Below are 109757 nucleotides of genomic sequence, written 5' to 3' on the forward strand. Positions count from 1 at the left end.
CGACGGCGGCGGCCATCGCGTCGGCGTCGCCGGCGTCGAGCAGGCCCTTCAGCACGCACCAGCGGTTCTCGACGTTGCGGTCGATCGCCAGGTAGATCCACCCGAGGCCGCCGTGCGCGAGGCAGCCCTGCACCTCGTACTGGCCGCCGACGAGCGTGCCCGGCGTGAGCTTCGGCGTGAAGTCGAACGGGGCGCCGTCCTTGGGGCAGAAGCCCTGGGTGCGGCCGGGGCGGTCGCCGCGGCTGCGCCCGACGGGCCCGCCGCACTTGCTGCAGTACCGCTTGTTCTCCGCCACCTGCGGATCGGTGAGCAGCGCGCTTGCCGGGTCGCGCACCGGCACCGGAGGAACGTCGACGAGCCCGGCGCCGAGCCGGCCGCGCAGCGTGACGCTGCCGCGCGCGGTGCGCCCCGACGCCCGCCGCGACGCCCGGTTCGCGCGCGACCCGGTGCCGTAGGAGCCGCTGCGGCCGGACGCGCGGGACCGCCCGCCGGACGTGGGTCCCGAGGTCGGCCCGGAGATCGACCCGGACGGCGCCGAGAGCGGACCGGACACCGGTCCGGAGCCGGGCCCCTGCCAGCGGTCGGTGGGCACCGAGCCGGTGCCGGGCCGCGACGGCTGCGGCGCCGTGGCCGGCCCACTCACTCCGGCTGCGGATGCGGCGGCGTGCCGGCCCGGACGCGGGTTCGCGGCCGGCCGTGGCGGCAGCGGGCGAGCCGCGGGCGCGATGCTGCCGGCAGCCAGCCCGCAGGTGTCGCAGAACCCGTCACGGACGGTGCCGCCGCAGCCCGCGGGGCATGCGGCCGGCGCCGCGGCCGGGGCAGAGGCAGCGGCCAGCCCGCACTCGGTGCAGAAGCCGTCCTGCACCGCACCGCCGCAGTCGGAGCAGCTCACGTGATCTCCTCGGGGGTGGTGGCGGCAGTTCCCGCCTGGTTGAGCGCCCGCTGGTAGGCCGCGAGCGCGCGGGTGGCGGCGGCCAGGTCGCAGGGGCGGGTCCACAGCAGTTCGCGCACCTCGTCGGCGAGACGCAGCACCTCGGGTTCCTCAGCGCGACCCAGCCGCACCGACTTGGCGCGGTAGGCCTCGTAGCGGCCGCGCAGCTCGGCGCGCCGGTCGATGAGGCCGGTGGCGAGCTGGTGCGCGGTGGTGAGCTCGGCGGTCGCCGCGGCGATCGCGGCCTGCAACTCGGCCATGGCGGTGGCGCGCGTGGTCCAGCTGCCGCGGTCGAGCGCGGCGAGCCGGCTGTGCAGCTCGCGGCCGTGGTCCTCGGGCAGCTCGGCGACGGGCCCGACGACGATCTCGACGGCACGTGCCCGAGCTGCGGCGGCGCGCCCCCGCAGCTCGTCGACGGCGGTGACGGCGCGGGTGGCCTCGGCGAGCTCGGCGGCCCAGCCGCCACGCAGGCGCGCGGCGGTGGTGAGCCGGTCGGCGAGCTGCTCGACCTCGGCCGCGATGGCGTCGAGCCGGGCGAGCGCGGCGGCCTCGGTCGTGCCGAGCGGGTCGTGGGCGGCGGCCTCGCCCAGCTCGTGCAGCCGGGTGCTGAGTGCGCGGGCGCGGATCGTCTCCGCCTCGGCGTCGAGGGTGGCGGCGATCCGGCGGGCGCTGCTCAGGCTCTCGGCCAGCGGCGTCGTGCGGGCGACGTGTGCCTGGTGCTGCTCGTGGACGGCGCGCAGCAGGTCGCGCACCTCGCCGAAGGAGCGGTCCATCCGCGCGGTGAGCTCGTCGAGGGTGATGCGCTCGACCTGCTCCTCGCGCCCGGTGATGCGGTCGGCGACGACCGTGCGCCCGACCTCGACGGACGGCCCCGTGAGCAGCCGCTGCCGCTCGGCGGGATCGGCGGTGTCACCGGCGGCCGCGACGACCGTCTGGTAGCGGGCGAAGTCGTCCCACAGGGCGGCGAGCTGCGCCTTTCCGACCGACCACCGCCGCTCTGTGGTGCCGGTGAGGCCCGGCGCGGTGAGCAGGGTGTGCGCCGGGTGGCCCTCGAGGTCGATGAGGGCGGCCGCGATGGCGCTCTGCGCAGCGATGCGCCCGGCCAGATCGGCCGGCGCCGCCTGCCCGTCGTTCATCGCGCCCCCTGTTGCCCTGCGCTGCGAGACTAGTGCCCCGCAGCGCATGGTTGGTACACGATCGTGGAACCCGGACAGGGGCGCCGGGTTGGGGGCCGGGTCAGACGACCAGCCAGAGCAACCCAGCGGCCGCGAACCCGACGACCGACAGGATCGTCTCCAGCGTCGTCCAGGTGACGAGCGTGTCGCGCACCGACATGTTGAAGTAGCGGGCCACGATCCAGAACCCGCCGTCGTTGACGTGGCTCGCGATGATCGAGCCGGCCGAGATCGCGATGACGATCAGCGCGACCTGCGCCTGGCTGTAGCCGGCGGCCTCCACCTGCGGCGCGACGATGCCGGCGGTCAGCGTCAGCGCGACGGTGGCCGAGCCCTGGGCGAGCCGCAGCACGCAGCTGATCACGTACGCCGCGACGATCAGGGGGAGCCCGATCGCGGTCATCGACCCGGCGACGGCCTTGCCGACGCCCGTGGCGGTCAGCACCGCGCCGAAGAACGCGCCGGCCCCGACGACCAGCAGGATCATGCCGATCGGCTTGAGCGACTCGCCGGTGATCCGGCCGAGCTCGGTGGCGCTGATCCCGCGCCGGATGCCGAGCAGGTACAGCGCGAGCAGCACGGCGATCGTGAGCGCGATGGTGGGGGTGCCGAGGAGGGTCAGCACGAGCCGCAGCCCGTTGCCGTCGGGCAGGGCGACGGTGCCGAACGTGGCGCCCAGGATCAGCACCAGCGGGACGGCGACGAGGCTGGAGATCAGCGCGAGCGACGGGGGAGCGGTGCGCACCGCGGTCCTGGTGGCCGTGGTGGTGCCGGCACTCCCGGTGGGCTCGACCTCCTCGTCGACCTCCTCGGGGGTCTCCCGCCCGCCCTCGGTGTCGGAGACGGTCTCGGGCACGTCGACGTGCACGCGGTTGCCGATCCAGCCGCCCCACCACACGCCGGCGACCAGCCACGCCGGGATGCCGCAGGCGAAGCCCATCAGGATGATCCAGCCCAGGTCGACGTGCAGCAGCCCGGCCGCGTTGACGGGTCCGGGGTGCGGCGGCAGGAACGCGTGGGTCATGGAGAGCCCGGCGAGCATCGGCATGGCGTAGCGGACCAGCGAGCCGGTGCCGCGGCGCGCCGCGACGTAGACCAGCGGGGCGAGCACGAAGATGCCGATGTCGAAGAAGACCGGGATGCCGAAGATGAGGCCGGTCAGGCCCATGGCCAGCGGCGCACCCTTCGGCCCGAACAGCGCCAGCAGCCGCGACGCGAGGACGTCGGCGCCGCCGGAGCGTTCCATGATCGCGCCGAGCACGGTGCCCAGGCCGATGATCGGCGCGATGTGGCCGAGGATGCCGGCAAAGCCCTTCTCCAGGATGGAGTCGCTGGCCTTGAGCGGGCTGCCGACGAGGTCGGGCACCGAGACGCCGCCGACCAGCGCGACCGCCAGCCCGACGACGATCAGCGCGATGAACGGCTCCAGCTTGACCTTGATGATCAGGAACAGGAGGACGGCGATCCCCACGACGGCGAGGGTGATCAACCCCGGCGTGGTGTGCTGCAACCAGTCGAGCATCAGCCCGGCCCTTCCATGAGGGTGGTGAACCTTGTGGCACGTGCGGTGATGTCGGCCCAGTCGCCGGCCGCGACGGCCTGCGGCGGGACGACCCCGGTGCCGGCGCAGACCGCGACGGCGCCGGCGGCGAGGAACGCGGCCGCGTTCTGCTCGTTGACCCCGCCCGACGGGAGCAGGGGCACGTCCGGGAACGGTCCGCGCAGGTCGGACAGGTAGCGCGGGCCGTGCAGCCCGGCCGGGAAGATCTTCACGGCGGTGGCGCCGAGGTCCACGGCGGCCGCGACCTCGGTGGGGGTGAACGCACCGAGGTAGACCGGCACGCCGGCCGCCACCCCGACCTCCGCCACCTCCGCCCGGATGCCGGGGGTGACGAGGAACGCCGCACCGGCGTCGACCGCGGCCGTCGCCTGCTCGGCGGTCAGGACGGTGCCCACGCCGACCGGTGTGCCCGCGTCCCGTGCGGCGGTGACGTGGCGCAGCACGTCGGGGGTGGTGAAGGTGAGCTCGACGGTCGGGATGCCGCCGGCCGCGAGGGCGGCGACGAGCCCGTGGACGTCGGGGATGGCGGGGGCGCGCACGACGGCGATGACCCGCCCCTGAAGTGCAGTGGGTGTCACAGCTCGCCCCCGTCCACCCCGCCGCGAGTTGCCCCGTTCAGGACGGCGAGTTGGCCGGATCGGGACACCCGGTGCCGTCCCGATCCGGGCAACTCGCCGTCCAGGGACGGGCAACTCGCGGTCCCGAACGGGGCAACTCGCGGTCCTGAACGGGGCAACTCGCCGTCCGGGGATGGGCAACTCGCGGTCATCTCGTGCTCCCGTCGGGCTGTCGGCGCAGTGCGCGGCCGGACCGGGACGCCGTGCGGCGGCCCTCGTCGATGGCGGGTACCCCGTTCACGAGCACGTACGGGATGCCGGCCGGCTGCTGGCGCGGTTCGGTGAAGGTGGCGGTGTCGGCGACCGCGTCGGGGTCGAAGAGCACCAGGTCGGCGGCGTACCCGGGCCGGACGAGGCCGCGGTCGGCCAGCCGCAGCCGGGCCGCGGCCCGTCCGGTGAGGTGCCCGACGCACTCCTCCAGGGAGAACATCCCCAGGTCACGGCAGTAGTGGCCGAGGTAGCGCGGGAACGTGCCCCACGCCCGCGGGTGTGGCTTCGCGCCCACCAGCAGGCCGTCGCTGCCGCCGGTGTGCCGGCGGTGCACCATGATCGTGCGCACGTTCTCCTCGTGCCCGACGTGCTGCAGGATCCCGGTGCCCAGGTCGTCGCGGACGAGCAGGTCGACGAACACGTCGAACGGTGCGGCGCCGCGCTGCTCGGCCAGCTCGGCCACGGTGTGCCCGACGGCGTCGCCCAGCTCGGGGTGCGCGACCCCGCTGATCTCGATGGTGTGCCACTCCGCGACGACGCCGTGGCAGCCGTCGGAGCCGTGCACCTCGAGGTCGTCGCGGATGCGGTCGAGCGCCGCGGGATCGCGCAGCCGGGCCAGCGTGGCGTCCTGCCCGCCGGCCTGCGACCAGCTCGGTAGCACCGCCGAGAGCGTGGTGGCTCCCGGCAGGTACGGGTAGGTGTCGAGGGTGATGTCGACGCCGCGGTCGAGCGCGGCGTCGACCAGCGCGACCAGCTCGCCACCCCGGCCGGCGTTGGGCCCGAAGTTCATGCACGCGTGCGCGAGGTGCAGCGCGCAGCCGGCGCGCTCGCAGAGATCGATCATCTCCGCGTAGGCCTCCAGCGCGCCCGCCCCGTACGAGCGGTGGTGCGGGGCGAAGAACCCGCCCAGCTCGCCGACGGTCGTGCACAGTGCGAGCAGCTCGGCGTTGTCGGCGTACATGCCCGGCGTGTAGGTGAGGCCGGCGGACAGGCCGACCGCCCCCTCTGCCATCGCCGTGCGCACGATCTCCTGCATGGCCGCGACGTCGGCGGCAGCGGCCGGCGCGTCCTCCCAGCCGACGACGAGCGCCCGCACCACCCCGTGCGGCACCAGGTAGGCGCCGTTGCCGGGGACGCCGGCGTCGAGCCGGTCCAGGTACTGCCCGACGCTGCGCCAGGTGAACGCGTCCGCGCCGGGGTCACCGTTCCAGCCGGCGATCTTGCGGCGCAGCATGGCCAGCGCGGCATCGTCGACGGGCGCGTAGGACAACCCGTCCTGGCCGAGCACCTCGGTGGTGACGCCCTGGCCGAGCTTCGCCAGGTGGTCGCCGTCGGACAGCAGTGCCAGGTCGGAGTGCGCGTGCATGTCGACGAACCCTGGCGCGACGACGAGCCCGCCCGCGTCGATCTCGCGGTCGGCGCCGGCGACCAGGTCGCCGACGGCGGCGATCCGGTCGCCGTCGACGAGCACGTCGGCGCGGAAGCGATCGGTCTCGCTGCCGTCGACGACGGTCGCGCGGCGGATCAGGGTGCGCATCAGAACCACGTCCTGACCAGGTCGGTCACGGCCGGGTCGGCGCCCGTCCCGTCGGTGACGGGGATCCAGCGCCACTTGTCCAGCGCGGTGCAGGGGTGGGAGAGGCCCAGCCGGACGACGTCGCCGACGGCGAGCGGGTCGGCCGCGTCGAGGCGCAGGAACGCGTGCTGGTCGGCCACCGCGCTGATCTCGCCGGTGATCGGGCGTGCCGGCGCGCCGAGCGCCGGCGCGGCCAGCTGCGGCTCGGGCAGGCCCTCGTCGAAGGAGACGTCGCGCTTGCCAGCGTCGAGCAGCGCGAGCCCGGGCTCGGGCCGGGAGATCACGCGGGCCCACACGTGCATGGCCGACTCGAGCGGGTCGCCGGCCCGGGAGAACGGCGAGACCTGCCGGTAGAAGCCGTCGTCGTGGACGATGTAGGCGCCCGAGCGCAGCACGACCTCGACGCCGTCGCCGGCCAGCGGGCCGAGCACGTCGGCGACCTGGTCGAAGAACGTGCTGCCGCCGGCGGACACCACGGACCCGCCGATCGCGCGGTGCAGCTCGGCCAGCTCGTGCAGGTAGGCCGCGATGCGGGCGAGGTCGTCCGGGGCGGTGCCGTGCGCGAGGGAGCCCTCGTACCCGGTGACGCCGGCGAGCTGCAGCACCGGGCTGGCCTCGATCGCGGCGGCCACGGCGAGGGCGGTGGCCTGGTCGCGGGCACCGGTGCGGCCGCCGTCGGCGCCCAGCTCGACCAGCACGTCCAGCGGGCGGCCGGCGCCCAGCCCGGCCGCGGTGGCGGCGACCGTCGCGGGTGAGTCGGCCCAGACCAGGACCTGCAGCTCCGCGTCGGCGTCCAGCGCGCCGCGCAGCCAGGCCAGTCCCACGGGGTCGACGACGGCGTTGGCCACCAGCACCCGACGGACCCCGGCGGTCACCGCGACCCGGGCCTGGGACCAGGTGGCGACCGTGATGCCCCAGGCACCGGCGGCCAGCTGCCGCTGCCACAGTGCGGGGGCCATCGTGGTCTTGCCGTGCGGCGCGAGCGCGAGGCCGCGGTCGCGGCACCAGTCCGCGAGCCGGGCGACGTTCGCGTCGAGGACGGGGCCGGACAGCTCCAGCAGCGGCGTGCCGAACGCGGAGAGCCGCGGCCGCGTGGCCAGGAACTCCGCGACGGTGGCGCCGACGGCTGCACCGGGCAGCGACTTCTCGATGCCCAGTCGCTCGTCCAGCATGCGGCTCCTCCGTTGCACTCTGTGCAATACGCATTGCGTGTTTTGCTCGAAGGGTTGTAACATTCCGCCACCGGCCCGTCAAACGGAGGCCGTACCGGGTCGAGAGGGGCGTACGTGCAGGGAGCCGTGTGCGAGGTGGCGTGCCTCGGCGAGGCGCTGGCGCTCGTCGCAGACGTGGACGAGCCCGTCGATGCCCGGTTGGCGGGCGCGGAGGCCAACGTCGCGGTCGGTCTCGCCGCCGCCGGGGTGCGGGTGAGCTGGCTCGGCCGGCTCGGCACCGACCCGCTGGGTGACATCCTGCTCGCCGCGCTCACGGCCGCCGGCGTGGAGACGGGGGCGGTCGAGCGCGACCCCCACCGGCCGACCGGCCGCTACGCCAAGCGCACCGGGATCGACGAGCACGGCGAGCCCGCCACCACGATGGTCTACCGCCGGGCCGGTTCGGCGGCCTCGGCGATGGACCCGGGGTTCCGGGAGCTCCCCGCCGTCGCGGAGCGCCTCGCGCAGGCGGAGATCGTGCACGTCAGCGGCATCACCGCGGCGCTGTCGCCGGGCTGCTCGGCGTTGATGCACGCGCTCGTCACCGGCCCGCGATCGCACCTGCTCGCCTTCGACGTGAACTGGCGCGAGCAGATGTGGCCCGACGGCGATCCTGCGACCGTGGTGGCGCTGGCCGGGCACGCCGACGTCGTGCTCACCGGCGGCGACGAGGCGGCGCGGGTGTTCGGCACCGCCGATCCCGGGCAGCTGCGGGCGCTGCTGCCCGGCCCGCGGCTGATCGTCGTGAAGGACGGGCCGCGGCGCGCGCTGGCGATCGACCGGGTGGGGGAGGTGGTGGCCCGCCCGGCCCTCGCGGTGGAGGTCGTCGAGCCGGTGGGCGCGGGCGACGCGTTCGCGGCGGGCCTGATCACCGGCCTGCTGCGGGGCGAGGACCTCGGCCGGTGCCTGCGGCGCGGCCACCTCGGCGCGGCCGCCGTGCTCACCGTGCCGGGCGACACCGCGCCCCCGCTCGACCCCGCCCTCCTCGACCTCGACGACGCCGCGTGGGCCGCGGTGCGAGTGCGGGCCGACAGCCAGGTGCTGACATGAGCGCGAGCTTGGGGAAGGCGTTGCAGATCCTGGTCGAGCTGGGTCGCGGGCCCGCCTCGCTCGACGACCTCGCCGGTGTCGTCGGCGTGCACAAGACCACGGTGCTGCGGCTGCTGCGCACCCTCGCCGACGAGCACTTCGTCTACCGCGACCGCGGGCACCGCTACCACCTCGGCTCGCGCGTGCACGAGCTGTCGGCGCGCGGGCTGGAGCAGCGGGCGGTGCGCAGCGTCGCCGCCCCGCACCTGGCGCGGTTCAACCGCGAGCACGGCCGCACCGTCCACCTCTCCGAGCTCGACGGCGGCGAGATCGTCTACATCGACAAGCTCGAGTCGCACGACCATGTCCGGATGGCGTCGCGGATCGGGCTGCGCGGGCCCGTGCACTCGACGGCGGCGGGGAAAGTGCTGGTCGCGGGCCTGTCCGAGGCCGAGCTGGCCCAGCTGCTGCCGCGGCTGACGTACCCGCCCGTCACGCCGCGGACGATCACCGACGAGCCCGCGTACGTCGCGGAGCTCGCCACCGTGCGCGCGCAGGGCTGGGCGAGCGACCGCGAGGAGAACGAGCCGTCGATCAACTGCATCGCCGCCGGGGTCCGCGACGCGGCCGGGAAGGTCGTCGCCGCGGTCTCGGTCTCGGTGCCCGACATCGTGCTGACCTACGACCAGCTGCTCGACCTGCTCCCCGGCCTGCTCGCCGTCACCGGCGAGATCTCGGCCGACTGCGGCTGGCGACCCCCATCGAACGAACGGAGGAGCACATGACCACGTCCGTGGTGCGCACCGACCGGGCGCCGGCCCCGGCGCACGTCTTCAGCCAGGGGATCCGCAAGGGCGGCCTGCTGCAGGTGTCCGGGCAGGGCCCGATGGACCCCGACACCGGCGCCTACGTCGCCCACGGCGACGTGGCCGCGCAGACCCTGCGGACCCTGGAGAACGTCCGCGCGATCCTCGAGGCCGGCGGCTCGTCGGTGGCGGACGTGCTCATGTTCCGCGTCTACCTCACCGACCAGTCCCTCTTCCCGGCCATGAACGAGGCGTACGGCGCGTTCGTCGCCGAGCACGTGCCGAGCGGCGAGCTGCCCTGCCGCACCACGGTGTTCGTCGGCCTGCCGCACCCGGAGATGCTGGTGGAGATCGACGCGCTGGCGGTCAGCGGCTGACCCTGGGCTACCGGTGCTCGTACAGGTCGATCAGGCCGTCGCCGCGGGGGGTGCGGCTGACCAGCGTGCGGCGGCCCTCGCGGCGGCGCACCACGAGCCCGGCCGCGACCAGCGCGTCCACGTGGTAGGTGGCGGCGCTCGCGCCGATGCCGGCGGTGGTGGCGATCTGCGACATGCTCCAGCCGTCGGACAGGGCCCGCAGCACCAGCGCCCGCACCGGGGTGAGCAGGGCGTCGAGCCCGGCCGGGTCGGCGGCCGGGCCGGTGCTGCCGGGCACCGGGTAGGCGAACCAGAGGATGTCCGGCTGCTCCAGGTTGGAGATCGACACGTCGAGCCGTTGCAGCACGGGGGCCAGCACGACGGTTCGGCCGGTCGCGTCGGTGACGGTGGCCTCCGGATCGGGGAAGACGAGCGCGCCGTCGCAGACGCGGCCGCGCGGATGCGCGCCGGCCAGCACGATGTCCAGCGACTGACGGGCCGCAGCCGCGCCCACGCGGTCGGCCTCGCGCCCGCGCAGCGCGGACTCGCGCCGCCACACCGGCTCGACGAGCGTCCACAGCGCGGACAGTGCGTCGGCGACGTCGCTCGCCCACGGCCGCGGGTCGTCGACGACCTGCCGCCAGTGCTGCGGTGCGCGGGCGCCGAAGTTCCGCGCGAAGTCGGCGGTGAGCTCGTCGGCGGTGAGGGCGCGCAGCCGGTCGATCTGGACGGCGACGTCGGTGTCCTCGCCCAGGTTGGCGGGGGTGAGGCAGTCCGGCCCCACCGAACTGCCCGGCGTGACCAGACGTGCCACCGCGCGCAGCCCGCGGTCGGGCATCCGCGTGGCGATGCGGGCCAGCGGGGTGTCGTGGCCGCGGGTCAGGTCCCGGGCGCTCGCGCAGGCGAGCGCGAGGACGCTGGTGTACGGATCGAACGTCACCCGGACGGCCGACCGGGGGTCGACATGGATGCGGCTCTCCGCAGCAGCGCTCGCGGTCATGGGTTCATCCTCCACCCCCTCACCGACACTGTGCGTACACGTGTCAGTGAGGGAATCGTCGAAGGAGTGACGGTAACCCGAGACACCGACATGATCGAACGTTCTACCGCGGAGGGCACCGGGTCAGCTCCCGGGCGAGGCGGGCCGCGGCCAGGGCGCCGTCGCCGGCGCGGCGCACGCAGCCGGGCCAGCGCCGGTCCAGCTCGGTGCGCAGCGCGACTCCGACCGGCCCGTCGCTCCCGGCCACTCCACCTGCGACGACGAGCGGCGTGACGTCGCCGTCGGGGCGCAGGGCGGCGAGCGAGCCGACCAGCCCGGACACCGCGGCGTCGACGATCCGGCCGGCCACGGCGTCACCGTCGGTGGCCGCCGCGGCCACGAGCGGCGCCAACCGGGCGAGCGCGACGGGTGGCCCGGCGTGCACGGCCGCGATGATCGCCCCTCGCAGCTCGGCCGCCGGCGCACCGCGCGGGAGCAGTGCGGCGGTGACCGCGGGCAGCAGGGCCGTGGGCACGCGGCGGTCCTCCAGGGCCGCCAGCGCCGCCTGCACCGCGGCCCGGCCCAGCCAGAACGCGGACCCGGTGTCGCCCAGCAGCCAGCCGTGCCCGTCGACGGAGTCGGCCAGCTGCCACTCCGTGACGCGCCCCGCGGTCGCACCGGTGCCGGCGACGAGCACGCAGCCGTCCGGTTCGTCGCTGCCGGCGGCGTAGGCGACGACCACATCGCTGACCAGCAGAGGTGGGCTGCACAGCCCGGCCCGCGCGGCGACAGCGGCGGCCATGTCGCTCGCGCAGCCGAACCCGGCCAACCCGATCACGCTCGCTGCGACGCGGTCGGCGGGCGTGCTGCCCAGCGCGGCGACGACCGTGCCGGCGAGCGCGTCGACGGCGGCGTCCCAGGGATGGGACACGGGGTTGCCGCCGCCGCCCTCGGCCGCCCCGACCGGATGACCGCTGCTGTCGGTCACGGCGACCCGGGTGCGGGTCCCGCCGGCGTCGACGCCCAGGTAGAGATCCACTTCCGGCCTCCGGTAAACGTTTCGTGACGAGGTCTTGACAGTGAACCCCGTTCGGTGGAAATTTTCACCACCTCGCCGACCCCCGAAAGGTTGTTTTCATGGCAGTGCCGGCCGGACCTGAACCCGCAGAGGCGGGCGCCGGTCAGCTGCTCGTCCAGCTGCGTGGCCGGTTGCCCGGCCTCTCGGGGGCGTTGCGGCAGGTCGCGGACGTGATCCTGGACGACCCGGAGTGGGCCTCCCGCGCCACGATCGTCGAGCTGGGGGAGCGGAGCGGCACCTCGTCGGCCACCGTCACCCGGTTCTGCCGCACGATCGGCGTGGCCGGCTACACGGAGCTGCGCGTCGGCATCGCCACCGAGCTCGGCCGGGCCGCCCAGGCCGGCTGGGAGGTCGGCATCGGCGCCGACGTGCTGCCCGACGACCCGCTCGACCGCGTCATGCGCACCCTCCTCGCCGTCGACCTGCGGGCCATGCAGGAGACGGCGGCCGCGCTGGACATGCGGGCCGTCGCCGCCGTCGTCGAAGGCGTGATCGGGGCCCGCCGGGTCGACTTCTACGCCATCGGCGGCAGCGCGGCGGTGCTGGAGGACATGCAGCTGCGCATGCACCGCATCGGGATCGCGTCCTGGACGTGGTCCGACGTGCACAACGGCCTGACCAGCGCCGCGCTGCTGCGCCCCGGTGACGTCGCGATCGCGCTCTCGCACAGCGGGCGCACCACCGAGACCGTCGAGATGCTCGCGCAGGCCAGGGCGCGTGGCGCGCTCACGGTCGCGCTCACCAACTTCGTGCCGTCGCCGATCGCGGACGCCGCCGACCACGTGCTGTCCACGTCGGTGCGCGAGCCGTCGTTCCGCTCCGGCGCCATGTCGGCGCGGCACTCCCAGATCCTCGTGCTCGACCTGATCTACCTCGCCGTCGCGCAGCGCATCCACGAGCAGGCCACGGAGGCGTTCGCCGTCACCGCGGACGCGGTCGCGGGCCACCGCACGCCGACGACGTCCAGCGGCGTGCGCACCGGCCACGGCGGCGTGCTGCTGTCGCCGATCAGCCAGCCCACGGAGGGAGCCCGATGACCGCGCAGGAGACGCGCCGGGCCCCGATCTCCGCCGCGGCGTTCGCGGCGGCTGCCGGGCAGTCCGTCGTCGAGGTGGCGGCAGCCCAGGCAGAGGCCGTCTCCGCGGCCGCTCGTCTGGTGGTCGAGGGCCTGCGCGCAGGTGGGGTCGTGCAGGCCTTCGGCACCGGGCACTCGCAGGCGCTGGCCATGGAGATCGCCGGACGGGCCGGCGGCCTGGTGCCCACCAACATGATCGCGCTGCGCGACCTGGTGCTGATCGGCGGCGCCGACCCCGACGTGCTCACCGATCCCCTGCTCGAACGGGACCTCTCGGTCGCGCAACGGCTGTACGACCTGCACGCCATCGACCCGCGGGACGTGTTCGTGATCGCCTCCAGCTCGGGCGGCAACGGCGCGGTCGTGGAGTTCGCGCAGGTCGTCAAGGCGCACGGGCACCCGTTGATCGCCATCACCTCGCTGCAGCACAGCAGCCGCATCACGTCGCGGCACCCGTCGGGCAAGCGGCTCTTCGAGCTGGCCGACGTCGTGCTCGACAACCACGCCCCGTACGGCGACGCGCTCCTTCAGAGCGGGGACGTGCGGGTCTGCGCGATCTCGTCCATCACGGCCGCGCTGCTCGCGCAGATGGTGGTGGCCGAGGTGGTCGCCGCCCAGCTCGCCGCGGGCGAGCTGCCGCCCGTCTACCTGTCGTCGAACGTGCCAGAGGGCGACGAGCACAACCGGGCTCTCGAGGCCCGCTACGCCGGTCGCATCCGACGCTCTGCTTGACCTGCCCGCCCAACTGATCCGGAGATCGAAAATGACAGCTGGCCTCGACCGCAGGCAGTTCCTCCAGCGACTGGCCGCTGCCGGCCTGCTCGCCGTGCCCGCCACCGGCGTGCTCGCCGCGTGCGCCACCGGCGGCGGCGGTGGCGCCCCGTCCGGCGGGGCCGCCGGCGCCGTCAGCGCCACCAACCCGCTCGGCGTGGCCGCCGACGCCCCGCTCGACGTCGTCATCTTCAACGGCGGCTACGGCGAGGGCTACGCCAAGGCACACGAGGCCATGTACACCCAGGCCTTCCCGCAGGCCAAGGTCAACCACACCGCCACCACGCAGATCAGCCAGGAGATGCAGCCGCGGTTCGTCGGCGGCAACCCGCCCGACGTGCTGGACGACTCCGGCGCCCAGAAGATCGAGTACGCCAACCTCGTCAACGAGGGCAAGCTCGCCGACCTCAGCAAGCTGCTCGACGCCCCGTCGATCGACGACCCGAACGTCAAGGTCCGCGACACGCTGCTGCCCGGCACCATCGAGCAGGGCACGTTCGGCGGCAAGTTCTACGGCGTCAACTACGTCTACGAGACCTACGCGATCTGGTACTCGAAGCCGCTGTTCGCGAAGAACGGCTGGACACCGCCCACCACGTGGGACGAGATGATGGCGCTCTCGGAGAAGATCAAGGCGGCGGGCATCTCGCCGTTCGCGTACGGCGGCACCAACGCCGCGGACTACGTGATCGACCTCAACCTCGGCGCCGCGATCAAGCAGGGCGGCCTCGACGTCGTCAAGAACATCGACAACCTGAAGCCGAACGCCTGGAAGCAGGCGCCGATCGTGCAGGCCACGCAGGGCATCGAGGAGATGGTGAAGAAGGGCTACTTCCTCCCCGGCTCGGAGGGCCTCAAGCACACCGAGGCGCAGACGGCGTGGGTGCAGGGGAAGGCCGCGTTCTACGTGTCCGGCTCGTGGATCGAGAACGAGATGAAGACGATCTCGCCGCCCGACTTCGAGATGACCGTGCTGCCGGTGCCGGTGCTCGGCCCGGGCTCGGCCATGCCGGCCACCGCGCTGCGCACCCAGCCGGCCGAGTTCTTCGTCGTACCCAAGGACGCCAAGAACGTCAACGGCGGCATGGAGTACCTGCGGATCATGCTGGGCAAGAAGGGCGCGGCGGCGTTCGCGACCGAGACGGCCTCGGTGCCCGTCGTGAAGGGCGGCACCGACGCCGTGACGAAGAAGACGCCGGCGCTGGCGTCGCTGTCCACCGCGCTCGGCGCGGCGGGCACCAACGTCTTCAACTGGCAGTTCCGCACCTGGTACGCGCCCTTCAGCGCGGCGCTCAAGACCGAGACCGGCAACCTGCTGGCCGGGCGCAGCACCGCCGACCAGTACCTGTCGGCCCTGCAGGCGGTGTCCGACAAGGTCGCGGGCGACTCCAGCATCACCAAGTACAACCGCTGAGAGGTACACCGTGCGCCACGGCAAGTACCCGTTCATCGTCTCGTTCCTGGCCATCCCCCTGCTGCTCTACGTCGTCTTCGTGGTGTCGCCGTACGCCCAGGCGTTCTACATCTCGGTGACCGACTGGAAGGGGTTGTCGAACACGCAGAACTTCGTCGGGCTCGCCAACTACGGCGAGCTGCTGTCCGACGGCCTGTTCTGGCGGGCGATGAGCCACAACCTGGCGATCCTGATCGTGGTGCCGGTGTTCGTGCTCGGGCTGGCCCTGCTGTTCGCCTCGGCAACGGCGATCAGCAGGGTCCGCGGGTCGCGGTTCTACCAGGTCGTCTACTTCTTCTCGCACGTCCTGCCCGTGGTGATCGTGGGCATCCTGTTCGCGTTCCTCTACAACCCGCAGGCGGGTCTGCTGAACGCGGTGCTGCGTGCCGTCGGTCTGTCCTGGCTGACCAGGGCGTGGCTGGGTGACACCACGACCGCGCTGCCGGCGGTGATGGCAGTGATGATCTGGAGCGCGGTCGGCTTCTATTACGTGCTGTTCTCGGCGGCGATGAAGTCCGTGCCCCGGGACGTCTACGAGGCGGCCACGCTCGACGGGGCCGGCGCCTTCCGCACGTTGACCTCGATCACGATCCCGATGATCTGGGAGAGCGTGCAGGTCTCGGCCGTGTACCTCGGCATCGCCGCGCTGGACGGCTTCACGCTGCTGCAGACGATGCTGCCCGACGGCGGCCCCGACCGCTCCACCGAGGTGGTGGCGCAGTACCTGTACCGCACCGCGTTCACCGAGGGTCGGTTCGGCTACGCGTCCGCCATCGGGGTGGCGCTGTGCTTGATCACCCTCGTCCTGGCGGTCCTCGTCATGCGCTTCGCGCGCCGGGAGCAGGTGGAGTACGCATGAGTGTCTCGACCGTCAAGGCACAACCGGCACGGCCGGCGCCCGTGCGCATCGCGCCTCCCGCCGACGGTCCGTCGGTGGGGGAGCGCACGACGGGAGCCTTCTCCCGGGCGTTCCTGGTGGTGTGGGCGATCATGGTGGTGGCGCCGCTGCTGTGGGCGCTGCTGACGTCCTTCAAGTCCGACCAGGAGATCTTCACCAACCCGTGGGGCCTGCCGGCGCAGTGGCGGTTCGACAACTTCGTCCGCGCCTGGACCGAGGGCGGCATCGGACCGTACTTCATCAACAGCCTGATCGTCGTCGTCTGCGCGACGCTGCTCGTGATGCTGCTCGGCGCGATGACCGCCTACGTGATCGCCCGGTACACCTTCCCCGGCCGGGACGTCCTGTACTACGCGTTCATCGCCGGGATGGCGTTCCCGATCATCCTCGTGCTGGTGCCGCTGTTCCTGGTGGTGCGCAACCTGGGGCTGATCGCGAGCTACCCCGGGCTGATCCTCGTGTACGTCGCCTATGCGCTGCCGTTCACGGTGTTCTTCCTGGTCGGCTTCTTCCGCACCCTGCCGGGCTCGCTGATCGAGGCCGGGCTGCTGGACGGCTGCTCGCACGCAGGCGTGTTCTTCCGGATCATGCTGCCGCTCGCGCGGCCGGGCATCATCAGCGTCGGGATCTTCAACTTCCTCGGGCTGTGGAACCAGTTCATGCTGCCGCTGGTGCTGATGCCGGCCAAGGACAAGTACGTGCTCTCGCAGGGCCTGGCCATCCTCGCGGCGAACCAGGGCTACCGCAGCGACTGGAGCGCCCTGTTCGCCGGGTTGGTGATCGCGATCCTGCCCGTGCTCGTCGTCTACGCCGTCTTCCAGCGGAAGATCCAGGAGGGTCTGGCGTTCGGCGGATTCAAGTAGGCGATCATGGGTGGCGGCCCGTTACGCCGTTTCCCGTACCCGAGAGGTCGCCATGCGTCGCCTGTTGCCTGCCGCTGCCCTTGCGCTCGCTGCTGTGCTCGCCGCTTGTGGTGGACCGCCGGCACCGCCGGCCGCGGTGTCGGACCAGGCCCAGTACGACCCGCAGCCGTACGAGAACCTGCGCGACGGCGGCACCCTGACCGTCGGGGTGCGGGAGATCCCGGCGCAGCTCAACACGTTCCACGGGGACACGTCGGGCTGGTCGGAGAACCTGTGGCCGTGGAACAACCCGGTGCTCGTCACGTACGCCGTCGACGGCACGCCGCAGTTCAACCCCGACTACCTGACCGACGTGCAGCAGGAGACGGTCGACGGCAACCTGCGCGTCACGTACACGATCAACCCGAAGGCGCACTTCAACGACGGCACGCCGCTGGACTGGACGACGTTCGAGGGCACGTGGAAGGCGGTCCGCGGGGCTGATCCCGCCTACTTCCTGGGGGTGGTGGCCGGCTTCGACCGCATCACCTCGGTCACGCGCGGCGTCGACGACCGCCAGGCCGTCGTGACGTTCAAGGGCGGCTACGCGGGCTGGCAGGGCCAGTTCCGCAAGGTGCTGCACCCGAAGGCGACGGCGAGCGCGGACGCGTTCAACACGTCGTACGTGCAGAACATGCGCCCGGAGTGGGGTGCGGGCCCGTACGTCGCGAAGACGTACGACGAGCAGCACGGCACCGTGACGTTCGTGCGGAACCCGGAGTGGTGGGGGAAGCCGGGCAAGCTCGACACCGTCGTCTACGAGCAGCTGGAGAGCTCCGCCAGCATCAACGCGTTCCGCAACGGGCAGATCAGCTACACCAACGTCGGCACGAAGGACCGGCTCGCGCAGGTGCAGGGCATGGAGGGGATCGACCTGCGCCGCGGCAAGGCCGCGCAGACCGGCGTGATCAGCCTGAACGCGAAGTCGCCGGTGCTGACCGACGTCGCCGTGCGCAAGGCGGTGCTGGAGGGGATCGACCGCAAGCAGCTCGCCGACATCGCCGCCCAGGGCCTCGGCTTCACCGAGCCGCTGTCGGGTTCGCTGGGCCTGATCCCGACCCAGCCCGGCTACCAGGACAACCTCGCCGGCCTGCTCACGTTCGACCCGCAGCAGTCCGCCCGTGACCTCGACGCCGCCGGCTGGACCGCAGGCCCCGACGGCATGCGCGCCAAGAACGGCACGCCGCTCAAGTTCACGCTGGTGGTGGTGGGCGACGACGTGGTGGCCAAGACCCGCTCGCTGGCGCTCGTCGCCATGATGAAGACGATCGGCGTGCAGCTCGACATCCGCACCGTGCCGTCGTCCGACTTCTCCAAGGTGATCAACGGCCGCGAGTACGACATGTTCATCTGGAGCCAGGACCAGCCCGACCCCTTCGGCATGAACTACCTGTGCGACCTCTACTGCACCACGGGATCGAGCAACCTCTCCGGCACCGGCACCCCCGAGCTCGACGCGAAGCTGAAGGCCGTCCAGTCCATCTCCGACCCCGCGAAGCAGATCGAGCAGGGCAACGCCGTCGAGAAGGAGGCCCTCGCCCAGTACGGCCTGCTCACCACCACGACCCTGCCGGTCGTCTACGCCGTGAAGCACGGCCTCGCCAACGTCGGCGCCCTCCCGTTCACCGTCCCCCTGCCGGAGACGATCGGGTACGAGAAGTAGGCGGGACCTCTCGGGACGCTGCCCCGAACCCCGGCCTCGCTCGGGTGGAGCGGGAAACCTGCGGTCGGCTCCACCGCCGATCGCTCGCCCTGATGGGATGCCACAGCCCGATCGACGGTGGAGCCTGTGGCCTGCCTCAGGGCACAGAGGTGCCCTGGTCATGGCGCGGCCCACAGATCTGTCATCCAGGGTGGCGGGATGAACTCCGGTTTCCCGGAGCTCATGTCTATGCGCCACTCGGTGGCGTGGATTTGATCATGGTGTTGGCAACACAGCATGACCAGGTTGTCCAAGTGAACCGCCCTGGGTTCGCGAGAGGCTCGGGTTCAGGCCACCTCGGCTGGGTGGGCTACCCGTTGGGTGATGGTGTCAGCGTACACCATTTCCCGTTCTACGGGTGTCATGTAGTCGATTGATGAGTGGATTCTGTCGTTGTTGTACCAGTGAACCCAGTCGGCGGTCTCGCGTTCGACCTCGAGGCGTCCGGTCCAGTTTCGGCCCCGGTCACGGGTGTTGATCAGTTCGGTCTTGTACAGTCCGATCGTCGATTCCATCAGCGCGTTGTCCAGCGCGTCGCCGACCGTCCCGATCGACCCGGAGATACCGGCCTCGGCCAACGCCTCGGTCATCGCAATGGCGGTGTATTGGGAGCCGGCGTCGGAATGATGGATCAGTCCATTGGTGGTGAAACCGTAGACCGTCCGGCGTCGGGTGCTCAATGCTTGCTCCAGCGCCGAGGTGACCAGATCTGCGGATCTGTCCATCGATGCCCGCCAGCCAAGAATACGACGTGAGTACACATCGGTGATGAACGAGACGTAGCAGAACCCGGCCGCGGTCCACACGTAGGTGAAGTCCGCCACCCAGATCGCGTCCGGCTTCGTCGGCGCCGCCCACCCACGCTTGACCAGGTCGGGATGTCGCGCGGCCCGCTCGTCGCGGGTGGTGGTCCGGGTCCGGTGCGCACCGCGGCGAACACCCTGGACACCGGCGATCCGCATCAGCCGCCCAACCTGGTCCCGGCCCACGCGCAGCCCGGCACGACGGGCGACGCGCCACAGCTTCCGCACCCCGTACACCGACCTGTTCTTTCGATAGAGCGTGACGATGGCGTTCACCACATACGCTTCCTCCAGCTGCGCATCACTCACCGGCCGTGTCAGCCAGCGGTAGAACGTGCCCGGGGCGATCGTGACGCCGTGTTGCGACAGCACGGCGCAGATCGGCTCGACCCCGAAACGGTCACGATGGTCTGCGATGTACTCGCAGATCAGCGAAGTCGACGGTCGAGCTCCGCCTGGGCGAAAAACGCTGACGCCGTCTTCAAGATGTCGTTCGCGCGGAGCAATTCCGCATTCTCCGCGCGCAACCGCCGCAACTCTGCCTGTACATCATCCGCAGCCGCCACAGGTCGGGCCGATGCCGATCCCTCGCCCTCCTCGGCGCGAATCCAGTTCCGGATCGTGGACTGGTTGATATCCAACAGCGCGCCCACATGGCGACGCGCGGCCAGCTTCGAGTCACCGTGCTCACGCAACCGGTCCTGATACAGGCGCACCGCACGGGCACGTGTCTCGTCGTCGAACTTCCGGGGAGCGGACATAGCCCCAGTCTCCTTGGTTAGATCAGGAGCCTCTCCCGCGCCCAGGGCGGTTCAAAGGCCGTTGCGCCGCCGTGTTGCCACTCGATCACGTGGTGGACTTCGCACCAGGATGGTGGTCGGTCGCAGCCGGGGTGGGCGCAACCGTGGTCGCGCAGGGCGACCGCGCGACGCAGCCAGGTGGGGACGAGGCGGTGGGTGCGGCCGACGTCGAGAGGTTGGCTGTCCCCGCCCAGCACGACCGGGACCAGGTGGGCATCGCACAACAGGCGCCGCAGTTGCCCGGGGGTCAGTTGTCCCCCGGTGTCCAGCATCGCCGTACGCGCCCGGTCTTCCAGATCGTCGAGCCGAATCGTGACGGTGACCCTGGGGCGTTCCCCACCCACCTCACCGGACGCGCCGTGGTCGAGGGCGAACCCACAGATCTCCGCCAACGCCGCCGCGTTGCGCTCCGCCGCGGTGGTGCCCCGGTTCTCGGGTGTGGGTCGGGTGCGGGCTTCGATGGCGGTGCAGATCGCCGCGAACGCCAACGGGTCCTCGAACTGGCCGCGCAGCCACCCGCTGCCATCAGCGTTCGCGCCCATCTGCAGTTCGTTACGACCGGGCCGCTCATCCGGCTCCGGCCCATCCAGATCAGCCGCGGCGAGCAGCTCTTGGCCCATGACACGAACGTCGTGCGGGGTGAAGGTGCGGGCGGCCTCGCCCAGGCTGGCCTCGATCGAGATCCGGTCGGCCAGGCTGATCCGGGAGGCGGGGCGGGAGTTCATCAGCGCGGCGATGGTCTCCACGTGCCGCATCGTGGCCGCACCATCGGTGAACGCCGCCGCGGTCGCGGGCAGCACCGGCTCCAACGGAGCGCCGTCCAGGGCGACCCGCGGCCCAACGTGTTCGGCGACCGTGACATGCCGCCGGGCGGTGTCGTGGTCCCAGCCGAGCAGATCCTTCAACCCCGCGACGGTGGTGCGGTAACCCTTCTCCGCCAGGGAGCCGTCGCGTTCGACAGCCGCGATGGCGGCGACCTTCGCCCGGTCGACCTGCCGCGACACCCCCTCCAGAACGAGGAGCGCGGCGAGGGGATCGGGGCTGTCGGAGAGGGCCGTGAACGCCTGCTCGATCAGGCGCGCGGCCTGGGCGAGCGGGTTCTCGGTCATACCCTAATTCTACCCGAACACAGGTTCGAACGGCTGCCGATTATCGCAGGTCAGACACCATTTAGCGCCGGACGCGAAGCACGCCGTCGGCATCGGGGATCCTCGCAGAAGTTGAGGCGTCGTCGCAGAGGTTCGAACTCCTGCGAGGACCACCGAACCTCTGCGAAGTCACCGGATCCCCGCGAAAGAGGCTCCACCGTCGGTCGGGCGTGCACAGCAAGGCCGCGCCGGTGGTCGGGTGTCAAACACGCGGTTCGTTTGACACCCGAGCGCCGGGGTGGCATCCCGGAGGGCGACCGAGCGACGGTGGAGCCGGCCGGTAAACAGCTCCACCGGAGGGAGGGACGGGGCCCGGGGCGGAGCCCCGGAAGCAGGAACCGCAAACCTCACCCCGCAAGCTGCCCAACTGCGATGAACGCCGCGAGGGCGAGGTAGACCGCGTTGAGCCCCACGAGCTTGGGCTGCCCCAGACGGGCGTGCGTGACCATCGCGCCGATCATCAGCAGGACCCAGCAGATGGCGGTGACCGCGCCCATGATCGGCAGGATGCCGAGCGCGGCGGGCAGGATCAGGCCGGCCGCGGCGAGGAGTTCGAGCACGCCGAGGGTCTTGATGAACCCGGCGCTCGCGTCGCGCGTCCACTCGCCTCCGTGCTGCGCGGCCAGCTTCTCCTTGGGGACGAAGGTCTTGGTGATGCCGCCGAGCAGGGCGACGGCCGCCAGCAGGCCGGCCGCGATCCACAGCGCGAGGTTCATGACGATGCTCCTGTCGGTCGTGCGGGCGCGGTGCCCGCGAACGGCGATGCGTCGACGTAGCGGACCTCGTAGACGCGTTGGGCGTATTTCCGGCGGTGGCGGTGGTAGCGGTCGACGCCCGCACGGATCTCGGCCCTGCCGACGGACTCCCTGCCGATGTGCGGCCACCGCATGACACCGTCGATCGTGAACTGGGCCGCGACCCGGTCGACGTCGCGCATCAGCACCGCGTCGGTGATCTCCGCGCGCAGCGCCTCGATCTCGATGCGATCGATGATGTCGTTCATGGACCCAGCATCGGTGCAGGTCGTAGGGCGAACAAGCTAGGCTTCGGGTAGCGATTGATAACCTGGGAGTTATCTGTGGAGTTCCGCGACATCGAGATCTTCCTGACGCTCGCCGAGGAGCTGCACTTCGGTCGCACCGCCGAACGGCTGCACGTGTCCCAGGCCCGGGTCAGCCAGGCCATCCGCCGGCAGGAGCGACGCCTGGGCGTGGCGCTGTTCGAGCGCACGAGCCGGCGGGTGAGCCTGACCGAGGTGGGCAGGCGCCTGCGCGAGGACCTGCAGCAGGCCGTCGACCTCCTCCACGAAGGCCTCGCCCGCGCCGAGGCCGCCGGGCTCCGCACCGGCCAGAGCCTGCGGGTGGGCGTTTTCGGGCACGCGGGGCACGAGCTGCACCCGCTCGTCGACGCGTTCCGCTCCCGCCACCCCGGCATCGACGTCCGGTTCGGCGAGATCAACGGCTACGACGCGTTCACCAGCCTGCGCGCCGGGGATCACGACGTGAACGTCCTGTGGCTGCCCGTCGCCGAACCGGATCTCACCGTCGGGCCGACCGTGCTCACCGGACGACGGGTCCTGGCCGTGTCGGCGGACCACCCGCTGGCCCGCCGCGGCACCGCGACCCTGGAGGACCTCGCCGACGAGCACGTGGTCGACCTCGGCCCGGACGCCCCCGAGTACTGGGTCTCCTCGATGGTCCCCAGTCGCACACCGTCCGGGCGCCGGGTCCCGCGTGGCCCGGTGGCGCGGACCTTCCACGAGATCCTCCTGCTCGTCGCCTCGGGGCAGTGCGTGCACGTGTTCGGCGAGATCGCGGCCCGCTACAACAGCCCGCCCGGCATCGTCTTCGTGCCACTGGTCGATGCGCCGGCGCTCGAGTGGGCCCTGGCCTGGCGGTCGACCCACGACAGCCCGGCGATCCGGGCACTGGCCCGCACCGCTGCGGATCTCGGCCCCATCACGCTGTGAGGACGGCGGTGCTCACGCCGTGCTGCTCCGCCGGGAGCGGTACTCGCTCGGGCTCGCGCCGAAGTGGGCCCGGAAGCGGCGGGCGAAGTAGTTGGGGTCGGCCCAGCCCACGGCGGCCCCGACCACGGACAGCGGTTCGCTGCTCTGCAGCAGCCGGGCGGCGGCCGCCTCGGCCCTCAGCACCGCGAGGTGGGCCATCGGCGGCCGGCCGACGGCCTGGTGGAAGATCCGCGAGAAGTGGGCAGGACTGAGCCCGACCGCTGCGGCCAGCTCCTCGGCCCGCCACGGGCGGGCGAGGTCGTCGGTGAGCAACCGCAGGGCGTCGGTGATCGTGGGAGGCGTCGCCGCGAGGCGCTCGGACTCGGCGACCTGCGTCATGTCCAGCTCGCAGGCGAGGGTCCGCAGCAGGAGCAGCAGATGCGCGATGCGGTACGGCCGAGGCAGGTCGGCGGGCCCGGTGGCGAGTTGGTCGAGCTGCTCGTTCAGGTGCTGGAAGGCGGCCGCCCCGAGCGACACGGGGACGACGCCGTCGTCGGTCCCGCGACCCGGCCACAGCAGCAGGCGCAGCCGCGGCTCCCCGGCCAGCCACTGCAGCTCCCGTTCCAGCAGCCGTGCCTGGAAGCAGCAGTTCACGACCGCGAGCTGCACGCACCGCCGGTAGGCGTGCCAGGCTCCGGGCCGGATCACGAACGCGTCGCCCCGCCCGATCCGCCGCTCGCCGTAGAGGGTCTCGTGCACCGCGCTGCCACCGGCGACGACCGCCACTTCGACGAAGTCGTGGTCGTGCGCGACCAGCGTCTCGTCCAGCACGTGGCGGTTCACGTCGATCTCCGCGTCGAGCGGGGACGGCAACGTGGCCCATTCGAGGTGGTCGACGATCACGGTGAGGACCTCCACAGCAGGATCGTGCTAAGGATGGCACGGATCGGGCTGTCGGCGCGGCACTCCGTCCGGGCACGCTGTGGCCATGTCCACCGCGAGTGCCACGGCCACCTTGCCCGCCGAGTCGATCGCCGCCTACCGCCGGGACGGGTTCGTCCACGTGCCCGATGTCCTCGACGAGGCCGGGGTCGCGAACGCCAGGGCCGCGGCCGTCGAGCTCTCCGCCAGCATGGAGTCACTGCGCTACAAGGGCGAGCCGTTCACGCAGCTCGTCAATGCCTGGCAGCACGATGAGCGGATTCGTGCGGTAACCCTCGACCCGCGGATCGCCGAGCTGGCCGAGGCTCTGGCCGGCATGCCGCTGCGGCTCTGGCACGACCAGATCCTGATCAAGCAGCCGCAGCGGTCCACCGCGACCGAGTTCCACCTCGACGCCCCCTACTGGCCGCACACCGGCGCGCGGCACTGGCTGACCGCGTGGATCGCCCTGGTCGACGTCCCGGTGGAGCGCGGGTGCATGACCTTCCTGCCCGGTTCGCACCTCGGCGACGACTTCGTCAGCGTCGACCTGGAGAACGCGACCGCCCTCTTCGACGCCGTGCCGGAGCTGCGCTGGCGGCCGCGGGTCACGGTGCCGCTCCGCGCCGGCGACCTCACGTTCCACCACGGCCGCACCGCGCACGCCGCCACCCCCAACCTGACCGACCAGCCGCGCGTCGCGCACGCCGTGATCTACATGGACGCGGCAGCGCGCTACAGCGGCGCGCCGCACGTCGTCACCGATCCGCTCGGGCTCGAGACCGGGCAGCCGTTCGACCACGAGCTGTTCCCCCGCGTGCTGGAGCACTGACCACTGCACGTCGCCACCGAAGGACGACGAAGGAGTGCCCGATGACCTCACCGGAGACGGTCGGACTGGCCGCCGACGACGGCTCGACGATCACCCGCCAGCAGTGGCGGTGGTCGGTGCTGGCCGCGATGGCGTCGTACCTCGACGCCGGCTCGATCGTGGCGCTCGGCGCCGGGCTCACCCTGTTCCAGGCGGAGTTCGGGCTGACGAGCACCGGGGTCGGGATCCTCGCCGCGATCGGCCCGAACGCGATCGGGTGTGCCCTCGGCGCGCTGGTCGGCGGGCGGCTGGGGGATCGGCTGGGGCGCAAGCGCATCTACAAGTGGGACCTCCTGATCTACGCGCTCGGCGTGCTGCTCATCGCGCTGTCGGTCGATCCCGCGATGCTGTTCGTCGGGACGTTCGTGGTGGGGCTGGCCGTCGGCGCCGACGTGCCGACGTCGTTGTCGCTGGTCGGAGAGATCGCACCGGCGAGGGGACGCGGCAGGCTGCTCGGGCTCACCCAGGTGGCGTGGAGCATCGGACCCGTCGTCGTGCTCGTGCTGGCGCTGGTCCTCAGCTCGCTCGGCCTGCTCGGGATCCGCATCGTGTTCCTGCACCTGTTCGTCGCTGCGCTCGTGACGTGGGCGCTGCGTCGCGGCATCGCCGAGTCGGCGCGCTGGACCGCGGCGGCGGGCGCGGCCGGCGCGCTCGGCGTCCGGGCCAGGGAACTGCTGCGCGGGCCCCACCTGCGGGCCTTGCTGTGGAGCGGGTCGATCTACACGTTCTGGGGGCTGCCGCCGGCACCGCGGGCATCTTCACCCCGTACGTGGTGCAGACCCTGGGCGCGGGAACCCAGGCGGCGGGCGTGGCGCTCGCGTGCGCCGGGTTCGTCATCAGCATCGTCGTGACCGTCGCGGTGTTCATGCCGCTCAACGACCGCAGCTACCGCACCCGGCGGATCATGTGGGCGATCGGGTCGGTGCTCCAGGTCGCGGCGTTCGGCATCTACCTGGTGCTGCCGTTCACGGTGCCCGTCGTGATCGCGAACATCGTCCTGTTCACCGCCGGGGCGGGCCTCGCCGGTGACTCGACGTACCGGGTGTTCAGCCAGGAGCTGTTCCCGACGATGCTGCGCGGCACGGCCCAAGGCGTGACCTTCGGGGTGGCTCGGATCGTCCTGGGCGTGTGGAGCTTCTTCGTGCCGCTCCTCGCCACGGTCTCGATCGGCCCGGTCGCCGCCCTGCTCGCCGGGTTCCTGGTGGTCAGCGGTGTCATCGGGTACGCGTTCATGCCCGACACCGTCGGCAAGTCGCTGGAGACCATCGAGCAGGAACGCGCTGGTCGGTGATGCCGCGGCGGCGGGCGCGCAGATGATCGCGACCCCCCGGATCGGGCGAACCCGCGACACGCCGTCGACACGGCCGGAGCGCCTCATGGCCTGGCGCGGTCGGCGTGAGTACTCTCCGCCCCGAACCGCCCACGACGGGCCCGGCGCAGCCGCGGATCGTCCGGCTCGGAGCTGCCGAACCGCTCCGTCCGGACGTCCCGTGCGTGCCGCCCGTCGGGAGCGGGTCAACCCCCACCGCTGATGCGTCGGTCGCCGGCGTCGTGGGCCCGGCCGTGTCCGGGTCCCGGCGCCCGTCGGCCGTGCTCGACGGTGCTCGCCAAGGCCACGAAGGGGCAGGTACCGCATGAACATGGCCACGATCCTCGCCGGGATGCCGGAGCTTCGCCGGAGGTTCCTCGACGAGCACGCGCCCGATGCGCGAGGTCGTTGCCGGGAATGTCGGAACGAGGCCGGTCCGGAGCACGAGTGGCCGTGCGTGCCGTACCGGATCGCCTGCGAGGCGCAGCGCATCGCGGAGGGGGGTCTGCCGGGGCCGCGGTTGGTGCCGCAGGTGCCGGCGCAGACGCGCAGCCCGCTCACCTCGGCGGTCCAGGAGCCGCTCGTGACGGACCTGGCGCCGGTGCGCAGGCTGAAGGCGATCCCGGCGGCGTCCTGGCAGCCGCGCTGGTAGCGCCGCTGTGTGACCTCGCGGGCGTCGGCGCGCGGTTAGGGTGGTGATCACCCGCGACGCCAGGAGGTCCCGTGCCCGCTCCCACCGCCGAGCCGCGATCGTTCGGCATGCGCCTGCTCGACCGGGCGGTGGCGGCCGCCACCGGGTTGCCGCGCTCGGCCGGCGACTACGTGGTGACGCGCGGGGTGCGGGTGCCGATGCGCGACGGCGTCGAGCTCGTCGCCGACCACTACGCCCCGTACGGAGCCACCGCGCGCGGCACGGTGCTGATCCGCAGCCCGTACGGGCGCACCGGGATCGGCTCGATCATGATGGGCCGGGTCTTCGCCGACCAGGGCTACCACGTGCTCCTGCAGAGCTGCCGGGGCACGTTCGGCTCCGGCGCGTCGTTCGACCCGATGCAGCACGAGATCGACGACGGCCACGACACCGTCGCGTGGCTGCGCGCCCAGCCGTGGTTCGACGGCCGGCTGGCCACCGTCGGTGGCTCCTACCTGGGGTTCGTGCAGTGGGCGCTGCTCATGGACCCGCCGCCGGAGCTGCGCACGGCGATCGTGGTCGTCGGTCCGCACGACATGCACCGTTCCGCGTGGGGGACCGGCGCGTTCTCGCTCGACGACTTCTTCGGGTGGAGCGAGATGATGGTCCACCAGGAGGACCCGGGACGGCTGCGCGGTGCCTACCGCCAGCTCACGACCGCGCGCCGGCTCGCGCCCGGCATGAACGGCGCGCCGCTGCTGGCCGCGGGGGAGCGGCTGCTGCTCGGCAAGGCGCCGTGGTACCGGGAGTGGCTCCGCCGTCCGCAGGGCGACGACCCGTTCTGGACGCGGCTGAAGGTCGGCGCGGCGCTGGACAACGTGCAGGTTCCGGTGCTGCTGATCGCCGGCTGGATGGACCTGTTCCTCGACCAGACCCTCGAGCAGTACACGCACCTGCGCGGCCGGGACGTCGACGTCGCGCTGACCGTCGGGCCGTGGACGCACACGGAGGTCTTCACCAAGGGCTCCCGCACCGTCCTGCCCGAGCAGGTCGCCTGGCTCGACCGGCACCTGTCCGAGGGGCGGACGGGCGATCGCCCCGCGCGGGTGCGCGCGTTCGTCACCGGCGAGGGCGGTGGCTGGCGCGGCCTCGCGGACTGGCCGCCGCCGCACACCGACGACGTGCTGTACCTGCATCCGCACGGTGGGCTCGCCGCGGAGCCGCCGGGTACGGACGAGCCGGCGTCGGAGTTCACCTACGACCCCGCCGATCCCACCCCCAGCATCGGCGGGCGGCTGCTCGCGCCGGGGGTGAGCGGCGTGCGCGACAACCGGGTGCTCGCCGCCCGTGCCGACGTGCTGGCGTTCACCAGCGCCCCGCTGACCGAGCCGCTGGAGATCGGCGGCACCCCCGTTGTGGAGCTGGCGCACCGCAGCGACAACCCGCACTGCGACGTGTTCGTGCGGATCTGCGACGTCGCGCCGGACGGGCGCGCGATCAACGTGTCCGACGCGTTCCGGCGGCTCGTACCGGGCGAGCACGAGGCGGACCTGGTGCTGCGGCTCGACGCGTGTGCCCACCGGTTCGCGGCGGGCCACCGGATCCAGGTGCTGGTCGCGGGCGGCGCCCACACCCGCTACGCGCGCAACCTCGGCACCGCCGAGCCCGCCGACGCCGCCACGACGCTCGTCCCGTCACACCGGCGGATCGAGCACGGCCGCTCGCGGGTGCTGCTGCCGGTGGTAGGGCGCTGAAAGAGGGTGACGGTGCTCGCAGCGGCACGCAGTGCCAGCCGGTCACCGTGCAGTATCGGCGGCGGACCGGGCGCTGCGGCTCGACGCGCGCCCTCGGCTCGGTACACCAGGGAGTAGCGCATGACTGCATCAGGACGCGTCGCGATCGTGACGGGTGGGGCCCGCGGCATCGGTGCCGCCACGGCGAAGCGGCTGGCCGCCGACGGGTTCGCCGTCGGTGTGCTCGACCTCGACGAGGGCGGCGCCAAGGCGGTCGCCGCCGAGATCGTGGAGGCCGGCGGGACGGCGGTCGGCCTGTCCGCCGACGTCGCCGACGAGGCCGCGGTCACGGCCGCCGTCGACGCCGTCGCGAGCGAGCTCGGCCCGCCGGTCGTGCTCGTCAACAACGCCGGGGTGACCCGCGACAACCTGCTGTTCAAGATGGACGTGCAGGACTGGGACACCGTGATGAACGTGCACCTGCGGGGCGCGTTCCTCATGTCCCGCGCCGCGCAGAAGTACATGATCGAGCAGAAGTTCGGGCGCATCGTGAACCTGTCGTCGACGTCGGCGCTGGGCAACCGCGGCCAGGTCAACTACTCCGCCGCCAAGGCCGGCCTGCAGGGCTTCACCAAGACGCTCGCCATCGAGCTCGGCAAGTTCGGCGTCACCGCCAACGCGATCGCGCCCGGCTTCATCCAGACCGAGATGACCAAGGCGACTGCCGAGCGCGTCGGCGTCCCGTTCGAGGACTTCGTCGCGGGCGCGGCGAAGGCCATCCCGGTCCAGCGCGTGGGGCAGCCGGAGGACATCGCGAACCTCGTCAGCTTCCTCGTGAGCGACGGCGCCGGCTTCGTCTCCGGCCAGGTGATCTACGCCGCGGGCGGCCCGACCAACTGAGCAACGACCCGTTCGGCGCAACAGCTCACCGCGCCGAGCAGGCCGCACGGCGCCCGGCCGCGGATGCCAGCAAGGCCACCTCCACGACGGATTCCGTCCTGGAGGTGGCCTTTCTGGCGTTCGGGCGGGGCTCTGACCTGCTGCGGAGCCGGGGCCGACGCGGGGCTCTCGGCAACGCTCTGCCGGGTGCCGCAAGGCTCGGGGTCCACGACCGGTGAACCGCGGCGCTCCGGTATGCGTGTAGCCACTGTGATCCGCTCCTCGATCCGTCTGCTCCCCGCCGCCGCGGCCGTCGCCGTGCTGGTGGCGCTCGCGCTGCGCCTCGGCGCCGGCGACGTCCTGACCGCGCTCCGCTCGCTCGACGCGCCGGTGCTGGCCGCCGCGCTCGCCATCGGCTTCGTCTCGACGGCGGCGAGCGCCGCCCGCTGGTGGCTGATCGCCCGGTCGGCCGGGCTGCGGCTGTCGCTGCCGCAGGCCGTCGTCGAGTACTACCGGGCGCAGCTCGGCAACGCGGTCCTGCCCGCCGGGATGCTGGGCGACCTGCACCGGGCCGTCTCGCACGGCCGGCGCGCGGGCGACGTCGGCGGCGGGCTGCGGGCGGTGATGCTGGAGCGGATGGCCGGGCAGGTGGTGCTCGTGCTGGCTGCGGTGGGGGTGCTGGTCGCGCAGCCGCGGCTGCTGCCGGTGCTGGCGGACGCGGTGCTGCCGTCCGCCGTGTCGGAGTGGGTCGTTCCCGCTCTCGCGGTCGCGGCCGCGGTGCTCGTCGGCGTCGGGATCGTGTTCCGGCACCGGCTCGCCCCGCTCGTCACGGACCTGCGCCGGATGGCGACGATGCGGGTCTGGCCGGGCGTGGTGGTGCTGTCCGCGGTCGCGCTGGTCGGCTACCTCGCGACGTTCGTGCTGGCCGCGCGGGCGGCCGGGGTCACCGCGCCGGTCGCCGACCTGCTGCCGCCGATGCTGTTGGCGCTGCTGGTCATGGGGCTGCCGGTGAACGTCGGCGGGTTCGGGCCGCGGGAGGCGATCACCGCGGTCGCGTTCGGGGCGCTGGGGCTGGGTGCGGCGGCCGGGTTCGCCACCGCGGTGGGCTACGGGGTGCTGTGTCTGGTGTCGGCCCTGCCGGGGCTCGCCACGTTCGTCCGCCGGACGCCGACGGTGCTGATCCCGGCGCAGCGCACCCCGCGCGCCGCGCTCGTCCCCGCCTCCTGACGTCGCCTCAGGAGCGTGGCGGTGGTGGCGGGAGGCCGTGGTCCTCGGCGATGCGGCGCAGCAGCTCGGCGAGCTCGTGCCGCTCGTCGACGGTGAGGGCCGCGCAGAGCGTCGCCTCGTGCTCGGCGGCCGAGCCGACGAGGCGGAACCAGGTGGCCCGGCCGCGCGGCGTGAGCTGCAGGACGTGCCGGCGGCGGTCGTCGGGGTCCCGGTCGCGCTGGACGAGCCCGGCGTCCTCCAGCTCGTCGACGAGCACGACGAGCCGGCTGGGCCGCACCCCCAGCTCGGCGGCGAGCTCGTTCTGGCTGCGGCCGGGCTCGCCGGCGATGGCGCGCAGCAGCCCGCTCTGCGAGGAGCTGAGGCCGAGCGGCGCGATCCGCTCGGCGAAGAGGCGATCGCCCAGCGCGCCGACCTGGGCCAGCAGGAACGCCGCTCCGGTGGGACGGCCGGGTCTCTCGTTCACCGGAGTGACGCTACACCCCGGCAATCGTTCAGATCATGAACGGTTCTAGGGCTGTCCAGGCCGCAGCTGCACGAACAGGCCGGTGATCTCCGCGCACAGCGTGTCGCCGTCGTGCAGCGAGCCGGCGCAGAAGCGCTTGCGCCCCTCCTCGCGCTCGATCCAGGCGCGTACCTGCAGCTCCTTGCCCACCGGCGCGATCGCGCGGTACTCGGTGTGCAGGTACGCGGTCCGCGCGATGAGCCGGCCTTCGGCGTGCGCGACCACCCCGAGCACGTCGTCGAAGACCAGCGGGATCACGCCACCGTGCACCGCGCCGTTGCCACCGAGCTGGTGCGGGCGGAACGTGACCCGGCCGCGCAGCACCGGCAGCGGCTCCGCCACCAGCTCGTCGATGTGGACGACCGGCACGAGGGTCTGGGCGCGACCCGGCAGCGTGAACACCGAACCGGCGAGCCGGTCCGACTCCGGCACCGCGTGCTCGGCGAGCCGCGCGGACAGCGCCTCCAGCTCGGCGCGGACCTCCCGGATCAGCTCTTCCGGCGGCGCCGCCTCGGCCACCCGGTCCTCGAGCGTCCGCAGGGCCTCGATCATCTCCGGGTACTCGGCCGGACCGCTGCGCCGCCACGTCCGCGGCATCTCGGCGAAGCCCTGCGGGCGCTGCGTGGACGTCATCTACCGACGGTAACCGCGGAACCGTCCGGATCCGATGGCGGACGGGAGTGGCGAAGCGCACTTCCGTTGCCGTGGTCTTGAATGACCGGTGTGACGGTGCGCTGGGGAGTGATCGGGCCAGGACGGATCGCGGGCAAGGTCGTCGGTGACCTCCCGCTCGTACCGGGGGCCGAGCTGGCCGCCGTCGCGTCGCGGACGTCGAAGGAGCGGGCGGAGGCGTTCGCCGCCGAGCACGGCGCCGCCCGCGCGTACGGCTCGTACGAGGAGATCATCGCCGACCCGGACGTGGACGTGCTCTACATCGCCACCCCGCACCCGCAGCACCGGGCGGCGGCGCTGGCCGGGCTGGCCGCCGGCAAGGCGCTGCTGGTCGAGAAGGCGTTCACGGTGAGCACGGAGGCCACCCAGGAGATCGTCGACGCCGCCGGCAAGGCCGGCGTGTTCGTCATGGAGGCGATGTGGACGCGCTTCCAGCCGGCGATCGTGCGCATGCGGGAGCTGATCGCGGACGGTGCGATCGGCGAGGTCACCGCCGTGCAGGCCGACCTCGGCATCTCCGCTCCCACCGACCCGCTCGACCGCTACCACAACCCGGTGCTGGGCGGCGGCGCCCTCTACGACGTCGGCGTCTACCCGATCTCGTTCGCGCAGATGGTGCTCGGCGCCCCGGACACGATCACCGCGACCGGGCTGCTGGCGCCGTCCGGGGTGGATCTGGAGGAGTCGGTCCTCCTCGGCTACGCCGACGGGCGCAGCGCCGTCCTGCACGCCTCGATCCGGGCCGGGCTGCCCGGGCAGGCCCGCGTGTTCGGCACCCGCGGCTGGATCGACGTGCCGCCGCGGTTCCACCACCCGTCCCGCATCGTCCTGAACCGCGCCGACGCCGAACCGGAGACGATCGACGCGCCGGCGACGGGCGGCGGGTACTTCCACGAGCTGATCGAGGTCACCGAGGGCGTGGCGGCCGGGCGCGCCGAGAGCACGGTGATGCCGCTCGCCGACACCGTCGCCGTCCAGCACGTGCTGGACGAGGTGGCCCGCCAGATCGGGCTGGTGCCGCAGGAGGGCCCGGCGACGCTGTAGCAGCTGCGATCGGGGAAGGGTCCCGGCCGGGCGGCGGTAGAACGACCGTCAGCAGCGGCGGAACGGACGGGACGTGCCATGAGCGAGATCAGCAGCCCGGACCCGCCCGTCCAGCTCCTGCCCCTCGGCACCGCCAGCCTGGCCCGTGAGCTGCCGCCGGCGCCGGTGGGCACGCTGTTCGCGCTCGGCCGGTTCGGCGGCATCCGGGTGGCGCCGACCTCGGGGACGACGGTCCTGTTCGGGCGCAACGAGCCCGACGTGCACGTCTGCGTAGGCCCGGACGACCTCGGCGTCAGCCGCCGCCACGGCGCCTTCAGCCACGACGGCGACCGGTGGCTGCTGCACAACCTGGGCAGGCGCCCGTTGCGGCTGCCGGGGTCGCAGCTGGTGCTCACCGGCGAGAGCCGGCCGCTGCCCACCGCGTACACGCCGATCTTCATCCGCACCGCGCCCGGCCGCCAGCACCTGCTGGAGACGCGGGTCGGCGGACAGGACACCGCCCGTCCTGAGCGCTGGCAGCTGAGCCCGCGCGAGCACCTCGTGCTGGTGGTGTTGGGACAGCGCTACCTGCGGCACGAGGCGTTCCCGCAGCCGTTGACCTGGGACACCGTCGCCGCCGAGCTCGACGAGCTGCAGCCCGGCGAGGGCTGGACGGCGGAGGAGGCGGCCCGGGCCGTGGCCGGTGTCCGCGAGCGGAGGCCACGCTCGGGTGCCGGCACCGGGCCCGACCACGACCTGATCGTCGAGCTGCTGCGCTCTGCATCGATCGTGCCGCGCGACCTGGACCTGCTGGCGTAGCGCTACAGGCGTGCCGGGAGCCGCGCGGCGACCAGCTCGACGGTCTGGGTGAGCGTCGAGTGCTCCGGCACGACGACCTCGCCGGGCAGGCCGAGCAGATCCTGGTGGCGGTACCAGCCGCGCATGTCCTCGACGGTGTAGGAGACCCGACGGGTGCTGTGCCGGCGCACCGACTCGGCGAAGGAGACGTCGAGGTAGAAGACGCTGCTACGGCCGCGGTGGTCGGCCACGAGCTCCTCCAGCACCGGCCCGTACCGGCCCGACGCCATGATGCCCTCGCAGATCACGTGGTAGCCGGCGTCGAGGGCGAAGCGGGCGGTCTGCGCGATCAGCGCCGGCGTGACCGCGCCCGGCACGTCGCGCTCGCGCAGCACGACGCGCCGCAGGTAGTCCTGCTCGACGAGCGCGCAGCCGCGCCCGTACGCCTCGCGCACGAACCGGGCCACCGTGGTCTTCCCGGCGCCGGAGTTGCCGCGCAGCACGATGAGGGCGGTGCCGGGGGAGCCGGTGCGGGGCATGCCGGGGATTGTCCCACCCGGTCCGTGGTCGGCCGATCACCGGCTGGAGTCGGCAGCGCCGGGTCGGCGGTCGGGTTCGCGTGTTGATCAAGGGCAAAACGTCGTAGTTCGATCTTGCGGAACAACGTTCTGCCCTTGATCACGATATCCGCCGGCGCCGCGGAACCGGCCGAGTCGATCTGATCGGCGACGTTCGTACTGCGCGTCCCTGAGCCGATCGCCCGCCGATCATCCGCGCAGCGCGCGGTACTCGCGGTAGACGAGCACGATGATCGCCAGGTCGATCGCGGCGAGGATCGGCAGCACGATCGAGCCGGTGTGGAACGCGCGGTACAGCTCGTAGGCCACGAACAGCACGAGCACGCCGATGACCACCGGGTACGCGCGCACCCACTTCCGCAGCAGGGCCGCCACCATCGCGATCTTGAGCACGCCGTGCAGGCCCAGGTAGACGACGGCGAAGGTGCGGTTGCCCGAGGCGAACTCGGCGGTGCCCGCGACGAAGTGGCGGGCGAGCGAGCCGTCCGGCGGGCCGAGGAGGTCGCGCGCCAGCACGCCGTCGACGAGCTCCCGCACGAACGCGGCCGGCACGGCGAGCAGCACGATCGCGGCGACCAGCTCGACGAACCCGTCGATGCCCTTGATCGCGACGGCGAGCCGGAACAGCCGCTCCTGGGCGGGGCGCACAGCCATCCGCTCTGTCTACCGCACGGCGGACGTGGACCCCGCCTGCGCAGCCGCCGGCGGCTCCTGCCACCGTGGACCCATGACGGCCACCACCACCCCGATCGGTTCCGGTGTCGCGGAGGTGCTGTCGGCCCGCCGGTCGGTGCGGACGTTCCTCGACGCGCCGGTCGACCCGGCCGAGCTGACCGCACTGGCGTGGGCCGCGCAGGGCGACACGGGCGACGGGCACCGCACCACCCCGTCGGCGGGCGAGCGGTGGCCGCTCGCCGTCACGAGCGTGGTGCGCAACGTCGGCGGCACCGCGCCCGGTCTGTGGCGCTGGGAGCCCGATGCCGGAAGGTCGACGATGGTCGCCGCAGGCGGGTTCGGTCCGGCGCTGGCCGCCTGCACGGTCGACGCCCGCGACTGGCTCGCCGGCGCGGCCGCGGTGCTCGTACTGAGCGCCGACCTGGAGGCCGCGTGCGCCGCCTTCGCCACCGAGCCGCCGGCGTGGGAACGCGGCGCCCGCTACGTCTGGCTGGAGGCCGGCGCCGCGGCGCAGAACGTGGCGCTGCAGGCTGCGGCCACCGGGCTCGGTGCCGTGCTCGTCGCCGCCTTCGACGACGACCTCGTGCACCGCGTCCACCCCGCGCTGCTGCCGGAGGGCCACGACCCGCTGGTCATGGTCGCGGTCGGGCACCCGGCGATCTAACCCTCGACGACGCCGGGCCGTCCGTCCTCCACCGACCACACCGCACGCGTCGAGACGGGTGCACCGGGTCGCTCCACGTACGGCAGCACCCGGAACGAGCTGGTGAGCCGCTGCGGGGTGACGTCGACGCGCACGTAGCCGCGCTGGTCGTTGACGAACTTGAGGGTCGGGGTGGCGTCGCGCTTGGTGCGGGAGTCGGCGGTGAGGTCGGCGCCGTCGCCCTTGCTCGCGATGGACGTGCCGACGAACTCCGCGCCGACGACGGGCGCCCCGGGCTCCTCCCAGGATCGCAGCAGGTCGCCGGCGTAGTTCTGGTGCCGGTCGCCGGTGATCACCACCAGGTTGCGCACGTGCCGGTCCGCGGCGGCGGCGAGCACGCGGTTGCGGTCGGCGACGTAGCCGTCCCACGGGTCGGTGTCGACCTTCACCGCCGGGCCGGGGTCGTTGTCGGTCTGGCCCATCGGCGCCTGGTTGCCGATGATCTGCCACCGCGCCGTGGACGAGCTGAACCCGGCGAGCAGCCAGTCCCGCTGCGCGGCACCCAAGATCGTGCGCTCGGGGGCGAACCGAACGTCGCAGCCGACGAGGGTGGTGTCGCCGCACGCCTGGTCGTCGCGGAACTGGCGGGTGTCGAGCATCGTGAAGTCGGCCAGCCGCCCGTAGGGCAGCCGCCGGTGCAGCTGCATGGCCGCGCCGACCGGTAGCTGCGCGGCCCGCAGCGGCAGGTGCTCGTAGTACGCCTGGAATGCGGCGGCACGGCGCTGCCGGAACACCGCCGGGTCCTGGTCGGGTTCGTCGTCGACCTGCGAGACGTCGCCGGCCCAGTTGTTCTCCACCTCGTGGTCGTCGAACACGGCGATCCACGGGAAGCGGGCGCGCGCGGTCTGCAGCAGCGCCTCCGACCCGTACAGCGCGTGGCGCAGGCGGTAGCCGGTGAGGTCCATCGGTTCGGGCGCCACCTGCGCGGGTGGGGCCTGGCCGCGCTTCGTGGCGCCGATCCGGCCCTCGTAGATGAAGTCGCCGAGGAAGACGACGAGGTCGAGGTCCTCCTGCGCCATGTGCTCGTAGGCGGTGTAGAAGCCGTCGCCCCAGTTCTGGCACGACGCGAACGCGAACGCGAGCGTCGTCGGATCGTCCTCCGGGCGCGGGGTGGTGCGAGTGCGTCCTACCGGCGAGAGCGCGCCGCCGCGGCCCGGGACGCGGAAGCGGTAGAAGTACTCGCGGTCGGGTTGCAGGCCGCCCACCTCGGGGTGCACCGAGTGCCCGAGGTCCGCGGTGGCCAGCACCTCGCCCCGCGCGACCGTGCGGCTCATGCCCTCGTCCTCGGCCACCTCCCACTCGACGGGGACGGGCTCGGCGGGCATGCCGCCGCGCCCGTCGGCGGCGAACGGGTCGGGGGCGAGCCGCGTCCACAGCACGACGGAGTCGGCGGCCGGGTCGCCGGACGCCACGCCGAGCGTGAACGGCTCGGCGCGGCGCACCGCGCTCGGCACCACCCCGGTGCTGCAACCGGCGGCACCGGTCCCGGCCAGCACAGCCGTCCAGCCCAGGAAGCTGCGCCGCGACATGTCCTGCATGGGTCGACCTTCGTCCGGACGGGTGGCCTGCGCACGGCATCGCGGTGTGGTCCAGGCGAATGCCGCGCCACCTTCCTCCCAACGTCGTAGAACGGGATGTCCCTGAGTGATCTCAGGGTTTCCTGCGAGGTGTCGCCGGGTCGGCCTCCGTAGCGTCGACGGCGTGTTCGACGCGGTGGGGGACTGGGCGGTCGCCGTGATGACGGCGCTGGGCGGGCCGGGCGCCGCGCTCGTCGTGGCGGTGGAGAACCTGGTGCCGCCGATCCCCAGCGAGCTGGTGCTGCTGCTCGCCGGGTTCTCGGCGAGCCGCGGGGTGTTCACGCTCGCCGAGGCGCTGTTCTGGACCACGCTCGGCTCGGTCGTCGGCGCGCTCGCCGTCTACGTCGTCGGCGCGCAGCTGGGCCGCGAGCGCGCCCGTGCGCTGGTGGCCCGGCTGCCGCTGGTCCGGCTCTCGGACATCGACGCGGCCGAGGCGTGGTTCGCCCGGCACGGCGCGGCTGCCGTGTTCTTCGGCCGGATGGTGCCGCTCGTGCGCTGCGCCGTGTCGCTCCCGGCCGGTGTCGAGCGCATGCGGCTCCTGCCGTTCGTGCTGCTCACCACGCTCGGCAGCCTCGTGTGGAACGGCGTGTTCGTCACCGCGGGCTACCTGCTGGGCAGCCAATGGACGCTCGTCGAGCGCTACGCCGCCGTCCTGCAGTACGCCGTCGTCGGCGCGGTGCTGCTCGCGCTCGGCTGGTCCGCAGCCCGCCGGCTACGCGGCCGGACGCTGCGCCACCTGTTCGCGCCGGGCCGCCACGGCCGAACCGGACTCCCGCGCCGCCGTCCGGCGCAGCAGTCCCGGCGCGAGCAGGGCACCGCCGAGCGCCCACAGCCCGAGCACGACGACCGTCTCGACCGGTCGCCACGAGCCGCCGATCTCGACCACGGCCAGCGCATCGGGCAGCACCGCCGACCGCAGTCCCAGGCCGAGCCAGTACAGCGGGAACACCTGCCCGACGAGCTGCAGCCAGCCGGGCAGCGCCGTGATCGGGTAGAACACGCCGGAGACGGCCGAGAGCCCGAGGAACGCGAACATCACCAGGCCCAGTGACCGCGAGTTCGCGACCGTCGCCCCGAGCACCGCACCGATCGGCAGCAGCGCGGCCAGCCCGAGCGCGAGCACCCAGGCCAGCGTGAGCCACGCACCCGGGCGGTCCAGCTCGATCCCGTCGTAGACGAACGCGGCCGGCACCAGCATGAGCAGCAGCGTCGCCACGACCAGCGCCGCCTTCGCCGTCACCGCACCCACGAGGTAGCCGACCATCCCGTTCGGCGTGGCCTTGGCCCGCAGCAGCGTGCCGTCCTCGCGGTCCATGGTGAGTGCGACCGCCAGCCCGACGAGGCCGGAGAACACCGAGTTCATCGCCAGCACGCCGGGCACGGCCTGCGCGCCGAGGGAGAACGTGGTGCCCGGCACCGGGGTGTCGCGCAGGGCGAACATCACCGCCAGCGCCACCAGCGGCAGCCACAGCCAGCCCAGCAGCTCCCCGACGCTGGTCATCGTGTGCCGGAACTCGATCCCGCCGCGCACCAGCCCCGCTCGTACCGCCACCAGCCGCGTCACGCTGCCACCTCCACCCGCTGCTCGGCCCGTTCCACCAGCGCCAGGTACGAGTCCTCCAACGTGGGCACGCGCACGTCGAGGTCGGTGATGCGCACGCCGTCGCGGCGTTCGGCGGCGAACAGCTCGCGCACGAACGCGGTCGGGTCGGCCACCCGTTCCCGGTGCTCGACGCCGCCGCGCCGCCAGCGCACCTCGCCGTCGCCCGCCACGCGGGCGGCCAGCTCGGCTGCCGTGCCCTCGGCGACGACACCGCCACCGGCCAGGATCACGATGCGGTCGGCCAGCTTCTCCGCCTCGGCCAGGTCGTGCGTCGTGAGCAGCACCGACATGTCCTCGCCGGCCGCCGTGGCCCGCACCAGCTCGTGGAACTCGTGACGCGCCTGCGGGTCGAACCCCGTGGTCGGCTCGTCGAGGAACAGCAGGTCGGGCCGGCCCACCAGGCCGACCGCGACGTCGAGCCGGCGCCGCTGCCCGCCCGACAGCGTGCCGATCCTGCGCTCGGCCGCCGCCGTCAGTCCGACGGTGGCGAGCAGGTCGTCCACGTCGTACGGGCGCGGCCGCGCCGGCGTGCCGTAGGGGCCGTAGAAGCGGCCGAGGTAGGCCAGCAGCTCCCGGACCCGCCAGTTGCCGTGGTCGCGCCACGACTGCAGGACGATGCCCAGCCGGGCCCGCCACGCCTCGTCGCCGTGGTCGGGATCGGTGCCAAGCACGGTCACCGTGCCGGCCGAGCGGCGGCGGAAACCCTCCAGGATCTCGATGGTGGTGGTCTTGCCGGCGCCGTTGGGGCCGAGCAGCGCGACGATCTCACCGCGGCCCACGTCCAGATCGAGGCCGTGCAGCACCTCGTTCGTCCCGTACGTCATCCGGAGGTCGCGCGTGGCGACGGCCGGTTCTGCTCCCCTGTTCACAGGGTTCGACCGTATCGTTGAAGTACCGGCGTAAGTTTTCCCGACGAAACGGCCAGTTCGCGCGGCCTGGAACGTCAACGCGGAGGTGAGGGCGGTGCGACCGGTCGACGTCGCGCGTGCGGCCGGGGTGTCGAGCCAGCTGGTGCGCGACCTGCTCGCCGAGGGCGTGCTGCCGCCGGCCGGGCGCACCCCGGGCGGCCACCGCATCCTGGACGAACGCCATCGTGCCGCGCTGCTCGCGCACCGCGCACTCGTCGCCGGGTACGGCCACGCGCTCGCCCGCGACGTCATGCTCGCCGTGCACGCCGGGGAGCAGGCGGCGGCGCTCGCGCTGCTCGACGCCGGGCACGCCGACCTGCATGCGCAGCGGCTGGCGCTGGAGGCGACCGCCGCGGCGCTGGCGGCAGTGGCCACGGCGCCGCCGGTCGTCCCGGAGTCCGTGCCGCGGGAGGGGCTGCTGGTCGGGGAGCTGGCGCACCGGCTGCGCGTCCGGGCGTCGGCGCTGCGGGTGTGGGAGGCGGCGGGTCTCCTGCACCCGGTCCGGGACCGCGACGGCTACCGGCGCTACGACGCCGACGCCGTCCGCGACGCCCGCCTGGTGGTGCTGCTCCGCCAGTCCTACCAGCCGTTCCCGCAGATCCGGGCGGTGCTCGACGGCGTGCGGCGCAGCGGCGACACGACCGCTCTGCACGCGGCGCTGGAGGCGCGGCGGGCCGCGTTCACGGTGCGGGCGAGGGCGATGCTCACGGCGGCGGCCGCGCTGGACGCGTTCCTGCAGCTGCCGGTGTGACAGGCTGGGCCGATGGCGCACGTGCCCGTCGAAGAGCGTCGGACGCAGCTGGTGCAGGCGGCGGTGCGCGTGATCAGCCGCGACGGCGTGGCCGCTGCGTCGACCCGCCGGATCGCCGAGGAGGCGGGCGCGTCGCAGGCGAGCCTGCACTACAGCTTCCGCTCGAAGGAGGAGCTCTTCGCGGCCGTCACCGAGTACGCGGTCGACGCCACGCGGGTGGCGCTGGAGGCACGGCAGGTGGTGCCCGGGTCCGGGTTGCGCCATGCGGTGGCGCAGCTGCTCGCACTGTTCCGTGAGTCGGCGCTGACCGAGCGCGACCTGACGGTGGCGCAGTACGAGCTGCAGATGTGGGCCCTGCACGCGCCGGCGCACCAGGACCTCGCCGCGCACTGCTACGCGCGCTTCACCGAGGTGCTGTCGGCGGTGCTCGACGCCGCGGCGACGCCGGCCGAGCAGGGGATCGACACCGCTCGCCTGGCGCGGCTGCTCATGGTGGTGGCCGACGGCACCGCGCTGCAGCTGCTGGCCTGCGGGCCGGCCGTGGCCCCGGATCCGGATCTGCTGGTCGTGGCGGACGGCCTGCTTTCGGCGGCGGAACAAACGGCGACCCGATCTGGTTCGATCGACTGAGTCAATCGAACCACTTCGGAGGAGTACCGATGACCGTCCAGCTCACCGACGCCGACCGCGCCCTGCTCGCCCGCCCGCTCAACGCGATCCTGACCGTCGCGCCGGCACCCGGCGGCCGCCCCATGCCCCGGCCCGTCTGGTTCGAGCACCTGGCCGACGGCACCGTCGAGATGATCAGTTACACCGGCGCCCTGCGGGTCCAGCGGCTCCGTGAGGATCCGTGGGCCGCCGTGCTCGTCGCCGCACCCGTCGGCGAGACCGAGCACTGGGTGTCGCTCGAAGGGAAGGCCACCGTCCACGCCGACGGCGCCGGGGAGACGATGACCCGTCTCGCCGCGCGCTACTGGGACCTCGACGACCCGAAGCACAAGGCGGAGCTGGACGAGTTCCTGGCCGCCGACACCGTCCGCATCGTCCTCCAGCCGGAGCGGATCGCGCGCTACCGGCTCTGAGCCTCCGGCAACCTGACACCGTGATCGACCTGAAGGCGGACCTGCACGGCTACCTGCGCTCGGCCCGTTCGGCCCTGCTGTGGAAGCTCGACGGCATCTCCGAGTACGACGCCCGCCGCCCGCTCGTCGCGACGGGCACCAACCTCCTCGGGCTGGTCAAGCACTGCGCGACCGTCGAGTGGGGGCACTTCGGCGCGGCGTTCGGTCGGCCGTTGCCGGAGTCGCTGCCCTGGGTGGGGGAGGGCAGCGAGCAGGACGCCGACATGTGGGCCGCGCCCGACGAGACGCGCGCCGGCATCGTCGCGCTGTACGCCGAGATCACGGCCCGCGCCGACGCGGTGATCGAGGAGCTGCCGCTCGACGCCGTCGGGGAGGTGCCGTGGTGGCCGCCGGAGATCCGGCAGGTCACGCTGCAGCACATCCTCGTGCACACGGTCGCCGAGGTGCAGCGGCACGCCGGGCACGCCGACATCGTGCGCGAGCTCGTCGACGGCGCCGCCGGTTACCAGCCCGGCACCGAGCTCCTGCCCGACGGCGACCGCGACTGGTGGCAGCAGCGCCGGGAGCGCCTGGAGAAGATCGCCCGCGACGCGTGACCGTGGCACGCTGACCTCGTGGACGAGCTGGGGACTCCGCTGGGGGAGGCGTTCGCGCGGCTGGCTCGGGCGGATCCCGACCGGCCCGCCGTCACCGACGCCGACGCGACCGTCACCAGGGCCGAGCTGGAGGCCAGCAGCAACCGGCTGGCCAGGGCGTACGCCCAGCTCGGCGTCGGGGTCGGCGACTACGTCACCATCGGCCTGCCGAACGGCATCGGCTTCGTCGAGGCCGCGCTCGCGACGTGGAAGCTCGGTGCGGTGCCGCAGCCGGTGTCGGCGCGGCTCCCCGACCGCGAGCTGTCCGCGATCCTCGATCTCGCTGCACCGGCACTCGTGGTCGGTCTGGACGCGCCCGGCCGCACCACCGTGCCGCTCGGGTTCCGGCCCGACCCGGCGCTGGCGGACGGGCCACTGCCCACGGTCGTCGGGCCGTCGCTGAAGGCGCCCACGTCGGGCGGCAGCACCGGCCGTCCGAAGATCATCGTCTCGACGCAGGCGCCGGTGCTGGAGCAGGCCGTGGCGATCGGGCTGGCGGTGCGCGTCCCCGTCGACGGGGTGGCGCTGATGCCCGGCCCGCTCTACCACAACGGCCCGCTCGTGACGGCGACGGCGGCGCTGTTCCTGGGCTGCCACCTGGTCGTCATGCCGCGGTTCGACGCCGCGCGCACCGTCGAGCTGGTGGCGCGGCACCGCGTCGACTGGCTCTACGCGGTGCCCACGATGCTGCATCGCATGGCGAAGCTGCCCGACCTGGCCGCTGCCGACCTCTCGTCGCTGCAGACCGTGGTGACGATGGCGGCGGCCTGCCCGGAGTGGCTGAAGCGGTTCTGGATCGAGCGGGTGGGTGCGCGCACGGTCGTCGAGCTGTACGGCGCGACGGAGGCGCAGGCCGTCACGGTGATCGACGGGGAGGAGTGGCTCGCGCACCCCGGTTCCGTCGGAAGGCCGGTGGTGGGGGAGCTGTCGGTGCGCGACGGCGAGGGCAGGGAACTGCCGCCGGGCGAGGTCGGGGAGGTGTGGATGCGCCGGTCGGAGACCGAGTCCGGCCCGTACCGCTACCTCGGGGCGCAGCCGCGGGAGGCGGCGGGCGGGTGGCAGTCGGTCGGCGACATGGGCCACGTCGACGTCGAGGGCTACCTCTACCTGGCCGACCGGGTCGCCGACCTGATCCTGGTGGGTGGGTCGAACGTGTACCCGGCGGAGGTGGAGGCAGCCCTCGACGAGCACCCCGCGGTGGGGTCGTCGTGCGTGATCGGGTTGCCCGATCCCGAGTACGGGGAGGTGGTCCACGCGATCGTGCAGACCACGCTCCCCGTCACGGATGACGAACTACTGGCGCACCTGGCCGCACGGCTGGTGCGCTACAAGCTGCCGCGGTCGATCGAACGGGTCGACCGGCCGCTGCGCGACGACACCGGAAAGGTGCGACGGGCCGCGCTGCGGGCCGAACGGATCCAGCGCTAGAACCAGACTTTTCGGCCACCGACGGGGCGACCGACGGAGCCCAGCACCAGGAGAACGAGGCCGACCACGAGCAGGATCCCGCCGATGTAGTACAGCAGGCTCAGTCCGGTCAGCCAGCCGATCAGCAGCAGGATCAGGCCGAGGATGATCATGGACATGTCCTTTCGATGCCCCTGTCCGCACGAACTCGTCGTGCGGACGTCCGTGGACGTGGCCGGTGGGTCACGCCCTGACACGGAGGAAGTCCCCCGGCCGGGCCATGGTCAAACGCGACCGGCCACATCGGACACGAACGGCCCTCGGGCACCTCGTTCGGCTGCACCTGGTGGAGTAGCCGGCCCGCCCGAACGACGTCGCGGTGCTACGCCACGAACGGGTCGAGAACCGCCAGATCGTCCGCCGCGGCCGGGTCCTCGCGCTCGCAGGCGCGCAGGCCCGCGACGAGCGCGGGCTCGTCCAGGTCGCGGCCGATCACCTCGAGGGTGGTGCGTCGCGCCGCGCCGCGCGGCCACGGCGTCCGCTCGAGCCGCAGCTGGCGACCGACCGCGTGCACCACGTGCCGCGGGCGGCCGTCACCGAGGTCGGCGAACCCCTTCACCCGGTACGCGTCGGGCGCACGGTCGCGCAGGAACGCCACCAGCGCGGCCGGGTCGAGCGGGCGGTCGGCCGAGAGCGCGACAGCGCGGTAGCCGTCGTGCAGGTGGTCGTGGTCGTGGTCGTCGAGCTGGGCCAGCATGAGCTGCCGGCCCGGTGTCTCGGTCACCTCGTAGAGCAGGCGCGGGTCGACCGCGCCCTCGTTCGTCACGACGATCGGGGCGCGCTGGTTGGCGGCCCGTGCCAGCTGCCGCACCCGCTCGGTGCGTTCCGGGCCGGCGAGGTCGGACTTGTTGAGCACCACGAGGTCGGCCAGCCCGACGTGCCGGTCCAGCTCGGTGTGCAGCCGCCGCACGTCCTCGAACTCGGCCGTGTCCACCACCTCGACGAGCCCGCCGAACAGGGCGTGGTGGCCGGTCGCGGCCTGCACGAGGGCGACGAGCCGGTCCGGTTCGGCGATCCCGCTGGCCTCCACGACGACCACGTCGATGCCGGAGCGGGGGCCGGTCAGCCGCGCGAGCAGCGGCGCGAAACCGGCCTCGTCGGTGGCGCAGCACAGGCAGCCGTTGCCGATCGGGACCACCCCGCCCACCGCGCGCCCGACCAGCATGGCGTCGACGCCGACGCTGCCGAAGTCGTTCACCACGACGCCGATGCGGGTGTCGCGGCTGTGCGTGAGCAGGTGGTTGAGCAGCGTCGTCTTGCCGGCGCCGAGGAACCCGGCGAGCACGAGAACAGGGACGCGGCGGCGCACGGGTCCTTGCTACCACTGTCCGCCCGGACGTCGCTCAGGGGCGCACCCTGGCCAGCACGTCGTCGATGCCGGTCGCAGCAGGCAGGGGCTCGCCGGCCGCGATCCGCCGCCGCCAGGTCGCCTCCCGTTCGGCCACGGCCGACGCCGCGTCGACGACCTGCGCGACGTGCTCGTGCGACACGACCACGACCCCGCTGGAGTCGGCCCGCACCACGTCGCCCGGCCGCACGGCGACACCGCCGACCTGCACCGCCACGTTGATCGCACCAGGGCCGGTGTTCGACCCGGTGGCCGGGTGGGCGCCGCGGGCGAAGGTGGCGAGGCCGGTCTCGTCGATCCCGTCGACGTCGCGCACCGCGCCGTCGACGACCAGCCCCGCGCACCCGAGCCCGGCCAGCGCGCCGGCCACGATGTCGCCGACGACGGCCGCGTCGAGCCGGCCGCCGCCGTCGACGACGAGCACGTCGCCGGCCGTGACCAGGTCGACGGCCTTGAGGACGTGCAGGATGTCGCCCGGCTTCGTCCACACGGTGACGGCCGGCCCGCAGATCTCCCGCCCGCCCGCGACGCGCGCGATGCCGGGGCCGACGACCGCGACCGGTGCCTCGGCGTCCGCGAGCTGGGTGGTGGCGAGCTCGCGCAGCGCGGCGAGGGCGGCCGGGTCGGGCCGGGGCCCGGCCGCACCGATCGTCCACTGGTCGGGATGGGACTTGCTCACGATCCCGACCCTAGGGGCTCAGACCTTGGCGACGAGCGTGACCTCGATGTTGCCCCGGGTGGCCTTCGAGTACGGGCACACCTGGTGGGCGGCCTCGACCAGCTGGTCGGCGGTGGCCTGGTCGAGCCCGGGCAGGGTCGCGGTGATCGACGCGTCGACGGCGAAGCTGGTGTCGTCCGGGCCGATGCCGACGGCGACCTCGACGGTGGCGTCGGCCGGCACGGCCACCTTCTGCTTGCCGGCCACGAGCCGCAGTGCGCCGTGGAAGCAAGTGGCGTAGGCCGCTGCGAACAGCTCTTCCGGGTTGGTGGCGCCGCCGGGACCGCCGAGCGCGGGCGGCATCTTCACGTCGTTGTCGATGAAGCCGTCGCTGGAGCGGACGTGCCCGTCGCGGCCGCCGCCGGTCGAGGTCGCCGACGCCGTGTAGATCGTTGCCATCTCAGTCCTCCGGTTCGTTGTTCTGTTGGGCACGACTGTATTGCACGCAACCTAATTGCGCACCCCTGGTATCGTGTGGCGATGACCACCGAGCCCGCAGCTGCCCCGCTGCTCGACGCGCAGCTGTGCTTCGCCCTGCACGACGCGGCGCGGGCGATCGTCGGCTGCTACCGCCCGATGCTCGACGCCGCCGGCCTCACCTACACCCAGTACCTCGTGATGCTCGTGCTCTGGGAGCGGGCCGAGCCCGTGCCGGTCGGGGTGCTCTGCGAGCGCCTGCACATGGACAGCGGCACGCTGTCGCCACTGCTCAAGCGCCTGGAGGCGCGCGGCTTCGTCGCGCGCCGGCGCTCTGCCCGTGACGAGCGCAGCGTCGAGATCTCCGCCACCGAGGCCGGGCTGGCGCTGCGCGGGCAGGCGCTCGCCGCGCAGTCGGAGTTCGCCGCCGCCACCGGTCTCACGCTCGAGTCGGCCACCGCGCTGCGCGCCGACATCGTGGCGTTGACCGAGCGGTTGCGTGCGCACAACCGCGCGCAGGCGGGCTGACCACCGGCGTTCCTACGATGGGCGCCATGACCACCGACGGCCCACCGAACTCGGTGATCGGCCGCGCGCTCACCCTGCTCACGGCGTTCCGCGCCGGGGACGAGGAGCTCTCGCTCGCCGAGCTGGCTCGGCGCACCGGCGTCCCCAAGCCGACCGCGCACCGGCTGCTCGGCGAGCTGGCGGGATGGGGGGTCGTCGAGCGCGTCGACGGGGGCTGGCGGCTCGGCATGGCGCTGTTCGAGCTGGGGCAGCGCGCGCCGGGCCAGCGCAGCCTGCGGGAGGCCGCGGCGCCGTACCTGTCCGACCTGTTCGAGGCCACGCACGAGACCGTCCACCTCGCCGTGCCGGACGGCGTCGAGGTCGTCTACGTGGAGAAGCTGACCACCCGCCGCGGGCCGGCCGTCGGCTCCCGGGTCGGCGGCCGGATGCCGGCCTACTGCACGGGGGTGGGGAAGGTGCTGCTCGCGTTCGGCCCGCCGGAGCGGCTCGCGGCCGTCGTCGCGGCCGGGCTGCGCAGGCGCACACCGCGCACCGTCGTCGCGCCCGGACTGCTGGCCGACGAGCTCGCCCGCATCCGTGAGCAGGGCCTCGCCGTGGAGCACGAGGAGTCCACGGTCGGCATCGCGTGCGTCGCCGCACCCGTCCTCGCCGGTGGCCCGCACGCCGTCGCCGCCATCTCGATCACGGGGTGGGCGAACCGGCTCGACACCGGCCGGCTGGGGCCGGCGGTGCGGACGGCGGCACTGGGGTTGTCGCGCGTGCTCCGCTCCACAATGGCGGAGTGACGCAGGTCACATCGGAAGGATGTCGAAGCGACGGAACCGGCTCCGTTCCCGCTGCGTCCGAACCCCGAACGAAGGAGCCCTCCGATGGACGCGCAGACCGTCACCGCCACCCTCGCCAAGCCGATCGCCCGGGAACTGCTCGACTCCGCCATGGGGCGGTTCTCCTACCTCGGCGCCGACGGCGAGCCCCGCGTGATCCCGATCGGCTTCTGGACCAAGGGCGAGCAGATCGCGTTCGCCACGGTCGTCGGCTCGGCGAAGGTGGCCGCGATCAGCGAGAACCCGCGCGTCGCCCTCGTCGTCGACCGGTTCGGGATGCCGCCGCGCTCGCTGCTCGTGCGCGGCTCGGCCACCGTCGAGATCGTCGACGGGGTGCCCGCGGAGTACCTCGCCGGCGCGCCCAAGCTCATGCCGGCCGAAGCCGTCGAGGGCTGGAGGGCCGGCGTGCAGGCCCTCTACTCGCAGATGGCCGTCATCACGATCACCCCCGACCACGTGGTGCTGCACGACTTCGAGACCACCCTCCCGAAGGCCGTCGCCGACCTCGTCGCGCAGCACGGCGACCCCCGTTGAGGCAAGGAGATGCTGATGCCGCGGTACATGATCCTGACCAAGCACGACCGGACGCTCGACGTGCCGCCGATGAGCGAGTGGGACCCGGCGGACATGGAGCGGCACCTCGAATGCCTGCGCGCCCTCAACGCCGAGCTGGTGGCCAACGGTGAGCTCGTCGACATGAGCGCGCTGACCGAGCCGGAGCTCGCGAAGGTCGTCACCGCCGACGGGGCCGGCGCCCCCGTCGTCACCGACGGGCCGTTCCCGGAGGCGAAGGAGCTGCTGGCGGGCTACCAGCTCGTCGACGTCGAGTCGGAGGAGCGCGCACTGGAGATCGCCGCCGCCGTCTCCGCGGCGCCGGGGCCCGGTGGGAAGCCGCTCGGCCAGCACATCGAGGTCCGCCAGGTGATGTTCACCTTCCCGGTGGGCGAGTGAGCGGTCCGGAGCCGGTCGAGGACCTGCTGCGTCGCACGGCGCCGCAGGTCCTCGGCGTGCTCGTGCGCCGCTACGGCGACTTCGCCGCCGCCGAGGACGCCGTGCAGGAAGCGCTCATCGCCGCCGCCGACCACTGGCCGAGGGACGGCGTGCCCGAGCACCCGCACGCCTGGCTGATCCGCACCGCCACCCGCAAGCTCGTCGACGAGCACCGCGCGGCCGCCGCCCGGCGCCGGCGCGAGGAGGCGACGGCGCTGGAGCCGCCCGCCGCGCCCGTCCCGGACACCGACGACACGCTGCGGCTGCTCGTGCTGTGCTGCCATCCCGTCCTCACCCCGGCGTCCGCGATCGCGCTCACCCTGCGCGCGGTGGGCGGACTCACCACCGCCGAGATCGCCGCCGCGTTCCTCGTGCCGGAGCCGACGATGGGCACCCGCATCAGCCGGGCGAAGGCGAAGGTGGCCGAGGCCGGCGCCCGGTTCGCGTTGCCCGAGCCGGCGGAGCGCGGCCGGCGCGTGCAGTCGGTGTTGCGGGTGCTCTACGTGATGTCCACCGAGGCCCACACCAGCAGCGGCGGCGCCGGGCTGCACCGCGTCGACCTGGCCGCCGAGGCGATCCGGCTCACCCGGCTCCTGCGCGTCTCCCTCCCCGACGACCCCGAGGTGACGGGGCTGCTCGCGCTCATGCTGCTCACCGACGCCCGCCGGCCCGCGCGCACCGGCAAGGACGGCGAGCTGATCCCGCTCGCCGAGCAGGACCGCGCCCGCTGGGACGCCACGGCCATCGCCGAGGGCATGCGGCTCGTGATCGAGGCGCGGCAGGCAGGCGTCGTGGGGGAGTACCAGCTGCTGGCCTCGATCGCGGCCGTCCACGACGCCGCCCCGACCGCGGAGGCCACCGACTGGGCCCAGATCCGCTCCCTCTACGAGCTGCTCGAACGCCTCACCGACAACCCCGTCGTCACGCTCAACCGGGCGGTCGCCGTCGCCATGACCGACGGGCCGCGGGCCGGGCTCGCCCTGCTCGACGAGGTCGCGCCGAAGCTGACCGGGCACCACCGCCTCGACGCCGTCCGCGCGCACCTGCTGGAGGAGGCCGGCGAGCCGGCGGCCGCCGCCCGGCACTACGCGGCCGCGGCCGCCCGCGCGGTCAACCTCCCCGAGCAGCAGTACCTGACGAAGCGCGCGGCCCGGCTGCGGGCGGTCTGACGTTGCGTGATCGTCGATCGCTCATGATCGGGCAGTGGCCGCCGCCGGGGGCGGGGCAGCCCGGCCCTGTTGCGGTGGTGATCAAGGGCAGAAGGTCGTGGTTGAAGATCCACTAGCGGCAGTTTGCCCTTGATCGACGAAACGGGGTGGCCGGGGCATGGCCTGGCGCGCCGGCCGATCCCGGGTTGCGGTGATCATGGGCAAAACGTGGCTGGGGTAGATCGATTGACCACGGTTTGCCCATGATCGACGCGGTGCACCGCGGCCCGGCCTCGCACGCCCAGCACGGGAGCCCGGCCCGCCCGCCGGCCGAACGCACCGGGTCAGGCCACCGCGCGTCCCGCCCCGCCGCCGACCCGCCGCGCCACCACGAAGCCCTGCTCCGACGCCTCGTACTCCTCCTGCGGCGGCCGCCAGCCGCGGAAGACGACCTCGAACTCGGCGTCGGTGAGGCGTTGCTGCACCTCTTCCGGGGAGTGCCACCACACGTCGAAGACGACGCCGAGGCCGGCGCTGCGGCCGCCGCGGCGGCGCTGGTCGTCGCCGGCCTTGAACCCGGCGGTGAGGTAGCCGCCGGGCCGGACCACCCTGGCCAGCTCCGCGAAGGCGAGCGGCCGCTGCGCCGGCGGCAGGTACATGAGGGAGTACCAGCACACCACCCCGGCCAGTGACGCGTCGGGGAACGGGAGGGCGCGCACGTCCGCCACCTCGAACGGGACGCCCGGGTGCTCGCGGCGGGCCACGTCGATCATGCCGGGGGAGAGGTCGACGCCCCGCGGCGCCAGCCCGTGCGCCGCCAGGAACGGGGTCAGCCGCCCGGTGCCGCAGCCGATGTCGCCGACCTCGTCGCCGACCCCGGCCGAGCGGGTGAGCTCGCAGAACAGGCCGAGCACGGCCCGGTCGACGGGCATGCGGTCGAGCGCGTCGGCGAGCCGTTCGGCGTACAGCTCGGCGAGCACGTCGTGCGCGGCGCGGACCTCGGCGGTGCTGGCGGCGACGGCGTCGGGCGATTCGGGCAGGGCTTCGTAGGCGGTCGTGTCCTCCACGGCCGGCACCGTAGGCACTGCCACCGACAATGCCGCCGACAAGGATCGTCAGGGGAACGCGGTCCAGCGCGCCGCCGCCCACACGGCACCGACCAGCGCCAGCACCGCGATCCCGACGAGCCCCGCGCTGATCTCGATGTCCTCGCGCTGGGTCGCGACGGTCTGCGGCAGGTCGTCGAGGACGGACTGCAGCTCGCCGGCGTCGGCGGCCGCGAAGTACTCGCCGCCGGTGGTCTCGGCGACCTGTCGCAGCGTGGACTCGTCCGCGACGAGGTAGCTGCCCGCGCCGCCGCTGAACCCGCCGAACCAGCCCTCGTTGCCCTTGGCCCCGAGCTGGGTCGGCGTGCACACCATGGACGTCGGGTTGCGGGTGCCGAACCCGATCGGGTAGACACGCACGCCGCGATCGGCGGCGGTGTGGGCGGCTTCCTGCGGAGAGATGCCGCGGGTGTTGGCGCCGTCGGTGAGCAGCACGACGATCTCCGGCGCGTACGTCCCGGGTTCGCGGGGCCGCAGCGGCGTCGAACCGGGATCGGATCGGGCGACGTCGGGGTCGATCTCCGCGATCGCGTCCACGGACTTGAGGATCGCGGCGCCGATCGTCGTGCCACGCCCGGTGGTCAGCCCGTCGACGGCGCGCAGCAGCGCTTCCCGGTCCTGCGTCGGGGCGACGGCGACCTGCGCGAACCCGGAGAAGACGACGAGCCCGATCGTGGTGGAGGCGTCCTGCTTGCCGATGAAGTCGCGCACCGCGTTCTGCGCGGCCGCGAGCCGGTTGGGCTCGACGTCGGTGGCGCACATCGAGCCGGACACGTCCAGCGCCATGATCACGGCGGACCGGGAGACCGGCACGTTCGCGGTGACCTGGGGGCGCGCCGCGGCCAGTGCGAGCAACCCGATCGCGGCCACGAGCAGCCCGAACGGGACGTGCCGGCGCCACGGTGGGCGGCGCGGCGCCGCGGCGCGCACCAGCGCGACGTCGGAGACGCGCACGGTCTGGCGGCGCCGCCGCCGCTGCAGCCACACGTAGTAGGCGATCGCCGCCGGGACGACGAGCAGCGCCGGCAGCACGAACGGCCACTGGACGGTCATCAGGCCACCGCCCGTCCGGTGCGGTGCAGCGACAGCAGCAGCGCTCCGAGCAGGGCCAGCCCGCCGAGCGCGGCGGCGACGGCGGTCAGCTCGACGCGCCGCGGCTGCACCGTCCACGCGAGGTCGACGCTCTTCGCGAGCGCGGCGAGCGCCTGCGGGTCCGAGCCTGCGACGTAGCTGCCGTCGGTGCGGTCGGCGATGTCGCGCAGCCGCCGTTCCTGCAGCGCGGTGGCGATCTGGAACCCGTCGATGTCGACGACGGTGCCGTCGGCGGTGCCCAGACCGACGGGGTAGACCTTCACGCCGGTGCTGGAGAGGAGGTCGGCGAGCTCGAGCGGGTCGAGCTCGCCGGTGTCCTCGCCGTCGGTGAGCAGCACGATGGACGACGAGCCGTGGAAGCCGAGGTCGGGTCCCTGCTGCTCGATGCCGCCCGTGGCCGTGCTGCCGATCGACACCGGGTTGCCGACGATCGTGCTGAGCGCCGCCTGCAGACCGCCCGCCATGCCGGTGCCGCCGGTGGCCGTGAGCCGGTCGATCGCGGCCAGCACGAGGGCCCGGTCGGCCGTCGCCTCCTGCGTGACGAGCCCGGTGCTGCTGAACGCCACCACCCCGACCAGCACCGTCGGCGGCTGCTGCTCGACGAACTGCCTCGCCAGCGCCTGTGCGGCGGCGAGCCGGGTGGGTGCCTGGTCGGGCGCGGTCATGCTGGCCGAGGTGTCGAACGCGAGGATCACGGTGCCCTCCCGACGCGGCTCCGGCACCCGGGCCTGCGGCCGCGCGAGTCCTGCGACCAGCAGCACCAGCCCGACGGCGAGCAGCACGGCCGGCAGCTGCCGCCACCGCCCGCCGGCCGTGGGTGCTGCGACGAGGCCCAGCTCGGCCAGCTCGGCACGCCGGCGTTCCCGGGCCCGCAGCTGCTGCCGGTACCACCACACCGCCGCCGGCACCGCCAGCAGCAGGAGCAGCGCCCACGGCCACAGGAGCGTCATCGGCGTGGCCCCCGTCCCGCCTGCCGGCTGCGGAGCCGGGCGATCCGGAACAGGGCCCGCACCAGGTCGTCGTCGGTGGCGACGGGGTGCAGGTCGAGCCCGGCGGCGAGCAGGTCGGCGACGAGCGCGTCCTGCCGCTCGTCGGCCCCGGCCCGCAGCCGCCGCTGGAACCCGGGGTCGCCGGTGTCGACGAAGATCACCTCGCCGGTCTCGGCGTCCTCCACGTAGATCATGCCGACGGCGGGGAGGTCGAACTCGTGCCGGTCGTGCACCTGCACCGCGACGATGTCGTGCCGGCGGGCCAGCTGCCCGAGCGGGGCCTGCCAGCCGGACGGGCCGATGAAGTCGCTGACCAGCACGATCAGCGACCGCCGCCGGGCGATGCCCTGCAGTGCCCGCAACGCTCCGGCCAGGTCCGTGGTGCCGGGCTGCTCGGCCCGCTCGTCGCCGGGCGTGGCGCGCAGCACCCGGTCGACGATCCGCAGCACCTGGTTGCGGCCCTGCCCGGGCGGGATCACCTCGCGCACCGCCCCGTCGAACAGCACCGCCCCGACCCGGCTGCCGCCGCGCGAGAGCAGCTGCGCGATCGTGGCCGCCACCTCGGTGAGCACCCGGTGCTTGCGCCGCTGCGCCGGCCCGAACGCCATCGACCGCGACACGTCGAGCACCAGCCACCCGGTGATCTCGCGATCCTCCAGGTACTCGCGCACGTGCGGGACGTCGGTGCGCGCGGTGACGTTCCAGTCGATGTGGCGCAGGTCGTCGCCCCACACGTACTCGCGCAGGTCGGCGACGTCCACGCCGGAGCCGCGGAACGCGGTGCGGAACTCGCCCTGCCGGCGCCCGTCGAGGCGCCGCAGCACCCGCCATTCGAGCCGCCGCAGCAGCCGGTCCGGTGTGAGGGTGCCCGCGATCTGGTTCATGGCGTGCGCACGTGCCGTTCGGGGTGCTCGATCTCCGGCAGCGGTACGGCCTTCAGCACCGGCTCCAGCACGTCGTCGGGGGAGACGTCGTCGGCGAGCGCCTCGTAGGAGAGCACGATCCGGTGCCGCAGCACGTCGCGGGCCAGCTCGCGCACGTCGCCGGCCAGCGCGTAGTCGCGTCCGCGCAGGAACGCCAGCGCCTTCGCCCCGAGCACCATGTTGATCGACGCGCGGGGGCTCGCCCCGAACGTCACGTAGCGGGCCATGTCGGGCACGCCCGCCGCGGACAGGTCCCGGGTCGCGGCGGCCAGCTTCACCGCGAACTCGATGATCTGCGGATCGACGTAGACGGCGTCGCTGGCGCGCTGGAAGGCGAGCAGCTGCTCCGGGTCGAGCACCGCGCCGGCCTGCTCGGGGGTGCCGATCATCCGTTCCACGACGACGAACTCCTCCGTCGCGGACGGGTAGCCGACGAGCACCTTGAACATGAACCGGTCGAGCTGTGCCTCGGGCAGCGGGTAGGTGCCCTCGGACTCGATGGGGTTCTGCGTCGCCATGACGAGGAACGGGTCCGGCGCGGGGAACGTCTCGCGGCCGATCGTGACCTGCCGTTCCTGCATCACCTCCAGGAGCGCGCTCTGCACCTTCGCCGGTGCCCGGTTGATCTCGTCGGCGAGCAGCAGGTTGGTGAAGACGGGTCCGCGGGAGACCTGGAACTCGCCCTCCCGCTGGTTGTAGATGCGCGTGCCGACGACGTCGGCGGGCACCAGGTCGGAGGTGAACTGGATGCGCTGGAACTCCCCGCCGATCGCCTGCGCCAGCGCCTTGACCGCCATCGTCTTCGCCAGCCCCGGCACGCCCTCCACCAGCAGGTGCCCGCGGGCGAGCAGCGCGACGAGCATCCGCTCCAGGAGCGCGTCCTGGCCGACGATCGTCTTCTTGACCTGGTAGAGGGTCTCCTCGAGCGGGCCCGACGACATGTGCGCTCCGTTCGCTGATGGGGTCACTGCTGGGGCCCGCCGGCCGCGCCGCCGGCGGTGGCGATCGGCACCGCGAACCCGATGCCGGTGAAGAACTGCTGTCCGGCGGGGTTGGCCAGCCCCGTGACGATGCCGACGACCTGGCCGGCGCGGTTGAGCAGCGGGCCGCCGCTGTTGCCGGGGTTGACGGCGGCGTCGAACTGGATGAGCCCGTTGAGCCGACCGCCGGCCGCGGTGGCGATGCTGCGGTCGATGCCGGACACCACGCCGGCGGAGATGCTGCTGCGCAGCCCGAGCGGGTTGCCGACGGCGAACACGTCGGCGCCGACCGCGGGCGGTCCGGCCAGCACGGCGGGCACCAGCACGCCGGGGGTGCGGTCGGCGAGCAGCACGGCGATGTCCTGGTCGGGGCGGCGGTTGACGATCTGGGCGCCGGCCGTGGACCCGTCGGCGAACGTGAGGCGGATCGTGCTGGCGTGCTCGACGACGTGCAGGGCGGTGAGGATGGCGCCGGCGGCGTTGACGACCACCCCGGTGCCGAGCGTCTCCTGCGCGTTCGGCTGGTCGGTGGTGACCGTGACCAGCGACGGAGTGATGGTCCGGTACGCGCGGGCGGCGGCGGGCGGGGTGGCGGCCTCCTCCTGCCGGGCCCGCTCCAGCTGGGCGGCGACGGCCCGGTCGACGTCGGCGGCCGTCGGTGGGTCCGGGATGGTCGACACCCGCCAGACGAGCGCGCCGAGCAGCACGACGAGCAGCGCACCCGCAGCACCGATGACCTGGGCGCGGCGCCAGGGCGAGCGGGCCCGCTGAGGGGTTTCCGGCTGCGGATCGGTCGCCGGCTCGACCTCGGCCGGTCGCATGCTCCGACTGTACGTCGTGACCTCGCCGTGACCTAGACCTTGCGAGATCCTGTGCCCGGATGCCGCATCGGCTGGGCCCGCCCGGACGAGTCAGGTCGAAGGCCCGACACCGGTCAGCGGCCGGCTTCCACCAGCCGCTCCACCACGTCCGCCAGCCGGCTCGGGTCGAGGTTGCCGATGCTCACCCGCAGGGCGCAGCGGTCGTCCGGGGTGAACGCGGTGCCGGGGATGACGAGCAGGTCCTGCTCGACGACGAGGTCGCGCACCACGCGCTCCGTCGGGCGGTCGGCGAACGGGTGGCGCACCCACGCGAAGAACCCGCCGGTCGCGGCCAGCTCGAAGCCGCCGGGCCGCTCCGCCATGGCGTCGGCGAACGCGGCCCGCCGCGCGGCGATCTCGGCGGCCCGGTCGGCCCGCCACTGCTGCGCGGTCGTCAGTCCCGCCCAGGCCGCCTCCTGGCCGACCCGCGGAGCCCCGATCGCCACGCAGTCGAGCAGCTTCAGCACCTCGCGGTTCAGCGCCGGCGCGGCCACCACGGCGCCGACCCGGTAGCCGGGGATGGCGAGGTCCTTGGAGAAGCTGTGCAGGCTGACCAGCGTGTCCCGCCAGGCGGGCTCGGCGAACAGGCCGTGCGCCGGCGCGTCGGTGCCCCGGAACGAGCGGTAGGTCTCGTCGAGCACCAGCGCGATGCCGTGCCGGGCGGCGAGCGCCGCGAACTCCGCGATGCCCGCCGGCGGGATCGTCACGCCCGTCGGGTTGCCGGGGCTGACCAGCACGATCGCCCGCGTGCGCGGCGTGATCAGCGGCTCGGCCGCCGCGGCCGTCGGCACCAGGTCGGGCCCGGGATCCAGGTAGACGGGGGTGATGCCGGTCATCCGCAGCCACATGTCGTGGTTGAAGTACACCGGCAGCGCCGTGACGATCTCGTCGCCCGGCTCGGCGAGCGCGCCCATGACCAGGCAGAACGCCTGGTTGCAGCCCGCGGTGACCACGACGTCGGCGACGTCGACGGGCCCGCCGTACGCCGCGGTCAGGTCCGCGGCGAACGCGACCCGCAACGACTCCAGCCCCGCCTGCCCGACGTACTGGGCGCCCGTCGGGTCGTGCGCGACCGCCGCCACGTGCTCGACGACCGACGCGGCCGGCGGGTACGGCGGCGCCGCCTGACCGAGGTCGAGCAGCGGCCGCCGCCCGCCCCGGTGCCCGACCAGGGCGTAGGACGCGCCGATCGGCGAGTCGATCTCCGCACGGACCCGGGACGCGATGTGCACGCGTCGACCCTACGGACCGACCCTAGGGGGCCCGGCAGTTGAGGGTCCGGGCTTTCGGCGCCCAGGCGGCCCCTCGCGGCGTTGCCGCCCTTGCAAAGACGCCCGGTCTGCGCTGCGGGCGGCGCCTTCCTCACCCACCCCGCCTCCTTCGTCGGCTTGCCATCCCCCGAGGCGAGGAACCACCTGGACACCGAAAGCCGCACGAACCCTCAACTGCCGGACCCTCAGCCGAGCACCGTGCGCAGGGTCGCGGCGAACTCCTCCGGCTTGCCCCCGTAGCCGGTGTCGCCGCCGACGAAGCCGCCGTGGTGGCTGGGGAACATCGTGGCCTCCAGCCCCAGCGCCGCGGCCGTGGCGAAGCCGGTCCGGCCGGTGACGGTGGCTGCCGACTCCTCGCCGACCCCGATCACGATCCGGGTGGGCGCGGCGGTCAGCGCCGCGACGTCGAGCACGAGTTCGGTGACCGGGAGGGAGCGCTCCGAGAGCAGCGGATCGTCCCGGACGCCGTCGTCCTCGGTGGGGAGGCCGAACATCGCCGGCTCCGGCGCGGGCTGGGCGAAGTACGCGTCGGTGTACTCGCCCTGCCAGGACGTCATGGCGATGAACGCCGCCATGCCGGCGCCGAACCCCTTCGCCCGGTAGGCGTCCATCCACGCGTCCCGCGCCCGCAGCGCCGCGTCCGCGTCCGGTAGGAGACCGAAGAGCGGCGGCTCGTGCCCGACCAGGGTCACGACGTCCTCCGGGTGCGCTGTGACCAGCGCCAGCCCGGCGATCGCGCCGCCGCTGCTGCCGAACACCTCGACCGGTCCGGCGCCCAGCTCCGCGATGAGCGCGTGCAGGTCGGCGGCCTGTGTCTGCGGCACGCTGGTCGTCAACCCGTCACTGCGCACGCTCCGGCCGAGGCCGCGCGGGTCGTAGGTGACGACCGTGCGGTCCGGGAACTGCGCCGCCAGCGCGGAGAAGCCGTCGGCGCACATCGGCTGCCCGATCATCAGCAGCGGCGGCCGGCCGTCGGCGGTGGGCAGGGGTCCGTGGACGTCGTAGACGAGCTCGACGTCGGGGAGGTGCAGCGTGTGAGTGGTCATGCTCGTACGGACTCCTGTCGCGCCGGGGAATCATCGCGGGTGCGCGACGAACCTCAGTAGTCGCGTTCCTGCCGGAAGTACGGCCCCGCCGCCGGCCGGAACATGAAGACGATGCCCGCGATGATCGTCAGCAACTGCACGATCGACAGCACCCCGGAGACGACGCCGATCGGGCCCATCGCGAACGTCTGGCCGATGCTCCCGATGCCGAACAGGGTGAACAGCACCGCGATCGCACCGAGGATGGTGATCACGATCCGGGCCCAGTTGCGTCCCGCGCGCATCTTGAACAGGAACAGCACGTAGAGCGCCAGGAAGATCAGCCAGACGACGGCGATCCCGACCAGGATCACCGTGGTGATCTGCCGGAACTGCTCGGTGGTCACGCCCGGCGGCACCTGCCCCGACGCGATCGTGGCGTCGATGGACACCGGTGAGAGCGCGAACCCCAGCGCCACCCCGATCACGCCGAGCAGCACGGAGAGGAGCCCCAGCCGGAACGCGGTCTCCACCTCCTTCGGCTTCTCCACCGGCCCGCGCGGAGCGGGCGGCGGGTAGGGCGGCTGCTGCCCGGGGTAGGGGCTGCTCCCGTACGGCTGGCCGCCGCCGGGCGGAGGCCCGTAGGGCGAGGGCCCGCCCGGCTGACCGGGACCGGGGGGCTGCTGCGGAGGCACGCTCATGGGCTGAACCGTAGAGGTCGCTGCCCGTCATGCCCAGTTCCTGCCCGGAACGGGTGTTCGGCCCGCCGTTGCGGCGAGGAAACGCTGGTGAAGCGCCGCTCACGCAAGCTCCCGACGTCGAGATCACCCGTCGGAGGGAACGCCGTGTCCATCGCCCGCCATGCCGCGATCGCCGGTGTCACCGGAGCGGTCGTCGTCGCCGTCGCGGTGGTCCTGCTCGCCGGCGGGGTCCACAGCTCCCGACCGGTCGCCGCCGCCGATCCCACCGTCGGTGCACAGCGGCCCGCGCCGCGCACCCCGACCCCCACGAGTGCGCCCGCCCGGCCCGGCCCGGCCACCTCGACGGCGGCGGCGCCGCAGGTGCGGTCCGACGATCCGCGGCTCGGCCCGTACGAGCAGCAGGCCGGCTGCCTGCGGGCAGGCAACGCCGGTATGGCGGACGGTTCCTGGCCCGACTACGAGTGCGTCGGCGGGGCCGGCAGCTGGCGCGTCGTCCCGGCACGTCGGTGAAGCGGTCCGTCCTCGCCGTGGCCCTGCTGTGCCTGCTCGGCTCGGCGTGCGCGCAGCCGGTCACGGGTGCGGCCCGGCCGATCGGCCCGGTCACCAAGGTCGCCACCGCCACCGACCCTTCGGTGTGGACCGCGTGGGCGTTCCACGACCGCGCGAGCGGCAGCTGGTCCGGTTCGGCGAACTCGGCGACCGAGCGCACGGAGGCCGAGTCGACGATCAAGGCGTGGATCGGCGTCGACGTGCTGCGGCTGCGTGCCACCCGCGGCCCCGCCGTGACCCCGGACGAGCTGCGGCTGATCTCGGCCGCGGTCCGGCAGAGCGACGACCAGGCCGCCGAGACGCTCTACCGCAGCGCAGGCGGCGACGAGGTGCTGCGCGACCTGCAACCGGTGTGCGAGGTGGCGGTGACCACCAGCCGCCAGCACTACTGGTCGTTCGCGCAGGTCTCCGCCGTGGAGGCGGCGCGGATCATGGAGTGCGTGCTCGACGAGGCACCGCGCCGGCCGGGCGGCGCCGAGCTCGTCGCCGACCTGCGGTCCGTGGACGCCGACGGCGCCTTCGGGATCCCCGACGCGCTGCCGGCAGGGACCCGGGTCGCGGTCAAGAACGGCTGGACCGAGCACTCGGCGCGCGGCATCTGGAACGTCAACTGCGTGGCGTCGTGGGACGCCGGCACGCTGGCCGTGCTGACCCGCTACCCGCGCGAGCGCGGCCGCGACTTCGGCGCCGCGCTCTGCCGTGACGTCACCGCGCGGGTGCTGGCAGCGCGGAGCATCCGGTGAGCCGGTCGGGTCGGTCGCCGAGGAACGTCGCCAGCTCATCGCGGACCAGCGCCTCCACCATGTCCTGCGCGACCTCCGCCGGCGCGGTGCGGAACTCGGCGAGCGCGCTGAACAACATCCCGTCGATGAACGCCACCAGCCGCCGCGCGGCCAGCTCGTCGAGCGGGACGCCGGCCGCCGCGAACAGCGCGCCGAGCGACTCGCGGTGCTGCCGGGCCGCGGCCGTCATGGCCTCCCGCAGGGCCGGCCGGCGGTTGCTCTCCAGGAACAGCTCCGCCACCGCGAGGTGCCGGAAGCGCTGCTCGCCGACGGCCGCGCGGGCCGTCTGCACCAGTAGCTCGACGAGGTCGTCGCAGGTGAGCCGCCCACCGGCCGGCGCAGCACCGAGCTCCTCGCCGAGGTCGTCGAGGTGGGTGGAGATCGCGTACTCGGTGACGGCGACGAACAGCGCGTCGCGGTTGCGGAAGTAGCGCGACGTCGTGCCGGCCGGGACCCCGGCGAACGCGTCGACCGCGCGATGGGTCAGCCCCCGCGAGCCGCCCTCGGCGAGCACGTGCGTGGCCGCCTCGGCGAGCCGGCGACGCCGGTGCAGGTTGGGCGGGGGCATGGCCGGACGAGCCTACGGCACCGGCGTTCCCCTCGCCCGCCGGTGACGTCCGTTTCGCCAGGTTCCGGTCAGCTACCGGCGCACTTCGGGGTGGTGGTCTCCGCGAGCTTCACCGTCGCCGCACCCAGCTTGGAGGCGGACTTCTGCAGTGTGCTCGTGCCCGCGCCGATCTTGTGGTACTCGTCGGCGAGCGTCGTCAGCGGCGCGGCGGCGTCGGCCGGAGCGAGCGGGACCAGCGCGGCCATCTCGTCGCCGATCTCGGTGTACTGGGCCGGGCTGATCGCGTTCTGCGAGCCGATCTCCCTGGTCTTCGTGGCGAGCGTGCGCAGCGCGCCGCAGAAGTCCTGCGCGGGGGCAGCGGCGGCCGCCGGAGCAGCCGGAGCGGGCACAGCCGGTGCCGGGGCGCCGCCGGAACAGCCGGTGGCCAGTACGAGGCAGGCCAGTGCCGCGACGACGTGTCGGACGGGGTTCATGTCGTGCACTCCTTGGGGGTGGGGGATCAGGTCACCGGAACAGGCCGTCGGGGTCCCACCGGGCGGTGACCGCCTGCAGCCTGCGGGCGTCGGCAGCGCCCGGGGTCCAGCGCGTGGGCCCGTCGGCAGCGCGGGTCGCGGCGACGACGGCGTCGGCCCAGCGGGCGGCGGCGTCGTCGGTGCCGACCTCGGCGTCGCGCCACTTCGCCAGCGCGTGGACCAGCCAGCGCCCTCGGTGCCCGCCCAGGCTCGGCGGGACGACGACGATCTCCGAGAGCGGCCCGGGCATGCGCGCGGCCGCGTCCTGCAGGTCCGACAGCAGCTGGTCGGTCGGCCGTCGCACCGACGCGCTCGCGTGCCGGGTGCGCGTCCCCGGCGGGTCGCCGGCGTCGAGCTGGCGCTGCAGCGCGACGTAGGGCACCGGGCCGACGGCGTCCACGAGCGGCGCCACCTCGGTGCGCAGCGGCCCCAAGACGGCCTGCCCGGCGGCGGGTCCGCCGAAGTACGCGGGGACGACGGCCAGCACCGGCCGGCCGACGACGTCCCCCGGCACGTACGGGGCAGGCGGGGCGTGCAGGAACGCGGCGGCCCCGCCGAGGTCGCCGCCCGACGCGGCGACCAGCTCGGCGAGCACCGCCAGCACCCGCGGGGCGGCCGCCAGCGGGTAGGCGAGCAGGCCACCGAGCACGAGCGGCGGGATCGGGTGCAGCCGGAACGTGAGCGACGTGACGACGCCGACGGTGCCGCCGCGCCCGCGCAGCGCCCAGAACAGGTCCGGTTCCCGCCGGTGGTCGACGGTGAGCACGCCGCCGTCGGCGGTGACGAGCTCGGCCTGCAGCAGGTTGTCGCAGCTGCGCCCGTGCCGGCCGGAGAGCCAGCCCTCGCCGCCGCGCAGGGTCAGCCCGGCCACTCCGCTGCTGCTGATCCGCCCGCCCGGCACCGCCAGCCCGTACGGCTGGGTCGCGCCGTCGACATCGGCCCAGGTGGCGCCGCCGGCGACGACGGCGGTGCGGGCGAGCGGGTCCACGGCGACGCCGCGCATCGCGGACAGGTCCAGGACGACCGCGCCACCGGTGTGGTCGGCCCGCACGGCGACCCGGAGCCCGTGCCGGCGGGCGAACCCGACGGTCGCCACCACGTCGGCCCTCCCGGCGGCCGAGACGACCGGGTCGGGACCGCGCACGACGCCCCGCACGAGCGCGCGCAGCTCGCCGGCAGCCGTCGTCGGGTACGGGGTGGGCGACACGGGATCTCCTCGGGGCGGGGTGCCCGAAGGGTTGCCCGCCGACCTTGCACCGGCGCGTCGCCGGCGTTTCACGGACCCGAAGAGGGGTGCGGTCGACCGGAAACTACGCTACAGCTGTAGTGAACCGAGGGGGCGGGGATGCAGGTCGACGTTCTCGGCACGGTGGAGGTCAGAGCAGGCGACACGCCGATCGTGATCGGCCGGACGTCCGAACGTGCACTGCTGGTCAGACTAGCTCTGGCTGGCGCCGTCGCAGTAGCCGACGAACGGCTGGTCGCCGATCTGTGGGGCGACGCCGACCTGGCGCGTCCCGTCGAACGGCTGCGGGTGCTCGTCTCACGGCTGCGGTCCAGCCTGGGCGGTGAGGCGGTGCGGCTCACCCGCACCAGCGCCGGCTACCGGCTCGACGCCACGGTCACCGATCTCGCCGGCGCCCGCACCGCCGCCGACCGGCTCGCCGCGGCGGCCCGGGCCGGCGACCACGTCGCCGCCCGCTCCGCCGCGCTCGACGCGCTCGGCCGCTGGCGCGGTCCCGCGCTCGCCGACCTGCGCGGCCTGCCGTTCGGCGCCGCCGAAGGAGCCCGGCTCGACGACTGGCACCGCGACATCACGATCGCCCACCTCGCCGCGGAGACCGGCCTCGGCGCCGGCCCCGAGCACGTCCAGGCCCTGCAGGCGCTGGCAGCCGAACACCCGCTGCACGAAGGCGTGTCGGTGCTCTACGCGACCGCGCTCTACCAGGCGGGACGGCAGGCGGACGCGCTCGCGCACCTCGCCCACCTGCGCCGCTCGCTCGCCGACGAGCTCGGCATCGACCCCGCCCCGGAGACGGCCGACCTGGAGCTGCGGCTGCTGCGCCAGGACCCGACGCTGCGCCCCGCACCGCCGGGCGCGGTCGCGGTGCGGGCACCGGTACCCGTACCCGTCGTCGCACCGGCCGGCAGCGTCTCCGCGATCATCGGCCGCGACAGCGACCTGGCCGCGCTGGCCGACATGATCGGGCGCGCCGGAATCGTCACGCTGGTCGGGGAGCCCGGTTGCGGGAAGTCCCGCCTCGCGGCGGAGGTGGCGGCGCGGGCCGCCGCCGGCGGCCGCACCGTGCACGTGCTGGAGCTGGCCGCCGTGCGCGCCCGGCCGGGCGTGGCCGAGGAGGCGGACGCGGACACCACGCTGCCCGCCGGTGCGGTCCGCGCCGCGCTGGTGCGCCTGCTCGACCTGCCCGACGACCCGGACGCCGCCCGCGACGGCGCGGTGGCGGCGCTGACCGGGGCGCTGCTGGTCGTCGACAACGCCGAGCACCTCGTCGATCAGGCCGCCGACGTCGTGGGGGACCTGCGCGACCTCGTCCCGGGCCTGTCGGTGCTGGTCACGTCGCAGCGCCCGCTGCTGGTGGAGCGGGAGGTGCAGCACCGGGTCCGCCCGCTGGGGCCCGCCGACGCCGCCACGCTGTTCCGGTCCCGCGCGGCCAGCTACGCCGACACCACCAGCGCCGCCGCGGAGGAGGAGATCGCCGTGATCTGCGCGGCGGTCGACGGGCTGCCGCTCGGCATCGAGCTCGCCGCCGGTCTGACGCGCGCGCTCACCGTGCGGCAGATCGCCGACCGCATCGACGACCGGCTGCGCCTGCTGGTGGGTGGCCGGCGCGACCGGGCCGGGCGGCACTCCAGCCTGCGTTCCGCGCTCGACTGGAGCTACGAGCTGCTCGACGACCAGGCCCGCCAGGTGCTGCGGCGGCTCGCCGCGTTCGCGGGCGGGTTCGACCTGGAGGCCGCCGAGATCGTGGCGGCCGGCGGCGCGGTCGAGTCCGGTGACGTCGCGCCCGTGCTGAGCGAGCTGGTCGACCGCAGCCTCGTCACCGTCAACGTCGAGACGGGCCGGCCCCGGTTCCTGCTGCTGGAGAGCGTGCGCGCGCACGCCGCCGCGCACCTCGCGGGGTCCGGCGAGGCCGCCGCCACCGGTGCTGCGCTGCTCGACTGGGCCGAGCGGTGGGTCGCCACGGTGGCCGCGGTCGACGACTTCGCCTCGGCCGAGTCGGTGTCGGCGGTGTTCGCCGAGTGGCCGAACCTGGCCGCGGCGCTCGACCTGGCCGCGGCCGACCCGCAGCTCACCGCTGCCGGACTGCGGCTGGCGAACGGTCTGCACACGCCGTGGGTGGTCAGGGCGTGGTTCGCGGAGGCGTCGCAGCGGTTCGCGGCGGTGGTCACCGCCAGGGACGCCGAGCCGGCCGAGCAGGTGCGGGGGCTGTCCAACCACGCGTTCCACGCGCTGATGTCCGGGCGGATCGACGTGGCGGCCGCCCAGCTGGAGCGGGCTGCGGCGCTGCTGCCGCGGATCGAGACGTCCGGTGCCGACGGTGACCTGGGCACGGTCGTGCGTCACCACCAGGGCATCGTCGCGATCGAACGGGGCCGGCTGCAGGAGGCCGTCCGCACGCTCACGTCGGCGCTCGCGGCCGCCGACGGTGGCACGCGCAGGTCGTCGATCACGGATGCGCTGGGCACGGCGCTGCTGTTCTCCGGCGATCCCGACGGCGCGCTGACCAGGTTCCGGGAGGCGATCGCGCTCGACGAGCACGCCGGTGACGAGCACCGACTGGCCCGCGGGCTGTCCAACGAGGCGAAGACGCTGGTCGAGCTGGGCTGCCTGGACGAGGCGGGTGCGCTCGCCGAGCGCTCCGACCACTACGCGCGCCGCCTCGACGACCGGCAGATCCTGCCCCTCAACGACCTGGTCCGGGCCGCCGTCGCGCTGCAGGTGGGCGACCTCGACGCGGCCGAGGCGAGCTGCCGCGCCGCGCTCGCCTACACCGAGACCGGGGCCAGCATGGCGCACATCGACCTCGCGCAGGTGCTGGTGCGCGCCGGCCGCCCCGAGGAGGCACGGCCGCTGCTCGACATCGTCTACCTCGACGCGCCCGTCGGGGGAGCACCGTGGCTGGCCGCCCGCGCCGTCTCCGCCGCGCTCGAGCTGGCGGCGGGGGACCGCGACGCCGCGCACGCCATCGCCGAGCAGACGGCGGAGGACTACGCGACGGCCGGCTTCGGCTGGCCCCGCTACGCCCGCGAGCTCGCCGCGGTGCGCCGCGCACTGGGCGCCGAACCGGCAGGCCGCGGGCCGCAGCACCACTGACCGCGAGTCGCGCGTTTGGGCTGGGCGAGTCGTGCGTTCCGCCGGGCGAGTTCTGCGTCCGGCCCGCCGATGTTGAGACATTCCTGAGGCCCCGACGGGTGCAGGTTTGCGCACGGCTCGGTGGACCGGCGAACAATGCAGATCCATGGGTTCCGTCGAATGGGTCCGCGGGTTCTCCGATCTCGGTCGTGGTGACGTCGACGTCGCCGGTGGCAAGGGGGCGAACCTCGGCGAGCTGGTCCGGGGCGGGTTCCCGGTGCCGCCGGGCGTGGTGGTGACGACGGCGGCGTACCGGGCGTTCGTCGCCGAGACGGGGATCGGCGATCGGCTGCTGGAGCTGGCCGCGGGCTCCGACCCCGAGGCGGCGTCGGCGCAGATCCGGGAGCTGATGGAGACCGCCCCGGTGCCGGACGCCCTGGCGAAGGAGATCACCGCGGCGGTGGCCGAGCTGGGGGACGGCCCGTTCGCCGTCCGCTCCTCGGCCACGGCGGAGGACCTGGAGGGCGCGAGCTTCGCCGGCCAGCAGGACACCTACCTCAACATCACCACGGACGGGCTGCTCGACGCGGTGCGCCGGTGCTGGGCCTCGCTGTGGACGGCGCGGGCGCTGGCCTACCGCGCCCGACTCGGCATCCCGCCGGCCGACGTCGCGCTCGCCGTCGTGGTGCAGCAGCTGGTCGCGGCCGATGCCGCCGGGGTCATGTTCACCGCGAACCCGACGAACGGGCGCCGCGGCGAGACGGTCGTGTCGGCCGCGTGGGGGCTGGGGGAGTCGGTGGTGAGCGGCGCGGTCACCACGGACGACGTCGTCGTCGACCCGGCGGCCGGACGGGTGCTCTCGCGCAGCAACGCGGACAAGGCCGTCATCACCGTCACCACCGAGGACGGCACCCGCGAGGAGGAGCTCACCGGCGCGCGCCGCACCGCAGCCGTCCTCGACGACGCCGCCGCCGTCGAGCTGGCCCGGCTCGGTGCGGCGATCGCCGCGCACTTCGGGGCGCCGCAGGACATCGAGTGGGCCCGCGCGGGCGGGACGTTCGCGATCGTGCAGTCCCGCCCGATCACCGCGCTGCCGGAGCCGGAGGGCCCGGTGCCGACCGAGTGGCCGGTCCCGGACAAGGCCCTCTACATCCGCGCGAGCATCGTCGAGCAGCTGCCCGACCCGCTCACGCCGCTGTTCGCCGAGCTCGTCGACGCGTCGGTGGGCCGCACCCTGCCGGCGTTGATGCGCGAGTTCCTGGGCACAGGCGCCGTGCACGACGGCGAGATCACCCTGCCGACGATCAACGGCTACGCCTACTACCGCTACGACCGCGCGCTCATGACCCGGCTGACGCTGCGCAGCGTGCCGGCCCTGCCGAAGCTCGGCACCGCCGGCCCGTCCCGCTGGCGCGACCACGCGCACCCGAGGTACCGGGAGATCGTCGCGACGGAGTCGGCGCGCTCGCTGCCCGACCTCGGCGACGCGGAGCTGGTCGAATCCGCCGTCACCCTGCTGGACGCGGGCACCGAGTACTACACCGCGGTGCAGACCATCATCCCGATCGCCGCGGGCAGCGAGGTGGTGCTCACGAAGTTCTACGACCTGGCCGTGCGCCGGCCCGGGGAGCCGGGGGCGGCGACGCTGCTGCTCGGGTTCGACAGCGCCCCGATCCGCGCCGAGGCGTCGCTGTACGACCTCGCGACCTGGACGCGGGAGCGGCCCGCGCTCGCCGACGCGCTGCTCGCCGGCGGGCCGGACGACCTCCCGCCGGGCCCGGACGCCGACGCGTGGCGGGCCCGGTTCCAGGCGCACCTCGACGCGCACGGCCACGCCACGTACAACATGGACTTCGCCAACGCCGTCCCGGCCGACGACCCGGCCCCACTGCTGGAGACGCTGCGGTTCTACCTGCGCGGCGGCGGCACCGACCCGCGGGAGCGCCAGGCCCGCTCCGCGCAGCGCCGCGACGAGCTCGCCGCGCGTGTGACGGCCCGGCTCGACCCGGCCCGGCGGGCCGTGTTCCGCACGCTGCTCGGCTGGGCCCAGACCACCGCCCCGCTGCGCGAGGACGCGCTGGCCGACATCGGGCTGGCCTGGCCGCAGATGCGCCGCGTGCTGCGCGAGCTGGGCCGTCGGCTCGTCGAGGCGGGCGTGATCGAGCAGGTCGACGACGTGTTCTGGCTGCGGCGCGCGGAGCTGACCGCGGGGGAGCCACGCACCGCGCAGGTCGCGGAGCGCAAGGAGGTGTGGCGCGGGCAGCGGCGGGCCACCCCGCCGCAGATGCTGCCGAAGGGCACCGTGCTGGACCGGTTCGAGAACTTCCTGCCCGCGGCGTCGACCGAGCAGACCGGCAGCGTCCTGAAGGGCACCGGCGCGAGCGCCGGGCAGGTCACCGCGCCCGCCCGCGTGCTCGGCGGCCCGGCCGACTTCGGCCGCATGCAACCCGGTGACGTGCTCGTCGCGAGCATCACCACGCCGGCCTGGACGTCGCTGTTCGCGATGGCCTCGGCCGTCGTCACCGACATCGGCGGCCCGCTCTCGCACAGCTCGATCGTCGCGCGCGAGTACGGCATCCCGGCGGTGCTCGGCACCGCCGTGGCCACCCGCCGGATCACCGACGGCGCCCGCATCCGCGTCGACGGCGACGCCGGCACCGTCACCCTCCTCGACGAGGCGGACGAGCCGCCGGCGCCGGCGCAGGCGGCGTCGGGTGTGCCGGGCTGGGCGGTCGCCGCCGCGGCCGGGCTGGCCGTCGCCGCCGCGGTGGCGCTGGCGCGCCGCCGGAGGTGACCCGGTCGATGCGCTGGCGATAGCCCATCCGGAGCAACCGCAGGTAGCGGGCGGGTGCCGCGAGTGTCGACGTTCGGCGCAGCGTCATACCTCTGGTGGTCCACGATCGGCGGTGGCATGCTTCCCCGCGCTCACCGAGCGTGGCGGGAGGAGACATGCGCGACGGCAGTTCCGACGGCCGATGGCCGGTCGGAACCCTCCTCGTGGCCATGGTCGCGACCGCCGCCTCGGTGGTGTTCTGCCGGGTCGTCGTGAACGCGCAGGCGCTGCCGGCGATCTCGCTGCCCAACGCCGTGGTGCTGGCCGCCCTGCTGATCGTCCCCCGTCGGGTGCTGCTGCGCACCGCGGTCGTGCTCGCCGTGACGTGCGTGACGACGGGCGTCGCGATGGGCGCCGCGGTGGTGCCGACCGCGGGCTCGACGATGATCAACACCGGGGTGGTGCTGCTCGCCGCGCTGGTGCTGCGGCGCGACCCGGCGTGGATCGAGGGCACCACGGAGCGCGCGTCGTCGTGGCTGCGGTTCACGCTGGTCGGGGCGCTCGTCCCGTTCACGCTGGGCGCGCTCGCGCAGTGCCTGTGGCGGTACCTGCTGCGCGGCGGCCCGGCGGAGTGGGAGCAGCTCGCGACCACCGCACTGACGTACGCGGCCACCAACGTGGTCGCCGCGCTGCTGATCGTCCCGGCCGTCCTGCGGCTGCGCCCGACCTACCTGCGGCGACGCCCGGCGGCCGAGCGTGAGGCCGAGCTGGCCTGGACGGTGGCCGTCCTCGTCGTACTGACGACGGTGCTGATGGTGCTGGACCAGCCGCTGCTGCTGATCCTGCTGCCCATCCCGCTGGTCGTCGCCACGGTGCGGCACGGCGCGCTCGGCGCGAACCTCGCGGCGCTGGCGGTGGTGCCGATCGTGATCGGGTCCACCGCGTCCGGGCACGGGCCGTTCGTCGCCGTGGCCGACGGGTCCCAGCCGGTGGGGCTGCTGTGGGCGCAGCTGTTCCTCGTGCTGCTGATGGCGACGGGGTTCGCCGTGCTCGCGACCCTCGACGGGCACGGTCCCGGGCACGCGTACCGGCGCGCCGTCGAGGAGGCGGGCGACCTCGTCGCGCTCGTCCACGCGGACGGCAGCGGGCCCGACGCCGACGGGTGGTGGTCGCGGATCCATCCTGCCGACCGGCCCGCGCTCCTGGAGGCCGTCGCGGCGGCGGAGCGGGACGGGTCGGCCGAGCGGCTCACCCGCGTCCGGCACGCGGACGGCAGCTGGCGCTGGTTCGACCTGCGCCTGCGCCCCGCCGCGGCGGACGACGAGGCCGCCGTCCTGGTCATCGGCCGGGACGTGACCGTGGCGCGGCTGCGCGAACTGCACCTCGAGGAGCGCAACCAGGAGCTGCTGGCGGCCGCCGGCACGGACCCGTTGACCGGCCTCGCCAACCGCAGGCGACTCGCCGAGGCGCAGGCCGCGTCGTGGGCCGCAGCCGCGGCCGCGCAGGAGCCGCTGTCGCTGCTCGTGGTCGACGTCGACCACTTCAAGTCCTTCAACGACCGCCACGGCCACGTGCGCGGCGACGCGGTGCTGGCCGCGGTGGCAGCGGCGATCGAGGCCGCCCTGCGCCGGCCCACCGACCTGGCCGCCCGCTACGGGGGCGAGGAGTTCGTCGTCCTGCTGCCGCACACGGACGCAGCCGGCGCGGCGCTGGTGGCGGAGGCGGTGCGGCAGAGCGTGCGCGGGTCCGGCATCGCCCACGAGACGAGCGCGACCGGTGCGGTCACGGTCAGCATCGGGGTGGCGACGGCCCGGCCGCGGCCGGGGGACGTCGACGACGGGTCCCTGCTGCAGGCCGCCGACGCCGCGCTGTACCGGGCCAAGCAGCGCGGCCGCGACCGCGTGGAGGTCGCGTGAAGCTCAGGAGGCCTCGGCCCGCACACCCAGCAGGCTGCCGTAGCGGCGACCGAGCTCAGCGCGGTGCGCTGCGACCCACGGGTCGTCGGTGTCGAGGTCGTCGAGGCTGATCAGCGCACCGGCCGGGCAGGCCCGGGCCGCGGCGAGCAGGGCCGTGGCGAAGTCGCGGCGGTCCCACGTGCGGGCGCCGGTGGCGACGGCCCTGGCCAGCAGCGCGGCCAGCCGCGGTTCCGCGCCGAGCAGCGGCGTCATGTCGATCACGCCGGTCGCGACCACCGGCGCGGTGCCGGGCGGCCCCGCCAGGATCGTCGCGCACGGGAGCTTCGGGCGGGCGGCGTCGGCGGCGCGCCGGAAGCGGGCGTTGCGGGTGGCGTCGGTGGGCGCTGCGGTGAGGTCGTCGAGCAGGCTCGCGGCCTCGTCGGGCAGCGCGGCGACGAGCGCGTGCGGGTCGAGGTCGGCGCGGCGCACCCGCACGTGCAGGCCCGGTTCGAGACCGAGCAGCTCGGCCGGGCGCCGTGCGGCGACCGGCCCGCCCGGCGTGACGACGAGCAGGACCGTGCCGATCGGTTCGGGACGCTGCGGGACGGTGCGGAGCAGGGCCGGCGCAGGGGCGATCGGCAGGACCGTGGTGCCGGCGGCCGCGACGGCCGGCCAGGGCCGCCGCGCGCCCGTGCCCACGCGGGGGCGCCGAACCCGGTGCGCGACCAGTGACGCCACGGTGATCAGGACGATGAGCAGGAGGAACGCCAGAGGCGCGCGCGGATCGTCGATCAGTGCCCGCAGCGCGTCCATTCCCGTCCCCCGAGGTCCCGTGCTCCCCCGATCGAGGGGTAGCTACGGGGAATGCATCGGGTGGCGGTATCGGAGCGTTACCTCGTTGGGCCGAACGGGCTAACGGGCGTCCGGTGGTAGGAGCTGCCGGGTCGTCTGTTCGTCCGATGGCCGGGTGGTGCGCTCATCCGCGGGCAGCAGCCCGCACATCGCGCAGAGGTTGGCGCCGAACGCGGTCAGCTCGATGCTGCGGCGCACCGTGACGCCGCCGCCGGCCTTCTTCATCGCCTCCTCGACCTCCTCCTGCGCCTCCAGGACGTCGTAGAGGGACTGGTCGGGGATGGGCTCGCGGGAGAACCAGATGAGCCCCAACCGGAACATGTTGTTCAGGTAGGCCGGCACCCGGTCGACGTGCGCGCACCCCGCGTAGCGGCCGATCATCGTGATCCCCGGCGCCACCAGCTGCGACCCGACGCCGAACGGGCGCTTCGTGCGCACGTCGACGGACGGCTGCGGGCCGCGCTCGGCGAACAGGCGGAGGATCCGGGCCTCGTCGGGCGCGAGCTCCGACAGCAGCCGCACGTAGGCGGGGTGCCCGGTGTCGGGGAAGGTGACGTCGGACGACGCGTCGAGCAGGGCGCGCATCCGGTCGGGCAGGCTGATCTGCGGCTCGTTCCCGTTCAGGACGATGCGGTCGCGCAGCTCCTTGGGCATGGGGTCGGGCTCGTCGGCCACGCCGAGCAGCTCGCGCAGCGAGTGCTTGGCCTCCGTGCCCAGCTGGTCGAGCAGCACGTGCGCGGACTGGCCGGAGATCGCGCCCTGCACCACCACGCTGCCGAGGTGCAGCGACGCGTTGACCGTCCAGCGGTTGGTGCGCCACAGCAGCTCGCCGGTGACCTTCGCGATGTCCGGCACGGCGCGCACGACCCGGCCGACGGTGACGGTGTCGAGCAGCTCGCCGCTGACCACCGCCGTCTCGGCCGTGTCGACGACGGTGCCGACGGTGCGGTCGATGGCGGTGCTGACGGCGTCGCCGATCGGGCCGCCGATCGCGGCGCCCACGGAGTCGCCGAGCAGGCCGACCGCGCGCCCGAACAGGCCGCGGCGGCGGGCCGGCTCGGCGGCGACCGCGCGGTGCCCGTTGACGCGGGCCGGGTCGGCGGGCCGGACGGTGACGGCGTCAGGCGGCAGATCCATCTCAGGCTCCGAACACGATCAGGTGCGCGAACCCGGCCAGGATGCCCAGCGCCGCCCCGTGCAGGATGAGCAGCCACTCGTCCTCCTTGATCGCCGAGCGCAGCATGTCGGCGAAGTCGGAGGGCGGCATCGAGCGGGTCTTCTCCGCCACCAGGTTACGGATCCGGGTGGTCTGCCTCGCGTTGAACTCCTCGTCGAGCAACGAGGCGCTGGCCACCTCGGTGGCCTCGGTGACGGCGTAGCGCGACATGGTGTCGTAGGCCTCGCGGCCGATCGCGGCCTTCACCGGCACCCGCGCGACGCCGACGGCGCGGTCGACGACGGGCCGCATCAGGTTCTCGATCATCTTCCGGGTGCGGTCGCCGCGCGGGCCGTTGAACAGCTCGTAGCCGATGTTGTTGAGCGACACGATCCGCTCGGAGATGATCCGCGCCCACACGTCGGCGACCTGGCGCTGCCGTTTGATGAAGAGGCCCTGCAGCGTGTAGAAGCCCAGCCTGACCGGCCGCACCGGCTCGAAGATCACGGTGATGGCCAACCAGTTGGTGACGTAGCCGATGATCGCGCCGCAGAGCGGCACGACCCACCACTCCGGGTAGACCATCGTGAGCAGCAGCAGCGGGATGCCCAGGATGAACCCGAACACGAAGCCGAAGTGGATGATCAGCCGCAGCTCCCGCTCGCCCATCTCCTGGAAGATCATGTTGGCGAGGGTGGGGTCCTCCTCCATGTAGCCGATGACCATCAGCTTCACGTCGAGGAGCTGGTCGATGTTCTCGCCGATCTCGCGGGTGAGGTCGTAGACGATCCGCGGCAGCTGCGCCTCGACGCGCGCGTGGATGGCCGTGCGCACGCTGGGCGGCACGTTCGCCCACAGCATCGGGTAGTGGGTGCGCATCAGCCGGTCGATGATGCCGTCGATCTCGGCGCGCGAGGTGGTGAGGATGTGCTCGGCGATCGCGGTGGGGTCGAGCTGCTCGTAGAACTCGGTGGGGGTGCCGAGCTTCGTCAGGCCCTTGTCGACGGCGATGCTGCCCATCTTCGCCGCCCGCGACGGGATGATCCCCTGCCAGCCGAACCTGCCCTGCGCGAGCCCGATCGGCACCTCGAGCACCTTGCGCGGGAAGAACTGGGCGAGCACCTTCATCCCGGGGACGCGGACGCCCTTGAACGAGATCGGGTAGAAGAGCATCAGGACGCCGGTCCAGTTCGTGATCCACCCGATGACGCCGGTGAACAGCGGCACCGACAGCTCCTTGATCCAGCCTTCCGCGTGGACCAGCGGGAAGATCGACGACCAGTCCATCCAGATGCACACCCCTATGGCCCGGACCGGTCGGAAGAGATCGACACGGTAACTGTGGGGGCGCCCGCACGCAATCTCGTCGGCAGCTCCCCGCGGTAGATGTTGGCACGCTGTGACCTGCACCGAACAGGTGATACCGGCCTAGCATGGCTCGGTGACGATCGAGGTGCTCGAGGCCCGCGCGGTGCCGCTCGGCGGGGCGCGGGCGCTCACCGTCCACCGCACGCTGCCGCAGCGGGGCCGGACGCTGGTCGGTGCCTGGTGCTTCGCCGACGCCTACGGTCCCACCCCGCACGCGGCGGCGATGGACCTGCCGGCGCACCCGCACACCGGCCTGCAGACGGTGAGCTGGCTGTACGCGGGGGAAATCGAGCACCGCGACTCGACGGGGGCGCGGGCGCTCGTCCGCCCCGGTCAGGTGAACCTGATGACGGCCGGTGCCGGCATCTCGCACAGCGAGACGTCGACGGCGGCGGCGGACGCGCTGCACGGGGTGCAGCTGTGGCTGGCGCTCCCCGATGCGCACCGCGGCGTCGCGCCGTTCTTCGAGCACGCGGAGCCGGAGCCGTTCGCGCTCGGCGCGGCGACGGTGCGGGTGTTCGTCGGCGAGCTGGCCGGGCGGCGGGCGGCCGTCACGACGTTCTCGCCGCTGGTCGGGGCGCAGGTCGACGTGCCGGCGGGCGCCACCGTGCGGGTGCCGGTCGACCCGGCGGCGGAGCACGGGCTGCTCGTCGACGCCGGCGAGGCGACCTTCCAGGGCCAGCCGGTCGCGCCGTCCGAGCTGGGGGTGGTGGCGGCCGGGGCGTCCGAGCTGACGATCACCGCCGGCACCGCCGTGCGCGCGCTGCTGCTCGGCGGCGTGCCGCTGGGGGAGCAGATCGTGATGTGGTGGAACTTCGTCGGGCGCAGCCACGACGAGGTCGCCGCCTTCCGGCGGCAGTGGCAGGCCGACGTGATCGACGGCGGCGACCCGCACGGCCGCTTCGGCACCGTCGCGCACCCGGCACCGCCGCTGCCGGCGCCGGAGCTGCCGACGGTGCGGCTACGCCCGCGCGCCTGACGCGCAGGCGGTGCAGACGCCGCGGAAGATCACCTGCGCCTCGTCGACCGTGCCGACGTCGGTGCCCGGGGTCAGGCACGGCTTCGCCCCCGTGACGCACTCGACGTCGGTGACGCCGTGGCAGACCCGGCACACGAAGTGGTGGTGCCAGCGGTCGCCGAGCTCGTACAGGACGACGCCGGGACCGGCGTCGGCCGTCATGACGAGGCCGGCGACGACCAGCGCGTCGAGCACCCCGTACACGCTGGAGCGGGGCAGCGGCTCGCCGCGCTCGGCGACCCGGACGCGCACCTCCTCGGCGGAGCGGTGCGCGCCCAGGTCGCGCAGCGCGGCGAGCACCGCGACCCGCGGGCGGGTGGCCCGCAGGCCGCGCTCGCGCAACGACTGCTCGGGATTCAGCCCTGTTGGGCGCTGAACATCCACCGCTGCTTCTCCAGGTCCGCCGCCACGCCGATCAGCAGATCCTGGCTGATCGGGTCGAGGTCGGCGATGCGGGTGATCCGCTCGCGCAGCCGCTCGGTGATCACGGTGAGCAGCGCGACCACGTGGTCGACGGCCCCGGCGTCGCTGACCTTGGCCTCGGGCGCGTCGGGCAGCGGGCTGTCCTTGGCGACGGTGATCGCGCGGGCGTCCGGCGCGTGGCCGATGGTGACGCTGCGCTCGGCGACGGTGTCGGCGGCGTCGCGGACCAGCGCGGTCAGCTCGTCCAGCTGCTCGTGGACGGTGCGGAAGTGCCGGCCGGCGACGTTCCAGTGCAGCTGCTTGGCCTGCAGGTGCAGGTCGGTGAGCTCGACGAGGGTGTCCTGCAGATCGATACCTACGGTGCTGGTCATCTCACGCTCCTCTTCTCTGGACTGTGTCCATTCTAGCGTTTCTGGACACTGTCCGAAGAAGGTCGCGCTGAGCTGCTCGTCACAGCCACCGATAGGGTTGCCGGCGACGGAAGCTCGAGCACATCCGAAGGGGGAATCAGCCCGTGAGCGTCACCCTCGTCAAGGGCGGGAACGTCAGCCTCAGCAAGGAGGCCCCGGGACTCACCAGCATCCTCGTGGGGTTGGGGTGGGACGTCCGCACCACCACGGGCGCCGACTACGACCTGGACGCCTCGGCGATCATGCTCGGCGACAGCGGCAAGGTGCTCTCGGACAGCCACTTCGTCTTCTTCAACAACCTCACCAGCCCGGACGGCACCGTCGAGCACACCGGCGACAACCTCACCGGTGAGGGCGAGGGCGACGACGAGGTCATCAAGGTCAACCTGCAGGGCATGGCCCCCACCGTCACGAAGATCGTGTTCCCGGTGAGCATCTACGACGCCGACTCCCGTTCGCAGAACTTCGGTCAGGTGCAGAACGCCTACATCCGGATCGTGAACGAGGTCGACAACTCCGAGATCGCCCGCTTCGACCTCTCCGAGGACGCGTCCACCGAGACCGCGATGGTCTTCGGCGAGGTCTACCGGCACGGTGGCGACTGGAAGTTCCGCGCCGTCGGTCAGGGCTACGCGTCCGGGCTGGCCGGCATCGCGCGCGACTACGGGGTCAATGTCGCCTGACGGGGTGGTCGCCCCTGCCGCGGAGGCGCCGCGCATCCGCACGGCCGACGCCGTCGTGTCGGCCGTGCTGCTCGTCGTGGTCGCCGCCGTCGTCGCGATGGGCGTGCTGGGCGGGGTGTTCCTCCTGGCGTTCGGCGAGTGCACGCCGCCGCGGTGCAATGGCGACGCAGCGCACGCGGCGGTGATCGCCGGCCTCGCGCTGGCCGTCGTGGGCGGGCTCGGTGGACTGGTGCTCGCCGTGCGGCGGATCGCGCTGCGCCGGATCTCCTGGCCGTTCGCGCTGGTCACCTTGGTGTTCTGTGCGGTGGTGGTGGTCGCCGCATGGGCGGTGTACCGCCTGGCAGTGGGAACCTGAGGCGGCCACCCGGCCGGGCGCCGGCACCGCGGCTACAGTGCCGCGCATGACCGATCCGGACCAGGGCGACGACCTCGACCAGTATGCCCAGCTCGAACCCGAGGACACGCTCGAGGACCGCGGCGTCGACCCCCTCGACGAGGGGTACTCGCCGCCCGAGCGGCCGTTCGCGAGCGAGGACTGGGGCACCACTCCCGAGGAGGAGCGCGAGGGCGAGTCGATCGAGCGGCGGCTGGCCAGGGAGCTGCCCGACGACGAGTTCGACGACGAGGACGGCGACCAGCTGGGCGACACGTCCGACACCGACGGCGAGCTCTACGACGACGAGGTCGGCGAGGAGCGGGCCGGCCGCCTCGCGGCCACCGGAGGCGCGTTCGTCGACGACGACGAGCTCTTCGCGGAGGACGAGGGGTACGCGGGCGGTGCGGCGTCCGCGGAGGAAGCGGCCGTGCACACCGTTCCCGACGAGGACTGACGGTGACCTGACGCCCGTGCCGTCGTTGCTCTCGGTGACGACAACTGCACGAGGAGTGGGCACATGGCACCGGACCCCACCGCATCCGTCATCGACGCGATCGGCGGGCTGATCGGCACGGTCGTGTGGCCGCTGGTCGTGCTCGTCGCGTTCTTCGCGCTGCGGAAGCCGCTGGAACGGCTGATCGCGGGGCGGCGCGACCCCGCGACGGGTCCGGCCGGACTGGCCGCGACGCTGACCACCGAGGCGGAGGCGGCCATCGTCGCCGCGACCGTCGCGCGCGATGCGGGCACGACGCCGGAGGAAGCTGCGCGGGTGGTCCGCGAGTCGCGCGCGGCCGCCGAGGAGGCCACCCGTGCCGGTGGTCTGCTCGGACGGACCGTGCTGTGGGTCGACGATCGCCCCGACAACTCCCGCTACGAGCACGCCATGCTCGGCGCGCTCGGCGTCTCGGTGGTGGTGCGGACCAGCGTCGAGGAAGCGCTGTCGACGATGGCGTCGCGCCCGTTCGACATGCTGGTGGCGGACCTGCAGCTGGGTGCGGACCAGCAGGCGGGTTTCGGGCTGCTGGAGGCGGCGCGCGCGGCAGGGCACCAGGTGCCGTGCGTGTTCTACGTCGCCCACGCCACGCCCGACCGCGTGCAGGAGGCGACCCGGCGCGGCGCCGGCCTCACCAACCAGCCGACGGCGCTGCTCCGCGCCGTCGCGCGTGTGCTCGCCCCGGTGCCCGCCGGCGGGTGACGCCCGGCGCGCGCCACCGCGGACCCGGTGGAACGATCAACCCATGACCCACCCCATCCGCATCGGACTCCAGCTCCAGCCGCAGCACGCCGACTACGCGGAGATCCGCCGCACCGTCGCCGCCGCCGAGGAGGCCGGTGTCGACATCGTCTTCAACTGGGACCACTTCTTCCCGCTCTACGGTGAGCCGGACGGCAAGCACTTCGAGTGCTGGACGATGCTCGGCGCCTGGGCCGAGGCCACCAGCCGCGTCGAGATCGGCGCGCTGGTCACGTGCAACAGCTACCGCAACCCCGAGCTGCTCGCCGACATGGCGCGCACCGTCGACCACATCTCGGACGGGCGGCTGATCCTCGGCATCGGGGCCGGCTGGTTCCAGCGCGACTACGACGAGTACGGCTACGACTTCGGCACCGCCGGCTCCCGGCTCGCCGACCTCGCGCAGGCGCTGCCGCGCATCAAGGACCGCTGGGCGAAGCTCAACCCGGCGCCGACCCGCGACATCCCGATCCTCATCGGCGGCGGCGGGGAGAAGAAGACGCTGCGCTACACCGCGCAGTACGCCCAGATCTGGCACGGCTTCGGCGACGTCGACACGCTGAAGCACAAGACGGCGGTCCTCGACCAGCACTGCGCCGACGTCGGCCGCGACCCGGCCGAGATCGAGCGCTCCGTCGGCGTCCAGGCTTCGCCGGACGAGGTCGGCGCTGCGCTCCTCGATGCGGGCGCGACGCTGTTCACCGTCGGCAAGGGTGGCCCGACGTACGACCTCGGCCTGCTGAAGGACTGGATCGCCTGGCGCGACGACCAGAAGTGAGACGTATTCTCTGACCGTGGTCAGAGAATCGGAGATCGCCGTCGTCCGGGGGTTCAACCGCACGGTCACGCAGCGGGTCGGGGCCCTCGACGACGCCTACCTCGCCCGCGGCCGATCGCTGGGGCAGTCGCGGCTGCTCTGGGAGATCGGCCCGGGTGGGGGCGCGGTGCGGGATCTGCGCGACCGCCTCGGGCTCGACTCCGGGTACCTCTCCCGCCTGCTCCGCGGGCTGGAGGAGGCCGGTCTCGTCACGGTCGTCGCCGACGGCGACGACGCCCGCACGCGCACCGTGCGGCTGACCCCCGCAGGAGAGGCGGAACGCGCCGAGCTCGATCGCCTCTCCGACGCGCTCGCCGGCAGCCTGCTGGAACCGCTCGACGAGCCGCGCAGGGCCCGGCTCGTCGCAGCCATGGCCGAGGTCGACCGGCTGCTCACCGCCGGGGCCGTCCGGATCGAGGAGTGCGATCCGCACGCTCCCCGTGCCGATGCCGCGCTCGCGGCGTACACGCAGGAGCTCGACCGGCGCTTCGCCGGCGGGTTCGCCCGGCCGCCCGGCGACGCGGACCGGCTGACCCCGCCGGCCGGGCTGTTCCTGGTGGCCGTGCTGGGCGACGAGACCGTCGGGTGCGGTGGCCTCGCCTTCGCCGACGGCGAGCCGCCACTGGTGAAGCGGCTCTGGGTGGCGCCGTCCGCACGCGGGCTCGGCCTCGCGACCCGGCTGATGGCGGAGCTCGAGGGCAAGGCCCGCGCGCGCGGCGCCGACCGGGTGCGCCTCGACACGAACGCGAGCCTCACCGAGGCGGTCGCGATGTACCGGCGGCTGGGGTACCGCGAGGTGCCGCGCTTCCACGACGACCCCTACTCCCAGCACTTCTTCGAGAAGTCGCTGTAGCCGGCCCAGGTTCGCGTCGAGAACGACGTTGGCGTGATCAAAACGCCCTGTTGATCACGACAACGTCGTTCTCGACGGATCCCCCGGGTGGCGGTTCATCAGCACGAACACGCCCCAGCCGAGGAGCTCCGGCTAGTGGCGGACGTGGTGTAGGGGTGAGCTGGCGAGTTCCTCGCGGAACTGCGCGGCCAGCTCGTCGTCGGGTGTGCCGCCAGTACGGCTCGCCGACCAGCACCATGCCGCCGGGGCGGACGCTGCGCCGCAGCAGCCCGACCGTGCCCTCCATGCCGCCGCCGATCCACGTGGCGCCCAGGCAGGACGCGACGTCGACGGGCTCGTCGGCGACGTACCCGGCCGCGTCACCCTGCACGAACCGCACCGCGTCCGCGACGCCCAACTCGGCGGCCCGCGCCTGCGCCGCTGCCACGAACACCGTGCTCAGGTCGACGCCGGTGCCGCGGTACCCGAGGTCACGGGCCCACGTGCAGAGCATCTCGCCGCTGCCGCACGCGAGGTCGAGCACCGTCGTGCCGGCGGGGAGCCGCAGCGCGGCGCCGAGGGTGATTGCCTTTCTGCTACGTTCCCGAAAACGAAACGGGGTGGTGTCAGGTGGTGCGCGGCTCGACCACCGGGCGGCCGATCATGGCGGCGCTCGACCTGCTCGGCAGGCGCTGGACGCTGCGGCTGCTCTGGGAGCTGCAGGACGGCCCGTTGGGCGCGCGGGCGATCCTGGCGCGGTGCACCGGGTTGTCGTCGTCGGTGCTGTACCGGCGGCTGCGCGAGCTCGAGGCCGCCGGGATCGTCGCGAAGGACGCCGACGACGCCTACGGGCTCACCGCGATCGGTGGTGAGATCGGCGAGACCATCGCGCCGCTGAACAGCTGGTCGAAGCGGTGGGTGCAGGCGGTGCCCGGCGCGGTCGAGAGCGTCGACGCGAGCGGCTGACCGGTCACGCCGCGTGGTCGACGAACCGCGGCGCCCACGGCTCCAGCTCCACCCTGGCGGCGTTCGCCGCGTAGCTGATCGCGTGGTACCAGCCGGCGAGCAGCGTCAGATCGAGCAGCTCAGCGGCACCGAGGACGGCGTCGAGGCGGGCCCAGAGCTGGTCGGGGACGGTGGCGCTGTCGTGCAGCGCGTCGACCGCCTCGATGACGAGGGCGTCGCGCGCGCTCCAGCACGGGTCGGCCGGCGAACCATGGGTGATCGAGCGGAGCTGCTCCGCGGTCAACCCGACCTTCTCCGCGTAGACGGCGACGTGCACGCCCCACTCGTACTCGCAGCCGCACCGCGCCGTGACGCGGTCGATGACGAGCTCGCGGTCGCGCAGGGTCAGCGACAGCTTCGAGCTGAGGTAGTAGCTGCCCCACGCGTTCAGCCCGGCCGCCATCGGCAGGTTGTGGGCGAACGTGCGGAAGAGCCCGATGGGTTCGGCGTCGGAGCCCATCATCTGCCGGAGCCGGTCGGCGACCTCGGGTGCGTAGGGCTCGTCGAGCGGCGGGATGCGTGCGGCCATACCGCGACGCTAGTGTTGCTGGAAAAGAAACGCAAGCCGTCAGCCGGCGAGCCCCGCCTCCGGCCCCCAGCGGGCGAGCAGCGCGGCCTCCACGATCGTCATCAACTCGTACAGCACGATCGAGACGATCACGGCGAGCGCCACGATCGTCCAGACGCCGCCGTAGTTGCCGGTGCCGTTGTAGTTCGACAGCACCCCGCCCATGCCCTCGAACCCGACCAGCCACTCCGCGAGCATGCTGCCCACGATCGCGCCGGGCACCGAGATCCGCGCCGAGGCGAGGAACTGCGGCAGCGCGGCCGGGATGCGCACGATCAGCATCGCCCGCGCCGCCGAGCCACCGTTGACCCGCACCACGTCGACGGCCTGCTGCGGCGCCCCGGAGAGCCCCACGACGATGTTGACCAGCGCCGGGAACAGCACCACGATGCCCGCGATCACGGCGATCGACAGGCTGCCCTGCCCGAACACGAGCAGCAGCAGCGGCGCCATCGCGACCAGGGGCACCGAGCGCAGCACGATCGCGATCGGCAGGAACGCGAACTCGAATGGCCGCCACGACACCATCGCGACCGCGATCACCGTGGCCGCCACCATGCCGGAGACGAACCCGATCGCCGCGTTCACCAGCGTGGTGCCGAGCGCCCCGAACGTCGCGGCCCGTGCCGCCTCCGCCGTCAGCGACGCCGGCCGCACGCCGCGCGCCGGACGTTCGGTGAACAGGTACTGCCACACGTCCCACGGCGCCTTGCCGACGAACGTCGAGATGCGGAAGACGGCCAGCAGCGCCGTCCAGAGCAGGGTGAGCACCACGATCGCCACGACGATCGTGACCAGCGACCGGCCCGCCCGGCGCAGGACGGACCCGGCGACGGACGCCGGCGCGGCCGTGTCGAGAGCGGCGGTCATGCCGCACCCACCGTCGCCGTCGAGCCGGCCGCCCAGGGGGTGACGGCTCGTGCGATCAGCCCGACCAGCAGGTACCACAGACCCGACACCAGCGCGCTGACCAGCGCGAGGTACCAGAGCAGGGGAGCGTCGGCCTGCGCCTGCGCGGCGATCAGCGCCTTGCCCAGCGTCGAGCCGCCGCCGCTGCCGAGGTACTCGGCGAGGATCGCGCCCAGGAACGCCGCCGGCGCTGCGATCCGCAGGGCTGCGAGCAGGCTGGGCAGCGCCGCCACCACGCGCACCTTGCGCAGCACCGTCCAGCCGGTGCCGCCGTAGGCGCGGACGAGGTCGACGCTGGCCCGCGGCGCCGCCCGTAACCCGACGAGGCAGCCCACCACCGTCGTGAAGAAGCAGCTCATCGCGGCCAGCGCCACCGACGCGCCGGACGAGCCGCGCCCGGCCACGATCACCAGCACCGGCCCGATCGCGACCAGCGGGATGCAGTAGGTGACGATCGCGATCTGGTTGGCGAGCGCCTCCAGCCGCGGGAGCAGCAGCACCGCGACCGACAGCGCGATCGCGGCCAGGTTGCCCCACAGGTAGCCCTGCGCCGCCGAGGTCACGGTCGCCACCGTGTTGCGCAGGGTGCTCGCCCACAGCTGCCCGTCGAGCAGCTTGGCGAACACGGCCGGCGGCGTCGGGATCACTCCGCTGCTGCGGAACAGCAGCACCGACGCCAGCCACCACAGCGCGAGCAGAACGGCGACCCCGACCAGGCCGCCCGCCCTCGAGTTCACGCGTTCTCCCCGACCCGCCCGAACAGCAGCTCGGAGAGCCGGTCGACGTAGGCGTGGAACTCGGGCGTGCGCATCAGGTCGGGGGTGCGCGGGCGCGGCAGGTCGATCGGCACGACCTCGACGATCCGGCCCGGGCGCGGGCTCATCACGGCCACGACGTCGGAGAGGAAGACGGCCTCGGAGATGCCGTGCGTGACCATCAGCGTGGTGGCCGGGCGCTCGGTCCAGATCCGCAGCAGCTCCCCGTTCAGGCGCTGGCGGGTCATGTCGTCGAGCGCCCCGAACGGCTCGTCGAGCAGCATCACGGTGGGCTGCACGGCCAGGCAGCGCGCGATCGCGACGCGCTGGCGCATGCCGCCCGAGAGCTGCGCGGGCTTCGCCTTCTCGAACCCGGAGAGCCCGACGAGCTCGATCAGTCCGTCGATCAGCCCGGGCTCCGGCGTGATGCCGGCGACCTCCAGCGGGAGCCGGATGTTGCCGGCCACCGTGCGCCACGGAAGCAGCGCGGCCTCCTGGAACGCGATGCCCAGCTCGTGGTCGCGCTGGATCTCGCCGACCGGTCGACCGTTGATCACCGCGGTGCCGGCCGTCGGCGTGTCGAGGCCGGCGAGGATGCGCAGCACCGTCGACTTGCCGCAGCCGGACGGCCCGATCAGCGACAGGAACGAGTTGCGCTCGGTGCCCAGGTCGACGGCGGCCAGCGCGTCCACGGTCCGGCGACCCAGCACGAACTGCTTGGTGAGGCCCTGGATGTCGATGCCGGTCGCAGCGGCGTGCGTCATGTCGGTCAGGCTTTCAGACCGGGGTTCTCCGCGTACACCTCGGAGAGCAGCGACAGGTCGAACAGCTCGTCCTTGGTGATCGTGATCCCGACGTTCTTCAACGCCGTGACGACCTTGTCCTGCAGCTCGGGGGTGATGGTGAACAGCCCGTTCGCCTTCGTGTCCGGCGAGACGACCAGCAGCTCGTTCTGCGCCTTGAGCTGCTCGGTCTGGCCGGCGAGGTCGAGGTTCTGGTCCTTGCCGTAGGTCTCGACGGCCAGCTTCGCGCCGGCGGCCGGGTCCTTCACCGCGTCCGTCCAGCCGCGGATCTCGGCCTTGAGGAAGGCCTTGAGCTGGTCACGCTTGGTGTCGATCGTCTCCTGCAGCACGACGAACGTCTCCGACACGAACGGCAGCCCGTTGTCGGCGAAGGACATCGTGACCGGCGTGAACCCCTTGGCCTTCACCAGGAACGGCTCGTTGGTGAGGTAGGCCATGAAGCCGTCGACCTTCTTCTCGGTCAGCGGCGCCGGGTCGTACTGGACGACCACCTGGTTGATCGTGGCGGGATCGATGCCGTTGGCCTTCAGCATGCCGGCGAAGATCGACTGGTTGGTGCCGGCCTGGATGCCGATCGTCTTGCCGGCGAGGTCGGCGGGCGTGCGGATCGGCTTGCCGTCGGCCAGCGAGAGGATGCAGAAGGGGTTCTTCTGGAACGTGGCGCCGATCGTCTTCAGGGGTGCGCCCTGCTCGACGATGAACCGGGCCGTCGCATCCGGGGCGGACAGCCCGACGGTGATGTTCTTGGCCACGACCAGCGCCTCGGCGCTCGCGACCGGGCCGCTCACGAGGTCGACGGCGGAGAGCCCGGCCTCCTTGTAGTAGCCCTTCGAGTCGGCGAAGTACTCGCCGGCGAACTCGATGTTCTTGATCCACGACAGCTGGACCGACAGCTCGCCGAGCGATCCGGCCGCTGCGGATCCGCTGGGCGCGCCGGCCGGGGCGGGGCTGCCGCCACCGCACGCGACGGCGGCGAGTCCGACGGCGCCGAGGCCGCCGATCCTGAGGAAGTCGCGCCGGCTGGGGTGCGGCATACGGGACAGCTGCATCGGTCGAGCTCCTGATCACGTTCGGGGACATCGGACGGGTTGGGGCACACCCGTTCCGCGAGGGAACCTAAGCACGCCGCGGGTCACCGTGGTTTCCGCGGTGTTACGCGGCACCGCTCGGGTGGTGACGTCCACCCCATCGTGGGCTTGCGGAATCACACCGGCGGATGCGTTCTGTGATCGAACGGTCATTCCTGGTTTACTTCGATCGGGGTGCGGGTGGACTTCTCGGGGGAGCCAGATGCCTGCCGAATGGACGGCCGGGGCGGTAGCCGCGGTGCAACGCTGGATCGCCGCGTGTCCCGGGGGGCCGACCGGTACCAGCCGGTGGAGCTGCCTCGGGGAGGCCGCGCCGGCAGGTGATCCGGGCTGGTTGGAGCTGCCCGACCCGGGTGTGGTCGCCGAGGAGTGGTGGCTCGCCGGGCCGGACGGCCCGGATCGTCCGGGCGCGTTCCTCGTCGACGAGGTGCGCCGCGACGAGCGCGGCGACCTGTTGCTGCGGGTGCCCGCGGGCCTGCCGGCGGACGTGCGCAGCGTGTGGTCGTCCGTCACCCGGCCGGTCGATGCGCTGCTGGCCGGACTCCAGAGGTCGGATGATGCGCCCCTCGCCGGCGCGCTCGCCCGGCAGCAGCTCGCCGGACGGCCGGACCCGACCATCCCGCACCCGGTCGGGCTGTCCGCCGAGCAGGCCGAGGCGTACCGCGCCTGCCGCACGCCCGGGCTGCGGCTCGTGTGGGGGCCGGCGGGGCCGCGCACGTCCGCGGTCGTCGCGCGGGCGGCCGCCGACCTGGTCCGTGCCGGCCGGCGGGTGCTGCTGCTGGGCGCCACCGACGCGGGCGTCGACGCGACCGTCGCCGCGCTCGTCGCGGGGCTCGAACCGGAGGACGGCGAGGTCGTCCGGGTGGGGCCGACCCGCGGCGTCGACGCGGACGGCGTCTCGCTGGACCGGCTGGCGGCCCGGGAGACCGCTGTCGACGACCGTCGCCGCGCGGTCGTCGGCCACCAGCTCGCGACGTTCGCCGGGCAGGACCCGGAGATCGCCGCGCTCGCCGCCGAGCTCGTGGGTTACGACGACGACGCCTACCAGCGCGCCGCCCGGCGCGTCGCCGCCGCCGAGGAGGCCGCGGAGCTCGAGCCGCGCCGGCGCGCCGCGCTCGCCGTCATGCGAACGGCCGCCACCCGGCACAGCCTCGCCATCGCTGCGCGCGCCGCGATCCTGCGGGAACGCGACGAGCTCGCCGAGGCGCGCATGGCTTTGGCCCGCATCGAGGTGCTGGAGGAGGAGCTGCGCCGCCTCGACCGCGACCTGCGCCGGCATCGCACCGAGCAGGCGGTGGCCCGGCACTGGGCGTGGCGGGGCGCCGACGGCTGGCTGGACCGCAGGCGCCGGCGGCGTGAGGCGAAGCTCGCGGACCGCGACCTCGCGAAGGCCGAGCGCGATGCCGGCCCGCGCCGCAGCGCGGTGCAGTGGGAGCTCCTGCAGGCGCGGGCGGCCGCCGGCCGGATCACCGCAGCCGATCTCGCCGCCGTCGACGCGCGCCTGGTGAACGCGCACGCCGACGTCTTGGCGGCCGCGACGCAGCTGGTCCGCGCCGAGGTCTACGCCGAGGAGCTGTCGGCGCGCGCCGAGGCCGTCCGCACCCGGGGCGAGCCGACGGACGAGGACCGCGAGCTGGTCGCGGCGGCGCTGTCCGAGGGGTTGCCCGGCCGCTACGAGCGCTTGCTGCGGCTGCGCCGCCGCCGCCCGACCTCAGCGGCCGCCCGCGGCCGGTTGGGCGCCGAGCACCACGCGCTCGGCGTGCGGTCGGCGCAGCGGCGGGCGGCGGCTCGCGCCGAGCTCGTCGACGGCGCCTCGGTCGTCGCCACGACAGTTGCGGCCGCGGCCGCCCTGCCCAGCCGCCGCTACGACGCGGTGCTCGTCGAGGGCGCCGCCGCAGTCCCGCTCGTGGAGGCGCTGCTGGCGGTCGGCTCGGCCACCACGACGGCGGTGCTGTTCGGCGACTTCCAGCGCCCCGGCCCCCGCCTCCCCGGCAACGTCCGCACGGTGGCGATCACGGACCCCGGCATCGCCACCTGGGTCGCGGGCACGGTGTTCTCCCACTACGGCATCGACAGTGCTGAAAGGGCAATCGACACCGAGGGCTGTGTCGCGATGCTCCGGGAGTTCCGTGGGGCTCCGGCGCCGGAGGTCGTGCCGTTGCCTGCGCCTGGGGTGCGCCACTAGCCCTGGTGATTCATGACGAGCGGTAGTTGATCTTTCTTCTGTGATTATGCCGGTTTCCGGGTCGGGGCGTGCAGGGTCGTCCGGCCTGCTGTTCTGCCGGGTGCTCCGAGCCGCTCGTGCCGGCCGGGAGTCGGGGTTCAGCCCGCGGGGACGGGCAGGGCGCGGAGACGAGCGAACGCGGTAGCGAGGGCGCTCGCCCAGGGCCAGGACTGCTGGATCCGGATCCAGGTGCGGCGCTGGCCTCGGGTGATCCGGGCTGCGACGTGTAGGAGCCGGTAACGCAAGGTCTTCGGTTCGGCCTTGGCGAGGTGCCCGTCGAGAACGAGGTGCTGGGTCCAGGAGAGCAGGTCGACCGCGAGCATCACGACGGTCAGCCAGGCCGAGTTGATCGCGAAGGTGCGGGACGGGAAGTGGTTCAGGCCGGTGTCCTTCGCGGTGCGGATCCGGTCCTCGACCCGGGCATGGGCGCGGTGTCGGGCGTCGAGGAACGCCAGTTGTCCGGCGGGGGTGTCGGTGGCGAAGCAGGTGTAGCGCCAGCCGTCCCGGGTCTCCATCAGGTCCAGCTGCGCGCCCGGGTGCGGACGCTCGCGGCGAACGATCACCCGAGTCCCCGGCGGGTAGCCCTCCAACGCCGCGGCGGGTAGGAGCCCAGTGAGCTCGGCCAGCCCGGCGCCGTCGCGCTGGCTGCCATCGGCGTCGACGGCCGCGGCCCACACCGTGCGCGGGACCGCGGTGATCGCGGCGCGTTCGCGGTCGGTGATGGCCCAACCGACAGAGAACTCGCAGCTCACCGCTTTGGCTCGCTGGTCGCGGACGTGAGCGAGGAACGCTTTCGTGCAGCCGGCGGTGTCGGCGCGGATCAGCATCTTGCGGCCATGGCGGTGCTGGTCGGGGATCTGGGCGAGGGCTTGGTCGAGCACCGTGATGTGGTCGGCGGCGGTGTTCGCACCGGCGTTGCCGCGACGCAGCACACCGGCGAGGAACTCGGATGTGTTGTCGCAGAACGCCATCAGCGGGTGGTAGCCGAAGGTCCGCTTGAACGTCGGCGCGGCCTGCTCCTTCTCCGAGTGGCAGATCACGATCGACGCGTCCAGGTCGATCACCAGCACGTCAAGATCCTGTCCGGCCACTGTGGCCAGTGGGAACGCCCGCCCATGGGCCTCGGCGTGCTGGTCCCAGACGACCTCCCGAGTTCGGGCTCGAGCCGCCGCCACCTGCGCGAGCGCCGCGTCGTCGAGACGGTCGAGCAATCGCCAGCACGTCGAGTCCGACGCCACCGACCCGAACAACTCCGCCTGGTCGCCCAGCACCGCGATCTCGGAGATCGTCGTGGCGCCGTCGCTGACCGCGACGGCGAGGTCTACCAGCACGCGGCCCGGATCATGACGCGCTCGCGCAGGCCGCAACCCGTTCAGCGTCTGGGACAACTCGCCGGTCAGCGTGGTCCGGTCCGCAACATCGGCCAGAAGACGGGACCCGGCGTGCGACACCACCCCGGCCCCATCGGCAGTCACGATGATCTTCGGACGGGTAGTTGTAGCCTGCACTCGGAAAGTGCCTCCTCGACCGCGGTGAACAGAGCCCTCAGCAAGCCCTGTCCTACCTGGTCACGAGGCACTTTCTTCTTTCGGGGGTCACCCCACCCCTCAGCCCACCATGAAGAGTCCGGGCTAGTACTCGTCGGTGAGCTCATCCTCGGCGCTGTCAGCCGGCACTTTCAGGTCGTCGGCTTTGTTGCGGAGCGAGCGGGGTTGCCGCCTCGGGTGCTCGCTTCTGTGGCGGCGCTACCGGGGTTTTCACTGCATCATATGGTCGATTTGGCGGCCGTACCCGACTTGGAACTCTGTCTGCGTGTCTTCGCTTCCGTTGCTTGTGTGGTCGACTGGCTGTGGTGCCGATTTCGCGCAGATGGTTGTGGAATTCGCACAAGCCGCGTCCGTTGTCGAAGGTGGTGCGGCCGCCGTCGCGCCAGCGTTCGATGTGGTCGATGTGTCTGATGGGTGCATCGCAGTAGGGGGCGGTGCAGCGGCCCCCGTCCCGGATCTTGATCAGCTCGGCCAGGACCCCGGTGAAGCAGCGCTGCACCGAGTCCCCGCCGATGATCGCCCCGTCGCGGGTGAACAACCGTCGCCAGGTCTTCCGTCCGGCGCCGGTGCGCAGGATGTCGGCCGGGACGGGCCCGTAGCCGGGGACCTCCGCGGGCAGGGCACTGTCGGGGTCGAGCAGGTCCTCGACCCGGACCACGATGTTCACCTGCATGTCGACGTCCTCGGCCTGGGCCTGTCCGGTGAGCCGTTCGACCAGGGTGTCGGCCATGATCTCGCCCCGCCCCCGCCGCACCGGCTCCGGTCGCACCCAGACTTCGTTCCCGGCTTTGCGCAATGCCGCGTAGCAGGCCACGGCCTGTTCGACGGGCAGGTGGGCGGTCAGATCCGCCATGCCGGGTTCGGTGGAGGGCCGCACTGTCACCCGCCGCCCGGACCGGGCCCGGGCGCAGCGTGCGGCGAACTTCTCCGGCGCCACCTCCGCCGCCAGCTTCCGGGCCAGATCGTGGATGCGTCGAACACTCAAGGTCTCGACACCGCGCTCGGCGAGCTGCTCGTCGACCCAGGATCGTTCCTCGGGGTCGAGGTGTGACCCGGCGCTGGTGATGAAGGCGACCTTCTGCTCGTTGAGCAGCCCGGCCGCGAACAGGGCCCGCACCCGGGAGTGCCCGGCTTGCAGATCCCGAGCGATCCGCACCCGCTTCCCACCCTCGACAGCAGACACGCGGCAAGCCAGCCCGACTCGCTCGGCAACGACCCGCTGCACATCATCAGGGTCAACCACACCGGCATCGATCTGCTGCGCCGCCACCGCCCGCCCAAGCGCAAGGATCGCCGCAGCCTGCTGCGCGGCGAGAGCATTCTTCTGCTCTTCGAGCCGTGCAACAGCCTCAGCGAGCTGCGCGACATGGACGGTCGTGGACATGCCTGTATCCTACCGAAAACAGGCGAGCCAAACAAGTGTTCGAATGTGCGCCACGAGTGCGGAAGGTAGGTGTTGTAGGGCACCTTTCTGGAGGCAGTGCTGTGCAGGTGATGAAGGTTGTGGCCCTTCGGCGCCGCCCTGCGGGGGGAGGCGTCAAACCACCTCATGCTGCGTTGGCTGAAGACCGTCGTGGTGAGCGATGAGGAAAAGGCGTCGGTGAGACGTCAGGTGGGGATCGGGAAGATGAGCGTGAGCGAACCGTTGACGAAGCGTCGTTACTCTAGTAGGTGGCATCGAAACCAGGGAGTTTTCGAGTTCCTGGGATGAGTCTGGCGGGTGCCCGTTTACTGGCCAGGCGGTGTCCGGCGTTGAGGCGGCGTGAGCCCGATCTGCGGGATCTGCACGGAACGTGGGAAGGCGGACGGCGATAGTCCGCTTCGGTCGATCGGAGAGATCGCCGAGTGGAAGAGGGAGCGCATCAACGGGCGGATCCCGGAGGTGTTGAGTACTGATGCGTCGTTCGCTGGCGGACCGGCTCGTAGTAGTGCTGAAGCTCCTGTAGTGGGGGTGGAGCGAAGGGGCCGGCTCATCAATAGGTTTGGTCACGAGAACAACCGAGGGCGAGAGCTCTCGGGAGGAGCCGAGTGAGCACGCCAGGTCCGAAGAAGAAGTCGTTTGGGATCTCGAAGCAGCTGGCCTGGGAGGCGTACCGGAAAGTCAAAGCCAACAAGGGTTCTGCCGGGGTGGATGAGGAGTCGATCGCGGAGTTCGAGACCGATCTGAAGAACAATCTGTACAAGATCTGGAACGGATGTCCTCGGGGACGTACTTCCCGCCTCCGGTGCGGGCGGTGGAGATCCCGAAGGCAGGCGGAGGGACCCGGGTTCTCGGGGTGCCGACGGTTGCGGATCGGATCGCGCAGACGGTGGTGGCACTGCAGTTGGAGCCGCGAACCGAGGCGATCTTCCATCGGGACTCCTACGGCTACCGACCGCGGCGGTCGGCCCATCATGCTCTGGCCAGGTGTCGGGAACGGTGCTGGAAGTACAACTGGGTGATCGATCTGGACATCCAGAAGTTCTTCGACTCCGTGGATCACGACCTCATGGTTAAAGCGGTGGAGGCAAATACCGAATGTCCGTGGGTGGTGCTGTATGTGAAGCGGTGGCTGGTTGCACCGCTGCAACTGCCGGACGGAACCTTGGTCGAGCGGGATCGGGGAACTCCGCAAGGGTCCGCGGTTTCGCCGGTGTTGGCGAACTTGTTCATGCACTACGCGTTCGACCTGTGGTTGGCGCGCGAGTTCCCGTCTGTGGAGTTCGAGCGCTACGCCGATGACGCTGTCGTGCATTGTTCGACCGAGCGGCAAGCACATCAGGTGTTGGCCGCGCTCTTTGCGAGGATGGACGAGGTCGGGCTGCGGTTGCACCCGGACAAAACCAAGATCGTGTACTGCAAGGACAGTAACCGGCGTGGCAGCCATGATGTCACGTCGTTCACGTTCCTGGGGTACACGTTCCGCCCGAGGATGTCCCGCAATCAGAAGAGCGGCAAGGTGTTCACGTCGTTTCTGCCAGCGGTCAGCCCGGAGGCGCTCAAGGAGATGGGTCGACGGGTCCGGGCTCTACGGATCCATCGATGGACAAGGGAGGATCTGAACGGCCTCGCCGCGATACTCAATCCGATCGTGGCGGGGTGGATGCAGTACTACGGCCGGTTCGCTCGGTCGTATCTGTATCCGCTCCTGGCGCGCATCAACTCCTACCTGATGCGTTGGGCTCGCAACAAGTACAGACGGCTGCGCTCCTATCGTCGTTGCAAGAAGTGGTGGCAGACGCTCGCAGAGCGGGAACCGAACCTCTTTGCGCACTGGGGATGGGTGCGTGTCTTCCGCGGATTCAGATGAGAAGAGCGGAATGACGGGAGACTGTCACGTTCCGTTCTGTGGGAGCCCGGGGGTGAGATTCCCCCGGGCCACCCGACTCGGCACCACGGCCAGATGACCACGCAAGCAAACCGAGGGGAGGCAGTCAGACAGAGTTCCCAGTCGGGTACGGCCGCCAAGCCGACCACATTATTCGTTTGAAAACCCGGGCAGCGCCGCAACACAGACCGGACACCCCAACGGCGCTACCCCGTAGTTCAGGAGGCATCAGAACCGCCCCCGGCAGACTGAGCACCGTGATCGACCTCAACCACACCGTGGTGCTCGTGACCGGCGCCTCCGGCGGCATAGGCAGCGCGATCGCCCGCCGCTTCGCGGCCGCAGGCGCAGCGGTGGGCGTCGGCTACAGCACCGGCGCCGAGCGGGCGAGAACAGTCGTAGCCGAGATCGTGACGAACGGTGGACGGGCGGAAGCGCTCGCCGCCGACGTCACCGACCCCGACGCGTGCGACCGGCTGGTCGCGCAGTGCCGCGAACGACTGGGTGGGCTCGACGCCGTGGTCGCCGCGGCCGGCGTCCAACCCGTCGCAGACCTGCCGGGCATGCCCGTCGCCGACTGGCGCGCCGTGCTCGACGCGGACGCGACCGGCCCGTTCGCCACGCTGCAGGCCGCCGCGCCGGTGCTGCCGGACGGCGGATCGATCACGTTCGTCGCGTCGATCGAGGGCAGCCGTCCGGCCCGCGGGCACGCCCACTACGCCGCCGCGAAGGCGGCGACCGTGATGCTGGCGCGCGCGGCCGCCGTCGAGTACGGGCCGCGGATCCGGGTGAACAGCGTGTCGCCGGGACTGGTGGAACGGCCCGGGATCGCCGACGACTGGCCGGACGGCGTGGCGCGCTGGCGGTCCCGCGCGCCACTGGGCGAGCTGGTGTCGCCCGCCGCCGTCGGCGACGCGTGCGTGTTCCTCGCCTCGCCGATGGCCCGGGCCGTCACCGGCCACGACCTGGTCGTCGACGCCGGAATGGGGGCGACGGGATGGTGACCGCCTCCGAGATCGCCGAGCTGCTCGGCCTCGAGCCGCTGCCCGACGAGGGCGGGTTGTTCCGTCGCACCTACGCCGACGCCCACTCGTCGGCCATCTACTACCTGCTCGCCGACGGCGACTTCTCGGCGCTGCACGTCCTCACCGCCGCCGAGACCTACCACCACTACGCGGGCGCACCGCTGCAGATGCTCCTGCTGCACCCGGACGGGACGGTGGAGCGTCCGGTGCTCGGGTCGGACCTGGCCGCCGGCGAGCGACCGCAGCTGGTCGTGCCGGCCGGGACGTGGCAGGGCTCCCGTTCCGCGGGTGCGTGGACGCTGATCGGCACGACGATGGCTCCCCCGTTCGAGTGGGCGATGTTCAGCCTGGGGCAGCGCGCCGACCTGCAGCGCGACTACCCCGGGGCGGCGGCCGACATCGCCGGCCTCACCCGCCCGGCTCAGGGGACGTAGCGGGTCACCAGCGCGTCGGTGAGTGCGCGCGTGCGCTGTTCGGCCGCGTCGGCGGGAAGGGTGCGGGCACGGTCGCCGCGGGGCGCACGCGTCTGGCCGGTGATCCGCAGCACCGGCCCGCCGAGCGGGATGGCCAGGTCGAACGTGCCGGCCGCCGATGGGCAGCGGATGCCGCTCCGCCCACCCGCCAGTGGGACCGTCGAGCCGGCGCACGGCTGCCCACCCGGCGCGACGCCGACGGTGACCGCGTACCCGTCACCGGCCAGCCCGATGCAGCCGGTGCCGTCCGCGGCGGCCATCTCCAGCTCGCCGACGGACGCGGCGACCGAGCCGAGCATCGCGCAGGTCGGGTCTGCGCCGCCGCCCACCAGAGCTGCTGCGGAGTCGGGCGGCGGGACGCGGCGCGGGGCGCGGCAGCTCGCGACCTGCGCGGCGCCGATGCCGCACGCCGCCGGAACCGGGTCGTCAGCAGCACTCGGGGCGTACCCGAGGGCGGCCGGTGCGGGTGGTGCTGCGGCGCGTCCGTCGGCCACTGCCGTGGTCAGGGTGGCCATGGTGGCGGCGGCAGCGGTGCACGGGTCGTCCGTCGCCTCACGCACCACGACCGTGATGCGGTGGGCCGTGGCGTCCGACAGCACCTGCGCGATCGCGGTGAGCGTGCACTGCGCCGCGGTGCCGGCCTGCAGCGCCGGGCCGCCGGCGAGCTGCACCGTCCGCTCACCGGCGCCGGGCGCGGGCAGCACGGCAGGTCCGGTGGACAGCCGCACCTGCACCGACGGCTCCGAGCCGGGTCCCTGCGGGGTGCCGCGGCACGTGTCGGCGTCGGGTTGGGCGAACGCGCCGCGATCGGCCTGCCACCCCAGCGCCGTGCCGATCAGGTCGCAAGCGCCCCACCGGCCGACGTCCCCGGGTGCCGCCGCGCGGACGCGTTCGGCAGGCGCGGCGAGGTCCCGTCCGATCGGCTCCGCGATCGTCGTGGCGGTGGCGCAGGAGCCGGCGAGATCGCCCTCGCCGGCCGGGGCGGACACGCGCACCGACCGGGTCGGCGAGATCGGGAAGTCCACCGCGCAGCGCGCCTTCGGGTCGATCGGCACGTCCCGCGTCAGGTAGGCGCGCCGGTCACCCACGACGACCGGTGCCGCGACGGCCCGGTCCGCCGTGCCTAACGCCGTGCCCACGGCCACGACGATCCGCTGGTCCGCCGTGCCCCCGATCGCGCAGCTGTGCGGCGACACCGCGTAGACCGGTCCGCCGTCCTCGACGGCGGCGACCGCCGGCGAGAGCAGCGCGCACGGGTCGAGCTCGCTCGTCGCCCAGCTCACCGCCGCTTCCGGGTCGGGCGGGGGCGGAACCGGCCGGGTCGGCGTCGGGGCGGACGAGCAGGCCGCTGCGGCGAGCGCGAGCGCGCCCGCCGCCATGGCGAGCCGCCACGGGGAGCTGCGGGGCACGCCGAAAGGGTGGCGCATCCGCCGACCTCACACATGACCGGGCCCCTTCACACACGTCCGGACGTGTGCGAAGGGGCCCAGCTATGTGTGACGTCGCCAGCGTTCAGCCGGACACCTGCTGGTGCAAGGCGAACACCGCACCGGTGGGGTCGGTGTAGATGCCCATCCGGCCGAACGGGTTCGTGACGGGCGCCATGAGCTCGCCGGCGCCGAGCGCGGTGGCCTGCCCGCCGGCGGCATCGACGTCGGCCACCGAGAAGTAGGTGAGCCAGTGCGACGGTGTGCCCTCCGGCGCCCCCATCATGCCGCCCAGCCCACCGACCGGGGCGCCGTCGGCGGAGAGGTGGATCGTGCCGTAGTCGTCCGGCGCCCCAGGGACGGGCTGGTAGGTCCACCCGAAGACCGCGCTGTAGAAGGCGCCGCCGGCCTCGGGGTCGGTGAGCCGCACGTCGGTCCATGTGACCCCGCCCGGCTCGTTCGCTATCTCGAAGCCGACCATGTCGTGGGCCTGCCACACGCCGAACGCCCCACCCGTCGGGTCGACGGCGACGGCCATCACCCCCATCCGCGGGATCTCCATCGGCTCGACGAGCAGCGACCCACCGTTCTCGGTGACGAGCTTCGCGGTGCCTGCGACATCCTCGCTGGCGATGTACACCGTCCACGGCACGGGCCCGGGCGCACCTTGCATCGGCGGCGAGATCGCGGCGGCGCTGTGCCCGTCGCGCTGGCAGAGCGTGTAGTGGCCGAACTCCTCGCCGGTGTCGGCGAAGGTCCAGCCGACGACGGGACCGTAGAACGCCTTCGCGGCGTCGAGGTCGGCGACGGACATGTCGACCCAGCACGGCGTGCCGGCGGGCCACGGAATGGTGCGGATGGTCATGAGACGTCCTCCGTAGGCGTGGGCCGCGAACCTTTCCACCGACCCCCGACAGAACGCGTCGACCGTTCGGGGGCCTATCGTCCCCGCCGTGAGCGAACCGGTGGGCAGGGTCGTCGGCACCGAGGACTCCACCCCGCTGGAGTGGAGCGTCGCGCTGGCCCCCGAGCAGTACCTGCAGCTCGACGACGTGGTCGTGGCCGAGCGCGACGTCCCCGGGTTCGGCCGGGTTCGCACGTCCGGGGTCGTCACGCAGGTGACGGCCCGGCACGAGGGCGCCACGTTCGGCTCCGACGTCTTCCTCATCGCCGACGGCGTGCTGCCCGCGCAGGTGCAGGAGATCGCGGAGATCACCACGACCCGCGTCGAGCCGGAGTGCTACGTGCCGCCGACGCCGGGCGCGCCGGTGCGGCGGGCCACCGGGGAGGAGCGCGCCGAAGCCCTCTACTTCGACGCCATGAGCCGCAAGGTGCCCGTCGGCATGGGCCGCGACGGCGAGCCCGTCTACGTCGACCTGGAGTTCCTCGACGGGACCCGCGGCGGCCACGTCTCGATCAGCGGCGTTTCCGGGGTCGCGACGAAGACCAGCTTCGCGCTGTTCCTGCTCTACGGGCTGTTCCGCAGCGGCGCGCTCGGCCCGCGCGCGGTGAACGCGAAAGCGCTGGTGTTCAGCGTGAAGGGCGAGGACCTGCTGTTCCTCGACCACGCCAACACGCACCTGGACGACAAGCTCCGCGGCGACTACGCCCGCCTCGGGCTGCCCGCCGAACCGTTCGCCTCCGCCGGGTTCTTCGCCCCGCCGACGCCGGACGACCCGGTAGGGCGACCGCACGTCACGGGCCGCACCAGCGGTGTCGCCGCGTTCTGGTGGACGCTCGCCGAGTTCTGCGCCGGCGAGCTGCTGCCGTACGTCTTCGCCGACGCGGAGGACGAGCGCAACCAGTACACGATGGTCATCCACCAGGTCGCGGCCCGGCTCAAGCGGGAGGCGGCCGGCGTCGGCGACGGCGCCGTCCAGATCGACGGACGCATCCTGCGCACCTACGACGACCTCGTCGAGTTCGTCTCCGACCAGCTGCTCGACGAGGACACGCGGCGCGACTGGGCCGGGCCCGTCACCGGCACCGGCACCGTCAACGCGTTCCTGCGACGGCTGCGCTCGTCGGCGAAACCGCTGCGCACGCTGGTGCGGGGCGACCTGCCCGACCTACCCGCACGCCGCGTCACCACCGAAGGCCGCCAGGTCACCGTCGTCGACCTGCACAACCTCCCCGAACGTGCCCAGCGGTTCGTCGTCGGCGTCGTGCTGGCCACGGAGACCGCGCGCAAGGAGGCCTCCGGGGCCGCCGGACTGCTGTTCACGATGATCGACGAGCTGAACAAGTACGCGCCGCGGGAGGGCTCCAGCCCGATCAAGGAGGTGCTGCTCGACATCGCCGAACGCGGCCGCTCGCTGGGCATCATCCTGATCGGCGCCCAGCAGACGGCCAGCGAGGTCGAGCGGCGGATCGTCTCCAACTCGTCGGTGAAGGTGGTCGGCCGGCTCGACCCGGCCGAGGCCGGCCGCCCCGAGTACGGGTTCCTGCCGCCTGCCCAGCGGGCCCGCGCGGTGCTCGCGAAGCCCGGCACGATGTTCGTCTCCCAGCCGCAGATCCCGGTGCCGCTGGCCGTCGAGTTCCCGTTCCCGGCGTGGGCGACGCGCCTGTCGGAGTCGGCGGGCGAACCGCGTGCCGCCACGAACGGGTCCGCGCCCCGCAGGGACCCGTTCGCCCGGCTGCCCGCGGTGTCCGCCGACGAGGACGACGCGCCGTTCTGACGGTGGGCGCCGGTACGGTCCGCCCATGATCGAGCTGGAGCGGTTCCGGGCCCTGCGCCCGGGGCCCCGGTGTACGTCACCGTCGCCGACGTGTCGGAGGAGCAGGACGGCAGCCACCTCCGTGAGGCCTACCTGAGCGTGGTGCTCGCGCCGGGGGAGCCGGCCGCGGTGCGCGCGGCCGACTCGTCGGGCGAGGCGCCGCCCGAAGGGGCGTTCCCTGATGGACTCGCCGGAGCACCTCATGGAGGGGTGCGCCAACATCGAGCTGCCGCTGGCGACGGCCGGGGAGAACGTCGTCCTCGCGCACTCCGGGTGGGGCGACGGCGTCTTCCCGGTGCTGTGCACGGTCGATGCGGACGGCCGGCTGCTCGCCGTCCACATCGACCTGCTCGTCGTGGAATGACCGTGGGTGCGGGGGTCAGCGCTGCAGGAGCTCGGTGAACGACGTGGCCGCGGCGAACGGGTCCGCCACCTCCACCGCCGGACGGGCCGCGACGAGGTCGGCGAGCTCCCCGGCGGCGCGGGTGATCCGCTCCGCCAGTCCGGTCTCGCCCCAGTCGTCGGCCGCGGCGAAGACGCCGGTCGGGGCGACCACCGCCCGCAGGTACGCGAAGAGCGGGCGCAGCGCGTGCTCCAGCACGAGCGAGTGCCGGGCGGTGCCGGCGGTCGCGGCGACGAGCACGGGCCGGCCGGCCAGCGCGTCGGGATCGAGGACGTCGACGAAGGTCTTGAACAGCCCGCTGTAGGACGCGGTGAACACGGGCGTGACGGCGATGACGGCGTCCGCGCCTTCGACGGTGTCGAGCGCCTCCTGCAGCGCGGTGTCGGCGAACCCCGTGACGAGGCGGTCGGCGAGCGCGCGGGCGTGCTCGCGCAGCTCGACGACCTCGGCCCGGGCCGGCACGCCACGCTCCTGCAGCGCGGCGACGGTCGCGGCGGTGAGCCGGTCGGCCAGCAGCCGCGTCGACGACGGCGTCGACAGCCCGGCGCTGATCACGGCGATGGTGCGTTCGGCCATGTCAGGCCACCTCGAGCTCGTTGGCGGCGCGGGCCGCGACCAGCGACTCGTGCGTGGGCGCGTCCGGCACGTGCGCCGGCTTCAGCGCGGCGAACTCGCGGCGCAGCACCGGCACGACCTCCTCGCCGAGCAGGTCCAGCTGCTCCAGCACGGTCTTCAACGGCAGCCCCGCGTGGTCGACGAGGAACAGCTGGCGCTGGTAGTCGCCGACGTACTCGCGGAACCCGAGCGTCCGGTCGATGACCTCCTGCGGGCTGCCGACCGTCAGCGGGGTCTGGCGGGTGAAGTCCTCCAGCGACGGGCCGTGCCCGTAGACGGGCGCGTTGTCGAAGTAGGGCCGGAACTCGCGCACCGCGTCCTGGCTGTTGCGCCGCATGAACGCCTGCCCGCCGAGCCCGACGATGGCCTGGTCGGCGGCGCCGTGCCCGTAGTGCTCGAAACGCCGACGGTAGAACTCGACCATCCGCTTGGTGTGCACGGGCGGCCAGAAGATGTGGTTGTGGAAGAAGCCGTCGCCGTAGAACGCGGCCTGCTCCGCGATCTCCGGGCTGCGGATCGAGCCGTGCCACACGAACGGCGCGACGCCGTCGAGTGGCCGCGGGGTCGACGTGAAGCCCTGCAGCGGGGTGCGGAACTTCCCCTCCCAGTCCACGACCTCCTCGTCCCACAGCCGCCGCAGCAGCGCGTAGTTCTCGACGGCGAGGGGGATGCCGTCGCGGATGTCCTGGCCGAACCACGGGTAGACCGGCCCGGTGTTGCCGCGGCCGAGCATGAGGTCGACACGACCGCCCGCGAGGTGCTGCAGCATCGCGTAGTCCTCGGCGATCTTCACCGGGTCGTTCGTGGTGATCAGCGTCGTGGCCGTCGACAGCTGCAGCCGCCGGGTGCGGGCCGCGATGAACGCGAGCGTCGTCGTGGGGGAGGAGGAGAAGAACGGCGGGTTGTGGTGCTCGCCGAGCGCGAACACGTCCAGGCCGACCTCCTCGGCCTTCTCCGCGATCTTCAGCACCGCGGCCAGCCGCTCGCCCTCGGTCGGCGTGGTGCCCGTCGTGGGATCGGTCGTGATGTCACTGACCGAGAAGACACCGAACTGCATGACCCGCCTCCGTTTGTTGCATCGTCAACGATGCGTGGAACGCGGTCAGCGGCCTGCGCATTCCCTCCCGCGCTGCAGCATCGTGACGGCCATGGACGGCAGCATCAGCACGTGGCCCAGCACCATCAGGCCATCGGTGTCGAGCACGCCGAGCCACACCAGCGGGAAGAGCGCGACGAACGGCCCGTACGTGGCCACGGCGGTCGCCGCGATCGCAGCGCCGCCGTGGCCCCGCACGAACTGCCAGGCGGCAGCCCCGGCGAACATCGTCGACGCCATCAGCAGCGCCCCGGCCGCCGTCCCGGAGTGGTGGCCCACCTGGGTGAGCGGCGCGAGCACGACCGTCCCGGCGACCATGGCGGCCAGCATCTGCAGGTAGTCGACGACGAACCTGCGGATGGTCATGTCGCCGCACCCGTCAGGTCGTCGGAGAACCCGGCGGCGAGCCGCGCCCACTGCGGCAGTGGGCGGCCGTCCCGGCGCATGCCGTCGGTCGCGTTCTGCGGCCAGCCGGCCGGCGAGTCCTCCCACGGCTCCTGCCGGCCCCGCACGGTGAGGTCCATCAGCGCGTAGCTGTAGTCCATCTCCTCCACGCCGCGCCGCGTCGTCCAGTACGTCTCGAACACGCGGTCGCCGTCGCGGACGTAGCCGACCAGGTACATCATCCCGACCTCGCGGCCGACGAGCAGCTCGTCCAGCGCGGCGCCCTGCGCGCCGTACCAGGGCATCTCCCAGCCCAGGAAGTCGCGGTAGCGGCGGCTCTCGGCGTACGGGCCCTGCGCGATCACGGCGAACGTGATGTCACGGGAATGCAGGTAGGACAGCTCGCCGATCTGGCTGGTGTCCCAGGTGCATCCCTCGCACTGCTCGGCGGCCGTCCGTCCGGCCCGCCACATCCAGTAGTAGGCGAGCAGCTGGCGGCGTCCCTCGAACGCGTCCAGCAGCGTGCAGGGGCCGTCCGGGCCGGTGAGCTCGAGGTGGGGGTCGACCTCGACCATCGGCAGGCGGCGGCGCGCGGCGGCGATCGCGTCGCCCGCCCTGGTGTGCTCCTTCTCCCGGACGCGCAGCTCGTCGAGCTGGGCCTGGAAGGTGGCGCGGTCGACCATGGGTGGCAAGGAATTATGGTAACTCATGGGTTGCGACTATATGGCAACTGATGAGTTGCGTCAACGCTTGGCCAGCTCGCCCAGCAGTGCCCACGTGCGTCGTTCGTCTTCGCGGGAGCCGGTCGCCGTCTGCGTGTACACGAGCTCGGTGGCCCCGGCCTCCAGGTACGCCGCGACCTGGTCGGCGAGCAGCTGCTCGTCACCCACCACGGCGAGGTCGGCGGGCTGGTCGAGCCCCTCGCGGTCCAAGGCGGCGCGGTAGGCGGGGATCGCGCCGTACGGGTTCATGCTCTGCGCGATCCGCGCGCGGGCGCCCTCGACGTCGGCGGTGACGACCCCGGAGACGATCGCCGCGATCCGCGGGGCGGGCCGGCCGGCCGCGGCGGCGTGCCGGGTGAGGGTGGGCACGGTGTACTCGGCGAGCGTGCGCGGGCCGGAGAGGATCGGCAGCGCGCCGTCGGCCAGCTCGCCGGCGGCGCGCAGGGTGAGCTCGCCGGCGGCCGCCACCAGCACCGGCACGCGCGGCGCGGCGCCCGGCACCGCGCCCGGGAACGGGCTCCTGGCGACCAGGGTGTCGCCGGTGAGGTCCACCGACCCGGTCTCGAACAGCGCGTGCAGGGCCTCCAGGAACTCGCGCAGGTGGCGGACGCGCGGGTGCGGCGTGATCCCGTAGGCCTGCTCGACGAACGCCTTCACCGACATGCCGACGCCGAGGGTGAACCGGCCGTGGCTCGCCGCCTGCGCGGTCTGGGCCTGCATCGAGAGCGCGATGGGGTGCCGCGGGTAGATCGGCACGACGGCCGTGCCGATCTCGATGTCGGGCACCTCTCGAGCGGCGAGTGCGGCGACGGTGACGGCGTCGTGGTCGAGCCGCTGGGTCAGCCAGGCCGCGGTCAGGCCGGCGGCGGCCAGGTCGCGGACCTGGTCGATCAGGGCCTCCACCGAGTTGGACTCGGTCGCGAGCCGGGTGTGGTCGGTGGGCAGGGCGACGCCGATCCGCATGGTGCTCTCCGTTCGTCGGTTCCGCGGCGAGTCTTCCAGGATGGGTTAACCCGATCAATTTATTGACTCGGTTGCTACGATGCCGTCGTGGATCCAGCGACCGGGCTCCGTGAGCGGAAGAAGCAGCGCACCCGCGAGGCGATCGCCGACGCGGCCATCGCGATGTTCCTGGAGCACGGGTTCGACGCCGTCTCCTGCGCGGCCGTCGCGGCACGCGCGGAGGTGTCGAAGCCGACGCTGTTCAAGCACTTCCCGACCAAGGAAGACCTGGTCGTGCACCGGATCGCCGACCACGAGGACGAGCTGGCCCGCGTCGTGCGCGAGCGCGCAGCAGGCGAGTCGCCGTTGGCCGCCCTGTGCCGCCACTACCTCGCCGGGCTCGCCGCGGGGGACGCGATCACGGGTCTGACCGATGCGCCGCAGGTCCGCGCGCTCTACCGGATGATGCAAGCCGCGCCCACGCTCTCCGCGCGCCTCCGCGAGTTCACCGCCAGGCGGGCCGAGGCGCTCGCCGAGGCGCTCGCCGGCGGCCGCCCCGACCTCGTCAGCCGCGTGGTCGCCCACCAGATCACGACCACGCTGCACCTGCTGGCCGACGAGAACGTCCGCCGGATCGCCGGTGGGGAGACCGCGGCCGAGCTGCACGCCGAAGCCGTCGCCGCCGCCGAGCAGGCGTTCGAGGTGCTGCGTTCCGGGATCGGCGACGCCTACACCTGACGGTGGACCTCCGCCAGCACCGGGAAGTGGTCGGACGCGTCGCCTGCGGAGACCAGCGTGGTGGTGGAGATCCGCGGGAGCGGCCGGCCACCGTCGAGCCGGCCCACGTAGTCCAGGACGTTGCGGTAGCTCCGGTAGGCGGCGCCGGTCAGCGGGTTGCGCGCGCCGTCGAACGTGAAGTCGTGGATGGGCCCGTCCGGCTCGATCCGCCCGCCCAACGCGGCGTCGGCCTGCTGCCACGCCGTGCCCACGCCGGCGGGGCGCCCCCGCTCGTCGGTCGCGTAGTACTCGACGTTCAGGTCGCCCGCGACGAGCACCGGCTGGTCGGCGGGCACGACGGCGCCGACGGCGTCGCGGATCTCGGCGAGCTGCCGTTGCCGCACCTCGCGCGTCGCCGCGACGGGGGTGCCGGGCTCGTCGGCCTGCAGATGGGTGCCGGCCACCCAGATTGGCCCGGCCGGGTGCGCCACCTGGACGAGCGCGACGCCCTTGTCGCACCAGTCGTCCTCCGTACCCGGCTGGGTCGCGGCGAAGACGTGCTCGTGCTGCTGCAGGATCGGCGTCCGGGACAGGACCACCACGCCGCCGCCGACCACCCCGCCCGTGCGCGTGCCGCGGCCGGCGGACCGGCTGGTCCAGGCGCTGCGTCCGCGGCGGCTGCCGACCTGCGGGGTGGCGTGGTAGCCGGCCTGCCGCAGCCGGCGGACGAGCCGCGCCGCAGGGGTGCCGCTGAACGCCTCGCAGAGCACCACCACGTCCGGGTCGGCGGCGACGATCACCTCGTACGCGCGGGCGGCCCGCACGAGCGCCCGCGGCCAGGACAGCAGCGGCGGCTGCAGGACGTTGTACGCGAGCAGCCGCAGCCCGGCGTCAGCGGACACTCTTGATCGGCTGCACCGTCAACGCCGCGATCAGACCGGTGACCAGCACGAGCACCATCAGCGTCGGGTAGCCGAACGAGTTGATCACGATGCCGCCGAACACACCGGCCAGCGCGTAGGGCAGCACGTTCGCGATGTTGATGACGCCGAGGTCGCGCCCGCGGTCCTCCGCGCTGGGCAGCACCTGGGTGATCAGTGCCTGGTCGACGGCGGCGTAGGCGCCGTAGCCGACGCCGAGGATCACGGTGCCGATCATCGTCGCCTCGAAGAACGGCAGGAACGCGAAGATCAGCCCGGCCCCGCCCTGCAGCACCGAGGAGATGACGACCATCCGCTTCCGCCGCTGCGTGCGGTCGGAGATCCGCCCGACGGGCAGCGCGGCCACCACGACCGCGACCGTGTAGATCAGCACGAGGATGAACGTGCCGAGCTCCGGGTCCGGGTGGTGCAGGAAGTCCTGCAGGTAGAAGAACAGGAACACCTGGGCCAGCGCGTTGGACAGCTGGATGAAGAACCGGCCGCTGAACGCCCAGGCGAAGTCGGCGTGCCGCAGCGGCCGCACGATCTCGGTGGTCAGCGCGCGCAGCGAGAACGCCGGACGTTCCGCGGGCAGCAACCGCCGGCCCCGGGTGCCGAACGCGAACGGCAGCGCGCAGAGCAGCGCCAGCAGCCCGAGCACCACGAAACCCGGAGCGACGTCCAGCACCACCAGGCTGACCAGCGCGATCCCGACGAGCGGGCCGCCCGACACGGCGATGCCGAAGAACGCCGACACCCAGGCCCGCTGGGTCACCGGCACGTCGTCCGGCACTGTCGCGAACGCCGCGCCGATCACCATCGAGATGCCGACGTTCGACAGGCCCCACGTCGCCACCACGCCGAACTCGTCGGTCATGAACGCCTGCGCCACGAACCCGACCGCCGTGATCGCCGCGCCGGCCAGCACCCAGACCTGGCGTCGGCCGCGGCGGGCCGTCGTCCGGTCGGACAGGGCACCCACCGCCAGCACGGCCACGATGCTCACGATCGACTGCACGGCCGTGGCGACGGCGATCAGCGCCACCTTGCCGCTCGCACCCGCGACGAGGTCGGCCTGCTTCGGCAGCACCACCTGGGCGACGGCGAAGTAGGCGGCGTAGGTGCCCGACAGCGCCACCGTCCACGACGTCAGCCAGCCGCCGCCGATCGGCGTGGTCGGCTCCGCCAACGCGGATCGTGCTGCGGGGGCCTCCTCGGTCGTTGCCATGAACGTCCCCATCCCTCGGCGCTGTCGGCCAAAGATGACAGCGCGGGATCGTGGAGGGAAGCACCGGAGTCGACGTCGATCCACATGCGAATGGTTGTGGATCGGGGCAGGAGCCGGTGTTTCCGTCCGATCGTCCGCCGTCCCTAGGGTCCGAGGGTGGTCGAGGGGTTGAGCTTTCCGCCGGACTTCCTGTGGGGCGTCGCCGCGTCGGCGTTCCAGACCGAGGGCGCCGTCGACGAGGACGGGCGCGGCCCGTCCGTGTGGGACACGTTCTACGCGAGCCGCGGGCTGCCCGGCGGCGGTCCGGCTCGGGTCGCGACCGACCACTACCACCGCTTCCCCGAGGACGTCGCCCTGATCCGTGACCTCGGCGCCGGTGCCTTCCGGTTCTCGGTGGCCTGGCCGCGGGTCGTCCCGGCGGGCCGCGGCGCGGTGAACCCGGCCGGGCTGGACTTCTACGACCGGCTCGTCGACGAGCTCTGCGCAGCCGGGATCGCGCCGGTCGCGACCCTGTACCACTGGGACACCCCGCAGCCGCTGGAGGACGCCGGCGGCTGGCTGGTCCGCGACACCGCGCACCGGTTCGCCGAGTACGCGGCCGTCGTGGCGGAGCGGCTGGCCGACCGCGTCTCGATGTGGCTCACCTTGAACGAGCCGCGCGAGGTGTCGATGCTCGGCTACGCGATCGGCTACCACGCGCCGGGCCGGCAGCTGATGCTCGACGCGCTGCCGACCGCGCACCACCAGTTGCTCGCGCACGGGCTCGCCGTCCAGGCGCTGCGCGCGGCCGGGGCGAACCGCATCGGGATCGCGGCCAGCCACGCGCCGACCTGGCCGGCGAGCCCCTCCGAGGCCGACGTGGCTGCAGCGGCGATCTTCGACGACCTCAACAACTGGTTGTTCGCCGACCCGATCCTGCTGGGCCGCTACCCCGACCCGGGCCTCGCGGCCGCGCTGCCCGGCCCCGTCGCGGACGACCTGCGGATCATCTCGACGCCGCTGGACTGGTACGGCATCAACTACTACAGCCCGTCCATCGTCGGGGCGGCGGATGCCTCGAACACCGCGACCACCGTCGTGGAGAGTGTGCCGTTGCCGGCCGGGCTGCCGTTCACGCTGCACGAGTACGACGGCCCCCGGACCGGGCTCGGCGGCGCGGTGGCACCGCAGGCGTTCCGGGAGATCCTCACGACGTTCCGTGACCGCTACGGCGCGGCGCTGCCCCCGATCTACGTCACGGAGAACGGCACGTCGCCGCCGCCCGGCACCCCAGATCTCGACGACGGCGTCCGGATCGAGTACCTCGACGGCCACCTGCGGGCGCTGCGGGCGGCGATGGACGACGGCGTCGACGTGCGCGGCTACTTCGTCTGGTCGATCACCGACAACATCGAGTGGACCGAGGGCGTCGAGCAGCGCTTCGGACTCGTGCACGTCGACTACGCGACGCTGCAGCGCACCCCGAAGGCGTCCTACGGCTGGTACCGGGACGTGATCAAGGGCGCTTCATGACCCCGACCTGCATCTACGCTTCCTCGTTGTGGATGTGTCGACACGCAGGCTGCGCTACTTCGTCGCCGTCGCCGAGGAGCTGCAGTTCACGCGTGCCGCCGCCCGGATGTTCGTCGCGCAGCAGGCGCTGTCCAAGCAGATCAGGGAGCTGGAGGAGATCGTCGGGACGCCGCTGTTCCGGCGCAGCACCCGCAAGGTCGAGCTGACCGAGGCCGGCCACCAGCTGCTGCCCGCGGTGCGGGAGGCCCTCGCCGTGCTCGACGCCGGGTTCGAGACCGCCCGGCGCGCCGGCCGCGGCGAGGTGGGCACGCTGCGGCTGGGGTTCGTGACCGGGGCGGCGCTGGAGCTGACCTCGCCGATCATGGCCGCCTTCGTCGAGGAGAACCCGGGCGTGCACATCGAGATGCACGAGGCGGCCCCACCCGACGCCGCGGGCGCGATCGCGGACGGCAGCTACGACGTCGCGTTCGTCCGGCAACCGATCAGCGCCGACGACGTCGAGTTCGTGCAGCTGTTCGTCGAACCACTGGTGCTGTCGATCTCCAGCCGGCACCCGCTCGCCGGCCGGCGCAGCGTCTCCGTGCACGAGATCGTCGACCTCCCGATGGTGGTGAGCCGGACCTCCGACGACGCCTACCGCTCCTTCTGGACCCTCGACGCCCACCGCGACGGCCGCCCCGCCCGCATCGTCGCCCACACCACCTCGCACACCGAGCAGCTCGAGGTCGTCGCCACCGGGATGGCCTGCGCGGCAACGGTGGCGGCCGCGGCCCGCATGACCCCCCGCGCCGACCTCCGCTACGTGCCCATCGACGACGCCCCCGGCTCACCCGCCGGCGTCGCGTGGCGCCGCGGCGCCACCAACCCCCTCATCGCCCGCTTCGTCGCCGTGGCGGAGCAGGTGCGGGATCGGGAGCGCGGCGTCGTGGAGTTGATCGAGCACCCGTTCGGTGGGGGTGCGTGAGTGGTCGGGCCGGCCGGGGCCGACGGTGCGGTGATCAAGGGCAAACTGTCGCTGGGGAAGATCGACAGGCGACGCTTTGCCCATGATCGACCGGATGTGGTCGGCGCTCGCTCACAAGCCTCCAACCACGGTTCAGCGGTCGGCGGGCATTTGGCGGTCGGACCGAACCAGCTCGTGCGCGGCCTCCGCGACCGCCCGTAGCGAACAGGGCCAGCGCGGACCGCCGACGCCGTGGACGCGGCAGGCGATGCATCGTCCTGAGGCGTCCGAGACGTGGTCGCCCATCAGCCGTTGCCAGACAGCAGGCTCACCGCCCGCCAGGACGATGGCGATCTCGGTGCGCACGTGAACACCGGCGTCCTCGTGTGCGACGCACATCAGACGCGCAGAGAATGGCATCTGACCAGCATGTTGCAGAAACTTGCAGCTTGACGTTGTGGACATGTGAGGCCACTGTCGTACGACTTGAACTTGTTGCCGTGGATCCCAGGCTCCGTGCCGAACGGATCGCCCACGCTGTACCGGACCGACCGTGGGACGTGGATCGTGCAGGGGTGGACCGTCACCGACGCCGACGCTCTGGCGACGATGAACATCCCGGAGGGGGAGACGTGCGCCGAGATCCCGGACCGGTTGGTTCCCTTCTTCCCACAACCGTGACGAGAAGGTTCACCACCGCGGACGAACTCGATGCACTTTGCGCGGGCATCGAGTCGTCCTTCGTGCACTTGGAGACACGGGACTCGTACGGCACCGCGACCGAGTCGCCGCACTGGGCGAAGTGGCGGCGCGGCGAGCCCGATGACCTGCAATGGTGCGAGCCGTACTTCCGCACCCTGCGAGCGCATCGCGTTGCTGGGCGGAGCTGTCGACGGCTGCGTGTCGTGTCGGAGCCGATGAGCGAGTACCAGCAGTGGGTCGGCAGTTTCGTCGAGGCGTTCGTCGAGGCCGGGGAGGACAACCGATACATCTCGCGGCAGCGTCTGATCGACGTGCTGCTGCCGGCGAGCGGTGACTTCTACGTCTTCGACGACGCGCTCGCGTTGTTCCTGCACTACGCGGGCGACGGCACCAATACGGCGTTCGAGGTCATCGACGAGTCCGACATCGTCGATTCCTGCCGGCGTGCCTTCGAGACCGTGTGGAAGTTGGCCGTGCCGGTTGCCGAGCTCTGACCCGACGAGCATCGCCGCCGAGGCGCGCCGTGAGCTGGGCTCCCGCTTGCGGCAGCTGCGCAGGTCCGCGGGAATGACGCAGAACGCCGTCGCGACAGCGACCGGCCAGCACGTCACGCGCGTCAGCCGGATCGAGAACGGCGGCCAGCCGCCGACCGAACAGAACATCCGGGACTGGTGCGTGGCCTGCTCTGCTGAACCCGAGATCCCGGACCTCTTGGCCACTGCACGGGAGGTCGAAGGCGCCTACCAGGAGTGGGCACGCCTCTCGCGCGCCGGGATGAAGCGGCTCAGTCAGCCACATTCGCTGGCGTCCTACCGACGAACGCGGCTGTTCCGCATCCACGAACCGATCGTGATGCCGGGCGTCTTCCAAACGGAGGCGTACTACCGGGCCATGCTCGCGTTCTGGTACGGCTTCCTCGACGCGCCGGATGACACAGAGGCGGCCGTCGCCGATCGCCTCCAGCGGACCGCGGTGGCTTTGCAACCCATCGGCGGCTCGTGGTCGTGCTCGGCGAGCAGGCATTGCGCACCCGATTCACGGACGAGACGGCGCATGCGGAGCAACTCACGCACCTCCGGGAACTGGTCCGACGGCGCAACGTCGAGATCGGCATCATCCCGGCCGGGGCCGTGCGGCACGCGTTCGCCACCGTCGGCTTCTGGATCCTCGACGACAATGCGGCGGCACTCGAAACACCGACCGCCGCGATCAAGGTGACCCGACCGCAGGAGATCGGCCGCTACGTGGCCATGTTCGACGCAGTTCGGGCCGAGAGTGTCCGGGGCCGAGCCGCCGCTGAGCTCATCGAGAGAGCGTTGCGGGAACTCGACGGGCCCTGAGGCCTTACCACGTAGCTGTGGACCTGCTTCCGCTCGAAGCGGACGCGGGCACCGGCGGCTATGGGCTCAGAGCCGCTACGGACACGCCGTGAGGGCCTGCACTCGCTCCTGGACCAGCGTCGATCGTGTTGTGGGGGCAGACGACTGCGCCCGACTCGCCTCGAGCGACGTGCGCGGCGGTGCGACCGGTCGGCCGACGAAGGTCACGATCCGGGGTCGGGCGGCGGTGGGGGCCGGGTCGACGCGTAGCGTCATGCGTGCCGGGTGGGTCGTGCCGCACCGCTGGAGCGCGCCTCGTGCAGATCGCCGTCCCGGCGCTGACCGCGCGCGGCCTCCGTGCCGGCTGCGGGATCGGAGTCACGGCACATGACGTGGACCGGAATGTCGACCCCCCTCGTTCCCGGCGAGTTCGCGGCCAACCACGCCGCCGGCGTCCTGCACGAGGAGGAGCAGCAGGCGCGCGCCGCGCGTGTCGTGGCCGGTCGCGCCACCGACGCCGCGGACTGCGCGGAGACCCTGGCGATGCTCGGGCTCACCGTCCCCGGCGCCCGGGCGGAGCGGCGTCGGGCGTAACGCCGGTACGGCTCTCGTCACGGCGGAACCGCCGGCGTTCGATTGCGGGTTGCGGACGGAGACGTCCGCAACCCGGCCATGCGCGAGCTGGCCGGTGACACAGGGTTCGATGGTCCCGAAACCACGAGCAGGCCAGAGCTGTATCGCTCTGGCCTGCTGGTGTGGTGCGCCGTCAGGGACTCGAACCCCGAACCCGCTGATTAAGAGTCAGCTGCTCTGCCGATTGAGCTAACGGCGCCTGTCGTTGCGCCCTGCTGCCCGGCGCTGGATCAACGCTAACAGACGCTGATCCCGTGCCGTGCAGCGGGGTGAGCCGCGACATGGGGTGAGTGACGGGACTTGAACCCGCGGCCCCCTGGACCACAACCAGGTGCTCTACCAGCTGAGCTACACCCACCATGCCGCCCGGTGAACCGGGCGCTCACCAAGCTTAGCGTGCCGTCCGCACCGCCCGGAAACGGGTATCAGCCGCCGGCGACGAGGCGGGCGGCGACGGCCTGGGCCTGCTCGGACGTCGGGCCGGGGGCCGGGACGAACAGGGTGTCGCGGTAGTAGGCGAGCTCGCGGATGGACTCCTCGATGTCGGCGAGGGCGCGGTGGGCGAGGCCCTTCTCCGGCTTCGCGTAGAACACGCGGGGGAACCAGCGCCGGCACAGCTCCTTCACCGAGCTGACGTCGATCATGCGGTAGTGCAGGTGCTCGTCCAGCTCGGGCATGTCGCGGGCGATGAACCCGCGGTCGGTGGCGATGGAGT

The 109757-nt window shown here is 73.1% G+C and carries 115 protein-coding genes, 2 tRNA genes, 2 pseudogenes and 1 other annotated feature (2 of these 120 cut by a window edge); of the genes and pseudogenes, 57 read left to right on the forward strand and 62 right to left on the reverse strand.

Annotation, left to right across the window (positions count from 1 at the left end; translation table 11 throughout):
* From ACQEVB_RS17460 to ACQEVB_RS17485, 6 genes are all read right to left on the reverse strand, one after another.
* Positions 1–892, reverse strand: the 5' end (the start) of a protein-coding gene (locus tag ACQEVB_RS17460; RefSeq protein WP_432972137.1) for a tetratricopeptide repeat protein. It extends 1616 nt beyond the left edge of the window; 892 of the gene's 2508 nt are visible here — the first part of the coding sequence; the start codon lies at positions 890–892; the stop codon falls past the left edge of the window.
* The gene (locus ACQEVB_RS17465) at positions 889–2067 is read right to left on the reverse strand and encodes a hypothetical protein (RefSeq protein ID WP_432972140.1); all 1179 of its coding nucleotides are present in this window, start codon (positions 2065–2067) and stop codon (positions 889–891) included. The genes ACQEVB_RS17460 and ACQEVB_RS17465 overlap by 4 nt, the downstream gene beginning before the upstream one ends.
* A gap of 100 nt (positions 2068–2167) precedes the next feature.
* Positions 2168–3628, reverse strand: coding sequence for a GntP family permease (locus tag ACQEVB_RS17470; protein WP_432972143.1), 1461 nt, complete (start codon positions 3626–3628; stop codon positions 2168–2170).
* Positions 3628–4245, reverse strand: coding sequence for a bifunctional 4-hydroxy-2-oxoglutarate aldolase/2-dehydro-3-deoxy-phosphogluconate aldolase (locus tag ACQEVB_RS17475; RefSeq protein WP_432972146.1), 618 nt, complete (start codon positions 4243–4245; stop codon positions 3628–3630). Before ACQEVB_RS17475 ends, ACQEVB_RS17470 begins: the two co-directional genes overlap by 1 nt.
* A 187-nt stretch (positions 4246–4432) precedes the next feature.
* Complete coding sequence (locus ACQEVB_RS17480) at positions 4433–6031, reverse strand: N-acyl-D-amino-acid deacylase family protein (RefSeq protein ID WP_432972149.1); 1599 nt, start codon at positions 6029–6031, stop codon at positions 4433–4435.
* Entirely contained in the window at positions 6031–7242 is a 1212-nt protein-coding gene (locus ACQEVB_RS17485) for an alanine racemase (protein ID WP_432972152.1), read from the reverse strand. The genes ACQEVB_RS17480 and ACQEVB_RS17485 overlap by 1 nt, the downstream gene beginning before the upstream one ends.
* 114 nt (positions 7243–7356) lie before the next feature.
* On the opposite strand from ACQEVB_RS17485, the gene ACQEVB_RS17490 reads away from it, so the two are divergent.
* The 3 genes from ACQEVB_RS17490 to ACQEVB_RS17500 are packed head-to-tail and all read left to right on the forward strand — an operon-like array spanning position 7357 to position 9493.
* Positions 7357–8331, forward strand: a complete 975-nt coding sequence (locus ACQEVB_RS17490; protein WP_432972155.1) for a sugar kinase — start codon at positions 7357–7359, stop codon at positions 8329–8331.
* Complete coding sequence (locus ACQEVB_RS17495; RefSeq protein WP_432972158.1) at positions 8328–9095, forward strand: IclR family transcriptional regulator; 768 nt, start codon at positions 8328–8330, stop codon at positions 9093–9095. The genes ACQEVB_RS17490 and ACQEVB_RS17495 overlap by 4 nt, the downstream gene beginning before the upstream one ends.
* Positions 9092–9493 (forward strand): RidA family protein, encoded by a 402-nt coding sequence (locus ACQEVB_RS17500; RefSeq protein ID WP_432972161.1) that lies wholly within the window; start codon positions 9092–9094, stop codon positions 9491–9493. Before ACQEVB_RS17495 ends, ACQEVB_RS17500 begins: the two co-directional genes overlap by 4 nt.
* A gap of 7 nt (positions 9494–9500) precedes the next feature.
* Here the strand turns inward: ACQEVB_RS17500 and ACQEVB_RS17505 are convergent, their stop codons facing one another.
* Positions 9501–10472 carry a winged helix-turn-helix domain-containing protein gene (locus ACQEVB_RS17505; protein ID WP_432972164.1) on the reverse strand — a complete coding sequence of 324 codons (972 nt, stop codon included), beginning with the start codon at positions 10470–10472 and terminating at the stop codon, positions 9501–9503.
* A 103-nt stretch (positions 10473–10575) separates the two neighbouring features.
* Complete coding sequence (locus ACQEVB_RS17510; RefSeq protein WP_432972167.1) at positions 10576–11490, reverse strand: N-acetylglucosamine kinase; 915 nt, start codon at positions 11488–11490, stop codon at positions 10576–10578.
* A 98-nt stretch (positions 11491–11588) separates the two neighbouring features.
* Between ACQEVB_RS17510 and ACQEVB_RS17515 the strand changes: the two genes are divergently transcribed.
* From ACQEVB_RS17515 to ACQEVB_RS17540, 6 genes are read left to right on the forward strand one after another with little or no spacing between them, the layout of a single operon-like run.
* A complete protein-coding gene (locus tag ACQEVB_RS17515) occupies positions 11589–12566 on the forward strand; it encodes a MurR/RpiR family transcriptional regulator (RefSeq protein ID WP_432972170.1) in 978 nt (325 codons plus the stop codon).
* Entirely contained in the window at positions 12563–13336 is a 774-nt protein-coding gene (locus tag ACQEVB_RS17520; RefSeq protein ID WP_432972173.1) for a sugar isomerase domain-containing protein, read from the forward strand. Before ACQEVB_RS17515 ends, ACQEVB_RS17520 begins: the two co-directional genes overlap by 4 nt.
* Positions 13337–13367: 31 nt before the next feature.
* Positions 13368–14789: an N-acetylglucosamine/diacetylchitobiose ABC transporter substrate-binding protein gene (ngcE, locus tag ACQEVB_RS17525; protein ID WP_432972176.1), complete on the forward strand. Its 1422-nt coding sequence runs from the start codon at positions 13368–13370 to the stop codon at positions 14787–14789.
* 10 nt (positions 14790–14799) lie between these two features.
* Complete coding sequence (locus ACQEVB_RS17530; RefSeq protein WP_432972179.1) at positions 14800–15687, forward strand: carbohydrate ABC transporter permease; 888 nt, start codon at positions 14800–14802, stop codon at positions 15685–15687.
* Positions 15684–16589 carry a carbohydrate ABC transporter permease gene (locus ACQEVB_RS17535; protein WP_432972182.1) on the forward strand — a complete coding sequence of 302 codons (906 nt, stop codon included), beginning with the start codon at positions 15684–15686 and terminating at the stop codon, positions 16587–16589. The genes ACQEVB_RS17530 and ACQEVB_RS17535 overlap by 4 nt, the downstream gene beginning before the upstream one ends.
* Before the next feature lie 52 nt (positions 16590–16641).
* Positions 16642–18291 (forward strand): ABC transporter family substrate-binding protein, encoded by a 1650-nt coding sequence (locus ACQEVB_RS17540; protein ID WP_432972185.1) that lies wholly within the window; start codon positions 16642–16644, stop codon positions 18289–18291.
* A gap of 326 nt (positions 18292–18617) precedes the next feature.
* On the opposite strand, the gene ACQEVB_RS17545 is transcribed toward ACQEVB_RS17540, so the two are convergent.
* The 4 genes from ACQEVB_RS17545 to ACQEVB_RS17560 form a co-directional block, all read right to left on the reverse strand.
* Positions 18618–19894 (reverse strand): IS3 family transposase gene (locus ACQEVB_RS17545; protein ID WP_432972188.1). Its coding sequence is split into 2 segments (ribosomal slippage): positions 18618–19594 and positions 19594–19894, totalling 1278 coding nucleotides; the frame shifts between segments, so codons are not numbered across the junction.
* Positions 19473–19604: a sequence feature (AL1L pseudoknot), on the reverse strand. Its footprint overlaps the gene before it by 132 nt.
* Before the next feature lie 17 nt (positions 19895–19911).
* Positions 19912–21042, reverse strand: coding sequence for a DUF222 domain-containing protein (locus ACQEVB_RS17550; RefSeq protein WP_432972191.1), 1131 nt, complete (start codon positions 21040–21042; stop codon positions 19912–19914).
* Between the two features lie 386 nt (positions 21043–21428).
* Positions 21429–21797, reverse strand: a complete 369-nt coding sequence (locus ACQEVB_RS17555) for a DoxX family protein (RefSeq protein WP_432972194.1) — start codon at positions 21795–21797, stop codon at positions 21429–21431.
* Positions 21794–22084 (reverse strand): hypothetical protein, encoded by a 291-nt coding sequence (locus ACQEVB_RS17560; protein ID WP_432972197.1) that lies wholly within the window; start codon positions 22082–22084, stop codon positions 21794–21796. The genes ACQEVB_RS17555 and ACQEVB_RS17560 overlap by 4 nt, the downstream gene beginning before the upstream one ends.
* 75 nt (positions 22085–22159) lie before the next feature.
* On the opposite strand from ACQEVB_RS17560, the gene ACQEVB_RS17565 reads away from it, so the two are divergent.
* Positions 22160–23050 carry a LysR family transcriptional regulator gene (locus ACQEVB_RS17565; protein ID WP_432972200.1) on the forward strand — a complete coding sequence of 297 codons (891 nt, stop codon included), beginning with the start codon at positions 22160–22162 and terminating at the stop codon, positions 23048–23050.
* 12 nt (positions 23051–23062) lie between these two features.
* On the opposite strand, the gene ACQEVB_RS17570 is transcribed toward ACQEVB_RS17565, so the two are convergent.
* On the reverse strand, positions 23063–23947 hold the full coding sequence (locus ACQEVB_RS17570) for a helix-turn-helix domain-containing protein (RefSeq protein WP_432972203.1): 885 nt from the start codon (positions 23945–23947) through the stop codon (positions 23063–23065).
* Between the two features lie 70 nt (positions 23948–24017).
* Here ACQEVB_RS17570 and ACQEVB_RS17575 point away from each other — a divergent pair, with 70 nt between their 5' ends.
* From ACQEVB_RS17575 to ACQEVB_RS17605, 7 genes are all read left to right on the forward strand, one after another.
* Entirely contained in the window at positions 24018–24782 is a 765-nt protein-coding gene (locus ACQEVB_RS17575; protein ID WP_432972206.1) for a phytanoyl-CoA dioxygenase family protein, read from the forward strand.
* Positions 24783–24823: 41 nt separating this feature from the next.
* Positions 24824–25672, forward strand: a complete 849-nt coding sequence (locus ACQEVB_RS17580) for an MFS transporter (protein WP_432972209.1) — start codon at positions 24824–24826, stop codon at positions 25670–25672.
* Positions 25630–26112, forward strand: a complete 483-nt coding sequence (locus ACQEVB_RS17585; RefSeq protein ID WP_432972212.1) for an MFS transporter — start codon at positions 25630–25632, stop codon at positions 26110–26112. The genes ACQEVB_RS17580 and ACQEVB_RS17585 overlap by 43 nt, the downstream gene beginning before the upstream one ends.
* A 349-nt stretch (positions 26113–26461) precedes the next feature.
* The gene (locus ACQEVB_RS17590; protein WP_432972215.1) at positions 26462–26782 is read left to right on the forward strand and encodes a hypothetical protein; all 321 of its coding nucleotides are present in this window, start codon (positions 26462–26464) and stop codon (positions 26780–26782) included.
* A gap of 71 nt (positions 26783–26853) precedes the next feature.
* Positions 26854–28515, forward strand: coding sequence for a CocE/NonD family hydrolase (locus ACQEVB_RS17595; RefSeq protein ID WP_432972218.1), 1662 nt, complete (start codon positions 26854–26856; stop codon positions 28513–28515).
* A gap of 120 nt (positions 28516–28635) precedes the next feature.
* Positions 28636–29394 (forward strand): 3-oxoacyl-ACP reductase FabG, encoded by a 759-nt coding sequence (gene fabG / locus ACQEVB_RS17600; RefSeq protein ID WP_432972221.1) that lies wholly within the window; start codon positions 28636–28638, stop codon positions 29392–29394.
* A gap of 249 nt (positions 29395–29643) precedes the next feature.
* On the forward strand, positions 29644–30600 hold the full coding sequence (locus ACQEVB_RS17605) for a lysylphosphatidylglycerol synthase transmembrane domain-containing protein (protein WP_432972224.1): 957 nt from the start codon (positions 29644–29646) through the stop codon (positions 30598–30600).
* Positions 30601–30607: 7 nt separating this feature from the next.
* Here ACQEVB_RS17605 and ACQEVB_RS17610 read toward each other — a convergent pair whose 3' ends face one another.
* Positions 30608–31063, reverse strand: coding sequence for a MarR family winged helix-turn-helix transcriptional regulator (locus tag ACQEVB_RS17610; RefSeq protein ID WP_432972227.1), 456 nt, complete (start codon positions 31061–31063; stop codon positions 30608–30610).
* Between the two features lie 45 nt (positions 31064–31108).
* Positions 31109–31735 carry a PaaI family thioesterase gene (locus ACQEVB_RS17615; protein ID WP_432972230.1) on the reverse strand — a complete coding sequence of 209 codons (627 nt, stop codon included), beginning with the start codon at positions 31733–31735 and terminating at the stop codon, positions 31109–31111.
* 81 nt (positions 31736–31816) lie between these two features.
* On the opposite strand from ACQEVB_RS17615, the gene ACQEVB_RS17620 reads away from it, so the two are divergent.
* Both ACQEVB_RS17620 and ACQEVB_RS17625 read left to right on the forward strand, forming a co-directional pair.
* Positions 31817–32818 (forward strand): Gfo/Idh/MocA family protein, encoded by a 1002-nt coding sequence (locus ACQEVB_RS17620; protein ID WP_432972233.1) that lies wholly within the window; start codon positions 31817–31819, stop codon positions 32816–32818.
* Between the two features lie 78 nt (positions 32819–32896).
* On the forward strand, positions 32897–33616 hold the full coding sequence (locus tag ACQEVB_RS17625) for an FHA domain-containing protein (RefSeq protein WP_432972236.1): 720 nt from the start codon (positions 32897–32899) through the stop codon (positions 33614–33616).
* 2 nt (positions 33617–33618) lie between these two features.
* On the opposite strand, the gene ACQEVB_RS17630 is transcribed toward ACQEVB_RS17625, so the two are convergent.
* The gene (locus ACQEVB_RS17630) at positions 33619–34134 is read right to left on the reverse strand and encodes a kinase (RefSeq protein WP_432972239.1); all 516 of its coding nucleotides are present in this window, start codon (positions 34132–34134) and stop codon (positions 33619–33621) included.
* Between the two features lie 228 nt (positions 34135–34362).
* Complete coding sequence (locus tag ACQEVB_RS17635) at positions 34363–34827, reverse strand: DUF2127 domain-containing protein (protein WP_432972242.1); 465 nt, start codon at positions 34825–34827, stop codon at positions 34363–34365.
* Between the two features lie 73 nt (positions 34828–34900).
* On the opposite strand from ACQEVB_RS17635, the gene ACQEVB_RS17640 reads away from it, so the two are divergent.
* Positions 34901–35512, forward strand: a complete 612-nt coding sequence (locus tag ACQEVB_RS17640; RefSeq protein WP_432972245.1) for a SagB/ThcOx family dehydrogenase — start codon at positions 34901–34903, stop codon at positions 35510–35512.
* Here ACQEVB_RS17640 and ACQEVB_RS17645 read toward each other — a convergent pair.
* Entirely contained in the window at positions 35509–37089 is a 1581-nt protein-coding gene (locus ACQEVB_RS17645) for an alkaline phosphatase D family protein (protein ID WP_432972248.1), read from the reverse strand. The genes ACQEVB_RS17640 and ACQEVB_RS17645 overlap by 4 nt on opposite strands.
* A 163-nt stretch (positions 37090–37252) precedes the next feature.
* Here ACQEVB_RS17645 and ACQEVB_RS17650 point away from each other — a divergent pair.
* Positions 37253–37852 (forward strand): annotated as a pseudogene (locus ACQEVB_RS17650) (DedA family protein); the annotation flags it as partial.
* On the opposite strand, the gene ACQEVB_RS17655 reads toward ACQEVB_RS17650, so the two are convergent.
* Both ACQEVB_RS17655 and ACQEVB_RS17660 read right to left on the reverse strand, forming a co-directional pair.
* Positions 37841–38692: an ABC transporter permease gene (locus ACQEVB_RS17655; RefSeq protein ID WP_432972251.1), complete on the reverse strand. Its 852-nt coding sequence runs from the start codon at positions 38690–38692 to the stop codon at positions 37841–37843. The pseudogene ACQEVB_RS17650 and the gene ACQEVB_RS17655 sit on opposite strands and share 12 nt — an antisense overlap.
* The gene (locus tag ACQEVB_RS17660; protein ID WP_432972254.1) at positions 38689–39555 is read right to left on the reverse strand and encodes an ABC transporter ATP-binding protein; all 867 of its coding nucleotides are present in this window, start codon (positions 39553–39555) and stop codon (positions 38689–38691) included. The genes ACQEVB_RS17655 and ACQEVB_RS17660 overlap by 4 nt, the downstream gene beginning before the upstream one ends.
* Before the next feature lie 139 nt (positions 39556–39694).
* Between ACQEVB_RS17660 and ACQEVB_RS17665 the strand changes: the two genes are divergently transcribed.
* Genes ACQEVB_RS17665 through ACQEVB_RS17685 form a run of 5 tightly spaced genes read left to right on the forward strand, consistent with a single transcriptional unit; the run spans position 39695 to position 43535 of the window.
* Entirely contained in the window at positions 39695–40390 is a 696-nt protein-coding gene (locus tag ACQEVB_RS17665; RefSeq protein WP_432972257.1) for a MerR family transcriptional regulator, read from the forward strand.
* Between the two features lie 12 nt (positions 40391–40402).
* Positions 40403–41020, forward strand: coding sequence for a TetR/AcrR family transcriptional regulator (locus ACQEVB_RS17670; RefSeq protein WP_432972260.1), 618 nt, complete (start codon positions 40403–40405; stop codon positions 41018–41020).
* A gap of 29 nt (positions 41021–41049) precedes the next feature.
* Positions 41050–41472, forward strand: coding sequence for a pyridoxamine 5'-phosphate oxidase family protein (locus ACQEVB_RS17675; protein WP_432972263.1), 423 nt, complete (start codon positions 41050–41052; stop codon positions 41470–41472).
* A 23-nt stretch (positions 41473–41495) separates the two neighbouring features.
* Entirely contained in the window at positions 41496–42068 is a 573-nt protein-coding gene (locus tag ACQEVB_RS17680) for a DinB family protein (RefSeq protein ID WP_432980423.1), read from the forward strand.
* Positions 42069–42086: 18 nt separating this feature from the next.
* A complete protein-coding gene (locus ACQEVB_RS17685) occupies positions 42087–43535 on the forward strand; it encodes an AMP-binding protein (protein WP_432972266.1) in 1449 nt (482 codons plus the stop codon).
* Here ACQEVB_RS17685 and ACQEVB_RS17690 read toward each other — a convergent pair.
* From ACQEVB_RS17690 to ACQEVB_RS17705, 4 genes are all read right to left on the reverse strand, one after another.
* Positions 43532–43687 carry a hypothetical protein gene (locus ACQEVB_RS17690; protein WP_432972269.1) on the reverse strand — a complete coding sequence of 52 codons (156 nt, stop codon included), beginning with the start codon at positions 43685–43687 and terminating at the stop codon, positions 43532–43534. The two genes, ACQEVB_RS17685 and ACQEVB_RS17690, sit on opposite strands and share 4 nt — an antisense overlap.
* A gap of 209 nt (positions 43688–43896) precedes the next feature.
* A complete protein-coding gene (locus ACQEVB_RS17695) occupies positions 43897–44883 on the reverse strand; it encodes a CobW family GTP-binding protein (protein WP_432972272.1) in 987 nt (328 codons plus the stop codon).
* Between the two features lie 34 nt (positions 44884–44917).
* The gene (locus ACQEVB_RS17700; protein WP_432972275.1) at positions 44918–45601 is read right to left on the reverse strand and encodes an RraA family protein; all 684 of its coding nucleotides are present in this window, start codon (positions 45599–45601) and stop codon (positions 44918–44920) included.
* Between the two features lie 18 nt (positions 45602–45619).
* Positions 45620–46039, reverse strand: coding sequence for an organic hydroperoxide resistance protein (locus tag ACQEVB_RS17705; protein ID WP_432972278.1), 420 nt, complete (start codon positions 46037–46039; stop codon positions 45620–45622).
* 81 nt (positions 46040–46120) lie between these two features.
* Between ACQEVB_RS17705 and ACQEVB_RS17710 the strand changes: the two genes are divergently transcribed.
* From ACQEVB_RS17710 to ACQEVB_RS17730, 5 genes are all read left to right on the forward strand, one after another.
* On the forward strand, positions 46121–46585 hold the full coding sequence (locus tag ACQEVB_RS17710; protein ID WP_432972281.1) for a MarR family winged helix-turn-helix transcriptional regulator: 465 nt from the start codon (positions 46121–46123) through the stop codon (positions 46583–46585).
* A 26-nt stretch (positions 46586–46611) separates the two neighbouring features.
* Complete coding sequence (locus ACQEVB_RS17715) at positions 46612–47370, forward strand: IclR family transcriptional regulator (protein ID WP_432972283.1); 759 nt, start codon at positions 46612–46614, stop codon at positions 47368–47370.
* Between the two features lie 84 nt (positions 47371–47454).
* Positions 47455–47943 carry a pyridoxamine 5'-phosphate oxidase family protein gene (locus ACQEVB_RS17720; RefSeq protein ID WP_432972286.1) on the forward strand — a complete coding sequence of 163 codons (489 nt, stop codon included), beginning with the start codon at positions 47455–47457 and terminating at the stop codon, positions 47941–47943.
* A 15-nt stretch (positions 47944–47958) separates the two neighbouring features.
* Complete coding sequence (locus tag ACQEVB_RS17725; RefSeq protein WP_432972289.1) at positions 47959–48360, forward strand: YciI family protein; 402 nt, start codon at positions 47959–47961, stop codon at positions 48358–48360.
* The gene (locus ACQEVB_RS17730) at positions 48357–49568 is read left to right on the forward strand and encodes an RNA polymerase sigma factor (protein ID WP_432972292.1); all 1212 of its coding nucleotides are present in this window, start codon (positions 48357–48359) and stop codon (positions 49566–49568) included. Before ACQEVB_RS17725 ends, ACQEVB_RS17730 begins: the two co-directional genes overlap by 4 nt.
* A 323-nt stretch (positions 49569–49891) precedes the next feature.
* Here ACQEVB_RS17730 and ACQEVB_RS17735 read toward each other — a convergent pair whose 3' ends face one another.
* The 9 genes from ACQEVB_RS17735 to ACQEVB_RS17775 all read right to left on the reverse strand — a co-directional run bounded on the left by ACQEVB_RS17735 (position 49892) and on the right by ACQEVB_RS17775 (position 58494).
* A complete protein-coding gene (locus ACQEVB_RS17735; RefSeq protein ID WP_432972295.1) occupies positions 49892–50614 on the reverse strand; it encodes a class I SAM-dependent methyltransferase in 723 nt (240 codons plus the stop codon).
* A 48-nt stretch (positions 50615–50662) separates the two neighbouring features.
* The gene (locus ACQEVB_RS17740) at positions 50663–51706 is read right to left on the reverse strand and encodes a VWA domain-containing protein (protein WP_432972298.1); all 1044 of its coding nucleotides are present in this window, start codon (positions 51704–51706) and stop codon (positions 50663–50665) included.
* Positions 51706–52695, reverse strand: a complete 990-nt coding sequence (locus ACQEVB_RS17745; protein WP_432972301.1) for a vWA domain-containing protein — start codon at positions 52693–52695, stop codon at positions 51706–51708. The genes ACQEVB_RS17740 and ACQEVB_RS17745 overlap by 1 nt, the downstream gene beginning before the upstream one ends.
* On the reverse strand, positions 52692–53618 hold the full coding sequence (locus ACQEVB_RS17750) for a DUF58 domain-containing protein (RefSeq protein WP_432972304.1): 927 nt from the start codon (positions 53616–53618) through the stop codon (positions 52692–52694). The genes ACQEVB_RS17745 and ACQEVB_RS17750 overlap by 4 nt, the downstream gene beginning before the upstream one ends.
* Complete coding sequence (locus ACQEVB_RS17755; protein ID WP_432972307.1) at positions 53615–54598, reverse strand: AAA family ATPase; 984 nt, start codon at positions 54596–54598, stop codon at positions 53615–53617. The genes ACQEVB_RS17750 and ACQEVB_RS17755 overlap by 4 nt, the downstream gene beginning before the upstream one ends.
* Before the next feature lie 23 nt (positions 54599–54621).
* Complete coding sequence (locus ACQEVB_RS17760) at positions 54622–55458, reverse strand: S1C family serine protease (protein WP_432972310.1); 837 nt, start codon at positions 55456–55458, stop codon at positions 54622–54624.
* Between the two features lie 113 nt (positions 55459–55571).
* On the reverse strand, positions 55572–56729 hold the full coding sequence (locus ACQEVB_RS17765; RefSeq protein WP_432972312.1) for an aminotransferase: 1158 nt from the start codon (positions 56727–56729) through the stop codon (positions 55572–55574).
* A 224-nt stretch (positions 56730–56953) separates the two neighbouring features.
* Positions 56954–57814 carry an alpha/beta fold hydrolase gene (locus tag ACQEVB_RS17770; RefSeq protein ID WP_432972315.1) on the reverse strand — a complete coding sequence of 287 codons (861 nt, stop codon included), beginning with the start codon at positions 57812–57814 and terminating at the stop codon, positions 56954–56956.
* A 53-nt stretch (positions 57815–57867) separates the two neighbouring features.
* Positions 57868–58494: a hypothetical protein gene (locus ACQEVB_RS17775; RefSeq protein WP_432972318.1), complete on the reverse strand. Its 627-nt coding sequence runs from the start codon at positions 58492–58494 to the stop codon at positions 57868–57870.
* Between the two features lie 87 nt (positions 58495–58581).
* On the opposite strand from ACQEVB_RS17775, the gene ACQEVB_RS17780 reads away from it, so the two are divergent.
* Both ACQEVB_RS17780 and ACQEVB_RS17785 read left to right on the forward strand, forming a co-directional pair.
* Positions 58582–59004 (forward strand): hypothetical protein, encoded by a 423-nt coding sequence (locus ACQEVB_RS17780; RefSeq protein WP_432972321.1) that lies wholly within the window; start codon positions 58582–58584, stop codon positions 59002–59004.
* Positions 59001–59786 (forward strand): hypothetical protein, encoded by a 786-nt coding sequence (locus ACQEVB_RS17785; protein WP_432972325.1) that lies wholly within the window; start codon positions 59001–59003, stop codon positions 59784–59786. Before ACQEVB_RS17780 ends, ACQEVB_RS17785 begins: the two co-directional genes overlap by 4 nt.
* On the opposite strand, the gene ACQEVB_RS17790 is transcribed toward ACQEVB_RS17785, so the two are convergent.
* The 3 genes from ACQEVB_RS17790 to ACQEVB_RS17800 all read right to left on the reverse strand — a co-directional run bounded on the left by ACQEVB_RS17790 (position 59749) and on the right by ACQEVB_RS17800 (position 62112).
* A complete protein-coding gene (locus tag ACQEVB_RS17790) occupies positions 59749–60393 on the reverse strand; it encodes a TetR/AcrR family transcriptional regulator (RefSeq protein WP_432972328.1) in 645 nt (214 codons plus the stop codon). The two genes, ACQEVB_RS17785 and ACQEVB_RS17790, sit on opposite strands and share 38 nt — an antisense overlap.
* 68 nt (positions 60394–60461) lie before the next feature.
* A complete protein-coding gene (locus ACQEVB_RS17795; protein ID WP_432972331.1) occupies positions 60462–60866 on the reverse strand; it encodes a hypothetical protein in 405 nt (134 codons plus the stop codon).
* Positions 60867–60897: 31 nt separating this feature from the next.
* Positions 60898–62112: an FAD-binding oxidoreductase gene (locus ACQEVB_RS17800; protein WP_432972334.1), complete on the reverse strand. Its 1215-nt coding sequence runs from the start codon at positions 62110–62112 to the stop codon at positions 60898–60900.
* 138 nt (positions 62113–62250) lie between these two features.
* Here ACQEVB_RS17800 and ACQEVB_RS17805 point away from each other — a divergent pair, with 138 nt between their 5' ends.
* The 3 genes from ACQEVB_RS17805 to ACQEVB_RS17815 all read left to right on the forward strand — a co-directional run bounded on the left by ACQEVB_RS17805 (position 62251) and on the right by ACQEVB_RS17815 (position 69909).
* Entirely contained in the window at positions 62251–65241 is a 2991-nt protein-coding gene (locus ACQEVB_RS17805; RefSeq protein ID WP_432972337.1) for an ATP-binding protein, read from the forward strand.
* 145 nt (positions 65242–65386) lie between these two features.
* On the forward strand, positions 65387–68014 hold the full coding sequence (locus tag ACQEVB_RS17810; RefSeq protein ID WP_432972340.1) for a PEP/pyruvate-binding domain-containing protein: 2628 nt from the start codon (positions 65387–65389) through the stop codon (positions 68012–68014).
* 155 nt (positions 68015–68169) lie between these two features.
* Positions 68170–69909: a diguanylate cyclase gene (locus ACQEVB_RS17815; RefSeq protein WP_432972343.1), complete on the forward strand. Its 1740-nt coding sequence runs from the start codon at positions 68170–68172 to the stop codon at positions 69907–69909.
* A 3-nt stretch (positions 69910–69912) separates the two neighbouring features.
* Here the strand turns inward: ACQEVB_RS17815 and ACQEVB_RS17820 are convergent, their stop codons facing one another.
* The 3 genes from ACQEVB_RS17820 to ACQEVB_RS17830 all read right to left on the reverse strand — a co-directional run bounded on the left by ACQEVB_RS17820 (position 69913) and on the right by ACQEVB_RS17830 (position 73183).
* Positions 69913–70701: a hypothetical protein gene (locus tag ACQEVB_RS17820; RefSeq protein ID WP_432972346.1), complete on the reverse strand. Its 789-nt coding sequence runs from the start codon at positions 70699–70701 to the stop codon at positions 69913–69915.
* Positions 70702–70800: 99 nt separating this feature from the next.
* Complete coding sequence (locus tag ACQEVB_RS17825) at positions 70801–71877, reverse strand: Abi-alpha family protein (RefSeq protein ID WP_432972349.1); 1077 nt, start codon at positions 71875–71877, stop codon at positions 70801–70803.
* A gap of 1 nt (position 71878) precedes the next feature.
* Positions 71879–73183, reverse strand: coding sequence for a hypothetical protein (locus ACQEVB_RS17830; protein ID WP_432972352.1), 1305 nt, complete (start codon positions 73181–73183; stop codon positions 71879–71881).
* Positions 73184–73337: 154 nt separating this feature from the next.
* On the opposite strand from ACQEVB_RS17830, the gene ACQEVB_RS17835 reads away from it, so the two are divergent.
* Positions 73338–74243, forward strand: a complete 906-nt coding sequence (locus ACQEVB_RS17835) for a pirin family protein (RefSeq protein ID WP_432972355.1) — start codon at positions 73338–73340, stop codon at positions 74241–74243.
* On the opposite strand, the gene ACQEVB_RS17840 is transcribed toward ACQEVB_RS17835, so the two are convergent.
* Entirely contained in the window at positions 74226–74666 is a 441-nt protein-coding gene (locus ACQEVB_RS17840; protein WP_432972358.1) for a Fur family transcriptional regulator, read from the reverse strand. The genes ACQEVB_RS17835 and ACQEVB_RS17840 overlap by 18 nt on opposite strands.
* Positions 74639–75076, reverse strand: a complete 438-nt coding sequence (locus tag ACQEVB_RS17845) for a Dps family protein (RefSeq protein WP_432972361.1) — start codon at positions 75074–75076, stop codon at positions 74639–74641. Before ACQEVB_RS17845 ends, ACQEVB_RS17840 begins: the two co-directional genes overlap by 28 nt.
* A 143-nt stretch (positions 75077–75219) precedes the next feature.
* On the opposite strand from ACQEVB_RS17845, the gene ACQEVB_RS17850 reads away from it, so the two are divergent.
* The 6 genes from ACQEVB_RS17850 to ACQEVB_RS17875 all read left to right on the forward strand — a co-directional run bounded on the left by ACQEVB_RS17850 (position 75220) and on the right by ACQEVB_RS17875 (position 79078).
* Complete coding sequence (locus ACQEVB_RS17850; RefSeq protein WP_432972364.1) at positions 75220–75798, forward strand: TerD family protein; 579 nt, start codon at positions 75220–75222, stop codon at positions 75796–75798.
* Positions 75799–75802: 4 nt separating this feature from the next.
* Complete coding sequence (locus ACQEVB_RS17855) at positions 75803–76153, forward strand: hypothetical protein (RefSeq protein ID WP_432972367.1); 351 nt, start codon at positions 75803–75805, stop codon at positions 76151–76153.
* Between the two features lie 46 nt (positions 76154–76199).
* Positions 76200–76628 (forward strand): DUF5709 domain-containing protein, encoded by a 429-nt coding sequence (locus ACQEVB_RS17860; protein WP_432972370.1) that lies wholly within the window; start codon positions 76200–76202, stop codon positions 76626–76628.
* Between the two features lie 63 nt (positions 76629–76691).
* Positions 76692–77369, forward strand: coding sequence for a response regulator (locus ACQEVB_RS17865; protein WP_432972373.1), 678 nt, complete (start codon positions 76692–76694; stop codon positions 77367–77369).
* Positions 77370–77412: 43 nt separating this feature from the next.
* Positions 77413–78186 (forward strand): LLM class F420-dependent oxidoreductase, encoded by a 774-nt coding sequence (locus tag ACQEVB_RS17870; RefSeq protein ID WP_432972376.1) that lies wholly within the window; start codon positions 77413–77415, stop codon positions 78184–78186.
* A 16-nt stretch (positions 78187–78202) separates the two neighbouring features.
* Complete coding sequence (locus ACQEVB_RS17875; protein WP_432972379.1) at positions 78203–79078, forward strand: bifunctional helix-turn-helix transcriptional regulator/GNAT family N-acetyltransferase; 876 nt, start codon at positions 78203–78205, stop codon at positions 79076–79078.
* A 37-nt stretch (positions 79079–79115) separates the two neighbouring features.
* On the opposite strand, the gene ACQEVB_RS17880 is transcribed toward ACQEVB_RS17875, so the two are convergent.
* Positions 79116–79643: an SAM-dependent methyltransferase gene (locus tag ACQEVB_RS17880; RefSeq protein ID WP_432980426.1), complete on the reverse strand. Its 528-nt coding sequence runs from the start codon at positions 79641–79643 to the stop codon at positions 79116–79118.
* Positions 79644–79690: 47 nt separating this feature from the next.
* Between ACQEVB_RS17880 and ACQEVB_RS17885 the strand changes: the two genes are divergently transcribed.
* A complete protein-coding gene (locus ACQEVB_RS17885) occupies positions 79691–80023 on the forward strand; it encodes a winged helix-turn-helix transcriptional regulator (RefSeq protein WP_432972382.1) in 333 nt (110 codons plus the stop codon).
* 4 nt (positions 80024–80027) lie between these two features.
* On the opposite strand, the gene ACQEVB_RS17890 is transcribed toward ACQEVB_RS17885, so the two are convergent.
* Genes ACQEVB_RS17890 through ACQEVB_RS17910 form a run of 5 tightly spaced genes read right to left on the reverse strand, consistent with a single transcriptional unit; the run spans position 80028 to position 84146 of the window.
* Positions 80028–80591 carry a carboxymuconolactone decarboxylase family protein gene (locus tag ACQEVB_RS17890; RefSeq protein ID WP_432972385.1) on the reverse strand — a complete coding sequence of 188 codons (564 nt, stop codon included), beginning with the start codon at positions 80589–80591 and terminating at the stop codon, positions 80028–80030.
* A 39-nt stretch (positions 80592–80630) separates the two neighbouring features.
* The gene (locus tag ACQEVB_RS17895) at positions 80631–81500 is read right to left on the reverse strand and encodes an ABC transporter permease (protein ID WP_432972388.1); all 870 of its coding nucleotides are present in this window, start codon (positions 81498–81500) and stop codon (positions 80631–80633) included.
* On the reverse strand, positions 81497–82276 hold the full coding sequence (locus ACQEVB_RS17900) for an ABC transporter permease (protein ID WP_432972391.1): 780 nt from the start codon (positions 82274–82276) through the stop codon (positions 81497–81499). The genes ACQEVB_RS17895 and ACQEVB_RS17900 overlap by 4 nt, the downstream gene beginning before the upstream one ends.
* Complete coding sequence (locus ACQEVB_RS17905) at positions 82273–83058, reverse strand: ABC transporter ATP-binding protein (RefSeq protein ID WP_432972394.1); 786 nt, start codon at positions 83056–83058, stop codon at positions 82273–82275. The genes ACQEVB_RS17900 and ACQEVB_RS17905 overlap by 4 nt, the downstream gene beginning before the upstream one ends.
* Positions 83059–83063: 5 nt before the next feature.
* Complete coding sequence (locus ACQEVB_RS17910; protein WP_432972397.1) at positions 83064–84146, reverse strand: ABC transporter substrate-binding protein; 1083 nt, start codon at positions 84144–84146, stop codon at positions 83064–83066.
* Positions 84147–84519: 373 nt separating this feature from the next.
* Between ACQEVB_RS17910 and ACQEVB_RS17915 the strand changes: the two genes are divergently transcribed.
* The gene (locus ACQEVB_RS17915) at positions 84520–86370 is read left to right on the forward strand and encodes a hypothetical protein (RefSeq protein WP_432972400.1); all 1851 of its coding nucleotides are present in this window, start codon (positions 84520–84522) and stop codon (positions 86368–86370) included.
* Positions 86371–86507: 137 nt separating this feature from the next.
* On the opposite strand, the gene ACQEVB_RS17920 is transcribed toward ACQEVB_RS17915, so the two are convergent.
* The gene (locus tag ACQEVB_RS17920; RefSeq protein WP_432972403.1) at positions 86508–87917 is read right to left on the reverse strand and encodes an IS1380 family transposase; all 1410 of its coding nucleotides are present in this window, start codon (positions 87915–87917) and stop codon (positions 86508–86510) included.
* A gap of 157 nt (positions 87918–88074) precedes the next feature.
* On the reverse strand, positions 88075–89340 hold the full coding sequence (locus ACQEVB_RS17925) for a DUF222 domain-containing protein (protein WP_432972406.1): 1266 nt from the start codon (positions 89338–89340) through the stop codon (positions 88075–88077).
* Between the two features lie 811 nt (positions 89341–90151).
* On the opposite strand from ACQEVB_RS17925, the gene ltrA reads away from it, so the two are divergent.
* The 3 genes from ltrA to ACQEVB_RS17940 all read left to right on the forward strand — a co-directional run bounded on the left by ltrA (position 90152) and on the right by ACQEVB_RS17940 (position 92723).
* A complete protein-coding gene (gene ltrA / locus ACQEVB_RS17930; RefSeq protein WP_432972409.1) occupies positions 90152–91246 on the forward strand; it encodes a group II intron reverse transcriptase/maturase in 1095 nt (364 codons plus the stop codon).
* A 275-nt stretch (positions 91247–91521) separates the two neighbouring features.
* On the forward strand, positions 91522–92268 hold the full coding sequence (locus tag ACQEVB_RS17935) for an SDR family NAD(P)-dependent oxidoreductase (protein ID WP_432972412.1): 747 nt from the start codon (positions 91522–91524) through the stop codon (positions 92266–92268).
* Positions 92262–92723, forward strand: coding sequence for a cupin domain-containing protein (locus ACQEVB_RS17940; RefSeq protein WP_432972415.1), 462 nt, complete (start codon positions 92262–92264; stop codon positions 92721–92723). The genes ACQEVB_RS17935 and ACQEVB_RS17940 overlap by 7 nt, the downstream gene beginning before the upstream one ends.
* Here ACQEVB_RS17940 and ACQEVB_RS17945 read toward each other — a convergent pair.
* Entirely contained in the window at positions 92711–94171 is a 1461-nt protein-coding gene (locus ACQEVB_RS17945) for a hypothetical protein (RefSeq protein ID WP_432972417.1), read from the reverse strand. The genes ACQEVB_RS17940 and ACQEVB_RS17945 overlap by 13 nt on opposite strands.
* A gap of 103 nt (positions 94172–94274) precedes the next feature.
* Entirely contained in the window at positions 94275–95054 is a 780-nt protein-coding gene (locus ACQEVB_RS17950) for a VOC family protein (protein ID WP_432972420.1), read from the reverse strand.
* Positions 95055–95142: 88 nt separating this feature from the next.
* On the opposite strand from ACQEVB_RS17950, the gene ACQEVB_RS17955 reads away from it, so the two are divergent.
* Both ACQEVB_RS17955 and ACQEVB_RS17960 read left to right on the forward strand, forming a co-directional pair.
* Positions 95143–96867, forward strand: a complete 1725-nt coding sequence (locus ACQEVB_RS17955) for an ATP-binding protein (protein ID WP_432972423.1) — start codon at positions 95143–95145, stop codon at positions 96865–96867.
* A 220-nt stretch (positions 96868–97087) separates the two neighbouring features.
* Positions 97088–97270, forward strand: coding sequence for a DUF4241 domain-containing protein (locus tag ACQEVB_RS17960; protein WP_432972426.1), 183 nt, complete (start codon positions 97088–97090; stop codon positions 97268–97270).
* A 15-nt stretch (positions 97271–97285) separates the two neighbouring features.
* On the opposite strand, the gene ACQEVB_RS17965 is transcribed toward ACQEVB_RS17960, so the two are convergent.
* From ACQEVB_RS17965 to ACQEVB_RS17985, 5 genes are read right to left on the reverse strand one after another with little or no spacing between them, the layout of a single operon-like run.
* Positions 97286–97885, reverse strand: a complete 600-nt coding sequence (locus tag ACQEVB_RS17965) for an FMN reductase (RefSeq protein ID WP_432972429.1) — start codon at positions 97883–97885, stop codon at positions 97286–97288.
* Between the two features lies 1 nt (position 97886).
* Positions 97887–98981: an LLM class flavin-dependent oxidoreductase gene (locus tag ACQEVB_RS17970; protein ID WP_432972432.1), complete on the reverse strand. Its 1095-nt coding sequence runs from the start codon at positions 98979–98981 to the stop codon at positions 97887–97889.
* A 45-nt stretch (positions 98982–99026) separates the two neighbouring features.
* On the reverse strand, positions 99027–99386 hold the full coding sequence (locus tag ACQEVB_RS17975; RefSeq protein ID WP_432972435.1) for a hypothetical protein: 360 nt from the start codon (positions 99384–99386) through the stop codon (positions 99027–99029).
* Positions 99383–100087, reverse strand: a complete 705-nt coding sequence (locus tag ACQEVB_RS17980) for a DUF899 family protein (protein WP_432980429.1) — start codon at positions 100085–100087, stop codon at positions 99383–99385. The genes ACQEVB_RS17975 and ACQEVB_RS17980 overlap by 4 nt, the downstream gene beginning before the upstream one ends.
* 60 nt (positions 100088–100147) lie before the next feature.
* The gene (locus tag ACQEVB_RS17985) at positions 100148–101089 is read right to left on the reverse strand and encodes a TIGR03564 family F420-dependent LLM class oxidoreductase (protein WP_432972438.1); all 942 of its coding nucleotides are present in this window, start codon (positions 101087–101089) and stop codon (positions 100148–100150) included.
* A gap of 87 nt (positions 101090–101176) precedes the next feature.
* On the opposite strand from ACQEVB_RS17985, the gene ACQEVB_RS17990 reads away from it, so the two are divergent.
* A complete protein-coding gene (locus ACQEVB_RS17990; RefSeq protein WP_432972441.1) occupies positions 101177–101806 on the forward strand; it encodes a TetR/AcrR family transcriptional regulator in 630 nt (209 codons plus the stop codon).
* Here ACQEVB_RS17990 and ACQEVB_RS17995 read toward each other — a convergent pair.
* Both ACQEVB_RS17995 and ACQEVB_RS18000 read right to left on the reverse strand, forming a co-directional pair.
* Positions 101797–102687 (reverse strand): endonuclease/exonuclease/phosphatase family protein, encoded by an 891-nt coding sequence (locus tag ACQEVB_RS17995; RefSeq protein ID WP_432972444.1) that lies wholly within the window; start codon positions 102685–102687, stop codon positions 101797–101799. The two genes, ACQEVB_RS17990 and ACQEVB_RS17995, sit on opposite strands and share 10 nt — an antisense overlap.
* Positions 102677–103933, reverse strand: coding sequence for an MFS transporter (locus ACQEVB_RS18000; protein ID WP_432972447.1), 1257 nt, complete (start codon positions 103931–103933; stop codon positions 102677–102679). The genes ACQEVB_RS17995 and ACQEVB_RS18000 overlap by 11 nt, the downstream gene beginning before the upstream one ends.
* A 156-nt stretch (positions 103934–104089) precedes the next feature.
* Here ACQEVB_RS18000 and ACQEVB_RS18005 point away from each other — a divergent pair, with 156 nt between their 5' ends.
* Together ACQEVB_RS18005 and ACQEVB_RS18010 are read left to right on the forward strand one after the other, a co-directional pair.
* Positions 104090–105445, forward strand: coding sequence for a GH1 family beta-glucosidase (locus ACQEVB_RS18005; RefSeq protein WP_432972450.1), 1356 nt, complete (start codon positions 104090–104092; stop codon positions 105443–105445).
* 28 nt (positions 105446–105473) lie between these two features.
* Positions 105474–106409 (forward strand): LysR substrate-binding domain-containing protein, encoded by a 936-nt coding sequence (locus ACQEVB_RS18010; protein WP_432972453.1) that lies wholly within the window; start codon positions 105474–105476, stop codon positions 106407–106409.
* A gap of 132 nt (positions 106410–106541) precedes the next feature.
* Here the strand turns inward: ACQEVB_RS18010 and ACQEVB_RS18015 are convergent, their stop codons facing one another.
* The gene (locus ACQEVB_RS18015; RefSeq protein ID WP_432972456.1) at positions 106542–106754 is read right to left on the reverse strand and encodes a hypothetical protein; all 213 of its coding nucleotides are present in this window, start codon (positions 106752–106754) and stop codon (positions 106542–106544) included.
* A 266-nt stretch (positions 106755–107020) separates the two neighbouring features.
* On the opposite strand from ACQEVB_RS18015, the gene ACQEVB_RS18020 reads away from it, so the two are divergent.
* The 4 genes and pseudogenes from ACQEVB_RS18020 (at position 107021) to ACQEVB_RS18035 (ending at position 109003) form a co-directional block, all read left to right on the forward strand.
* Positions 107021–107584 (forward strand): DUF6879 family protein, encoded by a 564-nt coding sequence (locus ACQEVB_RS18020; protein ID WP_432972459.1) that lies wholly within the window; start codon positions 107021–107023, stop codon positions 107582–107584.
* A pseudogene (locus tag ACQEVB_RS18025) lies at positions 107535–107777 on the forward strand (helix-turn-helix domain-containing protein); the annotation flags it as partial. The gene ACQEVB_RS18020 and the pseudogene ACQEVB_RS18025, both read left to right, overlap by 50 nt.
* Positions 107778–108088: 311 nt before the next feature.
* The gene (locus tag ACQEVB_RS18030) at positions 108089–108430 is read left to right on the forward strand and encodes a Scr1 family TA system antitoxin-like transcriptional regulator (RefSeq protein WP_432972462.1); all 342 of its coding nucleotides are present in this window, start codon (positions 108089–108091) and stop codon (positions 108428–108430) included.
* Between the two features lie 381 nt (positions 108431–108811).
* Positions 108812–109003 carry a hypothetical protein gene (locus ACQEVB_RS18035; protein WP_432972465.1) on the forward strand — a complete coding sequence of 64 codons (192 nt, stop codon included), beginning with the start codon at positions 108812–108814 and terminating at the stop codon, positions 109001–109003.
* 162 nt (positions 109004–109165) lie between these two features.
* Here ACQEVB_RS18035 and ACQEVB_RS18040 read toward each other — a convergent pair.
* From ACQEVB_RS18040 to orn, 3 genes are all read right to left on the reverse strand, one after another.
* A tRNA-Lys gene (locus ACQEVB_RS18040) sits at positions 109166–109241 on the reverse strand.
* A gap of 83 nt (positions 109242–109324) precedes the next feature.
* Positions 109325–109400 (reverse strand) — tRNA-His (locus ACQEVB_RS18045).
* Positions 109401–109467: 67 nt separating this feature from the next.
* Positions 109468–109757, reverse strand: partial view of an oligoribonuclease gene (gene orn, locus ACQEVB_RS18050; protein ID WP_432972468.1) — the end only. Its footprint extends 313 nt past the window's final position; only the last 290 of its 603 coding nucleotides appear in the window; the start codon falls outside the window, past its right edge; its stop codon occupies positions 109468–109470.

The organism is Pseudonocardia sp. CA-107938 (genome assembly GCF_050936315.1).
Lineage (GTDB): Bacteria > Actinomycetota > Actinomycetes > Mycobacteriales > Pseudonocardiaceae > Pseudonocardia.

Coding starts and splice junctions, on each gene's coding strand:
- ACQEVB_RS17465 (WP_432972140.1), bottom strand. CDS start 2,067: ATGAACGACGGGCAGGCGGCGCCGGCCGATCTGGCCGGGCGCATCGCT.
- ACQEVB_RS17470 (WP_432972143.1), bottom strand. CDS start 3,628: ATGCTCGACTGGTTGCAGCACACCACGCCGGGGTTGATCACCCTCGCC.
- ACQEVB_RS17480 (WP_432972149.1), bottom strand. CDS start 6,031: ATGCGCACCCTGATCCGCCGCGCGACCGTCGTCGACGGCAGCGAGACC.
- ACQEVB_RS17485 (WP_432972152.1), bottom strand. CDS start 7,242: ATGCTGGACGAGCGACTGGGCATCGAGAAGTCGCTGCCCGGTGCAGCC.
- ACQEVB_RS17495 (WP_432972158.1), top strand. CDS start 8,328: ATGAGCGCGAGCTTGGGGAAGGCGTTGCAGATCCTGGTCGAGCTGGGT.
- ACQEVB_RS17500 (WP_432972161.1), top strand. CDS start 9,092: ATGACCACGTCCGTGGTGCGCACCGACCGGGCGCCGGCCCCGGCGCAC.
- ACQEVB_RS17505 (WP_432972164.1), bottom strand. CDS start 10,472: ATGACCGCGAGCGCTGCTGCGGAGAGCCGCATCCATGTCGACCCCCGG.
- ACQEVB_RS17515 (WP_432972170.1), top strand. CDS start 11,589: ATGGCAGTGCCGGCCGGACCTGAACCCGCAGAGGCGGGCGCCGGTCAG.
- ACQEVB_RS17520 (WP_432972173.1), top strand. CDS start 12,563: ATGACCGCGCAGGAGACGCGCCGGGCCCCGATCTCCGCCGCGGCGTTC.
- ngcE (WP_432972176.1), top strand. CDS start 13,368: ATGACAGCTGGCCTCGACCGCAGGCAGTTCCTCCAGCGACTGGCCGCT.
- ACQEVB_RS17535 (WP_432972182.1), top strand. CDS start 15,684: ATGAGTGTCTCGACCGTCAAGGCACAACCGGCACGGCCGGCGCCCGTG.
- ACQEVB_RS17540 (WP_432972185.1), top strand. CDS start 16,642: ATGCGTCGCCTGTTGCCTGCCGCTGCCCTTGCGCTCGCTGCTGTGCTC.
- ACQEVB_RS17550 (WP_432972191.1), bottom strand. CDS start 21,042: ATGACCGAGAACCCGCTCGCCCAGGCCGCGCGCCTGATCGAGCAGGCG.
- ACQEVB_RS17555 (WP_432972194.1), bottom strand. CDS start 21,797: ATGAACCTCGCGCTGTGGATCGCGGCCGGCCTGCTGGCGGCCGTCGCC.
- ACQEVB_RS17560 (WP_432972197.1), bottom strand. CDS start 22,084: ATGAACGACATCATCGATCGCATCGAGATCGAGGCGCTGCGCGCGGAG.
- ACQEVB_RS17575 (WP_432972206.1), top strand. CDS start 24,018: ATGTCCACCGCGAGTGCCACGGCCACCTTGCCCGCCGAGTCGATCGCC.
- ACQEVB_RS17580 (WP_432972209.1), top strand. CDS start 24,824: ATGACCTCACCGGAGACGGTCGGACTGGCCGCCGACGACGGCTCGACG.
- ACQEVB_RS17590 (WP_432972215.1), top strand. CDS start 26,462: ATGGCCACGATCCTCGCCGGGATGCCGGAGCTTCGCCGGAGGTTCCTC.
- fabG (WP_432972221.1), top strand. CDS start 28,636: ATGACTGCATCAGGACGCGTCGCGATCGTGACGGGTGGGGCCCGCGGC.
- ACQEVB_RS17615 (WP_432972230.1), bottom strand. CDS start 31,735: ATGACGTCCACGCAGCGCCCGCAGGGCTTCGCCGAGATGCCGCGGACG.
- ACQEVB_RS17620 (WP_432972233.1), top strand. CDS start 31,817: ATGACCGGTGTGACGGTGCGCTGGGGAGTGATCGGGCCAGGACGGATC.
- ACQEVB_RS17625 (WP_432972236.1), top strand. CDS start 32,897: ATGAGCGAGATCAGCAGCCCGGACCCGCCCGTCCAGCTCCTGCCCCTC.
- ACQEVB_RS17630 (WP_432972239.1), bottom strand. CDS start 34,134: ATGCCCCGCACCGGCTCCCCCGGCACCGCCCTCATCGTGCTGCGCGGC.
- ACQEVB_RS17635 (WP_432972242.1), bottom strand. CDS start 34,827: ATGGCTGTGCGCCCCGCCCAGGAGCGGCTGTTCCGGCTCGCCGTCGCG.
- ACQEVB_RS17640 (WP_432972245.1), top strand. CDS start 34,901: ATGACGGCCACCACCACCCCGATCGGTTCCGGTGTCGCGGAGGTGCTG.
- ACQEVB_RS17645 (WP_432972248.1), bottom strand. CDS start 37,089: ATGCAGGACATGTCGCGGCGCAGCTTCCTGGGCTGGACGGCTGTGCTG.
- ACQEVB_RS17660 (WP_432972254.1), bottom strand. CDS start 39,555: ATGACGTACGGGACGAACGAGGTGCTGCACGGCCTCGATCTGGACGTG.
- ACQEVB_RS17670 (WP_432972260.1), top strand. CDS start 40,403: ATGGCGCACGTGCCCGTCGAAGAGCGTCGGACGCAGCTGGTGCAGGCG.
- ACQEVB_RS17675 (WP_432972263.1), top strand. CDS start 41,050: ATGACCGTCCAGCTCACCGACGCCGACCGCGCCCTGCTCGCCCGCCCG.
- ACQEVB_RS17690 (WP_432972269.1), bottom strand. CDS start 43,687: ATGATCATCCTCGGCCTGATCCTGCTGCTGATCGGCTGGCTGACCGGA.
- ACQEVB_RS17705 (WP_432972278.1), bottom strand. CDS start 46,039: ATGGCAACGATCTACACGGCGTCGGCGACCTCGACCGGCGGCGGCCGC.
- ACQEVB_RS17710 (WP_432972281.1), top strand. CDS start 46,121: ATGACCACCGAGCCCGCAGCTGCCCCGCTGCTCGACGCGCAGCTGTGC.
- ACQEVB_RS17715 (WP_432972283.1), top strand. CDS start 46,612: ATGACCACCGACGGCCCACCGAACTCGGTGATCGGCCGCGCGCTCACC.
- ACQEVB_RS17720 (WP_432972286.1), top strand. CDS start 47,455: ATGGACGCGCAGACCGTCACCGCCACCCTCGCCAAGCCGATCGCCCGG.
- ACQEVB_RS17725 (WP_432972289.1), top strand. CDS start 47,959: ATGCCGCGGTACATGATCCTGACCAAGCACGACCGGACGCTCGACGTG.
- ACQEVB_RS17740 (WP_432972298.1), bottom strand. CDS start 51,706: ATGACCGTCCAGTGGCCGTTCGTGCTGCCGGCGCTGCTCGTCGTCCCG.
- ACQEVB_RS17745 (WP_432972301.1), bottom strand. CDS start 52,695: ATGACGCTCCTGTGGCCGTGGGCGCTGCTCCTGCTGCTGGCGGTGCCG.
- ACQEVB_RS17750 (WP_432972304.1), bottom strand. CDS start 53,618: ATGAACCAGATCGCGGGCACCCTCACACCGGACCGGCTGCTGCGGCGG.
- ACQEVB_RS17755 (WP_432972307.1), bottom strand. CDS start 54,598: ATGTCGTCGGGCCCGCTCGAGGAGACCCTCTACCAGGTCAAGAAGACG.
- ACQEVB_RS17760 (WP_432972310.1), bottom strand. CDS start 55,458: ATGCGACCGGCCGAGGTCGAGCCGGCGACCGATCCGCAGCCGGAAACC.
- ACQEVB_RS17770 (WP_432972315.1), bottom strand. CDS start 57,814: ATGACCACTCACACGCTGCACCTCCCCGACGTCGAGCTCGTCTACGAC.
- ACQEVB_RS17775 (WP_432972318.1), bottom strand. CDS start 58,494: ATGAGCGTGCCTCCGCAGCAGCCCCCCGGTCCCGGTCAGCCGGGCGGG.
- ACQEVB_RS17790 (WP_432972328.1), bottom strand. CDS start 60,393: ATGCCCCCGCCCAACCTGCACCGGCGTCGCCGGCTCGCCGAGGCGGCC.
- ACQEVB_RS17795 (WP_432972331.1), bottom strand. CDS start 60,866: ATGAACCCCGTCCGACACGTCGTCGCGGCACTGGCCTGCCTCGTACTG.
- ACQEVB_RS17805 (WP_432972337.1), top strand. CDS start 62,251: ATGCAGGTCGACGTTCTCGGCACGGTGGAGGTCAGAGCAGGCGACACG.
- ACQEVB_RS17810 (WP_432972340.1), top strand. CDS start 65,387: ATGGGTTCCGTCGAATGGGTCCGCGGGTTCTCCGATCTCGGTCGTGGT.
- ACQEVB_RS17815 (WP_432972343.1), top strand. CDS start 68,170: ATGCGCGACGGCAGTTCCGACGGCCGATGGCCGGTCGGAACCCTCCTC.
- ACQEVB_RS17820 (WP_432972346.1), bottom strand. CDS start 70,701: ATGGACGCGCTGCGGGCACTGATCGACGATCCGCGCGCGCCTCTGGCG.
- ACQEVB_RS17825 (WP_432972349.1), bottom strand. CDS start 71,877: ATGGATCTGCCGCCTGACGCCGTCACCGTCCGGCCCGCCGACCCGGCC.
- ACQEVB_RS17830 (WP_432972352.1), bottom strand. CDS start 73,183: ATGGACTGGTCGTCGATCTTCCCGCTGGTCCACGCGGAAGGCTGGATC.
- ACQEVB_RS17845 (WP_432972361.1), bottom strand. CDS start 75,076: ATGACCAGCACCGTAGGTATCGATCTGCAGGACACCCTCGTCGAGCTC.
- ACQEVB_RS17860 (WP_432972370.1), top strand. CDS start 76,200: ATGACCGATCCGGACCAGGGCGACGACCTCGACCAGTATGCCCAGCTC.
- ACQEVB_RS17865 (WP_432972373.1), top strand. CDS start 76,692: ATGGCACCGGACCCCACCGCATCCGTCATCGACGCGATCGGCGGGCTG.
- ACQEVB_RS17870 (WP_432972376.1), top strand. CDS start 77,413: ATGACCCACCCCATCCGCATCGGACTCCAGCTCCAGCCGCAGCACGCC.
- ACQEVB_RS17890 (WP_432972385.1), bottom strand. CDS start 80,591: ATGGCCGCACGCATCCCGCCGCTCGACGAGCCCTACGCACCCGAGGTC.
- ACQEVB_RS17895 (WP_432972388.1), bottom strand. CDS start 81,500: ATGACCGCCGCTCTCGACACGGCCGCGCCGGCGTCCGTCGCCGGGTCC.
- ACQEVB_RS17905 (WP_432972394.1), bottom strand. CDS start 83,058: ATGACGCACGCCGCTGCGACCGGCATCGACATCCAGGGCCTCACCAAG.
- ACQEVB_RS17910 (WP_432972397.1), bottom strand. CDS start 84,146: ATGCAGCTGTCCCGTATGCCGCACCCCAGCCGGCGCGACTTCCTCAGG.
- ACQEVB_RS17925 (WP_432972406.1), bottom strand. CDS start 89,340: ATGTCCACGACCGTCCATGTCGCGCAGCTCGCTGAGGCTGTTGCACGG.
- ltrA (WP_432972409.1), top strand. CDS start 90,152: ATGTCCTCGGGGACGTACTTCCCGCCTCCGGTGCGGGCGGTGGAGATC.
- ACQEVB_RS17940 (WP_432972415.1), top strand. CDS start 92,262: ATGGTGACCGCCTCCGAGATCGCCGAGCTGCTCGGCCTCGAGCCGCTG.
- ACQEVB_RS17950 (WP_432972420.1), bottom strand. CDS start 95,054: ATGACCATCCGCACCATTCCGTGGCCCGCCGGCACGCCGTGCTGGGTC.
- ACQEVB_RS17960 (WP_432972426.1), top strand. CDS start 97,088: ATGGACTCGCCGGAGCACCTCATGGAGGGGTGCGCCAACATCGAGCTG.
- ACQEVB_RS17965 (WP_432972429.1), bottom strand. CDS start 97,885: ATGGCCGAACGCACCATCGCCGTGATCAGCGCCGGGCTGTCGACGCCG.
- ACQEVB_RS17970 (WP_432972432.1), bottom strand. CDS start 98,981: ATGCAGTTCGGTGTCTTCTCGGTCAGTGACATCACGACCGATCCCACG.
- ACQEVB_RS17975 (WP_432972435.1), bottom strand. CDS start 99,386: ATGACCATCCGCAGGTTCGTCGTCGACTACCTGCAGATGCTGGCCGCC.
- ACQEVB_RS17980 (WP_432980429.1), bottom strand. CDS start 100,087: ATGGTCGACCGCGCCACCTTCCAGGCCCAGCTCGACGAGCTGCGCGTC.
- ACQEVB_RS17985 (WP_432972438.1), bottom strand. CDS start 101,089: ATGCGGATCGGCGTCGCCCTGCCCACCGACCACACCCGGCTCGCGACC.
- ACQEVB_RS18000 (WP_432972447.1), bottom strand. CDS start 103,933: ATGGCAACGACCGAGGAGGCCCCCGCAGCACGATCCGCGTTGGCGGAG.
- ACQEVB_RS18035 (WP_432972465.1), top strand. CDS start 108,812: ATGTCGACCCCCCTCGTTCCCGGCGAGTTCGCGGCCAACCACGCCGCC.